Annotated in this window: 102 protein-coding genes and 2 pseudogenes; 74 read left to right on the top strand and 30 right to left on the bottom strand. The window is 72.3% G+C overall.

What is annotated here, in order from left to right:
• Nucleotides 1-194 precede the first annotated feature (194 nt).
• On the bottom strand, nt 195-653 hold the full coding sequence (locus BIU98_RS13855) for a DUF3817 domain-containing protein (protein ID WP_071277042.1): 459 nt from the start codon (nt 651-653) through the stop codon (nt 195-197).
• 271 nt (nt 654-924) lie between these two features.
• On the opposite strand from BIU98_RS13855, the gene BIU98_RS13850 reads away from it, so the two are divergent.
• Genes BIU98_RS13850 through BIU98_RS13840 form a run of 3 tightly spaced genes read left to right on the top strand, consistent with a single transcriptional unit; the run spans nt 925 to nt 3,955 of the window.
• Nucleotides 925-2,049, top strand: a complete 1,125-nt coding sequence (locus BIU98_RS13850; protein WP_254787911.1) for a Gfo/Idh/MocA family protein — start codon at nt 925-927, stop codon at nt 2,047-2,049.
• Nucleotides 2,046-2,798, top strand: a complete 753-nt coding sequence (locus tag BIU98_RS13845; RefSeq protein ID WP_071277040.1) for a ThuA domain-containing protein — start codon at nt 2,046-2,048, stop codon at nt 2,796-2,798. The genes BIU98_RS13850 and BIU98_RS13845 overlap by 4 nt, the downstream gene beginning before the upstream one ends.
• Nucleotides 2,795-3,955: a GAF domain-containing protein gene (locus tag BIU98_RS13840; RefSeq protein WP_071277037.1), complete on the top strand. Its 1,161-nt coding sequence runs from the start codon at nt 2,795-2,797 to the stop codon at nt 3,953-3,955. The genes BIU98_RS13845 and BIU98_RS13840 overlap by 4 nt, the downstream gene beginning before the upstream one ends.
• A gap of 70 nt (nt 3,956-4,025) precedes the next feature.
• Here the strand turns inward: BIU98_RS13840 and BIU98_RS13835 are convergent, their stop codons facing one another.
• Nucleotides 4,026-4,457 carry a hypothetical protein gene (locus tag BIU98_RS13835; protein ID WP_071277035.1) on the bottom strand — a complete coding sequence of 144 codons (432 nt, stop codon included), beginning with the start codon at nt 4,455-4,457 and terminating at the stop codon, nt 4,026-4,028.
• A 98-nt stretch (nt 4,458-4,555) separates the two neighbouring features.
• Here BIU98_RS13835 and BIU98_RS13830 point away from each other — a divergent pair, with 98 nt between their 5' ends.
• The 12 genes and pseudogenes from BIU98_RS13830 (at nt 4,556) to BIU98_RS13775 (ending at nt 16,133) form a co-directional block, all read left to right on the top strand.
• Nucleotides 4,556-5,215 carry a ScbR family autoregulator-binding transcription factor gene (locus BIU98_RS13830; protein ID WP_071277033.1) on the top strand — a complete coding sequence of 220 codons (660 nt, stop codon included), beginning with the start codon at nt 4,556-4,558 and terminating at the stop codon, nt 5,213-5,215.
• A 132-nt stretch (nt 5,216-5,347) separates the two neighbouring features.
• Nucleotides 5,348-6,219, top strand: a pseudogene (locus tag BIU98_RS13825) (aminoglycoside phosphotransferase family protein).
• Nucleotides 6,220-6,279: 60 nt separating this feature from the next.
• Nucleotides 6,280-6,891, top strand: coding sequence for a hypothetical protein (locus tag BIU98_RS13820; RefSeq protein ID WP_071277031.1), 612 nt, complete (start codon nt 6,280-6,282; stop codon nt 6,889-6,891).
• Nucleotides 6,888-7,637: a DinB family protein gene (locus BIU98_RS13815; protein ID WP_083393253.1), complete on the top strand. Its 750-nt coding sequence runs from the start codon at nt 6,888-6,890 to the stop codon at nt 7,635-7,637. The genes BIU98_RS13820 and BIU98_RS13815 overlap by 4 nt, the downstream gene beginning before the upstream one ends.
• Before the next feature lie 206 nt (nt 7,638-7,843).
• Nucleotides 7,844-8,488, top strand: a complete 645-nt coding sequence (locus tag BIU98_RS13810) for an ABC transporter permease (protein WP_071277029.1) — start codon at nt 7,844-7,846, stop codon at nt 8,486-8,488.
• The gene (locus BIU98_RS13805) at nt 8,478-9,749 is read left to right on the top strand and encodes an ATP-binding cassette domain-containing protein (protein WP_071277027.1); all 1,272 of its coding nucleotides are present in this window, start codon (nt 8,478-8,480) and stop codon (nt 9,747-9,749) included. The genes BIU98_RS13810 and BIU98_RS13805 overlap by 11 nt, the downstream gene beginning before the upstream one ends.
• Complete coding sequence (locus BIU98_RS13800) at nt 9,742-10,515, top strand: ABC transporter permease (protein WP_071277025.1); 774 nt, start codon at nt 9,742-9,744, stop codon at nt 10,513-10,515. Before BIU98_RS13805 ends, BIU98_RS13800 begins: the two co-directional genes overlap by 8 nt.
• Nucleotides 10,512-11,516: a glycine betaine ABC transporter substrate-binding protein gene (locus BIU98_RS13795; protein WP_071277023.1), complete on the top strand. Its 1,005-nt coding sequence runs from the start codon at nt 10,512-10,514 to the stop codon at nt 11,514-11,516. The genes BIU98_RS13800 and BIU98_RS13795 overlap by 4 nt, the downstream gene beginning before the upstream one ends.
• Nucleotides 11,517-11,543: 27 nt before the next feature.
• Nucleotides 11,544-12,716, top strand: coding sequence for an ROK family transcriptional regulator (locus tag BIU98_RS13790; RefSeq protein ID WP_071277021.1), 1,173 nt, complete (start codon nt 11,544-11,546; stop codon nt 12,714-12,716).
• A gap of 162 nt (nt 12,717-12,878) precedes the next feature.
• A complete protein-coding gene (locus BIU98_RS13785) occupies nt 12,879-13,994 on the top strand; it encodes a sugar ABC transporter substrate-binding protein (RefSeq protein WP_071277020.1) in 1,116 nt (371 codons plus the stop codon).
• 109 nt (nt 13,995-14,103) lie between these two features.
• Nucleotides 14,104-14,868, top strand: a complete 765-nt coding sequence (locus BIU98_RS13780) for an ATP-binding cassette domain-containing protein (RefSeq protein WP_083393263.1) — start codon at nt 14,104-14,106, stop codon at nt 14,866-14,868.
• Entirely contained in the window at nt 14,865-16,133 is a 1,269-nt protein-coding gene (locus BIU98_RS13775) for a sugar ABC transporter permease (RefSeq protein ID WP_071277016.1), read from the top strand. The genes BIU98_RS13780 and BIU98_RS13775 overlap by 4 nt, the downstream gene beginning before the upstream one ends.
• A 60-nt stretch (nt 16,134-16,193) precedes the next feature.
• On the opposite strand, the gene BIU98_RS13770 is transcribed toward BIU98_RS13775, so the two are convergent.
• On the bottom strand, nt 16,194-16,823 hold the full coding sequence (locus BIU98_RS13770) for a TetR/AcrR family transcriptional regulator (RefSeq protein ID WP_071277014.1): 630 nt from the start codon (nt 16,821-16,823) through the stop codon (nt 16,194-16,196).
• An 81-nt stretch (nt 16,824-16,904) separates the two neighbouring features.
• On the opposite strand from BIU98_RS13770, the gene BIU98_RS13765 reads away from it, so the two are divergent.
• Both BIU98_RS13765 and BIU98_RS13760 read left to right on the top strand, forming a co-directional pair.
• The gene (locus tag BIU98_RS13765) at nt 16,905-17,669 is read left to right on the top strand and encodes an ABC transporter ATP-binding protein (RefSeq protein ID WP_083393252.1); all 765 of its coding nucleotides are present in this window, start codon (nt 16,905-16,907) and stop codon (nt 17,667-17,669) included.
• Nucleotides 17,666-18,943: an ABC transporter permease gene (locus BIU98_RS13760; protein WP_071277010.1), complete on the top strand. Its 1,278-nt coding sequence runs from the start codon at nt 17,666-17,668 to the stop codon at nt 18,941-18,943. Before BIU98_RS13765 ends, BIU98_RS13760 begins: the two co-directional genes overlap by 4 nt.
• Nucleotides 18,944-19,043: 100 nt before the next feature.
• Here BIU98_RS13760 and BIU98_RS13755 read toward each other — a convergent pair whose 3' ends face one another.
• The gene (locus BIU98_RS13755) at nt 19,044-19,319 is read right to left on the bottom strand and encodes a hypothetical protein (RefSeq protein ID WP_071277008.1); all 276 of its coding nucleotides are present in this window, start codon (nt 19,317-19,319) and stop codon (nt 19,044-19,046) included.
• A gap of 103 nt (nt 19,320-19,422) precedes the next feature.
• Here BIU98_RS13755 and BIU98_RS13750 point away from each other — a divergent pair, with 103 nt between their 5' ends.
• The 3 genes from BIU98_RS13750 (at nt 19,423) to BIU98_RS13740 (ending at nt 22,256) form a co-directional block, all read left to right on the top strand.
• Nucleotides 19,423-20,100: a hypothetical protein gene (locus BIU98_RS13750; RefSeq protein WP_071277006.1), complete on the top strand. Its 678-nt coding sequence runs from the start codon at nt 19,423-19,425 to the stop codon at nt 20,098-20,100.
• Between the two features lie 261 nt (nt 20,101-20,361).
• Nucleotides 20,362-21,807, top strand: a complete 1,446-nt coding sequence (locus BIU98_RS13745) for an NAD(P)/FAD-dependent oxidoreductase (protein ID WP_071277004.1) — start codon at nt 20,362-20,364, stop codon at nt 21,805-21,807.
• Nucleotides 21,808-21,812: 5 nt separating this feature from the next.
• Nucleotides 21,813-22,256 carry an SRPBCC family protein gene (locus tag BIU98_RS13740; protein ID WP_071277002.1) on the top strand — a complete coding sequence of 148 codons (444 nt, stop codon included), beginning with the start codon at nt 21,813-21,815 and terminating at the stop codon, nt 22,254-22,256.
• A 59-nt stretch (nt 22,257-22,315) separates the two neighbouring features.
• On the opposite strand, the gene BIU98_RS13735 is transcribed toward BIU98_RS13740, so the two are convergent.
• Entirely contained in the window at nt 22,316-23,134 is an 819-nt protein-coding gene (locus BIU98_RS13735; protein WP_071277000.1) for a shikimate 5-dehydrogenase, read from the bottom strand.
• A gap of 90 nt (nt 23,135-23,224) precedes the next feature.
• On the opposite strand from BIU98_RS13735, the gene BIU98_RS13730 reads away from it, so the two are divergent.
• The 4 genes from BIU98_RS13730 (at nt 23,225) to BIU98_RS13715 (ending at nt 28,382) form a co-directional block, all read left to right on the top strand.
• On the top strand, nt 23,225-24,163 hold the full coding sequence (locus tag BIU98_RS13730; protein WP_254787906.1) for an NADP-dependent oxidoreductase: 939 nt from the start codon (nt 23,225-23,227) through the stop codon (nt 24,161-24,163).
• A gap of 84 nt (nt 24,164-24,247) precedes the next feature.
• Entirely contained in the window at nt 24,248-24,442 is a 195-nt protein-coding gene (locus tag BIU98_RS13725; protein ID WP_071276996.1) for a PspC domain-containing protein, read from the top strand.
• 56 nt (nt 24,443-24,498) lie between these two features.
• On the top strand, nt 24,499-25,881 hold the full coding sequence (locus BIU98_RS13720) for an L-serine ammonia-lyase (RefSeq protein ID WP_071277138.1): 1,383 nt from the start codon (nt 24,499-24,501) through the stop codon (nt 25,879-25,881).
• Between the two features lie 194 nt (nt 25,882-26,075).
• Entirely contained in the window at nt 26,076-28,382 is a 2,307-nt protein-coding gene (locus BIU98_RS13715) for a hypothetical protein (protein ID WP_071276994.1), read from the top strand.
• Between the two features lie 87 nt (nt 28,383-28,469).
• Here BIU98_RS13715 and BIU98_RS13710 read toward each other — a convergent pair whose 3' ends face one another.
• Genes BIU98_RS13710 through BIU98_RS13690 form a run of 5 tightly spaced genes read right to left on the bottom strand, consistent with a single transcriptional unit; the run spans nt 28,470 to nt 33,058 of the window.
• The gene (locus BIU98_RS13710) at nt 28,470-29,309 is read right to left on the bottom strand and encodes a class II fructose-bisphosphate aldolase (RefSeq protein WP_071276992.1); all 840 of its coding nucleotides are present in this window, start codon (nt 29,307-29,309) and stop codon (nt 28,470-28,472) included.
• On the bottom strand, nt 29,306-30,226 hold the full coding sequence (locus tag BIU98_RS13705) for a 1-phosphofructokinase family hexose kinase (protein WP_071276990.1): 921 nt from the start codon (nt 30,224-30,226) through the stop codon (nt 29,306-29,308). The genes BIU98_RS13710 and BIU98_RS13705 overlap by 4 nt, the downstream gene beginning before the upstream one ends.
• On the bottom strand, nt 30,223-31,188 hold the full coding sequence (locus BIU98_RS13700) for an N-acetylglucosamine-6-phosphate deacetylase (RefSeq protein WP_071276988.1): 966 nt from the start codon (nt 31,186-31,188) through the stop codon (nt 30,223-30,225). Before BIU98_RS13700 ends, BIU98_RS13705 begins: the two co-directional genes overlap by 4 nt.
• A complete protein-coding gene (locus tag BIU98_RS13695) occupies nt 31,185-32,180 on the bottom strand; it encodes an ROK family protein (RefSeq protein WP_071276986.1) in 996 nt (331 codons plus the stop codon). Before BIU98_RS13695 ends, BIU98_RS13700 begins: the two co-directional genes overlap by 4 nt.
• Nucleotides 32,180-33,058 carry an SIS domain-containing protein gene (locus BIU98_RS13690; RefSeq protein WP_071276984.1) on the bottom strand — a complete coding sequence of 293 codons (879 nt, stop codon included), beginning with the start codon at nt 33,056-33,058 and terminating at the stop codon, nt 32,180-32,182. The genes BIU98_RS13695 and BIU98_RS13690 overlap by 1 nt, the downstream gene beginning before the upstream one ends.
• Before the next feature lie 135 nt (nt 33,059-33,193).
• On the opposite strand from BIU98_RS13690, the gene BIU98_RS13685 reads away from it, so the two are divergent.
• The 10 genes from BIU98_RS13685 to BIU98_RS13640 all read left to right on the top strand — a co-directional run bounded on the left by BIU98_RS13685 (nt 33,194) and on the right by BIU98_RS13640 (nt 44,122).
• Nucleotides 33,194-33,982 carry a DeoR/GlpR family DNA-binding transcription regulator gene (locus BIU98_RS13685; RefSeq protein ID WP_071276982.1) on the top strand — a complete coding sequence of 263 codons (789 nt, stop codon included), beginning with the start codon at nt 33,194-33,196 and terminating at the stop codon, nt 33,980-33,982.
• Nucleotides 33,983-34,163: 181 nt separating this feature from the next.
• Nucleotides 34,164-35,375, top strand: coding sequence for a Gfo/Idh/MocA family protein (locus BIU98_RS13680; RefSeq protein WP_071276980.1), 1,212 nt, complete (start codon nt 34,164-34,166; stop codon nt 35,373-35,375).
• Entirely contained in the window at nt 35,372-36,682 is a 1,311-nt protein-coding gene (locus tag BIU98_RS13675; RefSeq protein WP_071276978.1) for a sugar ABC transporter substrate-binding protein, read from the top strand. Before BIU98_RS13680 ends, BIU98_RS13675 begins: the two co-directional genes overlap by 4 nt.
• A gap of 147 nt (nt 36,683-36,829) precedes the next feature.
• Nucleotides 36,830-37,780, top strand: coding sequence for a carbohydrate ABC transporter permease (locus BIU98_RS13670; protein ID WP_071276976.1), 951 nt, complete (start codon nt 36,830-36,832; stop codon nt 37,778-37,780).
• Complete coding sequence (locus BIU98_RS13665; protein WP_139200736.1) at nt 37,777-38,685, top strand: carbohydrate ABC transporter permease; 909 nt, start codon at nt 37,777-37,779, stop codon at nt 38,683-38,685. The genes BIU98_RS13670 and BIU98_RS13665 overlap by 4 nt, the downstream gene beginning before the upstream one ends.
• Nucleotides 38,682-39,455 carry a hypothetical protein gene (locus BIU98_RS13660; RefSeq protein WP_071276974.1) on the top strand — a complete coding sequence of 258 codons (774 nt, stop codon included), beginning with the start codon at nt 38,682-38,684 and terminating at the stop codon, nt 39,453-39,455. The genes BIU98_RS13665 and BIU98_RS13660 overlap by 4 nt, the downstream gene beginning before the upstream one ends.
• Entirely contained in the window at nt 39,452-39,679 is a 228-nt protein-coding gene (locus BIU98_RS13655; protein ID WP_071276958.1) for a hypothetical protein, read from the top strand. The genes BIU98_RS13660 and BIU98_RS13655 overlap by 4 nt, the downstream gene beginning before the upstream one ends.
• Nucleotides 39,680-39,707: 28 nt before the next feature.
• On the top strand, nt 39,708-41,396 hold the full coding sequence (locus tag BIU98_RS13650; protein ID WP_071276955.1) for a bifunctional 3'-5' exonuclease/DNA polymerase: 1,689 nt from the start codon (nt 39,708-39,710) through the stop codon (nt 41,394-41,396).
• 211 nt (nt 41,397-41,607) lie between these two features.
• Complete coding sequence (locus BIU98_RS13645) at nt 41,608-42,450, top strand: phosphatase PAP2 family protein (protein ID WP_071276953.1); 843 nt, start codon at nt 41,608-41,610, stop codon at nt 42,448-42,450.
• 49 nt (nt 42,451-42,499) lie between these two features.
• Entirely contained in the window at nt 42,500-44,122 is a 1,623-nt protein-coding gene (locus BIU98_RS13640; RefSeq protein WP_083393250.1) for a serine/threonine-protein kinase, read from the top strand.
• Nucleotides 44,123-44,125: 3 nt separating this feature from the next.
• Here the strand turns inward: BIU98_RS13640 and BIU98_RS13635 are convergent, their stop codons facing one another.
• Nucleotides 44,126-44,986 (bottom strand): NAD(P)H-binding protein, encoded by an 861-nt coding sequence (locus BIU98_RS13635; protein ID WP_071276949.1) that lies wholly within the window; start codon nt 44,984-44,986, stop codon nt 44,126-44,128.
• 86 nt (nt 44,987-45,072) lie between these two features.
• Here BIU98_RS13635 and BIU98_RS13630 point away from each other — a divergent pair, with 86 nt between their 5' ends.
• From BIU98_RS13630 to BIU98_RS19880, 4 genes are read left to right on the top strand one after another with little or no spacing between them, the layout of a single operon-like run.
• Nucleotides 45,073-45,774 carry a TetR/AcrR family transcriptional regulator gene (locus BIU98_RS13630; protein ID WP_071276947.1) on the top strand — a complete coding sequence of 234 codons (702 nt, stop codon included), beginning with the start codon at nt 45,073-45,075 and terminating at the stop codon, nt 45,772-45,774.
• Nucleotides 45,775-45,814: 40 nt separating this feature from the next.
• The gene (locus tag BIU98_RS13625; protein ID WP_254787904.1) at nt 45,815-48,985 is read left to right on the top strand and encodes a GH92 family glycosyl hydrolase; all 3,171 of its coding nucleotides are present in this window, start codon (nt 45,815-45,817) and stop codon (nt 48,983-48,985) included.
• Nucleotides 48,986-49,019: 34 nt separating this feature from the next.
• Nucleotides 49,020-49,340 carry a hypothetical protein gene (locus BIU98_RS19010; RefSeq protein ID WP_071276945.1) on the top strand — a complete coding sequence of 107 codons (321 nt, stop codon included), beginning with the start codon at nt 49,020-49,022 and terminating at the stop codon, nt 49,338-49,340.
• A 33-nt stretch (nt 49,341-49,373) separates the two neighbouring features.
• On the top strand, nt 49,374-49,634 hold the full coding sequence (locus BIU98_RS19880) for a hypothetical protein (protein WP_071276943.1): 261 nt from the start codon (nt 49,374-49,376) through the stop codon (nt 49,632-49,634).
• A gap of 213 nt (nt 49,635-49,847) precedes the next feature.
• On the opposite strand, the pseudogene BIU98_RS20075 reads toward BIU98_RS19880, so the two are convergent.
• Both BIU98_RS20075 and BIU98_RS13610 read right to left on the bottom strand, forming a co-directional pair.
• Nucleotides 49,848-49,907: pseudogene (locus BIU98_RS20075) on the bottom strand (hypothetical protein); the annotation flags it as partial.
• 173 nt (nt 49,908-50,080) lie between these two features.
• Complete coding sequence (locus tag BIU98_RS13610) at nt 50,081-50,551, bottom strand: MarR family winged helix-turn-helix transcriptional regulator (protein ID WP_071276942.1); 471 nt, start codon at nt 50,549-50,551, stop codon at nt 50,081-50,083.
• 203 nt (nt 50,552-50,754) lie between these two features.
• Between BIU98_RS13610 and BIU98_RS13605 the strand changes: the two genes are divergently transcribed.
• From BIU98_RS13605 to BIU98_RS13585, 5 genes are all read left to right on the top strand, one after another.
• Nucleotides 50,755-51,408: a hypothetical protein gene (locus tag BIU98_RS13605; RefSeq protein ID WP_071276940.1), complete on the top strand. Its 654-nt coding sequence runs from the start codon at nt 50,755-50,757 to the stop codon at nt 51,406-51,408.
• 103 nt (nt 51,409-51,511) lie between these two features.
• The gene (locus BIU98_RS19875) at nt 51,512-52,396 is read left to right on the top strand and encodes a S26 family signal peptidase (RefSeq protein WP_071276938.1); all 885 of its coding nucleotides are present in this window, start codon (nt 51,512-51,514) and stop codon (nt 52,394-52,396) included.
• A complete protein-coding gene (locus BIU98_RS13595; protein ID WP_071276936.1) occupies nt 52,393-53,253 on the top strand; it encodes a LamG domain-containing protein in 861 nt (286 codons plus the stop codon). Before BIU98_RS19875 ends, BIU98_RS13595 begins: the two co-directional genes overlap by 4 nt.
• 47 nt (nt 53,254-53,300) lie before the next feature.
• Nucleotides 53,301-53,609 carry a type II toxin-antitoxin system Phd/YefM family antitoxin gene (locus BIU98_RS13590; protein WP_071276934.1) on the top strand — a complete coding sequence of 103 codons (309 nt, stop codon included), beginning with the start codon at nt 53,301-53,303 and terminating at the stop codon, nt 53,607-53,609.
• A complete protein-coding gene (locus BIU98_RS13585) occupies nt 53,606-54,184 on the top strand; it encodes a type II toxin-antitoxin system RelE/ParE family toxin (RefSeq protein WP_139200734.1) in 579 nt (192 codons plus the stop codon). Before BIU98_RS13590 ends, BIU98_RS13585 begins: the two co-directional genes overlap by 4 nt.
• A 103-nt stretch (nt 54,185-54,287) precedes the next feature.
• Here BIU98_RS13585 and BIU98_RS13580 read toward each other — a convergent pair whose 3' ends face one another.
• Both BIU98_RS13580 and BIU98_RS13575 read right to left on the bottom strand, forming a co-directional pair.
• Complete coding sequence (locus tag BIU98_RS13580; RefSeq protein ID WP_139200733.1) at nt 54,288-55,226, bottom strand: aldo/keto reductase family oxidoreductase; 939 nt, start codon at nt 55,224-55,226, stop codon at nt 54,288-54,290.
• Nucleotides 55,227-55,290: 64 nt separating this feature from the next.
• On the bottom strand, nt 55,291-55,971 hold the full coding sequence (locus BIU98_RS13575; protein ID WP_071276930.1) for a hypothetical protein: 681 nt from the start codon (nt 55,969-55,971) through the stop codon (nt 55,291-55,293).
• A 41-nt stretch (nt 55,972-56,012) separates the two neighbouring features.
• Between BIU98_RS13575 and BIU98_RS13570 the strand changes: the two genes are divergently transcribed.
• Complete coding sequence (locus BIU98_RS13570; protein WP_071276928.1) at nt 56,013-56,831, top strand: putative RNA methyltransferase; 819 nt, start codon at nt 56,013-56,015, stop codon at nt 56,829-56,831.
• Nucleotides 56,832-56,845: 14 nt separating this feature from the next.
• On the opposite strand, the gene BIU98_RS13565 is transcribed toward BIU98_RS13570, so the two are convergent.
• Both BIU98_RS13565 and BIU98_RS13560 read right to left on the bottom strand, forming a co-directional pair.
• Nucleotides 56,846-57,739 carry a hypothetical protein gene (locus BIU98_RS13565; protein ID WP_139200732.1) on the bottom strand — a complete coding sequence of 298 codons (894 nt, stop codon included), beginning with the start codon at nt 57,737-57,739 and terminating at the stop codon, nt 56,846-56,848.
• Between the two features lie 44 nt (nt 57,740-57,783).
• The gene (locus BIU98_RS13560; RefSeq protein ID WP_071277129.1) at nt 57,784-58,227 is read right to left on the bottom strand and encodes a VOC family protein; all 444 of its coding nucleotides are present in this window, start codon (nt 58,225-58,227) and stop codon (nt 57,784-57,786) included.
• A gap of 62 nt (nt 58,228-58,289) precedes the next feature.
• Here BIU98_RS13560 and BIU98_RS13555 point away from each other — a divergent pair, with 62 nt between their 5' ends.
• Entirely contained in the window at nt 58,290-59,261 is a 972-nt protein-coding gene (locus tag BIU98_RS13555; protein WP_071276925.1) for a YafY family protein, read from the top strand.
• Here the strand turns inward: BIU98_RS13555 and BIU98_RS13550 are convergent.
• A complete protein-coding gene (locus BIU98_RS13550; protein ID WP_071276923.1) occupies nt 59,248-59,586 on the bottom strand; it encodes a hypothetical protein in 339 nt (112 codons plus the stop codon). The two genes, BIU98_RS13555 and BIU98_RS13550, sit on opposite strands and share 14 nt — an antisense overlap.
• Nucleotides 59,587-59,845: 259 nt before the next feature.
• Between BIU98_RS13550 and BIU98_RS13545 the strand changes: the two genes are divergently transcribed.
• The 6 genes from BIU98_RS13545 (at nt 59,846) to BIU98_RS13520 (ending at nt 67,677) form a co-directional block, all read left to right on the top strand.
• Nucleotides 59,846-59,935 carry a potassium-transporting ATPase subunit F gene (locus tag BIU98_RS13545; RefSeq protein ID WP_071276921.1) on the top strand — a complete coding sequence of 30 codons (90 nt, stop codon included), beginning with the start codon at nt 59,846-59,848 and terminating at the stop codon, nt 59,933-59,935.
• Nucleotides 59,935-61,623: a potassium-transporting ATPase subunit KdpA gene (kdpA, locus tag BIU98_RS13540; protein ID WP_071276919.1), complete on the top strand. Its 1,689-nt coding sequence runs from the start codon at nt 59,935-59,937 to the stop codon at nt 61,621-61,623. The genes BIU98_RS13545 and kdpA overlap by 1 nt, the downstream gene beginning before the upstream one ends.
• Nucleotides 61,620-63,761, top strand: a complete 2,142-nt coding sequence (gene kdpB / locus BIU98_RS13535; RefSeq protein WP_071276917.1) for a potassium-transporting ATPase subunit KdpB — start codon at nt 61,620-61,622, stop codon at nt 63,759-63,761. Before kdpA ends, kdpB begins: the two co-directional genes overlap by 4 nt.
• Before the next feature lie 5 nt (nt 63,762-63,766).
• Nucleotides 63,767-64,369, top strand: a complete 603-nt coding sequence (gene kdpC / locus BIU98_RS13530) for a potassium-transporting ATPase subunit KdpC (protein ID WP_071276915.1) — start codon at nt 63,767-63,769, stop codon at nt 64,367-64,369.
• A gap of 141 nt (nt 64,370-64,510) precedes the next feature.
• Nucleotides 64,511-67,003, top strand: coding sequence for an ATP-binding protein (locus BIU98_RS13525; RefSeq protein WP_071276913.1), 2,493 nt, complete (start codon nt 64,511-64,513; stop codon nt 67,001-67,003).
• A complete protein-coding gene (locus BIU98_RS13520; RefSeq protein ID WP_071276911.1) occupies nt 67,000-67,677 on the top strand; it encodes a response regulator in 678 nt (225 codons plus the stop codon). Before BIU98_RS13525 ends, BIU98_RS13520 begins: the two co-directional genes overlap by 4 nt.
• Before the next feature lie 25 nt (nt 67,678-67,702).
• Here the strand turns inward: BIU98_RS13520 and BIU98_RS13515 are convergent, their stop codons facing one another.
• Complete coding sequence (locus BIU98_RS13515) at nt 67,703-68,554, bottom strand: LuxR C-terminal-related transcriptional regulator (protein WP_083393248.1); 852 nt, start codon at nt 68,552-68,554, stop codon at nt 67,703-67,705.
• Nucleotides 68,555-68,667: 113 nt separating this feature from the next.
• On the opposite strand from BIU98_RS13515, the gene hxlB reads away from it, so the two are divergent.
• From hxlB to BIU98_RS13495, 4 genes are all read left to right on the top strand, one after another.
• Entirely contained in the window at nt 68,668-69,240 is a 573-nt protein-coding gene (gene hxlB / locus BIU98_RS13510; RefSeq protein WP_071276909.1) for a 6-phospho-3-hexuloisomerase, read from the top strand.
• A 19-nt stretch (nt 69,241-69,259) separates the two neighbouring features.
• Nucleotides 69,260-69,886, top strand: coding sequence for a 3-hexulose-6-phosphate synthase (gene hxlA, locus BIU98_RS13505; protein ID WP_071276907.1), 627 nt, complete (start codon nt 69,260-69,262; stop codon nt 69,884-69,886).
• Between the two features lie 142 nt (nt 69,887-70,028).
• Complete coding sequence (locus BIU98_RS13500) at nt 70,029-70,988, top strand: bifunctional GNAT family N-acetyltransferase/class I SAM-dependent methyltransferase (RefSeq protein WP_071276905.1); 960 nt, start codon at nt 70,029-70,031, stop codon at nt 70,986-70,988.
• The gene (locus BIU98_RS13495) at nt 70,985-71,728 is read left to right on the top strand and encodes an alpha/beta hydrolase (RefSeq protein ID WP_071276903.1); all 744 of its coding nucleotides are present in this window, start codon (nt 70,985-70,987) and stop codon (nt 71,726-71,728) included. Before BIU98_RS13500 ends, BIU98_RS13495 begins: the two co-directional genes overlap by 4 nt.
• Here the strand turns inward: BIU98_RS13495 and BIU98_RS13490 are convergent.
• A complete protein-coding gene (locus BIU98_RS13490) occupies nt 71,685-73,031 on the bottom strand; it encodes an APC family permease (RefSeq protein ID WP_071276901.1) in 1,347 nt (448 codons plus the stop codon). The genes BIU98_RS13495 and BIU98_RS13490 overlap by 44 nt on opposite strands.
• A gap of 183 nt (nt 73,032-73,214) precedes the next feature.
• Here BIU98_RS13490 and BIU98_RS13485 point away from each other — a divergent pair, with 183 nt between their 5' ends.
• From BIU98_RS13485 to BIU98_RS19520, 4 genes are all read left to right on the top strand, one after another.
• Nucleotides 73,215-74,000 (top strand): HAD family phosphatase, encoded by a 786-nt coding sequence (locus BIU98_RS13485; protein ID WP_071276899.1) that lies wholly within the window; start codon nt 73,215-73,217, stop codon nt 73,998-74,000.
• Nucleotides 74,001-74,066: 66 nt separating this feature from the next.
• Entirely contained in the window at nt 74,067-76,583 is a 2,517-nt protein-coding gene (locus tag BIU98_RS13480; RefSeq protein ID WP_071276897.1) for a glycoside hydrolase family 65 protein, read from the top strand.
• Nucleotides 76,584-76,766: 183 nt separating this feature from the next.
• The gene (locus tag BIU98_RS13475) at nt 76,767-77,534 is read left to right on the top strand and encodes an SDR family NAD(P)-dependent oxidoreductase (RefSeq protein WP_071276895.1); all 768 of its coding nucleotides are present in this window, start codon (nt 76,767-76,769) and stop codon (nt 77,532-77,534) included.
• Nucleotides 77,535-77,761: 227 nt separating this feature from the next.
• Nucleotides 77,762-77,926 carry a hypothetical protein gene (locus BIU98_RS19520; protein WP_175481363.1) on the top strand — a complete coding sequence of 55 codons (165 nt, stop codon included), beginning with the start codon at nt 77,762-77,764 and terminating at the stop codon, nt 77,924-77,926.
• A 3-nt stretch (nt 77,927-77,929) separates the two neighbouring features.
• Here BIU98_RS19520 and BIU98_RS13470 read toward each other — a convergent pair whose 3' ends face one another.
• The 4 genes from BIU98_RS13470 to BIU98_RS13455 form a co-directional block, all read right to left on the bottom strand.
• A complete protein-coding gene (locus BIU98_RS13470; RefSeq protein ID WP_175481362.1) occupies nt 77,930-78,445 on the bottom strand; it encodes a DUF1697 domain-containing protein in 516 nt (171 codons plus the stop codon).
• Nucleotides 78,446-78,547: 102 nt separating this feature from the next.
• Complete coding sequence (locus BIU98_RS13465) at nt 78,548-78,919, bottom strand: HEPN domain-containing protein (RefSeq protein ID WP_083393247.1); 372 nt, start codon at nt 78,917-78,919, stop codon at nt 78,548-78,550.
• 102 nt (nt 78,920-79,021) lie between these two features.
• On the bottom strand, nt 79,022-79,606 hold the full coding sequence (locus BIU98_RS13460; RefSeq protein WP_071276893.1) for a hypothetical protein: 585 nt from the start codon (nt 79,604-79,606) through the stop codon (nt 79,022-79,024).
• 75 nt (nt 79,607-79,681) lie between these two features.
• On the bottom strand, nt 79,682-79,945 hold the full coding sequence (locus BIU98_RS13455) for a hypothetical protein (protein WP_071276890.1): 264 nt from the start codon (nt 79,943-79,945) through the stop codon (nt 79,682-79,684).
• Nucleotides 79,946-80,057: 112 nt separating this feature from the next.
• Here BIU98_RS13455 and BIU98_RS13450 point away from each other — a divergent pair, with 112 nt between their 5' ends.
• Nucleotides 80,058-80,510, top strand: a complete 453-nt coding sequence (locus tag BIU98_RS13450; protein WP_071276888.1) for a hypothetical protein — start codon at nt 80,058-80,060, stop codon at nt 80,508-80,510.
• A 172-nt stretch (nt 80,511-80,682) separates the two neighbouring features.
• Here BIU98_RS13450 and BIU98_RS13445 read toward each other — a convergent pair whose 3' ends face one another.
• A complete protein-coding gene (locus tag BIU98_RS13445; protein ID WP_071276886.1) occupies nt 80,683-82,152 on the bottom strand; it encodes an NCS2 family permease in 1,470 nt (489 codons plus the stop codon).
• 67 nt (nt 82,153-82,219) lie between these two features.
• Between BIU98_RS13445 and folE the strand changes: the two genes are divergently transcribed.
• The 6 genes from folE (at nt 82,220) to BIU98_RS13420 (ending at nt 86,231) form a co-directional block, all read left to right on the top strand.
• Nucleotides 82,220-82,858: a GTP cyclohydrolase I gene (gene folE / locus BIU98_RS13440; RefSeq protein WP_083393262.1), complete on the top strand. Its 639-nt coding sequence runs from the start codon at nt 82,220-82,222 to the stop codon at nt 82,856-82,858.
• Nucleotides 82,855-83,790 (top strand): dihydropteroate synthase, encoded by a 936-nt coding sequence (gene folP / locus BIU98_RS13435; RefSeq protein WP_071276883.1) that lies wholly within the window; start codon nt 82,855-82,857, stop codon nt 83,788-83,790. The genes folE and folP overlap by 4 nt, the downstream gene beginning before the upstream one ends.
• The gene (locus BIU98_RS13430; RefSeq protein WP_217635702.1) at nt 83,787-84,620 is read left to right on the top strand and encodes a pyrimidine reductase family protein; all 834 of its coding nucleotides are present in this window, start codon (nt 83,787-83,789) and stop codon (nt 84,618-84,620) included. The genes folP and BIU98_RS13430 overlap by 4 nt, the downstream gene beginning before the upstream one ends.
• A gap of 43 nt (nt 84,621-84,663) precedes the next feature.
• Complete coding sequence (locus BIU98_RS18995; RefSeq protein WP_139200731.1) at nt 84,664-84,870, top strand: hypothetical protein; 207 nt, start codon at nt 84,664-84,666, stop codon at nt 84,868-84,870.
• Nucleotides 84,871-84,880: 10 nt separating this feature from the next.
• Nucleotides 84,881-85,534 (top strand): HAD-IA family hydrolase, encoded by a 654-nt coding sequence (locus tag BIU98_RS13425; RefSeq protein ID WP_083393246.1) that lies wholly within the window; start codon nt 84,881-84,883, stop codon nt 85,532-85,534.
• A gap of 136 nt (nt 85,535-85,670) precedes the next feature.
• Nucleotides 85,671-86,231, top strand: coding sequence for a type 1 glutamine amidotransferase domain-containing protein (locus tag BIU98_RS13420; protein ID WP_071276881.1), 561 nt, complete (start codon nt 85,671-85,673; stop codon nt 86,229-86,231).
• Here the strand turns inward: BIU98_RS13420 and BIU98_RS13415 are convergent.
• Nucleotides 86,228-86,797 carry a molybdenum cofactor biosysynthesis protein gene (locus BIU98_RS13415; protein WP_071276879.1) on the bottom strand — a complete coding sequence of 190 codons (570 nt, stop codon included), beginning with the start codon at nt 86,795-86,797 and terminating at the stop codon, nt 86,228-86,230. The two genes, BIU98_RS13420 and BIU98_RS13415, sit on opposite strands and share 4 nt — an antisense overlap.
• Nucleotides 86,798-87,222: 425 nt before the next feature.
• Between BIU98_RS13415 and BIU98_RS13410 the strand changes: the two genes are divergently transcribed.
• The 5 genes from BIU98_RS13410 (at nt 87,223) to BIU98_RS13390 (ending at nt 92,803) form a co-directional block, all read left to right on the top strand.
• On the top strand, nt 87,223-88,773 hold the full coding sequence (locus tag BIU98_RS13410) for an AlkA N-terminal domain-containing protein (protein ID WP_071276877.1): 1,551 nt from the start codon (nt 87,223-87,225) through the stop codon (nt 88,771-88,773).
• On the top strand, nt 88,770-89,288 hold the full coding sequence (locus BIU98_RS13405) for a methylated-DNA--[protein]-cysteine S-methyltransferase (protein ID WP_071276875.1): 519 nt from the start codon (nt 88,770-88,772) through the stop codon (nt 89,286-89,288). Before BIU98_RS13410 ends, BIU98_RS13405 begins: the two co-directional genes overlap by 4 nt.
• A 160-nt stretch (nt 89,289-89,448) precedes the next feature.
• Nucleotides 89,449-90,258, top strand: coding sequence for an alpha/beta fold hydrolase (locus BIU98_RS13400; protein ID WP_071276873.1), 810 nt, complete (start codon nt 89,449-89,451; stop codon nt 90,256-90,258).
• A 49-nt stretch (nt 90,259-90,307) separates the two neighbouring features.
• Nucleotides 90,308-91,180: a hypothetical protein gene (locus tag BIU98_RS13395; protein WP_071276871.1), complete on the top strand. Its 873-nt coding sequence runs from the start codon at nt 90,308-90,310 to the stop codon at nt 91,178-91,180.
• A gap of 147 nt (nt 91,181-91,327) precedes the next feature.
• A complete protein-coding gene (locus BIU98_RS13390; protein ID WP_071276869.1) occupies nt 91,328-92,803 on the top strand; it encodes an APC family permease in 1,476 nt (491 codons plus the stop codon).
• A 105-nt stretch (nt 92,804-92,908) separates the two neighbouring features.
• Here the strand turns inward: BIU98_RS13390 and BIU98_RS13385 are convergent, their stop codons facing one another.
• Nucleotides 92,909-93,886: a LysE/ArgO family amino acid transporter gene (locus tag BIU98_RS13385; protein WP_071276866.1), complete on the bottom strand. Its 978-nt coding sequence runs from the start codon at nt 93,884-93,886 to the stop codon at nt 92,909-92,911.
• Between the two features lie 68 nt (nt 93,887-93,954).
• Here BIU98_RS13385 and BIU98_RS13380 point away from each other — a divergent pair, with 68 nt between their 5' ends.
• A complete protein-coding gene (locus BIU98_RS13380; RefSeq protein WP_071276864.1) occupies nt 93,955-94,902 on the top strand; it encodes a LysR family transcriptional regulator ArgP in 948 nt (315 codons plus the stop codon).
• On the opposite strand, the gene BIU98_RS13375 is transcribed toward BIU98_RS13380, so the two are convergent.
• The gene (locus BIU98_RS13375; protein ID WP_071276862.1) at nt 94,884-95,429 is read right to left on the bottom strand and encodes a TetR/AcrR family transcriptional regulator; all 546 of its coding nucleotides are present in this window, start codon (nt 95,427-95,429) and stop codon (nt 94,884-94,886) included. The two genes, BIU98_RS13380 and BIU98_RS13375, sit on opposite strands and share 19 nt — an antisense overlap.
• A gap of 135 nt (nt 95,430-95,564) precedes the next feature.
• Between BIU98_RS13375 and BIU98_RS13370 the strand changes: the two genes are divergently transcribed.
• Entirely contained in the window at nt 95,565-96,602 is a 1,038-nt protein-coding gene (locus tag BIU98_RS13370; protein WP_071276860.1) for an aldo/keto reductase, read from the top strand.
• A gap of 83 nt (nt 96,603-96,685) precedes the next feature.
• On the opposite strand, the gene BIU98_RS13365 is transcribed toward BIU98_RS13370, so the two are convergent.
• Together BIU98_RS13365 and BIU98_RS13360 are read right to left on the bottom strand one after the other, a co-directional pair.
• Entirely contained in the window at nt 96,686-97,465 is a 780-nt protein-coding gene (locus BIU98_RS13365; RefSeq protein WP_071276858.1) for a DNA-formamidopyrimidine glycosylase family protein, read from the bottom strand.
• Nucleotides 97,458-102,221: an ATP-dependent helicase gene (locus tag BIU98_RS13360; RefSeq protein ID WP_071276856.1), complete on the bottom strand. Its 4,764-nt coding sequence runs from the start codon at nt 102,219-102,221 to the stop codon at nt 97,458-97,460. Before BIU98_RS13360 ends, BIU98_RS13365 begins: the two co-directional genes overlap by 8 nt.
• 184 nt (nt 102,222-102,405) lie before the next feature.
• Between BIU98_RS13360 and BIU98_RS13355 the strand changes: the two genes are divergently transcribed.
• A complete protein-coding gene (locus BIU98_RS13355; protein WP_083393244.1) occupies nt 102,406-103,092 on the top strand; it encodes a PadR family transcriptional regulator in 687 nt (228 codons plus the stop codon).
• The last annotated feature ends 40 nt before the right edge of the window (nt 103,093-103,132 follow it).

Below are 103,132 nucleotides of genomic sequence, written 5' to 3'. Positions count from 1 at the left end.
AGGCCCGGTGCCAGCTGGCACCGGGCCTCCTGTCCGTCTGCCCGCACGTCCGCCACCTCGCCCCGCCGAGTGGTCACGAACTGTCGTCTCGGGGACGCCCGAGCGACGTTCCCTGACCGCTCGGCGGACGTGAGCGGGGTGTCGTGACCAGTCGGCAGGTGGCGCAGCCGCGGCGGGCCCGCGGGCGGCGCGGGTCAGCGGGACGGGACCGGCGGGCCGATCGTCAGCAGCACCGCGAAGACGACCGCCACCAGGACCACCCCGACCAGCGCGGCCACGAACGGGTGCGCCACTACGAGGAAGAGCAGGCGGTCGAGGGGGCCGGGGCGCCGACCCTCGGACGCGGAGCGACGCCAGGGCCCGTCGAGCATGCCGCGCCGGGCGACGCCGACCTCGAACGGCAGCGTCGTGTACGGCACGATCGCACTGGCCCACCCGAGCAGCGTCGCGCCGAACGGCCACCGCTGGTTCACCGCGACGACCGTCGTGACGACGAGGTAGGCGAGGAACACGAAGCCGTGCACGCTCCCGCCGATGCGCACCGGCAGGTCGCCCAGCCCGGCGGCGTACTTCAGCAGCATGCCCACGAGGAGCATCGTCCAGGTCACGAGTTCGGCGACCGCGAGGACACGGAACAGGGATCGAGGCGTCATGCCCTCCATCGTCCCGGACCGGGGGTGGGAACCCCGGGTGAGTGACGCCCGTGCAGGGCCGCCCCCGCGCGTTCCTTCCCACATCGCCCGCGCTGGGAAGCGAGAACGCGCGTGGGGGGTCGGAAGGAATGACCTCCTCCGCGCGATTCGACCTCCTGCGCGCGGAACGACCCGCCGCACCCCGCAAAACACCCCGCCACAGCGCCCGCAGCACGACCCGCCGCGCCGCCGGTCGGAACGATTCGACCCGGCCTCGGGTAGCGTCGTCGGCATGTCGATGACGACCAACACGACCACGGACGCAGCACGCACGCTCCGCGTCGGGGTGGTGGGCCTCGGGTTCGCCGGGACCACGCACCTCGATGCCTACACGGCGCTCCCGGGGGTCGAGGTGGTGGCGCTCGCTGGGCAGGAGACCGCGCGGTTGGCCGAGCTCGCCGAGACCCGACACGTGCCGCACACGTACGAGGACTGGCAGGACCTCGTCGCGCGGGACGACCTCGACGTCGTGTCGATCGGCGTCCCGAACGCCCTGCACCACCCGATCGCGGTCGCTGCGCTCGAGTCCGGCAAGCACGTCTTCTGCGAGAAGCCCCTCGCGACGACCGGCGACCAGGCGCAGGAGATGGTCGACGCCGCCCTGCGGAACGACCGCGTGCTCGAGGTGGCCTACAACCACCGACGTCGTGCGGACGTGCAGTTCCTGGCGGCCCACCTGCAGAACGACGGCGGCGAGAACCCGCTCGGCAGCGTCTACCACGCCCGGGCCAGCTGGCTCCGGAGAGCGGGCATCCCCGGCATCCGGAGCTGGTTCGCGAACAAGGAGACGGCCGGTGGTGGTCCGCTCATCGACCTCGGCTCCCACGTGCTGGACATCGCGCTGCACCTGATGGGTGAGCCGCGGGTCGTCACGGCGAGCGCTGTCACCTACAACGAGCTCGGCCGCGCCGGTCGTGGTGGCAGCGAGCACACGCCGGTGTCCGCGACGACCGACCGTCCGTTCGACGTCGAGGACTTCGCCAGCGCCCTGCTGCGCTTCGACACCGGGGCCAGTCTGCTGCTGCAGGCGAGCTGGGCGTCGTACTCGAAGGACGCCGAGGACATCGAGGTGGAGCTCCTCGGGTCGACCGGCGGCGCGCGGCTGTTCGTCCGCGACTACGCGACCGAGGGCACCGTGACGCTGTACTCCGACGAGCAGGGCGTCCCGACGGTCACCCGTCCCGCCGTGCAGGTGCCGTCCGGGCACCACCAGCGGGTCATCGAGGAGTTCATCGCGACGATCCGCAGCGGCCTGCACGACGGCCACCACGGGGAGTTCGCACTGCACCGGAGCCGTGTCGTCGACGCGATCTACGCGTCGGCGGCTGCCGGACACGAGATGGAGGTACCGGCATGACGAACATCGTCGTCTGGAACGAGAACGTGCACGAGAGCCGCGGGGACGCCGTCGTCCTCGGCCACTACCCCGACGGCATCCACACCGTCGTCGCGGACGCCCTGCGCGCCCACCACCCCGAGGCCGACGTCACGACGGCCACCCTCCAGGAGCCCGAGCACGGCCTCAGCGCGGAGCGCCTGGCGTCGACGGACGTCCTGTTCTGGTGGGGCCACGTCGCCCACGACCAGGTGGCGGACGAGGTCGTCGACCGCGTCGTGCGGGCCGTGCACGCCGGCATGGGCCTCGTGGTGCTGCACTCCGGGCACTACTCCAAGCCGTTCACCCGCCTGATGGGCACGACCTGCTCCCTGAAGTGGCGCAACGACGGGGAGCGCGAACTCGTCTGGACGACCGCGCCCGAGCACCCGATCGCCGAGGGCGTCCCGCACCCGATCGTCATCGACCGCCAGGAGATGTACGGCGAGTACTTCGACATCCCCCGCCCCGACGAGGAGGTCTTCCTGTCGACCTTCGCCGGCGGCGAGGTGTTCCGCTCGGGCGTCGCCTACCGTCGCGGCCGCGGACGGGTCTTCTACTTCTCGCCCGGCGACCAGGAGTACCCCGTGTACCACCACCCGGACATCCAGCGGGTCCTCGCGAACGCCGCCGGCTGGGCGACCCCGACCACGGAACGCCGTGACCTGACCGCCGACCCCCACCCGCGGGACTGGTTCCTGAGCGGCGGTGCGGGTAGACAGGACGGGTGACCACCACCACGGATCAGGGCGCCGACCACCGGGACGCCGTCGTCGAGGCGCTCGCCGTCCTCGGCAGCGGCCCGGAGGAGCGGTTCGACCGCATCACCCGCATGACGCAGCAGGCCTTCGGCGTGCCGCTGAGCTTCCTCAACCTCGTCCACCACGACCTCGTGACGGCCCAGTCCACGCAGGGCTGGGAGCAGGGCGGCTGCGTCCCCGCGAGCATGGTCTTCTGCTCCACGACCGTGATGCAGGGCGAGCCGGTGGTGGTGCCCGATGCGACGCTGGACCCGCGTTTCAGCTCGCTGCCGGCGGTCACCGGTGAGCCGGGCATCCGCTTCTACGCCGGCGCCCCGCTGACCATGCCGGACGGCACCCCCGTCGGCACGCTCTGCATCATGGACCCGCGGCCGCGGGAGCTGTCCCCCGAGGACCTCGCCCTGCTGCAGGACCTGGCCCGGTGGGCCGAGCGCGAGCTCGGCCAGGCCATCGACGTCGACCGCGTCCGGAAGACCCTCGACGGGCTCGTCCCCGAGCCCGTGTCCGTGCCCGGCTACGACTTCGACGTCGTCACCGCCCGGAACGAGCACGGCGGTGACGTCGCCGACTGGCGCGTGGCCGACGACGGTGCACTCCACCTGACGATCGGGTCGGTCTCCGCGGCCGGCCGAGCCGCCGGCCTGCTGGCCGCGACCGTCCGCGGAGCGCTCGTCGCACGCGCCGACCGCTCCATCCGTGACGGTGGCCCCGGTCTGGAGGCCCAGGTCGCCGCCGACCTGGACGCTGCGGGTGCCGTCGTCTCCCTCTTCCACGCGCGGCTCGACCCGACGTCGGGTCACGTCGAGCACGTGGACGCCGGGCACGGCCTCGCCGTGCACCTGCACGCCGACGGCGGCCACGACGTGCTGCGGTCCCTCGACCTGCCGCTCGGCCTGCACGCGCCGTCGGAGCGACGGTCGACGGGCACCCTGGTGCTCGACCCGGGCGACCGGCTCGTGGTGTTCTCCGAGGGGCTGTTCGGCCTCGCGGGGACGCCGGACGTCGACGCCGTGGTGGCCCTGGCGGCGGCCGAGCCGGACGGGGCGGCCTTCGGTGACCGCGTCCGGGCGCTGCTGACGACCGCTCCCGGCGCGGACGTCAGCGTCGCGGTGCTCACCCGCCGCTGAGCCGAGCCCGCGTCAGCGCGACGCCGGACGACCAGCCCGCGCCAGCCCGACGCCGGACGACCAGCCCGCGTCAGCGCGACGACGACCGGCTGGGCCGCGTCAGCGCGACGACGAGCAGCGTCGCCAGCAGCCCGAACCCGCACAGCTCGACGCCGAGCCCGGCGAGCCGCCAGTACGCGCTCCCCACGTGCTGCGGCTGCGTGACGGCGTCCGGCCACCAGGAGTCGATGAGCGGGAAGGTGCCGGGGAACGGGTCGAGCGCCAGCACGACGAGCCCACCGAGGAGCATCACCACGCCGAGCGCCGCCATCGCCCCGAGGCTGCCGCGGAGCATGCGCACGACGAGCGCCGCGGCGATGCCGACGAGCCCGGCGACCGCCACGAGGAACGCCACCACGAACACGCTCTGCGGCACGAGCGCGAACCAGTCGAGCACGGCGGTGGGCACGAGCAGCCACCGCCCCGTCCGGGCCCAGCGCGCGGGGTTCCGCCATCCGTCCATGCCCGGAACCGTAGGGCACGTGTCCTGACGGTTGCCGGGGACCTCCCCGACAGGTGTCGCCGTACGGACGTGCCGGTGGGCCTCGGTACGCTGGACGCATGGCGCAGGACGGCCGGTCACGGCAGCAGCGGGCAGGGGACACCCGGGCCGCGGTCGTCGCCGCTGCCGCCCACGAGTTCGACGACCGCGGCTACGTCGGCACCTCGATGGACGCCGTCGCCGAACGAGCCGGTGTCACCAAGGGCGCGCTGTACTTCCACTTCGCGTCGAAGGCCGACCTGGCCGGGGCCGTCATCGCCGAACAGCACGCGATCTCCCGGCGCTACGGCGAGGCCGCGTTCGCGAAGGCCTCGTCGCCCCTCGAGACGCTGATGTGGATGTCCCAGGGGCTCGCGACGCAGATGGTGTCCGAGGTGATGGTGAGCGCAGGCATCCGGCTCTCGACCGAGGCCGCCACCGCCGACGTCGCCCGCGCGGCGCCGTACACCGACTGGATGTCCGTCACGTCGGACCTGGTGCGCGAGGGCATCGCCGACGGGCAGGTGCAGGACACCTGGGACCCGGACCTGCTCGGACGCGTGGTGATCCCCGCGTACACGGGCGTGCAGACCGTCTCCGACGTCCTCGCCGGCCGCCGCGACCTGTTCGAGCGGCTCCGCGAGCTCTGGACGGTGCTGCTCGCAGCGATCGTCACGGACCGCGTCCGCCCCGAGATCCCGCGGCTCGTCGGGATCATCGCGCCGACCGTGGCCCCCTGACACCACGACCGGCCGTCCGGTACACGAGTCCCCCCAGTGACACCCACGTCTCCGACTCTGTGAAGGTAGCAAGAGTCTGATCCGCGCTGAACTCCCCCGTTCGCGGGGACCGGTGCCAGCTACCCTGTCGCGATGCCCACCCCCGCCGCCGAGGTCGACGTCGACGAGTCGCTCGTCCGGTCGCTGCTCGCCGACCAGCACCCGCACCTGGCGGACCGGCCGCTGCGCATCGTCGCGAACGGCTGGGACAACGTGGTCGTGCGGCTCGGTGACGACCTGGCGGTCCGACTCCCCCGGCGGACGGCCGCAGCCCGGCTCGTCGAGCACGAACAGCGGTGGCTGCCGGAGATCGCCCGCCGGGTCGCCCCCGTCGTCCCGGTACCGGCCCCCGTCCGCCTGGGTCGCCCGGCGCTCGGCTACCCGTGGTCGTGGAGCGTCGTCCGGTGGCTCCCCGGCGAGGTGGTCGGCGACCGCGCGGCCGGACCGTCCGTCGCCCGGGCGCTCGCCGCCTTCGTCGGCCTGCTCCACGTGCCCGCGCCGTCGGACGCCCCGGCGAACCCGTTCCGTGCGGTCCCGCTCGCCACGCGGAGCGAGGCGGTGCTCGACCGGCTGGCGACCGCGGACGTACCCCGTGCCCGTGAGCTGGCCGCGCTCTGGCGGACCGCAGCGGCGCTGCCGACCCCGGGCCTCCCGTCTGGGTGCACGGCGACCTGCACCCGTTCAACGTGCTGGTGGAGCGTGGACCGGACGGCGACCGCCTGTCGGCGGTCGTCGACTTCGGCGACGTGACCGCAGGGGACCCCGCCGTCGACCTGGCCACGGCCTGGCTGACCTTCGACCGGGAGGGCCGGCGCACCTTCCGCGCGCAGGTGGCGGCCGACGACGCCACCTGGACCAGGGCACGTGGCTGGGCCGTGTCCATCGCCTCGGCCCTGTGGACCAGTGACGATCGCGCGTTCCGGACCGTCGGACGCCGCGGGATCGACGCGACCCTCGACGACTGAGCAGAACGGCGTTATCGTCGCTCCACACCATCCGTGCACGTGAAGAATCGGAGGGGCCTGATGACCCTCGAGTTCCGCGTCCAGCACGACGTCGCCACCGACGCCGCTCCCTCCTCGTCCGCGCCCGCCCGCCCCGGGCTGCGCGGCATCCTCGACCGGATCGCCCTCCGTCGGGACGCCGCCAGGGCCCGTCGTGACGCCACCGAGATCGCCGAGCTCGGCGACCTCGGACGACTGCTCTCCGACGCCCGGGGTGTCGTCGAACACGGCTGGATCCAGCACGCCTGGTTCGCGTACGTGGACGAGTCCGGGCGCACCCGCACGGCCTCCAGCGCTGCGGCGATGGACGTCGTCGGCCGGCCCCTCGTCGGTGCCTGCCTGGTCGGCGCCGTCGTCTCCGCGGCGGGCGGGCCGCACGCGGTGCACGCCCAGCCGGTGCAGCGCGCGCTCGACGTCGTGTGGCACGCCCTCGCCTCCGCCGAGGGCACCCCGGTGCTCTGGTGCCCGGCGCCGGACGTCCGGATGGGCCGGGTCCGCGACCTGACGAGCTGGAACGACCAGCCGGCGCGCAGCGCCACCGACGTCGCGTCGCTGTTGCTCACGGCCGAACGCGTCGCCGTGGCCGAGTCGGAGCGCGTCCGGGCACGAGCGGTGGCACGATCGACCGCATGACCGACTCCCCCGCCAGCACCCCGGCCGCCGACGTCCCGGGCGTCGCTGACGTCCCTGACGTCCCTGACGTCCCTGACGTCCGGAGCGCGGCGGCGTCGTCGTCGCTGGCGTCGGTCGGCACGTCCCGGCTCAGCGACGAGGGCCGGGCGCCCGTGACGGACCAGGCCCAGGTGAAGGCGACGCTGCACCGGTACCTGCAGAAGCACCGGGCCGCGCTGGTCGGCAAGCTCGACGGGCTCGCGGAACGGCAGGCGCGGTGGCCGGTCACCCCGACGGGCACGAACGTGCTCGGGCTCGTCAAGCACGTGGCCTCGGTGCAGGTGGAGTACCTCGGGTCGGTGTTCGACCGGCCCTTCCCCGATCCGCCGGCCTGGGTCACGGCCGAGGACGGCACCGACATGTACGCCAGCCTCGACGAGACGACCGCCGACGTCGTCGCGTTCCACGAGGCCAGCGCCGCGCACGCCGACGCCACCATCGAGGCGCTCGACCTCGACGCCCGCGGGGTGGTGCCGTGGTGGCCCGAGGAGGTCCGCGAGGTGACGCTGCACCGGATCCTCGTGCACATGGCGTACGAGACCGCTCGGCATGCTGGCCACGCCGACATCGTGCGCGAGATGCTCGACGGCCTGGCCGGGGACGGCGACGGCAACCTGGCGGACAAGACGGCTGACGAGTGGCGGGACTGGCGCGACCACCTCGCCGACATCGCCGAGCGGGCCGGACTGCGGAGCGCGGGGCTGTAGCCGACCGCACGGGGGGATCGTTACCGTTCTCCCAGGGTCGCCGGTGCCCACCCCGTCTGACCAGGGTTTTCCGGCTGCGCGGTCACGCAGGTTCCTGACGGCAAGCGGTTCCACGGTTGTACAGATCGCGGACGCCTTGGCTACGTTTGGCCGCGTTCGTGCCCCGATCCGCGGGTCGGACTGCCGACCGGGAAGGGACCGACTCCGTGTTCCAGTACGTCGTGGAGCGGTGGGACCAGATCTGGTTCGCCTCGTGGCAGCACTTCTCACTGGTCGTCCAGTGCGTCGTGCTCGCCACCGTCATCGCCGTGGTGCTCGCCGCACTCGTCTACCGCATCCCCCGCTTCCGGTCGGCGGCGAACGAGCTGTCGACCATCGGGCTGACCCTGCCGTCGTTCGCCGTGATCGGGCTGCTGCTCGTGCCGCTCGGGTTCGGCGTCGTGCCGTCCGTCGTCACCGTCACGTTCTTCGCCGCCCTGCCGATCCTCCGCAACGCGGTCGTCGGGCTCTCCGAGATCTCCCCCGCCGTCGTCGAGTCGGCACGCGGCATCGGGATGAGCCGCTTCCGCACGCTGGTGCAGGTCGAGCTCCCCATGGCGTGGCCGATCATCCTGACCGGTGTCCGGGTCTCCGCCCAGATGGTGATGGGCGTCGCCGCGGTGGCCGCCTACGCCCTCGGCCCGGGTCTCGGCGGCTTCATCTTCTCCGGGCTGTCCCGCCTCGGCGGCGCCAACTCCCTCAACTCCGTCGTGGTGGGTGTGGTGGGCGTCGTCCTGCTCGCCCTCGTCCTCGACCTCCTGCTCCTCGGCCTCGGCCGCCTGACCACCTCGCGAGGTATCCGTGTCCACTGACAACGCCACCCTCACCGCCCCCGACGGGGACGTCACGGGCCGCAGCATCCTGCTCGACACCGTCACCAAGCGGTACCCGGGTCAGGCCAAGCCCGCCGTCGACGGCATCACGCTCGAGATCCCGGCCGGCAAGATCGTCATGCTCGTCGGCCCGTCCGGCTGCGGCAAGACGACCACGCTGAAGATGATCAACCGGCTCATCGAGCCCACCGAGGGCCGCATCGTGGTCGGCGACGACGACGTCACCTCGATCGACGGCGACGAGCTGCGACGCCGCATGGGCTACGTGATCCAGGCAGGCGGACTCTTCCCGCACATGACGGTCGCGGCGAACATCGCGATCGTGCCGAAGATGCTCGGCTGGTCCAAGGCGAAGATCGCGGCCCGCGTCGACGAGCTCCTCGAGCTGGTGTCGCTCGACCCCGACACCTACCGCGACCGCTACCCCCGCGAGCTCTCCGGCGGCCAGCAGCAGCGCGTCGGCGTCGCCCGCGCGCTCGCCGCAGACCCGCCCGTGCTCCTCATGGACGAGCCCTTCGGCGCCGTCGACCCGATCACCCGGGCGCGACTGCAGGACGAGCTCATCCGGATCCAGGAGGAGCTGCACAAGACGATCGTCATCGTCACGCACGACTTCGACGAGGCCGTGAAGCTCGGCGACTGGATCGTGATCTTCTCCGAGGGCGCGCACATCGTGCAGTACGACAGCCCGGAGCGCATCCTCGCCGAACCGGCGAACGAGTTCGTCGAGAACTTCATCGGCTCGGGTGCCGGGCTCAAGCAGCTCACGCTGAACCGGGTCCGCGACGTCGAGGTCGTCGACGCCGTGACCTGCTCCCCCGGCGAAGAGGCCAAGGCCGTCCTGCAGCGGATGCGCGAGGCCGGTGGCCACGGGCACGCCGTCGTCGTCGACCGCCGGCAGCGCCCGATCGGGTGGCCGTCGCGCCGCCAGCTCGAGCGCCTGGAGCGCATCCCCGAGGGCATCGAGCCGAACCTGCCCGTCGTCGGCGAGGCCGCGACGCTCAACGACGCGCTCGACACCATGCTCGTCTCCAGCGCCGGTGCCGCCCTCGTCACCGCCGGCCGTGACGCCTTCCGCGGCGTGATCACCGTCGAGACGGTCATGGAGGCGATCACCCGCTCGCGGGCCGCCGCGGCCGAGGAGCAGGCGTACACGCCGGTCGGGACGAACACGAACCCGATCGAGACCCTGCCGAAGTCACCGGTGCAGGCCTCGACGACCGGGGGCACCGATGACTGACGTCGTCGTCGACCCCGCCACGACGAAGTCCGGCGGGCACGCGACGTCCTGGAAGGCCCTGGTCATCCAGCCCGTCGCGATCCTGGTCGTGCTCGCCGCGTTCGCGATCTGGCTCGCCACCGCGGACCTCACCGACACCGAGCGGACGACGCTGAACCCGGCCGACCTGCTCGCACTGACGTGGCAGCACCTGATGCTGACCATCGTGTCGACCGCCATTGTGCTCGTCGTCGGCATCCCGCTCGGCATCGTCCTGACCCGCGGTCCCCTCCGTCGGGCGAGCGGGTTCATCCTCGCCGTGGCGAACTTCGGGCAGGCCGCACCCGCGGTCGGGCTCGTCGTGCTGCTGGCGTTCTGGCTCGGCTTCTCGTTCTGGGCGGCCGTCATCGCGCTCGTCCTCTACGCGATCCTGCCCGTGCTCCGGAACACCATCATCGGCATCGAGAGCGTCGACCAGCGCACCGTCGAGGCCGGTCGTGGCATGGGCATGAGCGCGTTCTCCGTCCTGCTCAAGGTCGAACTGCCGCTGGCCGTGCCCGTGATGCTCGCGGGCATCCGCACCGCCCTGGTGCTCCTGGTCGGGTCCGCCGCCCTCGCGACGTTCATCGGCGCCGGTGGCCTCGGGCTGCTCATCACCACGGGCGTGAACCTGTTCCTGCCCAAGGTGCTGGTCGCCGGTGCGCTCCTCATCGCACTGCTGGCCCTGTCCATCGACTGGCTCGGCCGCATCGTCGAGACGTTCGCACGACCGAAGGGACTCCGATGACCCGCACGAAGCGCACCCGTCGCGTCGCCGCGACCCTCGTCGCCGGTGCCGCCGCCCTGGCCCTGACCGGCTGTGGCCTGCAGCCGGCGACCTCGTTCGTCCCCGCTGCCGAGCCCGGCACCATCAAGCGGATCGCCGACCTGCCCGAGGATGCCCACATCACCGTCACGGCGAAGAACTTCACCGAGCAGCTCGTGCTCGGCAAGATCGCCGTGCTCGCCGCGAAGGCCGCCGGGTTCGACGTGACCGACGAGACGAACGTCCCGGGCAGCGTCGCCGTGCGGCAGCTCATGACCGGGCACGACGCCGACATGACGTACGAGTACACCGGCACCGCGTGGCTGACCTACATGGGCCACAAGGAGGGCATCCCGGACAAGCAGGAGCAGTACCAGGCGGTGAGGAAGGAGGACGCCGGCAACGGCCTCACCTGGTTGCCGCCCGCGCCGATGAACAACACCTACGCCTTCGCGGTGCGCAAGGAGGCGGTCGAGGACCTCGGCGGCATCACGAAGCTCTCGGACATCGCGAAGCTGCCCGCCGAGGACCGGACGTTCTGCGTCGAGTCCGAGTTCAACTCGCGCGCGGACGGCTTCAAGCCGATGCTCGCGAAGTACGGCATGCAGCTCGGTGGCTCCGGCGACGGTGCGATCCCGAAGGGCAACGTCGACATCCTCGACACCGGCACCGTCTACACGGCGACCGACCGCGGGACGTGCAACTTCGGCGAGGTCTTCACCACCGACGGCCGCATCAAGTCGCTCGGCCTGCAGGTGCTCGAGGACGACGAGGGGTTCTTCCCCGCGTACAACGTCGCGCCGGTGCTCGACAGCGCGACGCTGAAGCGGTACCCGCAACTCGAGGGCATCTACGACCAGATCTCCCCGAAGCTCACCGACGCGGTGCTGCAGGAGCTGAACCGTCAGGTCGACGTCGAGGGCCGCGAGCCGGTCGACGCCGCCTACGACTGGATGGTGAAGGAAGGCTTCATCACGAAGTAGCCGGACGCCCCCGGTTACGCTGTCCCCGTGTCAGAACCACGCCGGAGTCCGGGCAGCCAAGCTTCACTGCGTGAAGCCAACCGGGGGCGGGTGGTCGAGGCCGTCAAGCGCCACGGGGGACTGACCCAGGTCGAGCTGGCCGGTGCGACCGGGCTCTCGCCGGCCACGGTGTCGAACATCGTCAAGGAGCTCGTCGCGACCGGGGCCCTGCACGCCACCCCGAGCACGTCGAGCGGACGTCGGGCCCTCCGCGTGACGCTGCCGCACGGACTCGGGCTCGTCGCAGGGGTGCACGTCGCACCGCGGCACCTCCGCGTGGCCCTGTCCGACCTCAACGGCGCCGTGCTCGCCGAGCGGCACATGCCCCTGGCCCGGGACCACCGTGCCGACGCCGAGCTCGACAAGGCCGCCCTGCTCGTGATGGACATGGCCGAGTCGGTGGACTCGTCCATGCAGGAGGTCCTGTCGGTCGGGCTCGCCGTGGCCGCACCGATCGACAAGCGCACGGGGATGACCGCACGCGGCGGGATCCTGCGCGGGTGGGACGGCATCGCGATCGGGACGTCGCTCGGCGAGCGGGTCGGCAAGCCCGTGCAGCTCGACAACGCCGCCACGCTGTCGGCCCTCGCGGAGCACCGCAGCGGTGCAGGGCGTGGCCGGAGCACCGTCGTCACGCTCGACGTCGGCAACGGCATCGGCGCCGGGCTGGTGCTCGACGGCCGGCTGTTCCGGGGGCACCACGGCGTCGCGGGCGAGTTCGGGCACACGCCCGTCGTGCCGCACGGACCGATCTGCCGGTGTGGGAACCGTGGCTGCCTGGAGGCCGTGGCCGGCGCCCCCGCGGTGCTCGAGTCCGTCCGAGACGAGGTGGGCACGCTCAAGCTGACCGACCTGATCCTCCGGGCGATGTCCGGCGACCCGGCGTGCATCCGCGCCGTGGCGGACGCGGGTCGCGCGATCGGCACCGCGGCGGTCGGGCTCTGCAACGTGCTGGACCCCGAGCGGGTCGTCGTCACGGGGGAGTTCGCCCGTGCCGGGGAGTTGCTGCTCGGCCCGATGCGGCACGCCCTCGAGTCGATGCTCATCGTCGACGCGGACGGCACCCCGGACGTCGTGCAGGGGCAGCTCGGCGAGAAGGCCGCCGTGACCGGGGCCCTCGCCGTGGCGATCGAGGCGGTGGACGTCACCCGAGCCCGGTGACGCCTGACCGCGCGATCCGCCCGAGCCCGGCGACGAGCCGCCTTCGATAACGATTTCGTCACGGCCCGCAGCCCTTGCGTTCAACTCTTGCAGCCAAGAACGCCCGCTGGCACACTCAGGGCACCGCCAACGTGGGCGGTCCACCTGTCGGAGGACGTTTCAATGAAGAAATCCACCACACGCGCCATGCTCGGCGTCGGCGCGCTCCTGATCGCGATCACCACCCTGGCGGGCTGCTCGAACGGGGCCGGCGCCGGGACGGGGTCCGGCAGCGGCGGCGGCGACGCCTCGAAGGCCAAGATCGGCCTGCTCCTGCCCGACTCGGTCACCGCCCGCTACGCCAGCGCCGACCGTCCGCTCTTCACCGCCGAGATCAAGAAGCAGTGCAGCGGCTGCTCGGTCGTCTACGCCAACGCCGACGGTGACGCGTCGAAGCAGCTGCAGCAGGCCCAGTCGATGCTCACGCAGGGCGTCAAGGTCCTGGTCCTCGACCCGTTCGACGGCGAGGCGGCAGCGTCCATCGTCCAGCAGGCCAAGGCGAAGAAGGTCCCGGTCATCTCCTACGACCGGCTCATCGACAGCCCGGACCTGAGCTACTACATCTCGTTCGACAACGAGAAGGTCGGACAGCTCCAGGGGCAGGCCCTCGTCGACGCGCTCAAGGCCAAGAAGGTGCCGGCCGGCTCGGGGATCATCATGGTCAACGGCTCGCCGACCGACAACAACGCCTCGCAGTTCAAGAAGGGCGCGCACTCGGTCATCGACAAGAGCGACTACAAGGTGCTCGCCGAGTACGACACCCCCGGCTGGGACCCCGCCAAGGCGCAGGACTGGGCCTCCGGGCAGATCAGCAAGCTCGGCGCCGACAAGATCACCGGCGTGTACGCGGCGAACGACGACACCGGCGGCGGTGTGATCGCGGCGCTGAAGTCGAGCGGCGTGAAGACGCTGCCCCCGGTCACCGGTCAGGACGCGTCGCTCGCGGGCATCCAGCGGATCCTCTCCGGTGAGCAGTACATGACCGTCTACAAGGCGTTCAAGCCCGAGGCCTCGCAGGCCGCCGACCTGGCCATCCAGTTCGCCAAGGGCGAGACGCCGAAGGGTGACTCGACCGCGAAGACCGCCAAGGGCGACAGTGTGCCGTCGACCCTGCTGGACCCGGTGGCCGTCACGACGGACAACGTCCAGGACACCGTGATCAAGGACGGTCTGTACACGACGAAGCAGGTCTGCACGTCGCAGTACGCCGCCGCCTGCTCCACCGCCGGCATCAAGTAGTCCGACAACCGCCCGCCCGGTCCCCACACGGACCGGGCGGGCCCCACCGATCGAGGACGACCCCGTGAGCAACGAGTCCCCAGCAGCACACCCCACCTCCGAGCCGGTGATGTCCCTCCGTGGGATCACGAAGCGGTTCGGCGCCGTCCAGGCCCTCAGCGACATCGACTTCGACGTGCACGCGGGCGAGGTGATCGCCATCGTCGGCGACAACGGCGCCGGCAAGTCCACGTTCGTGAAGATCCTCGCCGGGGTCTACACGCCCGACGGCGGCACGATCACCTTCAACGGCGAGGAGGTCACCGTGCCGAACCCGGCGGCCGCCCAGTCGCTCGGCATCGCCACCGTCTTCCAGGACCTCGCGCTCGCGGACAACCTCGACGTCGTGTCGAACCTGTTCCTCGGCCGCGAGATCAGCCACCCCTTCCTCGACGAGGAGGAGATGGAACGCCGCTCGTGGGAGCTCCTGCAGCAGCTCGCCGCGCGGATCCCGTCCGTGCGCATCCCGATCGCCTCCCTCTCCGGCGGTCAACGCCAGACGGTCGCCATCGCCCGGTCGCTCATCGGCGACCCGCAGGTGGTCGTCCTCGACGAGCCGACCGCCGCACTCGGGGTCGCGCAGACCGCCGAGGTGCTCAACCTCGTCGAGCGCCTCCGCGAGCGCGGCCTCGGCGTCGTGCTCATCAGCCACAACCTCGCGGACGTGCAGGCCGTCGCCGACCGGGTCGCGGTCCTCCGCCTCGGCCGGAACAACGGCACGTTCCGCATCGACGACGTCTCCTACGAGGAGATCATCGCGGCCATCACCGGCGCGACCGACAACGCCGTCACCCGTCGCGCCGCCGCCAGGACCGAGCAGGAGACCACCGCATGAGCAAGGCCGACGAGACCCTGACCGCCGCGACGCCCACCCCGTCAGCGGCCGACCTGCAGGACGAGCGGCTGCTCCGCGACCAGGGGATCGGCGGTGCCGCCAAGGCCTTCGTCCGCCGGGTCCGCGGCGGCGACATCGGGTCCCTGCCCGTGGTCGTCGGCCTCGTGGTGATCTGGGCGGTGTTCCAGGCCCTGTCGCCGGACTTCCTGTCGCCCGGCAACCTGGTCAACCTCGCGCTGCAGTGCGCGGCGGTCGGCACGATCGCGATCGGCATCGTGCTGGTCCTGCTCCTCGGCGAGATCGACCTCTCCGTGGGCAGCGTCAGCGGGCTCTCGGCCGCGATCCTCGGCCAGGGGCTGACGACGCTCGGCTGGCCACTGTGGCTCGTGCTCGTCGTGGCGCTCGCCGTCGGCGCCGCCGCCGGTCTGCTCTACGGTCTGCTCTTCACCCGGTTCGGCGTCCCGAGCTTCGTCATCACGCTCGCGGGTCTGCTCGGCTTCCTCGGCCTGCAGCTGCTGATCCTCGGTCCGAACGGCTCGATCAACCTGCCGTACTCGTCCCCGATCGTGCAGTTCGCCTCGGCCTCGTACCTGCCCCCGTGGCTCGCGTACCTCCTCGCTGCAGTCGCAGCCGGCGGCCTGTTCGTCACCGAGGTCCGCCGTGCGGGTCGTCGACGCCGTGCCGGCCTGTCCACGGGCGCGATGTCCCTGACGATCGCCAAGTCGCTCGCGCTGTTCATCGGCCTCGGCGTCATGGTCTGGTACCTGTCCCGCGACTTCGGCACGGGCACGTCGTTCGTGTTCTTCATCGTGCTCGTCGTGCTGATGAACTTCGTGCTGAAGCGCACCCGCTGGGGCCGCTCGGTCTTCGCGGTCGGCGGCAACGTCGAGGCCGCACGACGCTCGGGCGTCCGGGTGAACCGGATCTACATCTCGGTCTTCGTGCTCACGTCGCTGTTCGCCACCATCGGCGGCATCCTGGCCGCGGCCCGCCTCAACTCCGCGAGCCTGTCCTCGGGTGCCGGCGACACGAACCTCAACGCGATCGCCGCGGCGGTCATCGGCGGCACGAGCCTGTTCGGTGGCCGAGGCAGCGCGTGGTCGGCCCTGCTCGGCATCATCGTGATCCAGTCGATCTCGAACGGCCTGACGCTGCTCAGCCTCGACTCGTCGATCCGCTACATGATCACCGGCGCGGTGCTCCTGCTCGCGGTCATCATCGACTCGCTCTCGCGACGCAGCCGCGCCAGCCACGGCGCCGCCTGACCGGCCACAGACAGACGGGAGGCTCCCCACCGGACCGGTGGGGAGCCTCCCGTCCGTCTGTCAGCCGGCTGCGATGCGGGCCGCGGTGTCGCGCATCAACGCGACCACCCGGCTGCGGACCTCGTCCGGGTCGGAGCCCTCGTGCCGGGCCGCGCTGCGGAGCGCGGTCATCACCATGCCGAGCAGCATCTCGGCGGCCTGCGCGGTCGCCGCCTCCGGGCCCCAGGCCGGGTCGCGTTCGAGGACCGTGCGGACGGCGCCGGTCATCGCCTCGGCCACGGTCGTCATCCGGCTGACCTGGCGGCGCATCAGCTGCGGGAAGCGCACGATCAGCTCCTTGCGGGCGAGCCGTTCGCGCTCGTCACCGAACGTCTCGCCGAACACCAGGAACGCCAGGTCCACGACGGCCTGCGCCGCGGGTTCGCCCGCGACGGTGCGGAGGTGGGCGTCGAGCGCCTCGGGGGACAGGTCGAGCTCGGTGTGCCCGAGGACCGCGTCCTCCTTGCTCTCGAAGTAGTTGAAGAAGGTGCGCGGTGAGATGTCGGCTCGCGCGGCGACCTGTTCGATCGTGGTGTGGTCGATGTCGTTCTCGAGGGCCAGCGAGCGCGCGGCCTCGGCGATCCGGTGGCGCGTCTCGATCCGCTTGCGGTCGCGGAGACCGAGTGCGGGTGGCGCGACGGACTCAGGCATGGGTCGACTGTAACCGGAACGTCACGTGGTTTGCAGCAGATGCAAACTTTCACTCGTGCATCGGCCACTACGCTCAGGCGCATGACCACTCCCGTGCTCGAGGTCCGAGACCTCACGAGGACCTACGGCCGCGGCTCGTCGCGGTTCGACGCGCTCAAGGGGGTGTCGCTCGCGGTGAACCAGGGTGAGAGCCTGGCGATCGTCGGCAAGTCCGGTTCGGGCAAGTCGACGCTCATGCACCTGCTGGCGCTGCTCGACAAGCCCTCCACCGGGCAGGTGCTGCTCGACGGCACCGATGCGGCGACGCTCAGTGCCCGCGACGTGAACCGCACCAGGAACAGCACCTTCGGGTTCGTGTTCCAGCAGTTCTTCCTGACGCCGAAGACCTCGGTGCTCGACAACGTCGTGCTGCCGCTGAAGATCGCCGGCGTCTCCGGAGCCGAGCGGAAGCGCCGGGGGATGGCCGCCCTCGACGCCCTCGACCTGGCGGACAAGGCCAAGAACGACGCTAACGACCTGTCCGGCGGGCAGAAGCAGCGCGTCGTCATCGCCAGGGCACTGGTGGGGGAGCCGAGCGTGATCTTCGCCGACGAGCCGACCGGCAACCTCGACACGAACACCGGGCAGGTCGTCGAGGACCTGCTCTTCGGTCTGCAGCGCGAACGGGGCATCACGCTCGTCGTCGTCACCCACGACGAGGAGCTCGCCGCGCGCTGCGACCGGAGCGTGAACGTGCGCGACGGGCTCATCGTCGGCGGGTCGGACAACCGCGCCGTCGCCGTCGGGGCCTCTGCCGATGCGACCACCTCGGTCGCCTCCGACCAGCACGGAAGGCACTCCGCATGAACTTCCTCGACCTCCTGCGGACCGCGGTCGGCAACACCTTCCGCTCGAAGCTCCGCACCACGCTGACCGTCATCGCGATCTTCATCGGCGCGTTCACGATCACGCTGACCTCGGCGATCGGGACCGGCGTCGGCAACTACATCGACACCCAGGTCGCGTCCATCGGTGACACCGGCTCGCTGACCGTCACGAAAGCCGTCGACTCGTCCGCGACGGACAGCGGCCCGGCGAAGTACGACCCGGACGCCTCCACCCAGAGCGTCGACCGGGGTCCGGCGTCGTTCGGGTTCCTGTCGGCGTCCGACGTCGAGAAGGTCAAGGGCATCGACGGCATCGGCACCGTCCGCCCGGCCGTGGCGCTGAGCCCGAAGTACGCCGAGCACGATGACGACGGCAAGTACGTCGTCACGCTGACCGCCAACGCGGGGGAGCTCAAGGCCGACCTGGCGTCGGGGAAGCAGCTCGACGACGACACCAAGGCGAACCAGGTGATCCTGCCGACCGACTACCTGGAGAACCTCGGGCTCGGCAGTGCGAAGGCCGCCGTGGGCGAGGACCTGACCTTCGCGGTCGACGACTACCAGGGCACGGAGCACACCCTCACCGCCACGGTCGTCGGCGTGCAGAACGAGTCCCTCTTCGGCGGCGGTGCCGGCGCGAACACGGCCCTCACCGACGCCATGCAGGCAGCGCAGGAGATCGGCAAGCCCTCCTCGATCGCGACCTCGTACGCCAGCGCCTCGGCCACGGTGTCGTCGGGCGCTGACGTGTCCGACGTGAAGAAGGCCCTGGCGGACGACGGCTACACGGGCCAGACGATCCAGGACCAGCTCGGCCAGTTCCAGACGGTCATCAGCGGCATCGTCGGCGTGCTCAACGCCTTCGCTGTGATCGCGCTGATCGCCGCCGGGTTCGGCATCATCAACACCCTGCTGATGAGCGTGCAGGAGCGCACCCGCGAGATCGGGCTGATGAAGGCCATGGGCATGGGCGGCGGGAAGGTCTACACGCTGTTCTCGCTCGAGGCCGTGTTCATCGGCTTCCTCGGCAGCGCGATCGGTGCCGGCGTGGCGATCGCCCTCGGCACCGGGATCTCGAACGTGCTCGCCGGCACCCTGCTCAAGGACCTGCCTGGTCTGCAGATCCTGCAGTTCGCCCCGTCCTCGGTGATCACGATCATCCTTGTGGTGATGTTCATCGCGTTCCTCGCCGGCACGCTCCCGGCACGTCGCGCGGCCCGCCAGAACCCGATCGAGGCGCTCCGGTACGAGTAGCGCGCGGCGGCGGTCGGCATCGCGCCCCGCTCCGGTCATCGCGCCCCGTCACACCGGGGCGCGACGACCGGGGCGGGGCGCGACTCGTGGGGCACGGGAGTCAGGAGCCGTGGACTGTCCGCTGCCAGAGCGCGAAGGTGTGGGCGCCGACGGCGAGCACCAGCAGCACGACCCAGATCGCCAGGGCGACGACGGCGAGCAGGACGCCCCAGCCCGCCCGGCCCCGGGCGGCCGGCTCCTTCCGGAGCGAGGCGATCCCCAGGCTGAGCCCGACGATCGGGGCGAAGAACGTCCACCCGGCGAGCAGTGAGCAGATGCCCAGCACCAGGCTCGCGGTGCCGAGTCCTGTGCGGGTGGGTTCGGGTGCGGTGAGCATGTCGACGACGCTACGGACGCGGTCGAGGCGAGTCGTCCCTCCAGGCGGTGATCCGGGTCCACCTGCGGGCTGACGGACACCGGACGCCGGTATCGTTCGGGGCATGGCTCTGTTCGGACGGCGCAGCAAGACCTCGACCGAGCGACCCATCAGCCAGGTCGAGCTGAAGCGGGCCGTGGACGAGGGCTTCCTCATCTCGCGCGCGGCCATCGTCATCGCGGTCGCGAACCGGATCATCACGACGTCCCTCCGCGAGAACGGCTACTTCGACCACGCCGTCGCAGCCGAGGCCACGCGTGAGGAACTCCTCCGCATGGCGACCGAGCAGCGCGGCGACGCCGAGCGCATGCGGGAGATCCGCTCGAAGGCGATGAAGCAGAAGGGCCGGTCGAAGCACCAGCACGACTACCGCCGCGGCGACGACCTCAAGCTCCGCACGCGGGAGGCCACCTACGAACAGCTCGCCACGATACTCGAGCAGCGTCGGGACGACAAGGGCTTCGTCGACCGCATCGTCCTCGCCGCCCGGGCCCGCGCCTGGGACGACATCGGCACGACGGTCGTGGGGCGCCTCGGTTGGGCGCAGCGTCCGACCGAGGGGTACGAGATCGGCCGGGACGACCGCGTGCAGCAGATGCTCGACGAGGACTTCGCGGCGCTGCTCGCGGAGCACCCCGTCGGCTCGGGGCCCGACTCCGTGGAGGACACCGACGAGCCCGACGACGCCGACGCCGGCGACGAGGGCTCGGACGCGTCGGACGCCGACACCGCGCGCAGCTGACCCGCCTGCTCCGGCAGCACCTGGTCACGCTGGCATTCGTCGTCACGAGTGGACACGAACGTCGCAGGGCAAGAGCAAGTCTCGCGCGTCCGCCGGGTCGTCGAGGAGCTCCGGTAGTCTGGAGACGTACGCCCCAGGACCATTCGGCTCAGCCGGACTCCTGGGGCAATTGCTTTTCCCAGGGGAGTGCGGGACCGCCCACGAGGTGAGCTGACCCGCCGGCTCCGAAGCCACCGAGCCACACGGCCCTAGGCTCGACCCATGGTCGATGCGGTGGTTGTCGGGGCGGGACCGAACGGGCTCGCCGCAGCGGTGACGCTCGCGCGCGCGGGACTGTCCGTCGAGGTCGTCGAGCGGAACGACACGATCGGTGGCGGTGCCCGCACGTCGGAGCTCACGCTGCCCGGGTTCCTGCACGACGTCTGCTCCGCCGTGCACCCGATGGCGCTGCAGTCCGAGTTCTTCCGGCGCTTCCGGATGGAGGACCGCATCGAGCTCCGCCTGCCCGAGGTGCAGTACGGCCACCCGCTCGACGGCGGCCGCGCGGGCATCGCGTACCAGGACCTCGACCGCACCGCCGCGGAGCTCGGCGTCGACGGCCCCGCGTTCCGACACCTGATGGCACCGCTCGCGCGCAACGCCGACCAGGTCGCCGACTTCGCCACCGACGCCCTGCTGCACGTGCCGCGCCACCCGCTGACGGTGCTGCGCTTCGGCCTGCGGGCACTCGAGCAGGGCAGCGCCGCCTGGAACGTCCGGTTCCGCGGCGACACCGCCCCGGCCATGGTCTCCGGCGTCGCGGCGCACTCGATCCAGCACCTGCCCTCGCTGTCCACCGCCGCAGCGGCCCTGTCGCTCGGCTCCTACGCCCACGCCAGGGGCTGGCCGGTGCCGATCGGCGGCAGCCAGGCGATCGTGGACGCGCTCGCCGCCGACCTCGTCGCGCACGGCGGCACGATCACCACGGGGCACGAGGTCCGGTCGCTCGCTGACCTGACCCCCGCCAAGGCCGTGCTGTTCGACACGAGCGTCCCCGGGATGCTCCGGATCGCCGGGAAGCAGATCCCGACTCCGAAGCGCGGTGCCCTCCGCCGCTTCAAGTTCGGCAACGCCGCCGCGAAGGTCGACTTCGCGCTCTCCGACGCGGTGCCGTGGACGAACGCGGACCTGCGCCGCGCGGGCACCGTGCACATCGGCGGCACCCGGGCCGAGATCGCCGAGGCCGAGGGGGCCGTGGCCCGCGGGCAGCACGCCGAGCGGCCCTACGTCCTGGGCGCCGAGCCCACCGTCGTCGACCCGAGCCGCGCGCCCGAGGGCAAGCACGTCTTCTGGGCGTACGCGCACGTCCCCGCGGGCTCGGACGTCGACCCGACCGAGATGGTCACCCGCCAGATCGAGCGCTTCGCCCCGGGCTTCCGCGACACGGTCCTGGCGTCGAGCGCGCGGACCGCCGTGCAGATGGCCGAGTACAACCCCAACTACGTCGGCGGCGACATCGCCGCCGGTGCCGCCAGCTTCTGGCAGCTCGTCAAGCGCCCGGTCCTCTCGAGCGACCCGTGGCGGATGGGCGGCGGCATGTACCTCTGCTCCGAGGCGTCCGCCCCCGGGCCCGGCGTGCACGGCATGGCCGGGTGGCACGCCGCCAAGAGCGCCCTGCGTCACACCTTCGGTCTGCCGGAGGACGTCGACCTCACCCCGGAGGACTGATCACCATGGCCAAGAACGTCCGCATCATCCACTGCTCGCCGGAGGCCGTCTTCGACGTGCTCCGCGACGGCTGGCTCTACCCCACGTGGGTGGTCGGTGCGTCCCGCATGCGGGGCGAGGACCGGGGCTGGCCCGCGGTGGGCACGAAGATCCACCACTCGTTCGGCATCTGGCCGTTCGTGATCAACGACACCACGACGGTGCTCGAGTACGACGAGCCCCGTCGCATGGTCATCCAGGCGCGCGGCTGGCCGGTCGGCGAGGCCCGCGTCGAGGTCGAGGTCGAACCACACCCCCGCGGCAGCCGCGTCACCCTGCGGGAGAACCCGGTGAAGGGCCCCGGCTCCCTCGTCCCCGGCTTCATCGCGCAGCCCGGCATCTGGTTGCGCAACCACGAGAGCATCCGTCGGCTCGGCTGGGTCGCGGCAGGTCGCGTCAGCAGCCGCTGACCACGGACTGGAGGCTCAGGGCGACGCCGCCATGAGCCTCCAGTCCGGCCCGTGGCCGCCTACAGGGCCCGGCTGAACTCGCTCGCGCGGCGCACCTGGTCGTCGGTGAGGGCGACGCCCGTGTACCGCTCGAACTGGCGGGCCGCCTGGAGGGCGATCACCTCGGCACCCGTGATGACGTGCTTGTCGGCCTCCCGGCCGGCGCGCACGAGTGGGGTCTCCGGAGGGAACGCGACCACGTCGAAGACCGTGTGCGCTGCGTCGATGCGGGCCTGGTCGAAGGCGAGCGTAGCTGCCTGGTCGCCGTCCATGCCGAGCGGCGTGACGTTGACGAGCAGGTCGGCGTCGCCGGCGTCCGCCTCGGACCGCGCCCAGGCGTAGTCGTACTGCTCGGCCAGGGCCGGGCCGGTGTCCTCGTTGCGGGCGACCACGGTCAGGTGGTCGAAGCCGGCGCCGCGGAACGCCGCCGTGACCGCCTTCGCCATGCCGCCGGAGCCGCGCAGCAGCACGCGCGCGGACGGGTCGACGGCGTGCGAGGCGAGGAGTGCCGCGACGGCCTCGTAGTCGGTGTTCGACGCCGTGAGGACGCCGTCGTCGTTCACGACCGTGTTGACGGACTGGATCGCGGCGGCCGAGTCCTCGATGGTGTCGACGAGCGGGATGATCGCCTCCTTGAACGGCATCGACACGGAGCAGCCGCGGATGCCGAGCGCCCGGATGCCGGCGACGGCGCCGGGCAGGTCGGTCGTCGTGAACGCCTTGTAGATGAACTGCAGCCCGAGCTCGTCGTACAGGTAGTTGTGGAACCGGGTGCCGATGTTGCTCGGACGGGCAGCGAGCGACATGCACACCTGCATGTCCTTGTGGAGGATGGGCATGCGGTCAGTCTCCCATGACGACGGCGATGGAGCGGTCCACTGGATGTCGCTCACGCGGGAGGACGGGGGAGCAGCGTAGGGTCGCGGACGATGAGCGATCTGCCTGAGACCATGCGAGCCGTCCGCTTCGACCAGTGGGGAGACCGGAGCGTCCTCCGCGTCGACGAGGTCCCCGTGCCACCGGTCGAGCCCGGTCGGGTGCTCGTGCGCGTGCGCGCCGCCGGGATCAACCCGGGCGAGTCCGCGATCCGCCAGGGCCTGTTCGACGGCGAGGACCCCGCGAAGCTGCCGTCTGGCCAAGGCACCGACTTCGCCGGCATCGTCGTCGCGGTCGGCGAGGGCGTCGACGGCGTGGACGAGCGCGAAGAGGTCATCGGCTGGTCGTGGGACCGCGCGAGCCACGCCGAGTACGTCTCCGTGCCGTCCGACCAGGTCGTCCAGAAGCCCCGGCTGCTCGACTGGACCGTCGCCGGCGGACTCGACGTCGTCGCGACCACCGCGGCCGCTGCCGTGCGCGCGGTCGACCCCCGCGCCGGGGAGACCGTCGTGGTCTCCGGTGCAGCAGGCGGCGTCGGCGGCTTCGTCACGCAGCTCCTGACGAACGAGGGCATCGACGTGATCGCGGTCGCGTCCGAGGCGAACCACGAGTGGCTCGCCTCCAAGGGCGCCCGCCCCGTGGCGTACGGCGACGGCCTGCAGGAGCGCATCCAGGAACTGGCGACGAACGGCACCGACGCCCTCATCGACACCCACGGCGCCGAGTACGTGCACCTCGGCATCGCGCTCGGCATCCCCGCCGACCGCATCGAGACGGTCATCGCGTACGAGGCCGCGGCCGAGGTCGGCGCGAAGACCTCCGGCAGCGTCGACACCGCCGACCCGGAGATCCTCGGGGCGCTCGCCCGGATGGTCGCCGACGGCGAGATCGAGGTCCCCGTCGCCGCCACCTACCCGCTCGACCGCGTGCAGGACGCCTACGAGGAGCTCGAGCAGGGCCACACCCGCGGCAAGATCGTCCTGGTCCCCTGACGTGGACGGGTGGGGGCAACCCCACCCGACACCCGGGGGCGATCCGCCTGCTGTCATCCGGCCGCACCCCGTAGCGTCGTCCGCATGACCTCTCTCATGCGTCCTCGTTCCGGCCGTGTCCTCGCGGGTGTCTGCGCCGGACTGGCCGACCGCTTCGGCTGGTCGCGGCTGTTCGTCCGCGTCGCCTGGATCATCCTCAGCCTGTTCCCCGGGCCGCTCTGGATCACCTACGTGGTCCTGTGGATCGTGATGCCGGCGGAGGGAGGGCGCCGCCGCTGACCTCGTCGCGCGACCGCCCGGGAGCTGCTCCGTCCGGACGGGTTAGGGTGGCGGGCGTGCCGGTCTCCGTCTTCGAGCTGTTCAGCATCGGTGTGGGGCCGTCGAGCTCGCACACCGTCGGACCCATGCGGGCCGCGGCCGAGTTCGCCGAGCGCGTCGCGCTGCTGCCGGTCGTCACGATCCGCGTCGACCTGTACGGCTCGCTCGCGTCCACGGGCCAGGGCCACGGCACGCTCGGCGCCGTCGCGGCCGGGCTGACCGGGGAGCTGCCCGAGTCGATCGACCCGGACGCCATGGTGCAGTCGCTCGACGACCTCGAGCACACCGGCACGCTGCGGCTCTCGGGCGGGCAGGTCGTCCCGTTCCGCCTCCGGGACGTCGTGCAGCACCCCCTGACGATGCTGCCCCGGCACCCGAACGCGCTGCGGCTCCGCGCGTTCGACGACACCGGCACGCAGCTCGCCGTCGAGACGTACTACTCCGTCGGGGGTGGGTTCATCACGCGCGACAGCGACGACGCCCCCGCGGACGTGGCCGAGGCCGCGATCCCCGTCGACGACGCCGTGCCGTACCCGTTCTCGAGCGGGGCCGAGCTGCTCGCCGCCTGTGCCGCGTCCGGGCTGCCCGTCAGCGGGATCGCCCTGGCGAACGAGACCGCCACCCGGACCGAGGACGAGGTCCGCCGGGGTCTGCTCGAGATCCACGGCGTGATGGAGTCCTGCGTCGACCGGAGCGTCCGACGATCTGGCACCCTGCCGGGCGGGCTCGAGGTCCGCCGTCGAGCCGCGAACTGGTTCGAGCAGCTCACCCGCGACGACCCGCACCACGACCCGCTCTTCGCGATGGAGTGGACGAACCTGACCGCGATGGCCGTGAACGAGGAGAACGCGTCCGGCGGACGGGTCGTCACGGCGCCGACCAACGGGGCCGCCGGCATCATCCCCGCGGTGCTCTTCTACGCGCTGACGTACGTGCCGTCGATCACGCCCGAGCGTCGCGACGACGCCGTGGTCCGGTTCCTGCTGACCGCCGGTGCCATCGGCTCGATCTACAAGGAGCGGGCCTCGATCTCGGGCGCCGAGGTCGGCTGCCAGGGCGAGGTCGGCTCCGCGGCGTCGATGGCTGCCGGGGGACTGGCCGAGCTCCTCGGCGGGACGCCCGAGCAGGTCGAGAACGCCGCGGAGATCGCGATGGAGCACAACCTCGGGCTGACGTGCGACCCGATCGGCGGACTCGTGCAGATCCCCTGCATCGAACGCAACGCCATCGCCGCGAACAAGGCCGTCAACGCCGCGCGGATGGCCCTGCGCGGCGACGGCGTGCACCACGTGTCGCTCGACCAGGTCGTCGAGACCATGCGGCAGACCGGCGCGGACATGTCGACCAAGTACAAGGAGACCGCCATGGGCGGCCTCGCGGTGAACGTCCCGCTCTGCTGACCGGACCAGCGCGGCGGAGGTGATCCGAGCCTCCCGGCCGCCCGTCGCCACCCGTGGAACGAGTGTTGTGCTCCACAACTGGGGGAGGCTCCTGGGCTGCCCTGCGGGGTAGCGTGCACCGTCCCCCTGACGTCCCGGGGTGACCGGCGCCCACGGATCGGGCACCGTCCCGAGTCACGGAGCGACCCCCCTTGATGTCCCACCGCACCCCGTCCCTGTTCACCGCTGCGGCCGTCGTCACGGCGCTCGCCGTCGTCGGTGTCACCGTCCCGGCCGCGACCGCCTCGGCGGCGCCCGCCGCCCCGATGCAGGTCGTGCCCCAGCGCACCCTGCCCGTGCCGACGGACCCGACCACGGGCGCGACGCCGGACACCGAGGCCGTCGACCTGACGGTCGTCCTGCGGCCCACGGACCAGGCCGCGCTGCGCGCCCTGCCGACCACGACGACCGGAGCGTCTGGTGACGAGCGCGCAGCCGCCGTCGCCGAGGTCGCTCCGGAGTCCGACGACCGTGCCACGGTGCACGCGGCGCTCACCGCGGCCGGCTTCGCCGTCACCGACGTGGACACGTGGCAGGTCGAGGCCCGTGGCACCGCCGCGCAGGCCGAGGCCGTGTTCGGCGTCGAGCTCCTCGGCACCGGCGACGGGATGCACCCGGCTGCCGACCCGGTGCTGTCCGGCGTCCTCGGCGGTGCCGTGACGAGCGTGCTCGGGCTGGACACCCGGCCCGTCGTGTCGCACGCTGCCGTGCCCGGCGGATACGCCCCCGCCGACCTCGCGAGCGCCTACGCGTCCTCCACCGCGTCGTCCGCCGGAGCCGGTGCGACGATCGCGACCGTGCAGTTCTCCGGCTGGGACCGCAACGACCTGGCCGCGTACGCGGCGGCCGTCGGCCGCCCAGTCCCGGCCCTCGACCAGATCGCCGTCGACGGTGCCGACGTGCACCGGGGTGACGGGTACGGCGGGGAGACTGAGGTCGCGCTCGACCAGGAGGCGCTGCTCGCCGTGGCACCGTCGGCTCGCCACCGCGTGTACATCGCCCCGAACTCCTTCCAGGGGATGTACCACGCGTACAGCGAGCTCGCGGACGACGTCCGCTCGGCCGGCATCACCGCCGTCAGCATCTCGTGGGGCGGGTGCGAGTCGCTCCTGTCCGACGGCGCCCGCATGGCGCTCGACGACGCCCTCGACCGGGTCGTCGCCGCCGGGGCGACCGTGTTCGCGGCGTCCGGGGACTCCGGCGCGACGTGCCAGAGCGGCCCGTCGACGACGATCCGCGACGTGAGCTACCCGGCGTCCTCCCCGGCCGTGGTCGGCGTCGGCGGCACCGCGCTGCTCGGGTCCCGTGGGCGCTGGAGCGAGACCGGGTGGTCGAACGAGTACGGCGCCGGTGGGGGCGGGACCTCGGGCGCGTACGCGAGGCCGAGCTGGCAGACCGGCGCCGGGGTCACCGGCACGAAGCGGCTCGTCCCCGACGTCGCCGCGGTCGCCGACCCGACGACCGGCCCCGGGATCTGGCTCGGCGCCTCGCACGGGTTCGTGTACGGCGGTGGGACGAGCCTGGCGTCGCCCGTGGTCGCCGGCCAGTTCGCCGCGGCGCTGTCGGCACGCGGTTGCGCGGCGGGCGTGGGCGACGTCCACGGGGTCCTGTACGCCAACCCGGGGGCGTTCCGCGACGTGACGACCGGCTCGAACGGCACCTTCGCCGCGGCTGCCGGGTACGACCGTGCCACCGGGCTCGGCACCCCGCAGTGGTCGAGGCTCGGTGCGCTCCTGCCCGTCGCGTCCTCGTGCCCGGCGCCGATCGGGGCCGCAGCAGCGCGGGCCTCGGCGACGTCCGTGACCTCGTCCGCAGCGACCGTGCCCGCCGGCACCTCGATCCACTCGCCGAACGGGCAGTACTGGCTCGACCTGCAGCAGGACGGCAACCTCGTCGAGTGGGGCAACGGCCGTGTGCTGTGGTCCACCAAGACCTCCGGCGCGGGGAACACCATGTCGCTCGGGACGAACGGCGTGCTCACCGTGCAGTCGGCGTCCGGCGCCGTGCGTTGGTCCTCGAAGACGGCCACCTCGTCCGGGTCGGCCAAGCTCACCGTGACGGACACCGGCGACGTCCGGGTCACGGCCGGCGGCGGGCGCGTGCTCTGGCACGACCGGGCACCCGGGGCGGACCGGCTCGTGCCCGGTGCCTCGTTGGTACAGGGGCAGAGCCTGTGGGACACCGCGGGCAAGCGGCGACTCGTCATCCGGGCGGACGGGCAGATGCGCGTCATGATCGGCAGCCGCACGGCGAAGCGGGTGAACAGCGGCGGTGGCGGGTCCTCGTTGCAGATGGCCCCGAACGGCGACGTCGTGCTGTGGGACCGGTTCGGCAAGCGGGCGTGGTCGACGGGGACGTCCCGTGCCGGCGGCGCGAAGGTCACGCTGCGGATGCAGACCGACGGCAACCTGGTGTTGCGCAAGGGCACGAAGGTGCTCTGGAAGAGCGGGACGAAGGGCTGAGGCGGGCCGGGTCGCGCCCGGGAGCCAGCGCCGGGGCACCGGGCGGCCGGCGCCGGGCGGCCCGGCGCCGGGCCGACCGGCTCGGGGTCAGGCCGTGGCGAGCAGGGTCAGCAGGCGGCTCGTCTCGGCCGTGACCGCGTCACGACCCGCTGAGACGTACTTGCGCGGGTCGACCAGGTCCGGACGCTCGTCGAGCACCCCGCGCACCGCCCGGGTGAACAGCCCGTTCAGGTGCGTCGAGATGTTGACCTTCGTCATGCCCGCGCGGACAGCGCCCTGCAGCTCCTCGTCCGACAGGCCCGACGAGCCGTGCAGCACGAGGGGGACCGGCACGGTGTCGCGCAGGCGGGCGACGAGGTCGCGGTCCACGGCGGCCTCCCGCGTCTGCATCGCGTGCGAGGTGCCCACGGCCACGGCCAGGGCGTCCACGCCGGTCGCCGCGACGAAGGCCGCTGCGTCCGTGGGGTCGGTGCGGACGCCGGGTGCGTGCACGCCGTCCTTGCCGCCGACCTCGCCCAGCTCGGCCTCGAGCGCGATGCCTGCGCGGTGGCATCGCTCGGCGAGGACCCGGGTGGCGGCGACGTTGGCGTCGTAGTCCAGGTGCGAGCCGTCGTACATGACGGAGTCCACCCCGAGGGCGATGCCCTGGTCCACCAGGTCGACGTCCTCGATGTGGTCGAGGTGCACGAGGACCTCGACGTCGGCGGCGCGGGCGATGGCCTGGGTCGCGGTCGTGATCGGGGCGAGGCCGCCGTGGTAGCGGATGCAGTTCTCGCTGATCTGCAGGACGACGGGCAGGCCGGCGTGTTCGGCGCCGGCGACGATCGCCTCGGCGTGCTCGAGCAGGACGACGTTGAAGGCGCCGACGCCGTGGCGCGCCGAGCGGGCCGAGTCGAGCAGTCCGGTGAGGGCGAGGTCGGTGATCATGCGGTGCTCCGGGTCGGTTCGGTGTCGGTCAGGAAACGGTGGACGGCGGCGCGGTCGACCTCGCCGGCGACGGGTCGCAGGACGGCAGCGGCGCCGAACGCCGCGGCGGTGCGGAGGGCGGTGGTGACGTCGGTGGCGTCCCGCGTGAGGGCGAGCACGAGTCCCGCGGTGGCCGCGTCGCCCGCCCCGGTCGGGTTGCCGGTGACACCGGGGACGGCTCCGACCTCGACGACCTCGGAGCGGGTGTGGGCAGCGATGCCGTCAGCGCCCCGCGAGACGACGACCGTGCCGGCGCCGCGGTCGAGCAGTGCGAGGGCCCCGTCGCGCTCGTCCGCGCAGCCGGTGGCCTCGGCGAGCTCCTCGCGGTTGGGCTTGCAGAGCGTGGCGCCGGCGTCGGCCGCGGCCAGGAGCGCGGGCCCCGAGCAGTCGGCGACGACGAGCACGCCAGCGGCGACGGCGTCGGTGATCCACGGCGTCACGACGTCGGCCGCGGTGCCGACGGGCAGCGAGCCGGAGACGACGAGGGCCTCGGCGGTCGGGAGCAGCGCGCGGACGGCCTCGTCCACGGGGAGCCAGGCGGCGGGCGGCACGGACGGTCCGGGTTCGCCGAACATCGTCGGGTGCGCGTGGTCGTCGACGACGGTGACCGTGGTGCGCGTCTCGCCGGGGACCGGCACGGCCGTGGCGGCGAGCCCGAGGGCGGCGACCGCGTCGGCCACCCAGGACCCGGACGCTCCGCCGAGCGGCAGGACCGAGTGCGTCTCGACGCCCTCGCCCGCCAGGACCCGGGCGACGTTGAGGCCCTTGCCGCCCGGCAGCCGGTCGACGGACCGGACGCGCTGGGTGGTGCCGATGCGCTGCTCGTCGACGCGGTAGGTGACGTCGACGGCCGGGTTCGGGGTGACGACGACGATCATGCGGACGCCTCGGTGTGGGGACGGACACGGCCGGTGGTCGTGTCGACGACGATGCGGTCAGGGGTCGCCGGGAGTCCGAGGACCGCCAGCGCCCGTCCGGAGCTCGCGTCGACGGCCTCGTCGAGGGGCGTCCCCGCTGCCAGCAGACGCAGGAAGCCGTCGAGCACCGTGCTCGTGCTGCCCGCCAGGGACGACCCGTCGGCGAGCATCGCGACCCCGTCCGACACGACGACGTCGGACCCGGCGATCCGGTACCGCCCGTCGTCGCAGCCGGTGGCGGCCATCGCGTCGGACACCAGGACCATCCGGCCCCCGGTGCTGCGGCGGACCAGGTCCACGGTGACGTCGTCGAGGTGGTGCCCGTCGACGATCGCCTCGACGTGCAGGCGGGGGTCGGTCAGGGCGACCCCGACGGGCCCGGGGGCACGGTGGTGCAGCGGCGGCATGCCGTTGAAGACGTGGGTGACGAGTCGGGCGCCGGCGTCGACCGCACGCGTGACGGTGTCGGCGTCGGCGTCCGTGTGACCGATCGCGACGACGACCCCGGCCGCGGTCAGGCGTGCGACGGCGTCGAGGGCACCGGGGAGCTCGGGGGCGATCGTCACGATGCGGAGCGTGCCGACGGCGGCGTCCAGGTAGCGGTCCACCTCGGCGGGGGTCGGGGCGTGCAGGAGCCCGGCGGCGTGCGCACCGCGGCGGGCGGGCGACAGCCAGGGCCCCTCGAGGTGCAGGCCGGCGAGCACGCCCTCGGCGACGAGTGGTCCGAGACGCCGGAGCGCCGCCACGGTGTCGTCGGGCGTGCCGGTGGCGATCGAGGCCACCATCGTCGTGGTGCCCCGGCCCGCGTGGTGGGCGACGGCAGCGCGGGCCTGGTCGGCGGAGCAGCTGGCGAAGTCGTGACCGAGGGCGCCGTGGGCGTGCAGGTCGACGAAGCCCGGGACGACGAGGTCGTGGGCGGTCATGCGCGGCCGCCCGTCGCCGCGGGCGAGTCGCTGTCGGTCACCGCGATCGTGGCGGCCGCGGTGTGCGTGTCGAGCAGGTCCCGCGCGAGCAGCCCGGCACCGATGGCCCCGGCGGCGTCACCGTGGCGCGCGGGCAGGAGCGTCGGCGCACGGAGCCCGACGAGCCGGTCGGCCACGGCCGCACGGAGGGGGTCGAGCAGCATCGCACCGGACTCGGCCAGGCCGCCGCCCACGACGACGGCGTGACAGCCGGCCACGGCGGTGATCCAGGCGATCGCCTCACCGAGCACGTCGACGCACTCGTGCCAGACAGCGGTCGCCACGGGGTCGCCCTGCTGCACGCGGAGCATCGCCGCGTGGGCGGACGCGGTGCCGGCACGCCGTGCGACGGCGCCCGCGGAGGCGATCTCCTCGACGCGGAGTCCGGCATGGGGACCGTGCTGGATGCGGACCTGCCCGATCTCGCCGGCCCACCCGCCACCGGACACGACGGCACCGTCGACGACCAGGGCACTGGCGAGCCCGGTGCCGACCGGCACGAAGCCGACGGACCCGCGGTCGAGCGGCTGGGAGGCGCCGAGCACGGGACGGGTCTCAGCGAGGGCACCGGCGCGCACGTCGTGGCCGAATGCCACGGGGACGTCGACACCGCGGGCGAGGAGGGCCGCGTGGATGCGGGAACGGACGGGGACACCCTGCCAACCGAGGTTCACGGCGAGGACGGACACCCCGGTGGCCTCGTCGACGACCCCGGGCACGACGACCCCGACGGCGTCGAGCCCGGCGTCGACGGCGACCCCACCGGAGTGCGCTGTGCTGACCGCGGTGGCCGCCAGCTCGGCGACCACCTCGGCGAGCTGCACGGCGTCGGGGTCGGCACGCGGGGTCGGGACACGGTGCTCGCCGAGCACCGTGCCCGCCGCGTCGGTGATCCGGGCCTTGATGCCCGTGCCGCCGACGTCGACCCCGAGCACCAGCCCCGTCGGGCCCATCAGGTGAGGATGACCGAACGGGTCAGCGACCGCGGGTGGTCCGGGTCGAGACCGCGGCGCTCGGCCAGGGCGACGGCGAAGCGGTGCACGACGACGAGCCCGGCGATCGGGTCGAGCTCGTGCCGGACGAAGCGGGCGCCGGTGGCGGCGACCTCGTCCTCGAGGCCCTCGGGCGACTCGCCGAGCGACCAGACCAGACGGCCCGGCTGCGCGATGGCGATCGGCCCGTGGCGGTAGTCCATCGCCGGGTACGACTCGGCCCAGAACTGTGCGGCCTCGCGCGTCTTCAGCGCGGCCTCGAACGTCAGGCCCACGGCGGCACCACGGCCGACGAAGGACACCTGCTCGGCGTCGAGCAGGTCGTCGATCGGCAGCGTGAGTGCCGTCTCCGCCTGGGCGGCGAGGGCGTCGACGTCGTCGCCGATCGACGCGCGCAGCAGTGCGAGCGTCGTGGTGGCGAAGCGGGTCTGCACGACGCTGCGCTCGTCGGCGAACGGCAGCGCGACGACGTCGTCGGCCTCGGCGGCAGCGGGGCTGTCGGCGACGGCGGTGATGAGCACGGTGCGCTGGGTCGGCAGTGCTGCGAGCAGCGAGACGATCTCCGTCGTCGTGCCCGAACGGCTGATGGTGACGACGCGGTCGTAGTCGCGACCGGTCGGGTACTCCGAGCCGGCGAAGGCGTCGGTGACGCCGAGTCCGGCCTGCTCACGGGCGACGGCGTAGCTCATGGCGATGAACCAGCTGGTGCCGCAGCCGACGACGGCCACGCGCTCGCCGGGCTGGGGGAGGGAGTCGACGAACGAGGGCAGCAGGGCCGCAGCAGCGCGCCACGTCTCCGGCTGCGACGCGAGCTCTTCGCTCACGAAGGTGTCGGTCATGGGTGCCTTCCGATCCGGGGTCGATCCGAGGTGATCGACGTGGTTGGGAGCATAGCGAGCGATCGTGCTCGAAGCGAGGGCAAAACGTCATTTCCGATCAGAGCCGGTGGTTCCACCGCCCGTAGGATGGCCCCCATGACTCCGCAACAGCGGCTCAACGCCCTGCTCGAACTCGTGAGCAACCGGGGCAACGTGTCGATCTCCGAGATCGGCGACGTGCTCGGCATCTCGGCCGCGACCGCCCGCCGCGACCTCGCCACGCTCGCCGACCAGCGCCTCGTCACGCGCACCCACGGCGGGGCCGCTGCGCTCGGTGCCGGGTACGAGCTGCCGCTGCAGTACAAGATCGCCCGCCAGGCCGAGGCGAAGACCGCCATCGCCCGCGCGACGGCAGCGCTCGTGGCCCCCGGCGACACGGTCGGGCTCAACGGCGGCACGACCACGACCGAGGTGGCACGCGAGCTCGGCAAGAGCGAGCGCTTCATCCGCTCCGACGGCGAGTACGGCATCACGATCGTCACGAACGCGCTGAACATCGGGTACGAGCTGTCCGTCCGCGCGAACGTCAAGATCGTGGTCACCGGGGGCGTGGCGCGACGTCAGTCCTACGAGCTCATCGGACCGCTGGTGCGCGACACCCTCGACGAGTTCGCGCTCGACGTGGTCGTCCTCGGCGTCGACGGCCTGACCGGGCAGTACGGCGCCACCACCATGCACGAGGGCGAGGCCGAGGTGAGCCGGCACTTCGCCTCCGTCGGGCGGCGCGTGATCGTCGTGGCCGACTCCACCAAGGTCGAGCGCTCCACGTTCGCGCGGATCTGCCCGCTGGACCGCATCGACGTCCTCGTGACGGACCAGCCGGTCCCGCCGTCGTTCGCGTCCGACCTGGCCGCTGCCGGGGTGGAGCTCGTCGTCGCGGACTGATCCCGAGCCTCCCGGCTCGCCCTGGCCCGTCCTGGCGGCCTCTGGCGCCCGCTGGCGCCCTGCGGACGTTACCGGTGTGTAAAACCCTTGCATCTCGCTTCCGTGAGCGATCTGTGATCGCATATTGTGCATCCATGATCGATTTGGCATCATTGCCGTCACAATCACGCAAGGGAGCGAGATGACCGTCAACACGAACGAAGGCCTCCGCGTCGCGGTGATCGGGATGGGTCAGCGGTCGTACATCGCCCGTCACGTCGCCGACGCGGTCGCGTCCGCCTCCGACCTGGAGGCCCGGGTCACCGCCGTCGTGGACGTCACCGCGGCGGGTCGGGAACGCGGGCACGCCGAGTACCCCGAGGCACAGGTGGTCGAGGACCACCGGGCCCTGGCCGGACTCGTCGACGCTGCGATCGTCACCACGCCGGACTGGACCCACGCCGAGATCGCGACCGACCTGCTGCGCGCGGGCATCGCCGTCTACCTCGAGAAGCCCCTCGCCATCACGGTCGAGGACGCCGACGCGGTGCTCAACACGGCCGCCGAGACCGGCACCCCGCTCTACGTCGGGCACAACTTCCGGCACGCCGCCGTGGTGCGCCTGATGCGCCAGGTCATCGAACGCGGCGAGATCGGCGAGGTCAAGGCCGTCTGGGTCCGCCACTTCGTCGGCAACGGCGGCGACTACTACTTCAAGGACTGGCACGCCGACCGCACCAAGGTCAACTCGCTGCTGCTGCAGAAGGCCAGCCACGACCTCGACGTGATCCACGCCCTCGCCGGCGGGTACACGAGCCGCGTCGTCGGCATGGGCTCGCTGTCGGTCTACGGCGACGTGACCGACCGCCGCGACCGCAGCGACGAGCTGATGACCGACTGGTTCTCGTTCGACAACTGGCCGCCGGCCGAGCAGACCGGGCTCAACCCCGTCGTCGACGTCGAGGACGTCTCGATGGTGATGATGACGCTCGACAACGGCGTGCAGGCCAGCTACGAGCAGTGCCACTTCACGCCGGACTACTGGCGGAACTACACGGTGATCGGGACGCACGGGCGTCTCGAGAACATCGGCGACACCGGCGGCGGCGTGGTCAAGGTCTGGAACCACCGGCGGAACTGGGACGTCCAGGGCGACGTCGAGTACCCGATCGACGGGGTCGAGGACGGCCACAGCGACGCCGACCTGCTCACCATGACCGAGTTCCTGCGCTCCGTCGCCTTCGGCGAGCCGACCTCCCTGTCGCCCATCGCGGCACGGGCAGCGGTCGCCGCCGGAGCCCTCGCCACCCGCTCGCTCCGCAACGGCTCCGAGCCGATCGACGTCCCCACGCTGCCCGAGGCGACCCTCCGGCACTTCGCGACCACCTCCGTTCCCGAAAGGACCACCCGATGACCGCTCCCACCGCCCGTCCGGGCCGCGGCCGACGCCGCGCCCTGCTCGGTCTCGCCGCCGCCGTCAGCGCCGTCGCGCTGCTCGCCGGCTGCAGCACCTCGTCCTCCGGCGGCGCCGGTGGCTCCGGCGAGGTCGCGAAGGACACCAAGGCGAACCTGACGTACGCCGTCTGGGACCAGAACCAGGTGAAGGCGATCAAGGCCAACATCAAGGGCTTCAACGAGAAGTACCCGGACATCAAGGTCAACGTCGACGTCACGCCGTACGCCAGCTACTTCACGAAGCTGCAGACGCAGGGCTCGAGCAACACGCTGCCCGACCTGTTCTGGATGAACGGCCCGAACTTCCAGCTGTACGCAGGCAACGGCAAGCTCGCGCCGATCACCGACGAGGTCAAGTCCGGGGCGATCGACCCGGAGAACTACTCGTCGGCGCTCAACAAGCTCTACACGTACGACGGCAAGCAGTACGGCGTGCCGAAGGACTTCGACACCATCGGCGTCTGGATGAACAAGTCGCTGTTCGAGCAGGCCGGCGTCGCGATGCCGTCGAAGGACTGGACCTGGGACGACTTCCAGAAGACCGGTGCCGAGCTCTCCGCGAAGCTGAAGAGCCAGGGCGCCTACGGGGCCGCTGCGGGCATGGACGGCCAGACCACGTACTACGACACGATCTTCCAGGCCGGCGGGTCCGTCATCGACGGCAAGCAGTCGGAGTACGACTCGAAGGCGACCGAGGAGGGCCTCGCCTACTGGGCCGACCTCATCAAGTCCGGCGCATCGCCCACGATGCAGCAGCTGACCGACACCACCGCCGACCAGTGGTTCACGTCCGGCAAGGTCGCGATGTACCAGGGCGGCAGCTGGTTCCGCTCGGCACTGATCGGCACGGACATCGAGAAGGACGTCGTCGCCTACCCGCTGCCCAAGGGCAAGGAGCAGGCAACGGTCATCCACGGCGTCTCGAACGTCGTCGCCGAGGCCTCGAAGAACAAGGCCGCGGCGCAGGCGCTGCAGGCCTACATGGCCTCGAAGCCCGCCCAGCAGCAGCAGGGCGACATGGGCGCGATCATCCCCGCCTACACGGGGACGCAGGACGCCTTCACGAAGACCATGCCGGACGCCGACCTCCAGGTGTTCCTCGACGCGGTCAAGTACGCCAAGCCGCTGCCGGTGTCGAAGAACACCGCCGCGTGGAACACCCTCGAGACGAACCTGCTCCCGAGCGCCTTCGACGGTTCGAAGCCGGTCGACGAGGTCGCGAAGGAACTGGCCACCAAGATGGACGCGGCACTCGCCAAGGAGTGACGGCCCCGGTCGACCGGCCGGGCCTGATCCCCGGCCGGTCGACCGTCCCGTGTCCCACCTCCACCGACCCGCTCGCGGGCCACGTCCCGCTCGTGCGGGACGTCCCACCAGCACCCGATCCGACCGCCCTGGCCGAGGAGCGACCCGATGACGACCAACACCCAGCGACGCGGAGCCGTACAGGCATCCCCGCCCCCGACGACGAGAGCACCCCGCGACGCCGGAGCGCCGCGCACCGACGGCTTCTGGCCGTGGCTGTTCGTGCTGCCGCTGCTCATCGGCGTCGGCACCTTCTTCATCTGGCCGATCATCCAGACGTTCTACTACTCGTTCACCAGCTGGGGGGTGTTCGGCGGGTCGAGCTTCACCGGCATCGCGAACTACGTCCGCCTGGTCACCGACCCGCAGCTCTACCAGTCACTGTTGAACACGGTCGTCTACACGGTGATCGTCCTGCTCGGCATCCCGATCGCGGTGTGGCTCGCGAGCCTGCTGAACACGCCGGGCCTGCGCTTCGCCCAGTTCTACCGCGTGCTCTTCTTCCTGCCCTACGTGGCGATGCCGGCCGCGATCGCCCTGGTCTGGCGCATCATGTTCAACGGCGACTTCGGCATCGTGAACTCGTTCCTCGGCCTGTTCGGCATCCAGGGCCCGTACTGGATCTCCACCCCGGGCTTCGCGCTCGTCGCGGTCTCCCTGGTCGGGCTGTGGTCGTCGCTCGGCTTCTCGATGATCATCCTCGGCGCCGGGCTCAAGGACATCCCGCCGGAGCTGTACGAAGCGGCCGAGCTCGACGGAGCCAGCCGCTGGCGCCAGTTCCACTCGGTGACGGTGCCGCTCCTCAGCCCGAGCATCTTCTTCGTGCTCATCGTCACGACGATCTCGAGCTTCCAGCTGTTCGACCTGCTCTACGCGATCCTCGGCCCGCTGAACCCGGTGATCCCGAAGACGATGTCCCTCGTCTTCTACTTCTACAACTCCGGGTTCGTCGACGGTGACAAGGGCTTCGCGGCCGCGATCGCGATGGTCATCTTCCTGCTGATCGGCATCATCACGGTCATCCAGTTCCGCGTCCAGAAGAAGTGGGTCCAGTCATGACCGGCATCATCGCCGCCACCGGCACCAAGGCCGCCGTCGCCACGAAGGCGTCCAGCCGCACCCGGACCCGCGCCCGCTCCGGCCCCCGTCGGCGGCAGGGCAGCCACTGGTGGATCCACGTCGTGCTCGGCGTCGGCGGGTTCGTCATGGCGTTCCCGTTCATCTGGCAGATCATCATGGCGCTGTCCACCAACGCGCAGGTGACCTCGCCGACGCCGGTGTTCTGGCCGGGGCAGCTGCAGTGGCAGAACTTCGCGCAGGTGTTCGAGCGGCTGCCGTTCCTCAGCCAGCTCGCGACGAGCGTCTGGGTCACGCTGATCCGCACCGTCGTCCAGATCATCCTCTGCACCTTCGCCGGGTACGCCTTCGCCCGCATGCGGTTCCGCGGCCGCGGGCTGATCCTCGGGATCGTGCTGTCGATCCTGCTGGTGCCGTCGCAGGTGTACCTGATCTCGCAGTACCAGATCGTGCAGGGCCTCGGCTGGCTCGACACCCTCGCCGGCATCGTCGCTCCTGGCCTGTTCAGCGCGTTCGGCACCTTCCTGATGCGGACGGCGTTCCTGAACATGCCGGCCGAGCTCGAGGAAGCCGCCCGCATGGACGGCGCGAACCCGTTCCAGACGTTCTGGCGGATCATGCTGCCCCTGGCGCGGCCGTCGATGAGCGTCCTCGCGATCACCACCGTGCTGTGGTCCTGGAACGAGCTGCTCTGGCCCCTCGTGGTCTCGACCCGCGCCGAGTCGATGCCCCTGGCCGCCGGGCTCGCCACGCTGTCCAGCGACCGGACCGTCAACTACCCGGTGCTGATGGCCGCCAGCCTGATGGCCATGGCCCCGGTGCTGATCATGTTCATCGTGCTCCAGCGTCGCGTGATCGACGGGCTCGCCTCGTCCGGCCTGAAGTGAGCCGGGAGGCCCTCCCCACCTCCGTCGCGCTCCTCGCGTCCGTCGTCGGTTCTGCCCAGGGCCCCACCGAGACCGCGCGGGCGCTCGCCGACAGCGTCGCGCACGTGCCGGAGCCCGAGCAGGACGAGCTCGCGTTCGCCGCCGTGCTCGCGGTCCTGCCGACGACCCACGACTGGCTCGTCGCCCACGGACTGACGGCGGCGCAGGCGGACGCGAGCATCGCGGACGTGGCGCGGAAACGCGACCGGTACGGCATCCGGGGCACCGGGTGGGACTGGTTCTGCGCCATCGTGACCGGACGCGTGGTGGCCGTGGGGCGCCTCCAGTTCGAGGTCGGCACCCACCTGCCCGACGGGACCCCCGCGTGGGGCGTCCACGTCCCCGAGACCGGGCCGCTCGACCCCGCTGCCTGCGCGCGGTCGTTCGCCGCCGCACCGGACGTGCTCCGCCGCCTGGCACCCGATCACGAGGCGAGGGTGTGGAGCTGCCGGTCCTGGACCCTCGACCCGGGGCTCGCGACCGCGCTCGGACCCGAGGCGAACCTGGTCCGGTTCGCGGAACGCTTCGACCTGCTCCCGCCCGGTCCGCACGACGAGGACGAGGGCGACCACAGCGCGGCGAAGTTCGTGTTCGGCACCGACCTCGACGCGGCGCGCGGCACCGTCCCGCGCGGCCGCGTGCAGACCGCCGTGCACGAGCGGTGGGCCGCCGGCGGGCACTGGACGGAACGCACCGGCACCGCGCCCGTCGGGGTACCGTCCTCGGCATGAGCGAAGCGGACCGCGACCACCTCGACGACGGCGTCGACATGACCTTCGACGAGCGGCGACACGACACCCTGCGCCGGATGTCCGGGTCGGACGCCCAGGACGAGGCGCCCCGGGTCGAGGTCGACGAGCTCGACGACGGCACCGTGCGCATCGACGTCGCGGACAGCGCTGCCGTCCGCCCGGGCGACCCCGACGGCCACGCCGCGGAGCACCCGGGACGCTGACGACGGTGGGGCACGGCATGATCGGTGCGTGCACCTCGTCCTCAGCCGCGTCGACGGCGGCGTCCTCGCGACGCCCCTGACCGACTCGGGGACCCCGCAGGGCAAGCCGACCCGGATCGCCGAGCCGAGCCTCCCGGCCTTCGTCGCGCAGCACGAGGCCACCGGTGTGCGCTGGGTGTGGGACGACACCGCCCGGTGGTACCCGGCCGTGCTCGCGGCGGGTGGTCGCGTCGCGCGGTGCGTCGACCTGCGGCTCGGCCACCGGATCCTGCGCTCGGCGCTCGCCGCGCGCGGGTCGGCGCTGCAGCAGGCACCCGCGGGGCCGTGGGACCAGGCGGCTCCGCTCGAACGTGCCGCCCGACCGGCGGCCCAGACGCAGCTCTTCGACGACGCGCTGTTCGGCAGCGGTCGAGCCGACGACGCCGCCGACCCGGTGGACGAGCTCCGCGCGCAGCTCGCTGCCGTCGCCGGGGCGACGGACCCCGGCGCGCTCCGGCTGCTGCTCGCCGCGGAGTCCGCCGGGTCCCTCGTCGCGGCCGAGATGCGCTTCGGCGGGCTGCCCTGGCGGGTCGACGTGCACGAACGGCTGCTCGAGGACACCCTCGGTCCTCGGGTGCCATACGGCGTCCGGCCGCGGCGGCTCGAGGAGATCGCGGACGTCCTCCGCGCCCGGCTCGACGACCCCGCGCTGAACCCCGACTCGCCCGCCGAGGTGCTGCGGTCCCTGCGCCGTGCGGGGCTCGTCGTCGAGAGCACCCGCAAGTGGGAGCTCCAGCAGCTCGAGCACCCGGCGATCGAACCGCTGCTCGAGTACAAGCGCCTGTACCGGCTGCTCACCGCGAACGGCTGGTCGTGGCTCGACGAGTGGGTGCAGGACGGCCGCTTCCACCCGGAGTACGCCGTCGGCGGGGTCGTCACCGGGCGGTGGGCCGCGAACGGCGGTGGGGCGATGCAGCTGCCGAAGGCCGTCCGGGCCGCGGTGATCGCCGACGACGGGTGGAAGCTCGTCGTGGCCGATGCCGCACAGCTCGAGCCGCGGGTGCTCGCCGCGATGGCGGGCGACCTCGCGATGGCCTCGGCTGGCGACGGGCGGGACCTCTACGACGGCGTCGTGGCCTCTGGTGCGGTCGAGACCCGGCAGCAGGCCAAGGGCGCGATGCTCGGCGCGATGTACGGCGCCACCCAGGGCGAGGGTGGCCGCCTCGTGCCGCGGTTGGCGCGGGCCTTCCCCCGGGCACTCGAGCTCGTCGAGCAGGCGGCACGGGCGGGGGAGCGCGGTGAGCCCGTGACGACGCGGCTCGGGCGGACGTCCCCGGTGCCCGAGGCCTCGTGGTTCGAGGCCAGGAACCGCGCGTGGAGCATCGAGGGCACCCCGGCGATGCAGCGCGCGGTGGAGTCCCGGGCGCGGAGCTGGGGGCGGTTCACGCGGAACTTCGTGGTGCAGGGAACGGCGGCGGAGTGGGCCCTGTCGTGGATGGCGTCCCTGCGCACGCGGCTCGCTGCCCGGTGGCAGGGGCCCGTGCGGGACGGCGCCCACCTGGTCTTCTTCGTGCACGACGAGATCGTGGTGCACGCCCCAGCAGCTGACGCGGCATGGGTCGCCGAGCAGGTCGCGGCGGCCGCGGTCGACGCGGGGCGCATCCTGTTCGGGACGTTCCCGATCACGTTCCCGCTGTCGGTCTCCGTCGTCGACGACTACGGCAGCGCGAAGGACTGACGGCCCGCGCCGGTGGCGTGGCGGCGCGGGCGCCCGGCGCGGGTGCGGGTGCCTGGTGCGAGCTCGGCCACGTGGTGCGCCGTGCCGTCCTCGCACGGGGTGGCCGAGCTCGCACCAGCCGGGGGAGCGCGCACCGTGCGAGGCCACCGGAGAGACCGCGCGCGCGACACCGCGCGCGGGGCTCTCGGGTGGGGGCGGGCACGCTGGGCAGATGGACAGCGAGCAACGAGCACGTGAACCCGGGCACCCGGAGCAGGCCGACCGGACGCTCGGGGACGTCGACCTCACCACGTGGCGCACCCCGGCCGGCCGGGCGTCGGCCGAGGCCTCGGTGCGGCTCGGGCACCGCTTCGGCGCCCTGCCCGTGCTCGTCGTCACGCTGCTCATCGGCATCGCGATCGCCGCGCTGGCCACCCTGCTCGCGTCCGAGGTCTACGACGCCGTCCGCGAGGCCGACGACGTCGCCGTGCTCGACCGCCCGGTGCTCGACTGGATGATGTCCGCGCGGACGCCCGGCCTCGAGACCGTGGTGACCTGGTGGACGAACGTCGCGGGGACGATCGGGATGCCGATCGTGGCCGTCGCCTTCCTGGTCGGCTTCACGATCCAGCGTCGCCGGTGGACGCCCGTCGTGCTGCTCGTCGCCGCGAGCGGCGGGTCGCTCCTCATGACCATCGCCGGCAAGGACCTGATCGGCCGCGCCCGACCGCCGCGTGCCGATGCCGTGCCGCCGTACGAGCACTCGCCGTCGTTCCCGTCCGGGCACACGCTCAACGCCACGGTCATCGTCGGCACGATCGTCTACCTGCTCATCCTGCGGCAGTCCCGGCGGGTGACCCGGGTGACGACCATCGTCGTCGGGTCGCTGTTCGTGCTGTCCGTGGGGGTGTCCCGCGTGTTCCTCGGGCACCACTGGCTCACCGACGTGCTGGCCGCGTGGGCGCTCGGCATCGCCTGGCTCGCGCTCGTGGTGACGGCACACCGGCTCTACCTGACGGCACTCGCCCGCGACCGGGGCCGCGACCGGGCACCCGTCGCCCGACACGAGGGCTAGCACTCCGCCCACGTCGTCGTGGTCAGGTGCTGCCGGTAGGTTGCCGGGCATGGCAGAACGGGTCTTCGGCGGCAGGTACCGAGTCACAGGCACCCTCGGGCACGGGGGGATGGCGTCGGTGTACCGCGCGGTCGACGAGCAACTCGGGCGCGAGGTCGCGGTCAAGGTCTTCCGGATGGGGTCCGTCGACCACGGGGAGCGTGCCCGTGCCGAGGCGGAGATCCAGGTGCTCGCGGGCCTGCGCAGCCCGTCCCTCGTGACGCTCTACGACGCCGCCCTCGACGACGCCGACGGCGACTCCTACCTCGTGATGGAGCTCGTCCCGGGCAGCGACCTCGCCACCCGACTCGGCGAGGGGCCCCTCGACCGCCCGACGACCGCGCGCGTCGGAGCCCAGATCGCGGACGGCCTCGCCGCCGTGCACGCACAGGGAATCGTCCACCGCGACGTCAAGCCCGCGAACGTGCTGCTCGAGTCGGACGGCTCCCACGTGAAGCTCGCCGACTTCGGCATCGCGCTGCTCCGTGACGCCGCCCGGGTCACCGGCACCGGCGCGGTGATGGGCACCGCCGCCTACCTCGCACCGGAGCAGGTCACCGCGCAGGCCATCAGCGGGAAGTCCGACGTCTACGCACTCGGCCTGGTGCTGCTCGAGGCCCTCACCGGAACCCGACCGTTCCCCGGCAGCGCGATCGAGTCCGCCACCGCGCGGCTGACGCGTTCGCCGGAGATCGACCCGCACCTGCCCACGGCCTGGCGCACGCTGCTGCACGTCATGACGGCGACCGACCCCGCGGAACGCCCGACCGCCGCAGAGGCGGCGGACCGGCTCCGCGCCCTCGGCCGCGCCGACGTCCAGCCCGCCACACAGCTCCTGCCGGGAGGCCCCGGTACCGTCACCGCGGCGGCCGCGGCCGCCGGGGTGGCCGGCACCACGGCCGCGATGGACTCCCCGACGCAGGCCTGGGACGACCAGGCCACCCGCGCGATGCCCGTCAGCGGGAACGGGGGCGCGGACGACGCGACCCGCCTGCTGCCCGCGGGACGAGCCTCCGACCAGGACGACCTGGCGACCACCGTCCTCGGTGCCCAGCGCGGCGGCGGTGGTGGCACCGGTGGTGGCGCGCCCGCGGCGCCGGTCCGGCCGGCTCCCCGACCGGAGGAACCGGAGCGGAAGAGCCGTCGCGGACTGGTGATCACGCTCGTGGTCCTCGGCGTGCTGGTGCTCGCCGGCGTCATCGGAGTCCTGGCGTTCGCGAACGGCGGCGGCACGCCCGCCCCGAGCGAGTCGTCGTCGACCGCTCCCGAGGAACCGGAGCAGCCCTCGGAGGAGCCCTCCCAGCCGGCCGAGCAGCCGTCGCAACCGGTCGAGCAGCCGTCCGAACCGGTCGCCCCGCAGCCGTCCGAGCCCGAGGAGCAGCCCTCGGAGCCGGCCGAGCCGTCCCAGCCCGCCGAGCCGACGTCGGGTCCGGAGCCGAGCGTCCAGCCGACCGTCCCCGCGCCGGTGCAGACGCAGGCGGGCGACGCCGGTGCCGCTGACACCTCCGCCGACACGAAGGCCGACACGAAGGCGGACACGAAGGCGGACACGAAGGCCGAGAAGAAGGCCGACAGGACTGCCGACACCGGGCCCGGCAACTCGGAGAACGCACCGGGGCACGACGAGGGCTGACGCTCAGCGGGCGAGTGCGGCCTCGATCGCCGCGCGGACGGGCAGCGGCTCCCGACCGAGCAGCTCGCCGAGCAGCGGGTCCACCTGGTCGAACTCGCCGGCCCTGGCGCCCTGGAACATGCCGAGCATCAGGTGTGCGGCGGGCTCCGGCGTCCCGTGGGCGACCTGCTGGGCGAGCCACTCCTCGTCGTCGACGACGGTGCGGCGCACGGTCGTGCCGCTGACCTCGGACAGGACCCGGGCGACGTCGTCGAACGTGACGGCCTCGGACGCCGTGAGGGCAGGCGTGGGGCCGTCGATCGTCGGGCCCTGCGCGAGCAGGACGGCGTCGCCGGCGGCCAGGTCCTCGCGGGCGGTCCACGAGATCGGGCCGTCCTCGGGCAGGAGCAGCTCGCCGCGCTCCACGGCCCCGGCGACGAGCCAGCCGACGGTGTGGGCGTAGAAGCCGTTCCGCAGCGAGGTCCACGGGGTCCCGAGCTCGGCGAGTGCGGCCTCGGTCGCGGCGTGGTCGACGGCGAACGGCACGGGGGAGCCCGCCCGGGTGTTCTGGTGCGCCGTGTAGAACACCCGCGACGCGCCGGCGTCCCGCGCTGCCCGAGCCGCCGCCGCGTGCAGGGCGACACCGTCGGGCCCGAGCGTCGAGCCGGACACGACGAGCACGCGGTCGGCGCCCTCGAACGCGTGGGCCATCGAGTCCGGGTCGGCGAAGTCGCCCTGACGGACCCGCACGCCGAGTCCGGCGAGGTCCTGCGCCTTCGCGGTGTCCCGGACGCTCACCCCGACCTCGGTCGGCGGCAGGTGGCGCAGGAGTTCGTGGACGGTTGCGGAGCCCAGGGCTCCGGTGGCGCCGGTGACGATGATCATGGTTACGTCCTTCGTGTTAGCAGTGGAAACGTCAGGACAGTAGCATCGCTAAACCAGCGGTAACAAGAGCGCGTTATCGTTGGTCCATGAGCATCGTCACGACCGAACGCGACACCGTCCGGGCGCGCATCGTCGACGTCGCGTCCGAGCTGCTTGCCTCGGGCGGGCCCCACGCCGTCACGACCCGGGCCGTCGCCGCTGCGGCCGGCGTGCAGGCACCGACGATCTACCGGCAGTTCGGCGACAAGGACGGCCTGCTCGAGGCGGTCGCCGACCACGTCTTCTCCGCCTACGTCGCCGGCAAGACGGTGCCGGACGACGTCGACCCGGTCGAGCACCTCCGCGACTCGTTCGACGCCCACGTCACGTTCGGCCTGGCGAACCCCGGCCTGATCGCCCTGCTCTCGGACCCCCTGCGCCCGCGCTCCGAGGCCGAGGACCGCGGCATCGCCGTCCTGCGCGAGCGGATCCACCGCGTGGCCCTCGCCGGGCGGCTCCGTGTGCCCGAGGCCCGCGCGGTGTCGCTCGTGCACGCGATCGGCGTCGGCCTGGTGCTGGCGCTGCTCGGCACCCCGGCTGACGAGCGCGACCCGGCGCTGACGGACGCCGCCTGGGACGCGCTGGCGTCAGCGATCCTGACGGACGACACCGAGGCTGGACCCACCGCTGCCGCGGACACGCGTGCTGCGGCTGTCCGGCTCGCCGCCGACGACCGTGCCCTCGCCGTGCTGTCCCCGGCGGAGCGCGGCCTGATGCGCGACTGGCTCGCCCGCATCGCCGCCGACTGAGCGGGTTTCGTCCATCCACTGGAGCAAATAGGGTGGGGTCGTGCGAGAACTGCAACGGAGCGGTGGCCCGACGACGGCCGTCGCAGCCAGGGACCATGTCGGCTTCACGTCGCTCGAGGGACTCCTCGTCGAGCGCCCAGCGGGATCGGACACGGTCGACGCGGTCGTCCCGGGGTTCGCCGGGCGGACGATCCGGGCCGGGGACCGCCTGTCCTGGGTCTGGTTCCCCGAGCGCACCCTGCCCGACGGCCAGGACGAGCCCACCGAGGCCGACCTCGCCCACTTCTGGGACGCGACCGCGTTCACCCTCGACGTCGTCTTCACCGACGGCTCCCGGCTGTCCGACGACGCCCGTGACCAGTACGGCGACGCCCTGACCCCGGCAGCGCAGGACGCCGCCCGCAAGCAGTGGGTGGACCAGTGGAACCGGCGCGAGGTCGACCTGGCGTCCGTCACGGGGCGCGTCGTCGACCGCCTGGAGGCCCGGCTCGGCTCCGCCACGCCCGCCGCGGACGACGGCGGGGCACCGGACAGCGGCGTGCCGTCGCCGGCCCTCCGTGGCTGGCTCGACGACGTCCGGATCGAGGCACCTCGCCGCCCCGTCCCCACCCGCCCGCTCGACCACGTCCGCACCACCCGCGGCACGCAGGCGTCGTCCCGGTTCTCCCGCGGCAACAACGCCCCGCTCGTCGGGCTGCCGCACGGCGGAGTCTTCGGGCTGCCGATGACCGACGCCGCCAGCAACCGGTGGCCGTACGCGTACCAGGAGCACAACCGGGCGAGCGACAACCGCCCCGCGATCCAGGCCTTCGCCACGAGCCACATCCCGTCGCCGTGGATGGGGGACCGCGGTGTCTTCCAGGTGATGCCCTCCCCGCTGGCCCGGCCCGAGGTCGACCGCACCGCGCGGGCCCTGGCCTTCGACCACGACGACGAGCTCGACGGCCCGCACCGCTACCGGGTGGCGCTCGAGCACGGCGTCACCGCGGAGATGACCCCGGGGGAGTTCGCCCTCGGCTTCCGCTTCACCGGCGTGCGGAGCATCGTGTTCGACCACCACGGCCGGCTGCTCGACTGCACCGTCCGGGTCGAGGCCGACGGCACCGGGGTCGTCGACGCGCACCTCGACGACCGCCCCGGCACGCCGCCGCACTTCGTGCACGTGCGGGTCCCCGGCGTGACGGAGGACCACACCGCGGTCACGGACGGCGTGCTGGCGGGGTGGTTCACCGTCGCCGGGGACACCGACGTGCTGCTCGGCATCTCGACCGTCTCGCCCGAGGACGCCCGCGCGAACCTCGACGCCGCCGGGTCGTTCGACGCCATGCGCGCCCGGGCCGAGGCCGCCTGGGAGGCCGAACTCGCGACGCTCGAGGTCGACGGCGCGACCGACGACCAGCTGACCTCGCTCTACTCGGGTCTGTACCGGCTGTTCCTCTACCCGAACCGCGCCGGGGAGACCGCGCTCACGGGCAGCCCGCGCCACCGCTCCCCGTACGGCGCCGTGCTCGCGGAGCCGATCCGCGACGAGCCCGGCCCCGAGGTCGTCGACTCCGCGATGACGACCACGAACGGGTTCTGGGACACCTACCGCACGGCCTGGCCGCTCCTCGGGCTGCTCACGCCGGACACCGCGGCCGACCTCGCCCAGGGGTTCGTCGAGCACTTCCACGACGGCGGCTGGACCCCGCGCTGGAGTGCCCCCGGCGCCGAGGACTGCATGACCGGCACCACGAGCGACACCGTCTTCGGCGACCTCGTCGCGAAGGGCGTCGACGGCTTCGACGTCGAGCAGGCCTACCGGAGCGCGGTGAAGAACGCGACCGTCCCGCCACGGGACGAGCGTGTGGGACGCAAGGGGAGCCTCCCGGGCGCCTTCCGCGGCCACGTCGACACCGACACCGGCGAGGGGATGTCCTGGACCCTGGACGCCGCGATCAACGACTGGAGCATCGCGGTGCTTGCCACCGCGCTGGCGGACCGCACCACCGACCCCGTCGGCGAGCAGCGGTACCGCGCCGAGGCCGAGTGGTTCGCCCGGCGGTCCCTGCAGTACCGGAACGTGTTCGACCGCCGCCGCGGGTTCTTCATCGGCCGCCGGCCCGACGGCGAGTGGCGCGAGGGCGAGGGCCACGACCCCGACCAGTGGGGCGGCGACTACACCGAGACGAACGCCTGGGGCACGATGTTCACCGTCCCCCACGACGGCGCCGGGATCGTCGACCTGCACGGCGGCACGGAGCGCTTCGACGCCGCCGTCGACCGGTTCTTCGCGACCCAGGAGACCGGCGCGACCGACCGCTCCGGGCACTACGGCTTCACCATCCACGAGATGACCGAGGCCCGCGACGTCCGCATGGGCATGCTCGGGCTGTCGAACCAGCCGGCGCACCACATCCCGTTCTTCCCGATGTTCACCGGCCGCCACGACGATGCCCACCGCGTGGTCCGCGAGGCCGTCGACCGGCTGTTCGTCGGCTCGGACCTCGGCCAGGGGTACCCCGGCGACGAGGACAACGGCGAGATGAGCGCCTGGTACGTCTTCGCGACGGTCGGGCTGTACCCGCTGGCACCGGCGAGCGGGTCCTACGTGATCGTGCCGCCGTCGGTCCGGCGCGCGGTGCTGCGACCGGTCGGAGGCTCGCCCACCGTCATCGAGACCGCCGGCGTCGGTCGGTTCGTCGCCTCGGTGACCGTGGACGGGGAACCCTGGACGTCCGTGAGCATCCCGCACGCGGTGGTGGTCGGGGCGTCGCGGATCGTCGTGTCGCTGTCGTCGTCGCCGACCGGGTGGGCGTCGGACACGCGGCCCGTCTCGGCGTCCGAGGTGCACGGGTACCGGGACACCCCGGTCGACGTGCTGCCCGTCGGGGCCTCGCCGCTGACGGACGACACCGGGCGGACCGTGACGGCGCTCGCTGCGGGGGACGTCGTCGAGGTGCCGGTGTCCGTCGGGTCTGCGTCGCTCTACACGGTGACGGTCGCTGCGGCGGGGACGTACTCGTGGGAGGTCGCGCTCGGGGGTGCGGGTGCTGGTGTGGACGCCAGCTCGGGTTCGGGTGCCGTCGTCGTGACGGATGCCGTGTTCGACTGGGCCGGGCAGACGCGGGTGTTCCGTCTCCGTGGTGGCGGGTCGGTGTTCCGGTTCACGGCGACGACGGACGTCGAACTCACGCAGCTCGAGCTCATCGCGTCGGACGGACAGCGTTGACCCGCCGTTCACCCGGGCGGAGCATGCTCGCCCCATGTCGATGAGCGCACCGTTCGATCCGGAACAGCAGGGCAGTGACGTCCCCGTGGACGGCTCGGACGCCTCCGAGCTCGAGGTCGAGGAGGGGCGGAGTGCTGACGGCTCGGACTCGGGTTCGGACTCGGACTCGGACTCGGGTTCGGTCTCCGGCGGGGTCTCGTCCACGTCGGACGAAGCGGACGCATCGCCCGAGCGACTACAGGACGAGGACGAGGCCGGCGGCGGCCCCGTGTTCCGCCGCCCGCAGCCCGGCGACCGGCTGCACGCGGGCGACCTGTCCGAGGAGCTGTCGGAGGACAGCGAGCTCGACTCCTAGGCTCCGCTCATCGGCGGCGGGCATGCTCGTCGCATGTCGATGAGCAGTGCGTTCGACCCCTCGAAGGGTCGCGCCATCCCCGAGGACCAGGTGACCGAGAACGGTCTCGAGCTCGACGAGGACCCGGCACACGGGCTCGACATCGAGGTCGAGGTGGTCAGCCGTGCGGCGGCCGACCCCGCTGCGCCGGCGCTGTTCCTCGCGCCGACGGGGTCCCCGTCGCCCGCGTCCGTCCCGTCGTCCGGCGCGTCCCCGGCGACGTCGCCCGTGCGGGCGGAGGCCGACGAGTCGTAGCCGTCCGGCGAGCTCCACCCCGGCCGTGAGATCGCACTTCGTGTCGGGTCCCCGACCGGGGTGCCGACAGCTCCGCTGGTTGGTCACAATGCGTCGGTAAGAGCATCCGGTACCGACGATCCGTGGCCGCTCGGCGGTGCGCTGACGGGGAGTCGTGACCGGTCGGGCGGGGTCCGCGGAACTGAGGGCGGCTTGCGATCCGCGGCGGTCGTTCGGGTTGCGCTGCCGTTCGACGAACCCGGCGGCCGAGAGCCGGTCGACCGCGTTCGCCACCGCGCTCCGGGAGCGGATGGTCGTCCACGAGCAACGCCGCTGACAGCGCTGATCCCCGGGCCCCGCTGTACCGCAGGATCTCCCAGGGATCACTTCCGCTCCCACCTCGATGGGAGCGACATCAGCATTCTGACACGTCGGCGACGGCGTCACAACGATCCTGACGTCACCGGTCAGGCGGGGTCGGGGTCCTTCGCTGCGGAGATGGCGGCCGCCTGCTGCAGCAGGCCATTCGCGATGTCGCTCAGGGCGTGGAGCAGGTCCTCGGCGCCGGCGGTGTCGACCGTCCGGAGCACGTCGGCGTAGCGCTGCCGGACCTCGGCGACCAGGGCGGTGCCCGCGGGACTGAGCACGAGGTGCGATCCCCGGCGGTCGTTCGGGTTGCGCTGCCGTTCGACGAACCCGGCGGCCGAGAGCCGGTCGACCATGTTCGTCACCGCGCCCGAGGTCAGACCGAGGTACCCGGCGACCTCGGTCGGGGTCGAGTACCCGGTGTCGCTGATCAGGGTGAGGGCGCGGAGGGCACTCTCGTGGATGCCGGCGCGGGCGCTCACCTGCGTGACGACGCTCGCGTTCGCCCGCACGACCGAGTCGAACGCAGCGATGAGCTCACTGCCGTCGCCGTCCAGCCGTCCGGGCTCCATGTCGGTCTCCCCCTCGATGTCTCGACGCCGGACACTACACGGCAGTGTGCAAGAAGCGGTGATCCACTGGGGCCTCCCTCACGGGTGCCCCCTGCTCTGGGGTCGAGCGCGGGCTGGCATGTGTATGAACGCTTGACTATCTTAATGATTAAGCAATCGCGCCCTGCGGTGGCCACCACAACTCCCGAACATCGAGGTACCCCGTGTCGAACCCGCTCCGCGTCTCCCCGCTGAAGCGCCTCCGCTTTGCGCCCGTCGCGCTGACGGCGGGCATCTTCGCAGCCGTCCTGCTCTCCCTCTCCCTCACCGGCACCCTGTCCGGGTTCGCGGCGAGCATCACCAACTCCAACAACACCGCCGGAGCCGGCACCCTGATCATGCAGGAGCAGAACGCCGGTGCGACCGTCACCTGCCTCAGCACTGACGGCGGCTCGGTCTCCACGAACTCCGCGACGTGCGCCACGATCAACAAGTTCGGCGGCAGCACCACGATGACCCCGGGCAACACGGTCAACACGGCGATCTCGATCAAGAACACCGGCACCGCCGCCGCGAGCACCTTCACGCTGACCCCGGGCGCGGCCTGCACGCAGACCACCCCCACCTCGGCCACCGGCTCCGCGACCGACCTGTGCGCGAAGATGAACATCGTCATCACCTCCGGTGCGACCACGGTGTTCTCCGGCACGCTGGCCTCCTTCAAGGGCGCCGCTGCCACCGCCTTCACGATGCCCGCCGCCCCGGCCGCCGGAGCCTCCACGCCCTTCAACTTCGCGGTCACGCTGGACTCCGGCGCCGGCAACAGCTACCAGGGTCTCGCCGCCTCCGTGCCGATGACCTGGACCTTCACCGCCTGATCCACCCCCACCTGACGACGTCCCGCTCGCCATCCGCGACCGGGACGTCGTCGGCCCACGTCCACCACCACCGCACCCGGCACGACCAGAGAGGCAGCAGCGCATGAGCCAGACCACGGCCATCCCGCTGAGCGGCACGCTCAGCCGCCCGCTGCTCACCGGTCACGCCGCGACGCGGACCGAGTCGGTGACGGCCTGGACCGTCGCGGTCGTCGCCGGGCTCCTGCTCGCGGCGGCGGCGGTCTTCCTCGGCAGCGGTGGTCGCTGGTTCGTCGTCGAGACGCCCTCGATGGGTGAGGCGGCCCCGGTCGGCACCCTCGTCCTCGACCTCCCGGTCACGGTCTCCTCGCTCGCGGTCGGTGACGTCGTCTCGTTCGAGACCAGCGCGAACCCTGGTGTCACCTACACGCACCGCATCATCGCGATCGACCACGACGGCGGCGTCCACACCCGCGGAGACGCCAACGGCGCCACCGACCCGTGGACGCTCACGCAGGAGAACATCGTCGGCGCACCGATCGCCCTGGTGCCCCACCTCGGATGGCTGTTCCGCGCGGCCCCGCTCCTGATGATCGGGACCCTGCTCATCTGGGTCCTCACCAGCCCCTTCACCGACAGGGTCACGCGGTCGTCCCTCCGTATCGCCGGCTCGGCCCTGACCGTGTCCTACGCCGCGTTCGTCCTCAAGCCGTTCGTGAACATCACCACGATCTCGAACACGTCCTCGCCGCACAGCGTCGAGGCGACGATCATCTCCTCGGGCATGTTCCCGGTCCGGGTCGACGCACACGGCGGCAACACCGTGCACCTCGTCGACGGCGAGGTCGGCCGGGTGACGATCCACGAGCTGACGAAGAGCGGCCATTACCAGCTGGCGTCGAGCATCGACCTCGACCCCATGGGCTGGGTGTTCCTCATCGTGCTGTGCCTCATCCCGCTGGTCTGCTGCCTGATGGTCGGCCGCGTCGAGACGGTGCGTGCCGAGTGAACCTGCACCGCCTGCGCGACGGCAAGGTCGTCGCCCTCCTGCTCGTCCTGGCTCTTGCGGTCGTCGTCCTGCTCAACCAGTTCGCCCCCACCCGCTCCGGCTTCAGTGCCCAGATCACGAACAGCACCAACTCCGCCGGCACCGCTGCGCCGAACACCTGCACGGGCCAGGTCGGGTTCGACGCCACCACCGCGAAGGCGCTCTTCGCGTACAAGTTCACCGAGACCACGGGCTCCACGACCGCCGCCGACTTCTCCGGCAAGGCCGCCAACGGCACCTACCAGGGCCCGATGACCGCCAGCACGCCGAGCCCGATCGCGTGCCCGCGTGACCCCGGCTCCTCGTGGCTCCTCAACGGGTCGTCGAACTTCGTGTCGACGCCGGCGATCCAGCAGAACCCGACGACCTTCAGCGAGGAGGTCTGGTTCCGCACCACCGTCGCCGGCGGGCTCCTGATCGGCTTCGGCGGCAGCCAGGTGGCCGTCTCGGGGCAGCACGACCGGCAGACCTACCTCAACACCAGCGGTCAGCTCGTGTTCGGCACGTACAACAACGGCACGCAGGTCGTCACGTCACCGAAGGCGTACAACGACGGCAGCTGGCACCACGTGGTGTCGACGATGTCCGCCGCGACCGGCATGCGGCTCTACGTCGACGGGTCGCTCGTCGCCTCGAACGCGAACTACACGGCGCCGGAGAACTACAGCGGCTACTGGCGCATCGGGTACGACACGATCTCCGGCTGGCCCGGCGCTCCGTCCAACTACTACTTCACCGGCTCGATGCGCTTCGCCGCGGTGTACGGCTCGGTCCTGACCACGGCCCAGGTGTCGAGCCACTACGGCGCCGGCCGCTGACCGTCCCCGTCGTTGCTGCTACACAGATTCCTGTGTAGATTCGGGCCATGGTCACGATGAGCATCACCGAAGCCTCGCGCGCCGGGGTGTCCGCGCTGGTCAGTTCGGCGGCTGCGGGCGATGACGTCGCGCTGTCCCGGCACGGCAGGGTCGTCGCGCAGGTCGTCGACGCGACCGAGCTCGCGGAGCTCCGGCGGGATCGCGAGACCCTGCGCGACGCGGCGCTCGTCATGGCCCGCTTCGCCACCGACGACGGCAGCCGGACCGACCTCGACGACGTCATCGACGCCGTCGGCCTCTCCCGGGCCGAGCTGGAGCGTGAGCTCGACGCGGAACAGCCGGACACCGCCCGGTGACGGCCGAGCACCCGAGCGGTCACAGCGGACGCCGTCCATGTCGCGTCCGGTTGACCGCGGACGCGGTGTCCGACCTCGAACGGCTCCGTCGACGCGACCCGGAGATCCTCCGCACGGTCGTGAAGAAGACGCTCCTGCTCGAGCGGTCCCCGGAGGCGGGCGAACCGTTGCTCGGGGCGCTCGTCGGGTTCCGGAAGCTCGTCGCTGGGAACCGTGACTGGAGGATCGTCTGGCGCGTGACCGAGGACACCGCTCACGAGCCCGTCCTCGACATCGCGGAGGTCTGGGCTGCCGGGTCCCGGACCGACGGTGCCGTGTACGAGGAACTCCGTCACCGGGTCGCCCAGGCACGTGGGAGCGACAGCGTCCACGTCCGGGCGCTCGCGGCCGTCGTCGCCGAGATGGCGCACCTCGACGTCGAGGCCACGTCGGAACCCGAGCGGCACCCGGCCCTTCCGGACTGGCTGGCGCGCGGGCTCTCCGAGGTGCTGCACCTGACCGAGGCCGAGATCGCGGAGATCCCGGTCGAGGAGGCCCAGCGCCGGCTCGCCGAGCACTGGTCGCAGCCCCGCTGACACCCGGCCAGCCATGCCGGGGAGGCTCGTGACCTGGTGGGTCTCCACGAGCCTCCCGGCCTGGTCCGCCGCGCCGTGCGCGGCGTCCCGCGCCCGGAGCGACTCAGGGAACGGTGTGCCCCGCGGCGGTGAGCACGCGGTACCACTCCTCGCGGCTCAGCTCGATGTCCGACCCGGCGGCCGAGTCGCGCACGCGCTGCGGGTTCGTCGTGCCGAGGACGACCTGGAAGTGCGCGGGGTGGCGGGTGATCCACGCGACGGCGATCCCGGTCGGGGTGGCGCCGTGGGCGGTGGCCAGTTCCTCGAGCACGTCGTTCAGCTCCGCGTACTGCTCGCGGTCGCCGAGGAAGACGCCGTCGAAGAAGCCCTTCTGGAACGGCGACCAGGCCTGCAGCGTCACGTCGTTCAGGCGCGAGTAGTTGAGGATGTCGTTGTCGCGGTCGACGGCCTGGTCGAGCCCGCCCATGTTCGCGACGAGGCCCTGCGTGATGACGTTCGCGTGCGTGATGCTCAGCTGCACCTGGTTGAAGGCGAGCGGCTGCTGCACGGACTTCTTCAGCAGCTCGACCTGCCCGGGGGTGTGGTTCGAGACGCCGAAGTGGTGCACCTTGCCGGCGGCGTGCAGCTCGTCGAAGGCCTTCGCGACCTCCTCCGGCTCCACGAGGGCGTCGGGGCGGTGCAGCAGCAGGACGTCGATGTAGTCGGTGCGCAGGGCGGTGAGCGACTCCTCGACCGAGGACATGATGTGCTCGTAGGAGAAGTCGAAGTACGCGCCGTTGCTCGTCGGCCGGATGCCGACCTTGGTCTGCAGCACGATCTCGGCGCGCTCGGCCGCGGACAGCGTGACCGCGGAGCCGAAGCGCTCCTCGCAGCCGTGCCAGCCGCCGTAGACGGCCGCGTGGTCGAACATCGACACGCCCGCGTCGCGCGAGGCCGCGTACAACGCGCGGATCTCCTCGTCGCTCATGTCGTTGATCCGCATCAGGCCGACGACGACGTCGGATGCGGTGAGGTCCGTCTGTGGCAACTCCAGTGTCTTCACGGCACCGATCCTGCCATCCGAGGCGGCCTGCAGAGAGGCCCTGCCGGTACCCGCCCCGTGGGCGTCAGGGGCGGAGGACTGCCACGACGGTGGGCTCGGAACCAGCCCAGGTCGCCGTGAGCGTGGCACCGTCCGGCGTGTCCGGCGTGTCCGGCGCGTCTGTGGCCCCCGGCGCGTCCGACACGGTCGCGGTCGTTGCCTCCGCCCCGACCACACGCAGCACCACGAGGTCGCCGTGTCCCATCGACACCGTGCTGGTCGTCCCCGCGGTCACGACGTCCACGGCCGCGACGGTGGGGGAGTCCGCGTCGGACCCACTGCCCACGGCGGCCCCCTCCTTCGTTGGTGCCGCACCGCCCTCGCCCGGCGCTGCCTCCAGGTCGGCCTCGTGCCCACCGGTCGCGATCGCGCGCCGCAGGACGTCCGCGTAGACCGGGTCGCCCACCGCGTCGTAGACCCACCGACGCCCGAGCACCGAGTGGTCCATCTCCGTCACCAGGAAGGCCTCCGCCCCTGGCAGCGGCACACCCCGGTAGGTGAGCGGCACGTGCAGCACCGGGCCGTCCCCGACGCGCACCAGGTAGGTCTCCACGCCCACTTCGCCGTCGGGGTCGTCGAAGCGGAAGCGCCCGAGCGCGACGATCGCGCCGGGGTCCTCGACCCCGCTCCACGGCTGCGACGGCAGCCACGCGGCGATCGCGTCGGTCTTCGACGGGCGGAGTTCCGCGTTGTGGATGACGGCCATGCCCCGACCGTACCGGCGCCGAGCGCCCGTACGCTGGTCCGGTGCGCGACGACCTGCTCCCCGTGCTCGCCTGCCCCGTCTGCCGCGAGCCCCTCGCCCGCACCGGCAGCGGCCAGGCCGGCTGCGCGAACGGGCACCGGTTCGACGAGGCCAAGCAGGGCCACCTCACGCTCCTGCCCGCCAAGCGTCGCGCGCTCACCGCGGACACCCCCGAGATGGTCGACGCCCGCATCCGGTTCCTCGGACGCGGCCACTACGCCCCCGTCGAGCGGGCGCTCGCCACGGTCGTCGGTGCGGCTCCTGCTCCTGGCGTGGTCCTCGACGTCGGGGCCGGCCCCGGCACGTACCTCGCGCATGCACTCGACGCCTCCGGGGCGGCCGGGAGGCTCGGGGTCGCGTTGGACTTGTCTGCAGTCGCCGTGCGCCGCGCGGCTCGTGTCCACGCCAGGGCCGGTGCGGTGGTCGGGGACGTGACGGAGCGCCTGCCCGTGGTCGACGCGGCCGCCGCGGTCGTCCTCGACGTCTTCGCGCCGCGGAACCAGCGCGAGTACGCGCGGGTGCTGCACGCGGACGGCGTCCTGGTCGTCGTGACGCCGCGGTCAGGGCACCTCGCGGAGCTCGCCGAGGCCACGATCAACGTCGACCCCGAGAAGGAACGCCGGCTGCACGACTCCCTGACGCCGTCGTTCGTCCAGCACTCGTCCGAGGACCTCACCTGGACGATGGACCTCTCCGCCGGGGACGTCCACGACGTCGTGCACATGGGCCCGAGTCACCACCACGTCGCTCCCGACGCGGTCTTCGCCCCGACGACGGTGACGGCTGCGGTCACCGTCTCGACCTGGACGCCCACGGCCTGAGCCGCACGCGGTGCTCAGGCGGCGGACGCCGATCCCGGTCGCTGGCGTGGGAACCGACCAACGCGCGCCTCGTACAGCCGACGGGCGACGAACCCGAGGGTGATGCCCGCCATGCCGGCCGTCAGCGTCGCCGGCATCCCGTGGACACCCGCGGAGCCCCAGGCGTTGAACAGGATGCCCCACTGCGCGGCGGCGAACGGTGCGCCACCAACCGCATACCGACTCTGCACCATGCCGCTCCACCACCCCGTGGGCACCGACCAGAGCAGGGTCAGCGCGACCACCACGAGCCACGCTGGCAGCACGTCGGGCGTCGGGACGACGAGCAGCAGAGCGGGGACGACGAGCAGGCCGGCGCCGGCCGCACCCGAGAACGCGAGGGTCGTCCGTTCCGACCGGCTGATCGGTGCCGGGCGCCGAGGACGACTCCGGTCGACGAGCTGTGGCACCTCGGGCGGTCGACGTCGTCCGACCAGCAGCCACCGGAGCTGGATGCCGACCATCCACCCCGCGACCATGCTCACGATGCCCGCGGACACAGCGCCAGGGGCAGCTGGTCCGACCGTCAGCGCTGCGACGAAGAAGCTCGCGACGATGACCGGGACCCCGATGAGCGGCGCGACCGCCGCCACCACCAGGGCGCCCCAGACGACGCCGGCCGCGGCACCCGGCAACGCGACCGGGAGCCCGGCTGCCCCGAGGTCGCCCGGGTCGGCCACGCTGCCGTAGAACAGGCCGTACGCGACGGCGAGCAGTGCGACGAACCACCCCAGCGGCGGGACGGCCCGTCCGCGCCAGTCCATCTGCCGTCGGAGGTTCCGCCGCAGCGCCCGCCGCTTCCGCAGCTTCCGCGCCCGGGCCTTCCGCGCTCGATCGCGGTCCTGCCCCGTCGTTCCTGGTGCCCCCATGCCGTCCAGCATGCCCGAGCGACGGACGACGAGGTCCGCCGGTGTCAGCTGTCGGTCGCCGGAGCGCCGGATGCGGCGGCGGGTGCGACGTCCAGCGCCCAGATCACCCCGAAGCGGTCACGGAGCTGCCCGGCGAGCGGCGACCACGCCGAGGGTCCGAACGGCTGCCGGATCTCGGCGCCGTCGGACAGTCCGTCCCACGCGGCGGTGATCTCCTCCGGGTCGGTGCCGCTCAGGTACACGTAGGACGCGTTCGTGCCCTGGTCGTACGGCTGTCCAGGCCACACGTCGAAGGCCATCACGCGGATCCCCGACGTGGTCTGCACCTGGCCCCACACGATGCGGTCGGCCCAGGCGGGCTCGTCGGAGGCGCCCATCGCCCCGTAGGTCATGGCGGCGACCTCGGAGCCGAACGCCCTGGCGTAGAAGTCGAGTGCCTCACGGGCGTTGCCGTCGAAGTTGAGGTGAGGAGTCGTGATGATCGTCATGCGCATCACTGTGCCGCTCGAAGCGGTCAGATCATGTCCGCTTCTCCAGGGATACTCGATCCATGTCCGGACCGTCCTCGCGCATGCTCGCACTGCTCTCCCTGCTGCAGGTGCGCCGGGACTGGCCAGGAGACGTCCTCGCCAAGCGCCTCGACGTCAGCCCGAGGACGGTGCGCCGTGACGTCGACCGGCTGCGCGAGCTCGGGTACCGGGTCGAGGCGCTCAAGGGTCCGGCCGGTGGCTACCGACTGTCCGCCGGGTCGGAGCTCCCGCCGCTGCTCTTCGACGACGAGCAGGCCGTGGCGATCGCCCTCGCCCTCGCCGTCGCTCCCGCTTCCGGTGCGGACATCGCGGAGTCCGCCGTGCGGGCGCTCGCCGCGGTCCGCCAGGTGATGCCCTCGCGCCTCCGGCACCGCATCGACGCGGTCGAGGTCGTCAGCACCCCGGGTGCGACGACCGTCGACCCCGAGGTCCTGGTCGCCGTCAGCGACGCGGTCCGCACACACCAGGTCCTGCGGTTCGACTACGGCTCCGACGACCAGCACGACCGACCACCCCGGCGTGTGCAGCCGTACGCGGTCGTGGCGCGGAACGGCCGCTGGTACCTCCTCGCCTGGGACCCCGACGCCGGCGACTGGCGCACCTACCGCATCGACCGCGTGCGACCGAGGACGCCGACCGGGCTGCACTTCACGCCCAGGCCGATCCCTGGTGGTGACCCCGCTGCCTTCGTCGCCGCACGCTTCAAGGGCTCGGACGTCATCGACGCCTGGCCCTGCACGGGCACCGTCGTGCTCCACGTCCCCGCGCGTCAGGTGGCCCCGTACCTCGAGCCCGACGCCGTCCTCGAGGACCTCGGCCGCGACCGCTGCCGCATCACGCTGGGCTCGTGGTCGTGGACCGCCCTCGCGGCGAAGGTCGCCGGCTTCGACGCCCCGTTCGACGTCCTCGGCCCGCCGGAGCTCAGCGACGCGACCCGCACGCTCGCCGACCGCCTGCGCACGGCATCGGGACCGGTGGTCAGGCTGCCGTGAACGAGCCGCCGAACCACATCGCGAGCGGAGCCAGCACGATGACCAGGACCCCCGCGATGGTCAGGACGGCCGCCCGGCGCTCCCGAGTCCGAGCCCACCCGACCGCTGCCACCACGGTCCCCGCGACAGCGACCGTCCACGGCACCACGGAGATCGGCGCCACCCAGTACCAGAGCAGGAGCTGCCGTTCCTCACCGACCAGCCAGAGCGGCCCGAACACGACCCCCCAGAGCACGGCGAGCACGACGACCGCGAGCAGGAGCAACGCCAGCGAGACGGCAGCCGCGGTGTGGCCGGGTCGGGCGGGCGGCGGGACGAGCACCATGCTCCCGAGCGTAGGCCGCCGCCGGGCGTTAGCGGAGCGCATGCGTCGCACGGCGGGGCGTCAGGGAACCGTTAGGACGGCTCGGTGGCACCACCACCGGGGACAGCATCGTCAACGCACCCCAACCGGTGCGGCCCACGGCATCTGCTGTGGGCATCGATGACCTCCAGGAGTCCCACGTGTTCGACGTCTTCGTCGTCGCCGGTGTCCTCGCCGTGTTCGGCGTCGTGACACTGATCGCCAAGGGGGTGGAGCGACTGTGATCGCCATCACCGTCGTCGCTGCCGTCCTCGGCATCGCCGCTGTCGTGTACCTCGTCTGGGCGCTCGTGCGCCCCGAGCAGTTCTGATGGGCGGCTCCGCGCAGACCTGGGCCGGCATCGCCCAGGTCGCGGTCCTCGTGCTGCTGCTCGTGGTGTCCTACCGGCCGCTCGGCGACTGGATCGCCCGCGTGTTCGAGTCCAAGCACCACGGCCGGGTCGAACGGGTCGTGTACCGGCTCATCGGCGTCGAGCCCGACGCCGAGCAGTCCTGGCCCGCGTACCTCCGCGGCGTGCTGCTCATCAGCGTCGTCGGCGTGCTGCTCGTCTACTTCCTGCAGCGCATCCAGGTCGTGCTGCCGGGTGACCTCGGGCTGCCGGCCGTCGGCCCGTCGCTCGCGTTCAACACGGCGGCGTCGTTCGTCTCCAACACGAACTGGCAGTCCTACTCGCCCGAGGTCACCCTCGGGTTCTCCGTGCAGATGGCCGGTCTCGCCGTGCAGAACTTCCTGTCGGCAGCGGTGGGCCTCGCGGTCGCCGTGGCCCTGGTGCGCGGCTTCGCCCGGCGCAACACCGGCACGCTCGGCAACGTGTGGGTCGACGTCGTGCGCGGCACCGGTCGGCTGCTCCTGCCGCTGTCCTTCGTGTTCGCACTCGTCCTCGTCGCAGGCGGTGTCATCCAGTCCTGGGGCGCCGGCACCGACGTCACGACGCTGACCGGCGGCACCCAGCACATCCCGGACGGCTTCGTCGCCTCGCAGGAGGCCATCAAGCTCCTCGGGACGAACGGCGGCGGCTACTTCAACGCGAACTCGGCGCACCCGTTCGAGAACCCGCAGGCGTGGACGAACCTCCTCGAGGTCTTCCTCATGCTCGTCATCCCGTTCTCCCTGCCGCGGGCCTTCGGCCGGATGGTCGGGGACAACCGCCAGGGCTACGCGATCCTCGCCGTGATGGGCGCGATCTTCCTCGTGTCCCTGTCGGCGATGTCGATCGCCGAACTCGCCGGCGGTGGCACGGCCACCCACGCAGCCGGTGCCGCGATGGAGGGCAAGGAGGTCCGCTTCGGCATCCTCGGCTCCACGCTGTTCGGCACGACGTCGACCGCGACCTCGACCGGGGCCGTGAACGCGATGTTCGACAGCTTCACCCCGCTCGGCGGGATGATGGCGATGCTGAACATGATGCTCGGCGAGGTCACCCCCGGCGGTGTCGGCTCCGGCCTGTACGGCATGCTCGTCCTCGCCGTGATCACGGTCTTCATCGGCGGCCTGCTCGTCGGCCGCACGCCGGAGTACCTCGGCAAGAAGATCCGCGCCAAGGAGATGACCTTCGCCGCGCTCTACATCCTGGTCACCCCGACCGTGGTGCTGCTCGGCACGGCGCTCTCGCTCGTCATCCCCGGCGTCCGCGAGCAGGTCCTCGGCACGTCGGTCTTCAACCCGGGCAACCACGGCCTGTCCGAGCTGCTCTACGCCTTCACCAGCGCCGGGAACAACAACGGCTCGGCCTTCGGCGGCCTGACCGCGAACACGACGTGGATGAACTCCGCGCTCGGCGTCGCGATGCTGCTCGGTCGCTTCGTCCCGATGGTCTTCGTCCTGGCGCTCGCCGGGTCCCTGGCCAAGCAGGACAAGGTCCCCGCCACGGTCGGGACCCTGCCCACCCACCGGCCGCTCTTCATCGGCCTGCTCGGTGGCGTCGCCGTCATCGTCACCGCACTCACGTACTTCCCGGTGCTCGCACTGGGACCCCTCGCAGAAGGACTGGTCCGATGACCATCGCACCCTCCGAACCGGAGGTGACCACGGCCTCCCGGCCGGCCACCCGCTCGTCCGCATTCGGGCCCCGTCAACTGGTGGCGGGCCTCCCGGGCGCCTTCCGCAAGCTCGACCCGCGCCTGATGTGGAAGAACCCCGTCATGTTCATCGTGGAGGTGGGCGCGGCCCTGACGACGGTCATCGCCGTCGTCGAGCCCTTCACCCGGTCTGGAGGCTCGGCGGACTCCGCCGCGCCGGTCCCGTCCTCCTTCACCATCGCGATCGCCGTCTGGCTCTGGCTGACCGTCGTGTTCGCCAACCTGGCGGAGTCCGTCGCTGAGGGCCGGGGCAAGGCCCAGGCCGACACCCTGCGGAAGACGCGCTCCACCACGAGCGCCCGACGCGTGGTCGACTACTCCGCTGCCGACCCGGCAGCCGTCGTGAACGCCACGGAGGACGTGGCGTCCGTCGACCTGGCCAAGGGCGACGTCGTCGTGGTGGTCGCCGGCGAGGTGGTCCCGGGTGACGGTGACGTGATCGACGGCATCGCCTCGGTCGACGAGTCCGCCGTCACGGGGGAGTCCGCACCGGTGATCCGCGAGTCCGGTGGCGACCGCAGCGCCGTCACGGGCGGGACCCGGGTGCTCTCGGACCGCGTCGTGGTGCGCATCACGTCGACACCGGGCGAGACCTTCATCGACCGGATGATCCGGCTCGTGGAGGGCGCTGCCCGGCAGAAGACGCCGAACGAGATCGCGCTGAACATCCTGCTCGCCTCGCTGTCGATCGTCTTCGTCATCGTCTGCCTGACGATGCAGCCCATCGCCGGCATGGTCGGCGCGACGGTCAGCATCACGGTGCTCATCGCCCTGCTCGTCTGCCTCATCCCGACCACCATCGGGGCGCTGCTCTCCGCGATCGGCATCGCCGGCATGGACCGGCTCGTGCAGCACAACGTGCTCGCGATGTCGGGCCGTGCGGTCGAGGCGGCCGGAGACATCACCACGCTGCTCCTCGACAAGACCGGCACGATCACGTACGGCAACCGCCGGGCCTCCCGCGTGGTGCCCGTGCCCGGTGTGACCGAGCCTGAGCTGATGGCGGCAGCCGCGCTGTCGAGCGCTGCGGACGGCACGCCAGAGGGCCGGTCCATCGTGGACCTGGCGAGCGCTGCCGGCATCACCACGCCCCTGCCCGAGGGCGGGGTCGAGGTGCCGTTCACCGCGCAGACGCGCATGTCCGGCGTCGACCTGCCCGACGGCTCCTCGGTGCGCAAGGGTGCCGCGGCAGCAGTGCTGGCGTGGGCTGACACCTCCGATGCCGGTATCGTCGCGGCCGTCGACGCCACGGTCGCGGAGATCTCCGACCAGGGCGGCACCCCGCTCGTGGTCGGTCGGCGCTCGGCGTCGGGCGCGGTCACGCTGCTCGGTGTCGTGCACCTCAAGGACGTCGTGAAGGACGGCCTGGCGGAGCGCTTCGGCGAGCTGCGGTCGATGGGCATCCGCACGGTGATGATCACCGGCGACAACCCCCGCACCGCGAAGGCCATCGCCGCCGAGGCCGGGGTCGACGACTACCTCGCCGAGGCCACCCCGGAGGACAAGCTCGCGCTCATCCGCCGGGAGCAGGAGGGCGGCAACCTCGTCGCGATGACGGGCGACGGCACGAACGACGCCCCGGCCCTGGCGCAGGCGGACGTCGGCGTGGCGATGAACACCGGGACGACCGCGGCGAAGGAGGCCGGCAACATGGTCGACCTCGACTCGGACCCGACCAAGCTCATCGACGTCGTCCGGATCGGCAAGCAGCTGCTCATCACCCGCGGGGCGCTCACCACGTTCTCGATCGCCAACGACGTCGCGAAGTACTTCGCGATCATCCCGGCGATGTTCCAGGCCGTGTTCCCGGGGCTGGCGGCGCTCAACGTCATGGGCCTGCACAGCCCGGCGTCGGCGATCCTGTCGGCGATCATCTTCAACGCGCTCGTCATCGTCGCACTCATCCCGCTGTCCCTGCGTGGCGTCAAGTACCGCGCAGCCTCGGCGTCGTCGATCCTCGGCCGCAACCTGCTCGTCTACGGGCTCGGCGGCGTCATCGTCCCCTTCATCGGCATCAAGCTGATCGACCTCGTCGTCGGTCTCATCCCGGGGTTCTGAAAACCATGGCATCACCACGTAGTTCCGTCCGTTCGCTCGGTGTGGCCGTCCGCCTCACCGTCCTCGCCACCGTCGTGCTCGGCGTCGCCTACCCGCTCGCGGTGTTCGGCGTCGGGCAGGTCGCCTTCCACGACCAGGCCAACGGCTCGATGGTCACCGACGCGTCGGGGAAGGTCGTCGGCTCCTCGCTCATCGGGCAGGCGGTCAGCGGCAAGCAGGCCGACCGCTGGTTCCAGGCCCGTCCGTCGGTCGCGGGGGAGGACGGCTACGACGCCGGCGCCTCGTCCGGCTCGAACCTCGGGCCGAGCAACCCCGACCTGACCAAGGCCATCGACGAGCGTCGGGCCGCGATCGCCGAGGCGGACGGGGTCCCCGCCGCCGAGGTGCCCGCGGACGCCGTCACGGCGTCGGGCTCCGGCCTCGACCCGGACGTCAGCCCCGAGTACGCCCGTGAGCAGGTCGCCCGGGTGGCGGAGGCCCGGGGCCTGTCCGAGGCGCGGGTCCGTGCCCTGGTCGTCGCGCACACCGAGGCCCGCCAGCTCGGCGTCCTCGGGGCCCCCGCGGTCAACGTCCTGACGCTCAACCTGGCCCTGGCGAAGCTGTCCTGACCCGCCGGAGTCCCGGATCGCGCCCCGCTGTGGGCGTCGCGCCCCATCACAGCGGGGCGCGACGTCCAGGACGGGGCGCGACACCGTGCACGTCCACCACGATGACCAACGCACCACACCAGCACGCGAGAGGATGAGCACGTGAAGCGAGGGAAGCTGCGGGTCCTGCTCGGTGCCGCACCCGGTGTCGGCAAGACCTTCACGATGCTCGAAGAGGGGCGCCGCCTGCGTGCCGAGGGCCGTGACGTGGTCGTCGCCGTCGTCGAGACCCACGGCCGCGCCGCCACCGCCGCCCTCGTCGACGGGCTCGAGGTCGTGCCCCGTCGCACCGAACAGCACCGCGGCGTCGCGCTCGACGACCTCGACCTCGCGGCCGTCGTCGCGCGCCGGCCCGACGTCGCCCTGGTCGACGAGCTCGCCCACACGAACGCCCCCGGCGGCCCGCACGAGAAGCGCTGGCAGGACGTCGAGGCCCTGCTCGCCGCGGGCATCGACGTCATCTCGACGGTGAACATCCAGCACATGCAGTCCCTCGGCGACGTCGTGCGCGAGATCACCGGCACCGTCCAGCGGGAGACCGTCCCGGACGCCGTGGTCCGCGCCGCCGACCAGATCGAGGTCGTCGACCTGTCGCCGCAGGCACTCCGCGAGCGGCTCTCCGACGGGCTGGTCTACCCGGCCGCCCGGATCGACGCCGCGCTGTCGAACTACTTCCGCCTCGGCAACCTCACCGCCCTGCGCGAGATCGCCCTGCTCTGGCTGGCGGACGAGGTCGACGACGCGCTCAAGCGCTACCGCGCCGAACACGGCATCGACCACCGGTGGGAAGCCCGCGAGCGCGTCCTCGTCGCCCTCACCGGCGGACCCGAGGGCGAGACCCTCCTGCGCCGCGGGGCCCGGATCGCGGCGCGCTCGGCGGGCGGGGAGCTCGCGGCCGTGCACGTCACGACGAACGACGGGCTGCGGGAGCGCCACCCCGGCGCGCTCGGCAAGCAGCGCGCGTTGCTCGAACAGCTCGGCGGGACCTACCACCAGGTGGTCGGCGACGACGTGCCCTCGACGCTGGTCCGGTTCGCCCGGTCGATCGACGCCACGCAGATCGTCATCGGCATCAGCCGACGGAGCCGTGCGACCGCGGCCGTCACGGGCCCGGGCATCGGCAACACGGTGATCCAGGAGTCCGGCGACATCGACGTGCACGTGGTCACGCACGAGCGGGCCGGCGGCGGGATCACCCTGCCGAAGCTCGGCGGCAGCCTGTCCCGGGGCCGCGTGGTCGCCGCGTTCGTGCTCGCGCTCGTCGCGGGGCCGCTGCTCACCTGGGCGCTCAGCCTCACCGACGACCCCGACTCGATCACGGTCGACGTCCTGGCGTACCAGCTGCTCGTCCTCGTCGTGGCCCTGGTCGGCGGGGTGTGGCCGGCGGTGTTCGCCGCGGTGCTCTCGGGACTCAGCCTCGACTTCTTCTTCGTCCAGCCGCTGCACCAGGTCACCGTGCAGCAGCCGTGGCACCTCGTCGCCCTGGTGATGTACGTCATCAGTGCCGTGCTCGTCAGCTTCGTGGTCGACCGGTCCGCGCGCCGTTCCCGCACGGCCCGTCGGGCTGCGGCGGAGTCCGGGCTCCTCGTCGGGATCGCCGGCAGCGTCCTCCGCGGCGACGACGCCCTGCAGGCCCTCGTCGACCGCACCCGCGAGGCCTTCGGCTTCACCGGACTGCGCGTCCGGCAGGGGGACGCGGTGCCGGCCACGTCCGGAGCGTTCGAGGACGCACCGGACGCCACCACGAGCCTCCCGTCCGGAGCGGTCCTGGAGTTCGCGGGCGCACCCGACGACCCGACCCAGCGCCGACTGCTGCGGGTCGTCGAACAGCAGATCGACACCGCCCTGGAGCATCGCGCGCTCACCCGCACGGCGGTGGACGCCGAGCGGATCGCGGCGGCGGACCGGGTGCGGAGCGCCATCCTCGCCGCCGTCGGCCACGACGTGCGTCGGCCGATCGCGGCCGCCTCGGCCGCTGTGCAGACCCTCCGTGCCAGCGACATCCGCCTGTCCGAGACCGACCGGGAGGCCCTGCTCGCCACCGCCGACGAGAGCCTCGGTCAGCTCGCGGTGCTGTTGGGCGACCTGCTCGACGTCTCCCGGGTGCAGGCGGGGGTGCTCGCGGTCACACCCGTGCCGCTGCCGCTCGAGACCGTGGTCGCGCCGGCCCTGGACGAGCTGGAGCTCGGGCCGGACGACGTCGACCTCGACCTGCCGGTGGACCTGCCCCAGGTGCTGGCCGATCCCGTGCTGCTGCAGCGCGTCATCGTGAACCTGCTCGCGAACGCCGTCCGCTACAGCCCCGAGGGCACGAGCGTCCGCGTGGCGGCGAGTGCGTTCGGCGGCGGGGTCGAGCTCCGCGTCACGGACCACGGGCCCGGCATCCCCGAGGTGCAGCGGAACGACGTGTTCCAGCCCTTCCAGCGGCTCGGCGACACCGACAACGAGACCGGGCTGGGGCTCGGGCTGGCACTCGCGCGGGGCTTCACCGAGGGGATGGGCGGCACCATCGAGGTCGACGACACCCCCGGCGGCGGGCTCACCATGGTGGTGCGGCTGCCGATCGCCGGGCACCTGGGAGTGGAAGCCCGATGAAGGTCCTGATCGCGGACGACGACCCGCAGCTCGTCCGGGCCCTCGGCGTGACGCTGTCCGCCCGCGGGTACGACGTCGTCACCGCCCGGGACGGCCGCGCCGCCATCGACGCGGTGATCACCGAGCGTCCGGACCTCGTGATGCTCGACCTCGGCATGCCGCGGCTCGACGGCATCGGCGTCCTGCAGGGCCTCCGCGCGTGGACGCAGGTGCCCGTGCTGGTGCTGTCCGGGCGGACGGACTCGGCCGACAAGGTCGACGCGCTCGACGCCGGCGCGGACGACTACGTGACGAAGCCGTTCCAGATGGACGAGCTGCTCGCACGGCTCCGGGCACTCGGTCGGCGGCGGGTCGTGGCGTCCGAGGAGACCCCGTCGATCGCGATCGGCCCGCTGCTCGTGGACCTCGTCGCGAAGCAGGTCACGCCAGCCGAGGGACCCGCCGTCCGGCTGACCCCGACCGAGTGGCGGCTGCTCGAGGTGCTCGTCACGAACCCCGACCGGCTGATGACCCGCGAGATGCTCCTGACCGAGGTCTGGGGCCCGACGCACGGCAACGACTCCGGCTACCTGCGGCTCTACATGGCGCAACTGCGGCGGAAGCTCGAGCCGGACCCCGCGCACCCGCGGTACCTGGTCACCGAGTCGGGGATGGGGTACCGCTTCACGCCCTGAGGCCGGTCGAGACCCGTCGCTGCCGTCAGGACCGAGCGCCGGCCGCTGCCGCGAGCTCCGCGCGGGTCCGGGCGCCGTGCTTCCGGAGCAGGTTCGCCACGTGGTACTTCACCGTGTTGACGCTGATGCCGAGCCCATCGGCGATCTCCCGGTTGCCGACGCCGGTCACCACGAGCCGGAGCACGTCGCGCTCCCGCGGGGTGAGATCGGCATCGTCGGCCACGTCGACCTGCCCGGCCGGCGGGTCGAGGGGGAGCGAGATGTCGAGGACGGAGCCCCACGCCGGCGTCGAGTCCACCCGGAGCCGTCCGTCGAGGGCCGCGACCCGTTCGGCGATCGGCCGCATCGCGTCGTCGTGGGTGTCGAGCGTGCCGGCGCCGTCGTCGCGGAGCTGCATGAGCAGGTTCCGGCCGTCGCAGTCCCACTGGATGCGGACCCGCTGCGCCCGTCCCTCGTCGGCGAGCGCGAGGACCGCCGTCCGCACGATCGCCCTGGCCGCGTGCGCGACGTCGCCGGGCAGCGCGCGACCGGTGGCCGGCGGCTCGACGAACTGCACGTCGAGGTCGCCGAAGCGCACGAGCGGACGGAGGTCGGCACGGAGCCGCGAGAACGCCCCGGTCACCGGCTCGAGCAGGGCCCCACGCTGCAGGTCGGTCGCGGTGCGCAGCTCGACGAGGGCGGCCGAGGCGATCTCGACGGCCTCGGCCCGCGCTGCGGCGTCGCCGACCCGCGACGACCGGAGCACCGCGAGCACCGACTCCAGCGTGAGGGCGTGGCGGTCCGCCTGCTCGGCGACGGTCCTGGCGTGCTCCGCGGCTGCCAGCCGTCCGCCGGGGTCGACCCGGGCCTCCAGGGCGGTGTCTGCTGTGTGGTCCACGCACCGAACCTACGCGGGTCTCCCATCCGTGTGGGTGGGGCCACCCGATCGGGTGGGTCCCCCGCCGTGTCGGGTAGCGGTCCGTCCAGGGGCGGAGGGCCAGTGTGGGTTGTATGGCACAACCGACCGTCCCCGACGCGCTCGACCTGGTCGTCCGCGAGCTCGACGACCTGGCCGCCGCACTCCGGTCGGCCGACCCTGCGCCCTTCGCGCGGGCCGTCGACCTGGTCGAGGGCGCTGACCGCGTCTTCGTCCACGGTGCCGGGCGGTCCGGGCTCGCGCTCCGGATGACCGCGATGCGGTTGATGCACCTCGGGCTCGACGTGCACGTCGTCGGCGAGGTCACGACCCCCGCGATCCGCCCGGGCGACGTGTTGCTCGTCGCGAGCGGGTCCGGTACGACCTCCGGGATCGTCGCAGCGGGCGAGAAGGCCGTCGAGGTCGGGGCGTCCGTCATCGCGGTCTCCACCACCGCGGACTCGCCCCTCGCCGAACTCGCCGCGGTCACGCTCGTGCTCCCCGCGGCCACGAAGACCGACCGCTCCGGCACCGCGTCCGCGCAGTACGCCGGCAGCCTGTTCGAACAGGGCGTCGCCCTGCTCGGCGACGCGCTCTTCCACACCCTGTGGACCAGGGGCGGGCAGTCCGCCGACGACCTCTGGCCCCGTCACGCCAACATCGAATGAACCACTGAAAGGCACACTCATGCAGCTCCAGTTCGCCATGGACACCCTGACCACCGAGAAGGCCCTCGAGCTCGCCGCCGCGGCCGCGCCGCACGTCGACATCATCGAGCTCGGCACGCCGCTGATCAAGGCCGCCGGCCTCTCCGCCGTCACCGCGATCAAGGAAGCCCACCCGGACAAGATCGTGTTCGCCGACCTCAAGACGATGGACGCCGGCGAGCTCGAGGCCGACATCGCCTTCTCCGCCGGCGCCGACCTGGTCACCGTGCTCGGCGTCGCCGGTGACAGCACCATCGCCGGTGCCGTCAAGGCCGCGAAGGCCCACGGCAAGGGCATCGTCGTCGACCTGATCGGCGTCTCCGACAAGGCCGCCCGTGCCCGCGAGGTCACCGAGATGGGCGCCGAGTTCGTCGAGATGCACGCCGGTCTCGACGAGCAGGCAGAGGAGGGCTTCACCTTCTCGAAGCTCCTCGACGCCGGCAAGGAGTCCGGCGTGCCGTTCTCCGTCGCCGGTGGCGTGAACGCCTCGTCCGTCGCATCCGTGCAGGAGGCCGGCGCACGCGTGGCCGTCGCCGGCAGCGCGATCTACAGCGCGTCGGACGTCGGCGCTGCCGCCGCGGAGATCCGCGCGGCCATCACGGCCTGACCCACCCCACCACGATCGGCCCGACGGGCCCCGGCTGCCGGCCGGGGACGTCGGGCCGTCGTCGTGTCGCGTGGTCGCCGTGCGGGCCGGGTGCGGGGCGGGAGTCCAGCCCGGGTGGCGCGGGAAGCGCTAGCGTCGGGGCGTGACGATCACGCTGCGGGCCATGACCGCCGACGACTGGCAGCAGTGGCGGCCGGTCCGGCTGGCGGCCCTCGCGGACGCCCCCGATGCCTTCGGCTCACGGCTCGCCGACTGGTCGGACGCGCCGGAGGACCGCTGGCGCACCCGGCTGTCGATCCCGGGGGCGCTCGACCTGGTCGCGTACGACGGAGAGCACGCCGTCGGCATGGCGAGCGGCGTCCCCGGGGAGGGCGACCACGCCGAGCTGATCTCGATGTGGGTCGCCCCCGCCGCGCGTGGCCGCGGTGTCGCGGACGCCCTCGTCGACGCCGTCGCCCGCTGGGCCGTCGAGACCGGGGCCGCCGTGCTCGAGCTCGCGGTGATGCCCGACAACGCCCGTGCCCGCCGGACCTACACACGCCTCGGTTTCGCCGACTCGGACGTGCCCGGTGACGCCCTGCCCGACGGCCGGTACGAGGTCGTGATGCACCGGGCGCTGGCGGGCCTGCCGGGGTCTCCACGAGCCTCCAGGCTGGTGGACGTGCTGGCCGGGCTGGTCCACCCGGGTGCCCACGTGCTCGAACTCGGCTCGGGGGCCGGGCGCGACGCGCTCGCCCTCGAGGCCGCTGGGTTCCGTGTCGACCGCACCGACGGGGCCAGGACCTTCGTCGACGAACTGCGGGCCGACGGCCACGGTGCGCGGGTGCTCGACGTCCGCACCGGGGTCTTCGGCGGACCGTTCGACGCCGTCTTCGCGACCGGACTGCTGCGCCACGTTCGGCGGGCGGAGCTCCGTGGGGTGCTCCGCCGTGCCCTCGTGGCCGTGCGTCCGGGCGGGGTCCTCGCCGTGACGGTGCAACGGATCGACGACGCCCTCGCGGCCGACGTCGCCGCTGCCGGCTGGGATGACGTCGTCGTCCGGGCAGCCTCGGACGACGGGTCGTTCACGATCACCGCACGCCGAACCGAGGACGCAGGATGAGCCGAGCACGCCGATGGACCGCCTGGGCCGTGGCGGTGGTGCTCGTCCTGGTCGTGGTCTTCCTCGTCTGGGCGAACATCGTCATGCAGGGCACCCGTGCCGCCGCGCTGCAGGTCTGGCGCGACGACCGCGTGGCCGTGCGGGACGCCGGCGACGCCGTGGTGATGACGCCGACCGGCAGCGCGAACGGCATCGGCGTGGTGTTCATCCCCGGTGCGAAGGTCGACGCGTACGCCTACATGGCGTCGTTCCGGCAGGTCGTCGCCGCCGGGACGACGGTCGTCATCACGAAGCCGACGCTCAACCTGGCCTTCTTCGACCCGCGGCCGCTCTCGACGTTCGAGGCCCACGCGCCGGCCGTCCAGACCTGGGCCGTCGGCGGGCACTCCCTCGGTGGCGTCCGGGCATGTCAGCTGGCGGACGGCCCCGAGGTCGCCGGACTGCTGCTGTTCGGCAGCTACTGCGCGAACGACCTGTCCGGGTCGGAGCTGGACGTCTTGAGCGTGTCCGGGTCCCGCGACGGGCTCTCGACACCGGCCAAGGTCGACGCCGCCCGCGACCGGCTGCCCGCGAACGCGACGATGACCGAGCTGCAGGGGGTCAACCACGCGGACTTCGGGGCGTACGGCGCGCAGCCGGGCGACCGCACCGCGACGGTCCCGCGCGCCCAGGCCCGCGCCGAGATCGCCGCCGCCGTCACGCGGTGGGTCGACGGTCTCCGCGCGTCCGGCCTCCACTGATCCGCGCCACCAGGGAGAGGACGACGCCGACCGCGAGCAGCATCGCCGCGTACAGCCACACCTGCCCGCTCTGCTGGGTGAGCAGCAGGATGCACGACAGCACGCCGAGCACGGGGACGAAGGTCCACACCCGGAAGTGGTCGTGTTCCACGCGGTCGCGCCGCAGGACGAGCACGGCGACGTTGGTGCTGATGAACACGAAGAGCAGCAGCAGCACGACGGTCTCGGCGAGGGTGCCGACGTCGCCGACGAGCGTCAGCAGCATCGCCACGACGGTCGTCGCGACGATGGCCGTCCACGGCGTCTTCCGGTTCGGCAGGACCCTGCCGAGCACGGTCGGCAGCAGGCGCTGCTCGGCCATGCCGTAGGTCACGCGGCTCGCCATGATCATCGTCAGGAGTGCACCGTTCGCGACGGCGACGAGGGCGATGAGGCTGAACACCCAGTCCGGGACCGGCACGCCCGTGGCCGCGACGACCTGGAGCAGCGGGCCCGAGGACTTCTGCAGCTCCGAGGAGGGCAGGGCGATGGCACTCGCCAGGCCGACGAGCACGTAGACGACGCCGGCGGTGGCGAGGGCGCCGAACAGGGCCCGCGGGTAGACCTTGCGGGGCTCGCGGACCTCCTCCGCGACGTTGGCGGAGGTCTCGAAGCCGACGAACGAGTAGTAGGCGACGATCGCGGCGCTCAGCGTGGCGAGTGCCGGGTTCGCCTCGGACGGGAACTGACCGATCCGCGAGACGTCACCGCCCCCGCCGCCCATCATGACGGCGACCGCGACGATGACGATCACCAGGCCGGAGACCTCGATGATCGTCATCACGACGTTGCTCTTCAGCGAGTCCGAGATCCCGCGGGCGTTCAGGCACGCGACGAGCGCCAGGAACACGATGGCGGTCGGCACGGGCGGCAGGTCGACGAACGTGCCGAGGTAGTCCCCGGCGAAGGCGAGCGACAGGCCCGCAGCACTCGTGACACCGGCGGCGAGCATGCAGAACCCGACCAGGAACGACACGATCGGCACCTTGTAGGCGCGCTCGGCGAAGATCGCGGCGCCACCGGCCTTCGGGTACTTCGTCACGAGCTCCGCGTACGAACCCGCCGTCAGGAGCGCGAGCAGCAGCGCGAGCACGAGCGGTGCCCAGAGCGCCCCGCCGACGTCCTTCGAGAGCGTGCCCATCAGCGCGTAGATGCCGGCGCCGAGGACGTCCCCGAGGATGAACAGGTAGAGCAGTGGCCCGGTGATCGCCTGACGGAGCTTCGAGCCCTGCCCGTCGACGGCGCGGTCGGTGGTGTCGGTCATCGTGTCCCCTTCGTCACGATGAGCGAACCGGTTGTCCTCTGCGCGCCCTCACAGTCACGAGCACGTTCTCCACCGTCGGTGAACTCTCTCCACAGGGGTGGCTCCGAGTGCCACGCGGCGCCTGGAGCGGTCCTAGACTCGGGCGCACCACTCGTTCGACACGACTCCCTGGAAGGTGTGTCCATGACGTCGTCAGACCGGTCCGCCCCTGTGCGCCTCGCCGATGCGCGGGCACTCCTCTTCGACCTCGACGGCGTCCTCACGCCCACGGCCGACGTGCACATGCGCGCCTGGAGCCGCCTGTTCACGCCGTACCTCGCCGCGCACGGCGTCGCGCCGTACACGGAGCAGGACTACTTCGCGTACATCGACGGCAAGCCGCGCTACGACGGCGTCCGCTCGCTCCTCGACGCCCGGGACATCGAGCTGCCGCAGGGCACCCCGGACGACGACCCCGACCAGGACACCGTCTGCGGGCTCGGCAACCGGAAGAACGCGGAGTTCACCGCCGAGCTGACCGAGCACGGCGTCGAGCCCTACCCGGGGGCGCTGCGCTTCCTCGTCGCCGCCATCGACGCCGGCCTGTCCGTCGCGGTGGTGTCGAGCTCCGCCAACGCCAAGTCGGTGCTCCGGACCGCTGGCATCCTCGAGCGCTTCCCCGTCGTCATCGACGGCCTGGTCGCGCGGGAGGACGCCCTGGCCGGCAAGCCCGCCCCGGACACCTACCTCGACGCCGCCAGCCGCTTCGGCCTGACCGCCGCCGAGTGCGTCGTGGTCGAGGACGCCACGAGCGGGGTGGCCGCCGGCCGGAACGGCTCCTTCGGGCTGGTCATCGGCGTCGACCGCGGTGCCGGTGCCGACGCCCTGCGCGAGAACGGTGCGGACGTCGTGGTGACGGACCTCGCCGACCTCATCGGCGAGCTGCCCGAGCCGGCTGGGCCGGCTGAGCCGGCCGTCCCGACGACGTAGGCGGACCACCGGGCGCGATCCGCGCCTCCAGGCCGTCCCTGACCACCTCCTCTCCCACGGAGCAGCATGAACCCCATCACCTCGGACCCCCTCGACCGCGTCCGCTACCCGGTCGACGAGTGGGCACTCGTCGAGACCGAGTACAGCCCGGACGAGCAGGGCGTCGCGGAGACGAACTTCGCGGTCGGCAACGGCTACCTCGGGCTGCGCGGCAACCTCGACGAGGGCCGCGGCGGCGTGCAGTACGGCACGTACATCAACGGCTTCCACGAGACCTGGCCGATCCGGCACGCCGAGGACGCCTTCGGCTTCGCCAAGACCGGGCAGACGATCATCAACGTGCCCGACGCCAAGGTGATCCGGCTGTACGTGGACGACGAGCCCCTCGTCCTCGCCGAGGCCGACATCCTGCGCCACACGCGCCGACTCGACTTCCGCGGCGGGTTCCTGCTGCGCGAGACCGAGTGGTCGACGCCGTCGGGCAAGCGCGTCCTGATCCGGTCGCGTCGCCTGGTGTCGTTCACGGATCGACACCTCGCCGTCGTCGACTACGAGGTCACGATGCTCGACCACGACGCATCGATCCTGCTCTCCAGCCAGATCCTCAACCGGCAGGACGTCGTCGACGAGTACCACGCCGGCATGCGAGCGGCCGCGACGGCCTCGGCGTTCGACCCGCGCAAGGCCGAGACCTTCAGCGAGCGCGTGCTCGAGCCGCGGCTGAAGCGGAACACGGCGACGCGCTCCCTGCTCGGCTACCAGGCCAAGAGCTCGGGCATGACCATCTGCGTCGGCGTCGAGCACCGACTCGAGACCGAGAACGCGTGGGACGAGTCCTCCTCGATCGAGGACGACCTCGCCAAGCACGTCTACCGGGTGCAGGCCAAGGCCGGCCAGCCAATCCGCCTGACCAAGAACATCGTCTACCACACCTCCCGCGGGGTGCCGGCGCGTGAACTCGCTGACCGCTGCGACCGCACGCTCGACCGCGCGCACGCCGAGACGGTGGAGGAGACCTTCGCCAAGCAGCGCACGTGGATGGACGACTACTGGGCGCGCAGCGACGTCGAGATCGCCGGGCAGCCGGAGATCCAGCAGGCTGTCCGCTGGAACCTCTACATGCTCGCGCAGGCGACGGCCCGCACCGACGGTCATGGGATCGCCGCCAAGGGCGTCACCGGCTCCGGCTACGGCGGGCACTACTTCTGGGACATGGAGATCTACGTCCTCCCGTTCCTCAGCTACACGGCGCCGATCGTCGCGCGCAACGCGCTGCGGTTCCGCTACAACATGCTCGACTCCGCGCGCGCCCGGGCCCGCGAGCTGAACCAGCACGGCGCCCTGTTCCCGTGGCGCACGATCAACGGCGAGGAGTCCAGCGCGTACTACGCCGCCGGCACCGCGCAGTACCACATCGACGCGGACATCGCCCATGCGCTGATGCAGTACGTCCGGGCCTCCGGCGACACCGAGTTCCTGAAGCGTGGAGCGATCGACATCCTCGTCGAGACCGCCCGGCTGTGGGAGGACCTCGGCTTCTGGCGCTCGAACGGCGACCAGAAGTTCCACATCGACGGCGTCACCGGTCCGGACGAGTACACGACCGTCGTCGACGACAACATGTACACGAACGTGATGGCCAGGGCGAACCTGTGGTTCGCGGTCAACGCGTGTCGGCAGCTCAGCGTCGACGACCCGGGCGAGTACGCCCGCATGGTCCGGCGCACCGGGCTCGAGGAGTCCGAGATCGTCGACTGGGAGCACGCCGCCGAGTCGATGGAGATCCCCTTCGACCCGCACCGTGGCATCCACCCGCAGGACGCTCAGTTCCTCGACAAGGAACTCTGGGACCTCGAGCGGACCCCCGAGTCCAAGCGCCCGCTGCTGCTGCACTACCACCCGCTCGTGATCTACCGCTTCCAGGTGCTCAAGCAGGCCGACGTGGTGCTGGCGCTGTTCCTGCAGGGCCACGAGTTCACCCCGGCCGAGAAGCGCCGCGACTTCGACTACTACGACGCCCTCACCACCGGCGACTCGACGCTGTCGGCCGTGGTGCAGTCGATCATGGCGGCCGAGGTCGGCTACCACGAGCTCGCCGAGCAGTACTTCCACACCGCGCTCTACGTCGACCTCGCCGACCTGCACGGCAACACGACCGACGGCGTGCACATCGCGTCGACCGGAGGCATCTGGGGCGGGCTCGTCAACGGCTTCGGCGGCATGCGCGACCACGGCGGCAAGATGTCGTTCAACCCGCGGCTGCCCGAGTCGTGGGAGCGCCTGACCTACCGCCTGACGGTGCACGGCTCGCGCGTGCGCATCGACCTCGAGCAGGAGCGCATGACGTTCACGGTCGAGACCGGGTCCGGCTTCACGGCGTGGGTGCACAACCAGCCGTACGACATCGAGGCCGGCGCACCGACCGTCGTGCCGATCCCGCACCACGGACCGCGCATGTCCGGGCACGCCCCGACGACGAGCGACATCCAGGGCACGCTCCGCGCGGACGGTTCGGTGATCACGGCGTCGATCCCGACCATCTCGCTCGAGCGCGAACTGGACTCGGACGACACCACCGCGTAGCGGCTCCCCGGACCGGGTCGCGCACCACGGTGCGCGGCTCGGACCGGTCTGGAGGCTCGGCTCGGCCCCGGCAGTCCGCTCGCCTGGCCGCGTGTCCAGGCCGGTGCGGGCACGGTGGTCTGCTGTGCCCATCGGGCCGATGGCGTCTCTCCCGGGCACGGACGTGCAACGAGAGGATCCACCATGGGCAAGCGGTTCGAGGGCAAGGTCGCGATCGTGACAGGGGCCGGTTCCGGCATCGGTGCGGCCACGGCGAGGGCGTTCGTCGACGAGGGGGCCTCGGTGGTCCTCGTGGACAGCGTCGAGGAGAAGGTCCGGGCGGTCGGCGACGACCTGCCGACCGACCGCGTCGTCGTGCTGCGCGCTGACGTCGCCTCGCCGGAGGACTGGGAGACCGTCGTCGCCGCGGCGATCGACCGCTGGGACCGGGTCGACGTGCTCGTGAACAACGCGGGTACGTTCACGTCCGGCGACGTCACCGACATCGCGACGGACGAGTGGCGCCGCGTGATCGAGACCGACCTGTCGAGCGTGTTCTACGGCACCCGGGCGGCGCTGCCGTTCCTCCGCGAGACGAAGGGGTCGATCGTGAACACCTCGTCCGTGTCGGGTGAGGGTGCCGACTGGCGGATGAGCCCCTACAACGCGGCGAAGGGCGGGGTGTCGAACTTCACGAAGGCCGCCGCGCTCGACAACGGCCACGCCGGCGTCCGGGTGAACGCGGTCGCGCCTGGTCTCATCTGGACGGACATGACCCAGGAGCAGGCCGAGGACGAGGCCCTCAAGCAGGAGTTCGCCGAGCGGATCGCCCTCGGCCGCGGGGGCCGTGCGGAGGAGGTCGCCGCGGCGGTGCTCTTCCTGGCCAGTGACGAGGCGTCGTTCATCACCGGGGCGATCCTGCCCGTGGACGGCGGCACCACGGCGAGCAACGGGCAGCCCGCGCAGTCCTGACGGCGGCGGTCCGCGCTGTCACTCGACGCGACGGTGCTCCGCTCGTCCTGACGACGAAGGAGCGGTCCGACGACGACGAGGCCGTCCTCGACATCGCCGCACAGCTCATCGCCGCGGTCACCGTCAACGAGTCGCTGCCGCTGCACGACCGCCTGGCGATCCCCTACCCCTGGCTGAAGCTGCTGAGCCGCGCTGACCAGCAGCGGTTCGCCACGGAGATCGTCGAGGTGGCTCGGGGGTCGTTCTCACTCCGACAGCCCCGGAAGCTCCTGCTGGAGATGCAGGCCTGGCGCAACTCCGCCGAGGCGATCGCCGCCGGGTGGGACATCGCGGAGCCGGACCTGCTCGACCCCCCGATCGTCGCTGAGAAGCCGCGACACCAGACGAAGTGACGGTCAGAGGAGCTTGCGCAGGGTGTTCGTGTTGCGGGTCGTCGTGGTGCGCTTGAATCGTGCAGCGCCGGCCCGCTTGGCGAAGACGGTGTCCGTGCTCGACCCCTTCGGGCACGACCAGTAGACGACACCGTCGCCGCGCGCGACCCGCTCCACCGTCTCGTCGAGCACGAGGTCGGCGAGCAGGTCGTCCAGTGCGGCGTCGTCGGACCCGAAGAGGACGTAGTCGTGTCGGTCGGCGGACGACTCGAAGGGGAAGGCGTCGACGAGTGCGGCGAGGGCGTCGTGCGGGACGAGCACGATCCAGGCGTCGTACCCAAAGCGGTCGCGGAGCGCCTGCTCGACGTCGGCCTTGAGTTCGGGCGCGGGCATCGCGGACGAGAAAACGACGTTGCCCGACGCCAGCACAGTGCGGACGTCGGTGTGTCCGCGCTCCTCGAACAGCGTCCGGAGGTCGGCAGATCGGATGGTGATGCCGTTCACGTTCACCCCGCGCAGCAGGGCGATCCACCTGGTCATGTCGTGACGGTAGCGCGTCCGAGGCTCAGGGACCGACGTCGGCATCGCCGTGTTCACGGAGCTGGATCGGCCAGCGGGGAAGATCGACGCGTGGAAACGGTCTCAGAACGGCGGCATGTGCTGGACGAGCATCCCAGCTCGCTCGATGACGGTCGGGACGTGGCGAACGGCGTCATCGAAGTCGTCTCGTGATGCAACCGGTCGGTCCGGGTTCGGGTACTGGGTGTCGTTCCGCACACTGCGCATCCACTTGACCGCGCGGAAGGCCTCCTGCCGGGGAGGTTCGGTCTGGGCGATGACCAGGTCGACGACCGCCGCGTGAGCGCCTTCTCCTCGGGTCTTCAAGCCCTGGTTGACGAGTACCGCTGACAGCGCCAGTCGCGCGGCGTCGTACAACAGGTTGAAGGCACTCTCGACGCTGACGTCGGTCACCATCTCGGCTGCGGAGAACGCCCCTCTGGCCTGTTGGAGCATTGCTTCTGCGAGGTCTCGCGATGCGTCGACCCGAGTCAGTGTGCCGTTGCGCAGTGCCTGTTCAACCTCGGCTCGACCGAGGGCCCACACGTTCGGTGCCACCTACTTCCCTCCCATCGTGATCGGTACCAGCGGACGCTGGCGAACGGTCTTGAGGAACGGGTCATCGGCCCGCTCCCACGTCTCGCGAGACGTCGCACGGATGCTGACGTCGCGGTGCAGCTCCTTCGAGGCGGCATCAGCGGTGTCGAACAGGAGGCTGCGATCGGGCCTCCCGACGACGAGGACGTCGATGTCACCTGGTGGCGAACCGCCTTCTCCGAGTCGTCGCGCTGCCCAGGACCCGTAGACGTACGCCTCTTCCAGGTCGGGGACCCCACTGAGCAGGCGACCCAGCACCACGGTCGGGCCGAAGCTGAGCTGCAGCAGTTCCACGAGTGGAAGGAACGCCGGGTCGTCGGGGTTCGCGCGGACGAGGACCGATCGACCGACGTGCTCGGTCATCACGAGGTTGGTCTCGACGAGGCGTTGCACCTCACGGTGCGCCGTCGCGTACGGCACGTTGGTGAGCCGCGCGAGGTCGCTCGTGGAGTATCGCGCCCCGCCGTCCAGGAACACCCGCGCGAGGATCTCTCCTTGCGCGTCGGAACGGAACAGCGGTGACAACCGCGAGATCGACTTGACCATTTGGTGGATGACATTATCAAGAACGTGGATAGGTCGCGATGGTGATGTCCATGATGACGGTGCCCCGAATCGCCGTCACGACCACGTCCGAGCGACGGCCCACCCGCCGCCGTCCGGGACGATGTCGACCACCAGGGTCTCGCCGTCCTCCGCCGTGACCTGGAAGCGCCAACCGGCAGTCCGTTCGGGCGCGTGGGTGATGGCGGTGGGCAGGTCGGACGGGGTCACGGTGAGGCGTGTCGGCACGTCGGACACCCGCCAGCGGCGTCCCTGCCACACGATGCGCACCGGCATCCCCTGGGTCCACCAGACCGTGGTGGCTGCGTCGACGACGATCATCGGGTCCTCCTCATTCGAACGTGTGTTCGAATGGTAGGCGTCGGTCGGGGGTCCTGCAACCGCCGTCGGATCCCGGGAGCGGTTCCGGGACTGCTCGTGTAGACGGGGTCACATGACGAACGACGGACAGGGACCGGACGCCGCCCACCAGGTGCCAGAGGGGGTGTCCGAGGAGACCGTCGAGGCCCTCGGGACGCTCTCCGCGGCACTCGAGGTGCTCGAGCACGCGCGCGGCTACCTCTACGGGTTCCACCGCCTGACGGGCAAGGCGGACCTCGGTTTCGGAGACGCCGTCGAGCAGCTCCGGAAGGCCGGGCACTCCGAGTTGGCGGACCGCATCGACACGGAGCTGATCGGGCGGAACGTCATCGAGGGCCGGTGGACGTTCCAGATCGTCGAGGACTACGACGACGGGTACTACGCGCTCGCCAAGGACCTGGAGCGCACGGCGCGGGACGACCTCGCCGGGGGCCGCCGCCACCTGCTCGAGGCGGGCATGAAGGAGGACCGGCGCACGCGCGCTCAGCGCCACCACGAGGCGACGCCGGCCGACCTGCCGGAGTAGCCCCGAGCCTCCCGTCCGGACCGACGGCGTCCGCCCACGCCGCACAACCGAAACCGGCCCGCACCACGGAAGTCCGTGGCGCGAGCCGGTTCTGGTTGTGCGAAGCCGATCGGCGCCAGCCACAGCCGTGCCGGCAACCCCCGCAGCCGCAGCCCGCACCCGCGGCCCGGCGTCAGCCGACCCCGAGCACCGACTCCAGGGGCCCGCGCGCGAAGTACAGCAGGAAGCCCGCGGCGACGACGTAGAGCAGCCAGGAGACCTCGCGGCCGCGGCCGGACAGCGCCTTGATGAGCACCCAGCTGATGAAGCCGACGCCGATGCCGTTCGCGATCGAGTAGGTCAGCGGCATCACGACGATCGTCAGGAACGCCGGCAGCGCTGAGCCGAAGTCGGTCCACTCGATGTCCTTGACCTGCGCGACCATGAGCGCACCGACGACGACGAGCCCGGCGGCCGCGACCTCGAGCGGGACGACCTGGGTCAGCGGGGTCAGGAACATCGACGCCAGGAACAGCAGGCCGGTGACGACGGAGGCCATGCCCGTGCGGGCGCCCTCGCCGATGCCGGCGGCGGAGTCGATGAAGACGGTGTTCGACGAGACCGAGGCGCCACCGCCGGCGATCGCACCGGCGCCCTCGACGACGAGCGCCGAGCGGAGGCGCGGGAAGGTGCCGTCGGGCTTCGCGACCCCGGCGGCCTTCGCCAGACCGGTCATCGTGCCCATGGCGTCGAAGAAGTTCGTGAAGACCAGCGTGAAGACGAGCATCGACGCGGCGAGCGGGCCGATGCGGCTGAAGGCGCCGAAGTCGAAGTGGCCGACGAGCGACAGGTCGGGCAGGGCGAACAGCGCGCTCGGCAGGCCGGGGGCGTTGAGGTTCCAGCCGGTCTTGGAGTCGACCGAGGTGGGCACGTGGAAGACGGCCTGCAGGATGATCGCGATGATCGTCGTCGCGATGATGCCGATGAGCAGGGCGCCCTTGACCTTGCGGGCCATGAGCGTGCCGATGATCACCAGGCCGATGAGGAACACGATCGTGGGGAGGGCCCCGACGGAGCCGTCCTCACCGAGCTGCAGGGGCGGCGACGCCAGCCCCGAGGAGCGCACGAAGCCGGAGTCGACGAGGCCGATGAAGGCGATGAACAGGCCGATGCCGACGGTGATCGCGGCCTTGAGCTGCGCCGGCACCGCCGTGAAGATCATCGTGCGGATGCCCGTCAACGCCAGGATGACGATGATCACGCCGTTGATGACCACGAGCCCCATCGCCTCGGCCCAGGTGACCTGGTGCACGACGCTCACGGCGAGGAACGAGTTGATCCCGAGGCCCGCGGCGATGCCGAACGGCAGGTTCGCGATCATGCCCATCGCGATGGTCATGATGCCGGCGACGAGCCCGGTGGCCGCGGCGACCTGGGCGTTCTCGAGCCAGCCGCCGGTGACGTCCTTCGCGGCCTGGTCGGCGCTGAACCCACCGAGGATGAGCGGGTTGAGGATGACGATGTACGCCATCGTGACGAAGGAGACGAGGCCACCGCGGACCTCACGGGGAATGGTCGATCCGCGCTTCGTGACGGAGAAGAAGCGGTCGAGGCCGGACGCGACGCGGTTCCGGGGCGGTTCGGTGGTCTTCGTGGCGCTCACTGACGAAGTTTAAAGGAACCTGGCAGCGTCGGGGGACTGGTGTTTGATGGGCTGCGTGAACCACCGCATGGACCGTGCTCGCATCGAGGCCGCCGTGCGCGAGCTCCTCGCCGGCATCGGGGAGGACCCCGACCGCCCCGGGCTCGCACGGACACCGCAGCGGGTCGCCGACGCCTACACCGAGTTCTTCGCCGGCCTGGGCGAGGACGCCGCCGCGATCGCCCGCGACGGCACCGTCCCGGCCGAGGCCGACGAGCGCGGCCAGCTCGTCGTCGTCCGCGACATCCGCTTCCGCTCCGTCTGCGAGCACCACATGCTCCCCTTCCTCGGCGTCGCGCACCTCGCCTACGCCCCGGGCGAGCGGCTCATCGGCCTCGGCACGCTGGCCCGGGTCGTCGATGCACTCGCCTCCCGCCCGCAGCTGCAGGAGCGGCTCGGCGAACAGGTCGTGCGGGCGGTGCAGGACGGCCTCGAGGCCCAGGGCGTCCTCGTCGTGCTCGACGCCCAGCACCAGTGCGTGACGACCCGCGGCGAGCGACAGACCGGCTCGACGACGGTGACGGTCGCCGCGAGCGGCTCGCTGGCCGAGGCCAACGGTCGGGCCGAGGCGATCGCCCTGATCGGAGCCGGAGCCGGAGCCGGGATCGGTGCCGACGCCGGTCACGACGCCCGCGCCGCCGCAAGTCAGCCCGAGGCGGACGCATGACGCGTGACGGCGCCGTCACGAGCCTCCAGGCCGGCTCGTCACCCGGCTGGGTCGTGCCCGACCTGCGCGACCCGGTCCGCACCATCGGCCGGCGCACCATCGACTTCGACCACCGCATCGCGGTGATGGCGATCGTCAACCGCACCCCCGACTCGTTCCATGACAAGGGCGCCACGTTCGCGCTCGACCGCGCGGTCGAGGCCGCGGTCCTCGCCGCCGAGCAGGGCGCCGACTGGGTCGACATCGGCGGCGTGAAGTTCGCGCCCGGGCCGGAGCTGCCCGCCTCGGAGGAGATCGACCGCGTCGTGCCCGTCGTCGAGCAGCTCGCGCAGCAGTCCGACGTCGTCATCAGCGTCGACACCTTCCGCCCGGAGGTCGCGGCCGCCGCGATCGCCGCCGGCGCCAGCGTCGTCAACGACACGACCGGGCTGTCCGACCCGCGGATGGCTGACGTCGTCGCCGACTCCGGCGCCACCATCGTCATCACGCACTCCACGGCCCTGCCCCGCCAGCAGCTGCCGACACCGCCCGCCTACGACGACGTGACCGGCTCCGTCGTCGGCTTCCTGCGCGAACGCGTGGACCGGGCTCTCGCCGCCGGCGTCCCCGACGCGCGGATCATCGTCGACCCGGGCCACGACCTCAACAAGAACACCGTGCACACGCTCGAGCTCACCCGGCGGCTGCCAGAGGTCGTCGCGCTCGGCTACCCCGTGCTCGCTGCCGTCTCGAACAAGGACTTCGTCGGGGAGTCCCTTGGCCGTCCCCGCGGGTCGCGGCTGTCGGGGTCGCTGGCCGTCGCGACGGTCAGTGCGATGCTCGGCGCCCGTGTCGTGCGGATGCACGACGTCGTCGAGTCCGTCGACGCCATGCGCATGGTCGAGGCCACCCTCGGCTGGCGCGCACCCCTGGAATCGAGGCACAACACGTGAACCTGCTGCCCCCGTCCGTCGCGGACCTGTCCGACGACGACCTGGTCGCGCTGTACAGCGCGGCGCCGGCTGTGGCCGTTGCTGCTGCTTCTGCTGGTGTCGGGGCGGCTGCGGCTGTGGCCGGGTCTGCTGTCGGCCTGGAGGCTCGGGCCGGCTCTGACCCGTCGGCCGCCGGTTGGATCCGGGTCAACTTCGTCAGCACGCTGGACGGTGCCGCGTCCGCCGCCGGCGTAACCGGGGCGCTCGGTGGGCCGGACGACCTGCGGGTGTTCGACCTGCTCCGTCGCATCGCCGACGTGGTGCTCGTCGCCGCCGGCACCGTCCGCGACGAGGGCTACGGGCCCATGCGCCTGCACGATGCCGACGTCGCCTGGCGCCGGGAGCACGGCCTGCCGGACCACCCCGTGTTCGCGATCGTCACTGGGTCGCTCTCGCTCGACCCCGCGTCGTCCGTGTTCACCGACGCCCCGGTGCGGCCACTCGTGCTGACGTCCAACGCTGCCGATCCCACCGCCCGCGCGGCCCTGTCCGCCGTGGCCGACGTGGTGTCGTGCGGGACGGACTCGGTGGACGTCGGGCTCGTGCGTGACGCACTCGTCGCCCGTGGTCTCGGACGGATCCACTGCGAGGGCGGGCCGTCGTTCCTGGGCTCACTCGTGGCGGCGGACCTCGTCGACGAGCTGTGCCTGTCGGTGGACCCGTCGCTCGAGGGCGGCGAGGGGCCCCGCATCGTGCGTGGATCGTCGCCGGAGCTGCGGCGGATGCGGCTGGCGCACGTGCTGCTCGGCGAAGGGGACCTGCTGCTGACGAGGTACGTCCGGTCGCGGTGACCGGGCCTTGCGTCGACTGTTCGACCATCGATACCGTTGCGTGATGGGTGAAGTACCACGTACGACGAGGCGTCTCCGGATCGCTGTCTCCGTGCTCTGCTGCTCGGTGGCGCTCGTCATGGTGCTCGGTCAGGTCGTCCCCGCCCTGCGCTCGGCACAGGTGGTCGTCTGGGTGGTCGCAGCGGTCCTGTCGGTCGTCGCGCTCGTGACGGTCCTCGCCGCCGGGCGGCGTCGCGGCGCCGGCCGGTAGGGTCGGGCACGTGATCGACATCGTGGCGTCCGGGGTCCTCTTCGACATGGACGGGACGCTCGTGGACTCCACCTCGGTCGTCGAGGGAGCGTGGGGCCGCTTCGGCGCAGCGCACGACCTCGCGCCGTCGACGATCCTGGCCTTCTCGCACGGGCGTCAGACGATCGACACCGTCGCGCACTTCCTGCCCGACCTCGACCCCGCGGAACAGCGTCGCCTGGCGGACGAGCTCGTCGCGGACGAGGTCGAGAACACCCACGGCATCGTCGAGGTCCCCGGGGCCGCGGCGTTCCTGCAGCGACTGGTCGACGCCGGCGTCCCCGTGGCGCTGGTGACGAGTGCGCCGCGCGACCTCGCCCTCAACCGGATGCGTGCCGCGGGCGTCACCGTGCCGGACGTGGTCGTCACCTCCGAGGACATCGAGAACGGCAAGCCGCACCCCGACGGGTACCTCCGCGGTGCCGAGCTCCTCGGGCTCGCGGCGACGGACTGCCTGGCGTTCGAGGACGCTCCGGCCGGCGTCGAGTCCGCGATCGCCTCCGGGGCGACGACTGTGGTCGTGGGGACGCTCGAGGCCGAGGTCACGGCTGGGATCCCGCGCGTCCACGGCTTCGACGGGGTCGAGGTCACGCCCGAGGGCACCGCGTTCCGCATCCGCGGCTGACAGCGGTCCCACCGCGGGACGACCACGGGGTGCACCGAGCGCGGTGTGCACGAAGCGCAGGGCTGTGCCGGTGCCCAGCGTCGCCGAGCACGCTGGATCCCGCAGCCGGAGAACCCGGCTCGTGGAAGGAGCGATCATGGCAACCCTCGACGGCAAGAAGATCCTCGTCATCGCGACGAACTACGGCGTGGAGCAGGACGAGATCGTCGTCCCGGTCGACCAGCTCCGCGAACGCGGTGCTTCGGTGACCGTCGCGGCGCAGGAGACCGACACCATCCAGACGCTCGTCGGCGACAAGGACCCCGGGAAGACCCTCGACCCGGACACGACGCTCGCGACCGTCTCGGCCGGTGACTTCGACGCCCTCGTCGTGCCCGGTGGCACGATCAACGCCGACAACCTGCGGCTCGACAAGTCCGCCGTCCGCCTGGTGAAGAGCTTCGCCGAGGCCGGCAAGCCCGTCGCCGCGATATGCCACGGTCCGTGGACCCTGGTCGAGGCCGGCGTCCTGCAGGGCCGCACGATCACGTCCTACCCGTCGCTGCAGACCGACGTCCGCAACGCGGGTGCCGAGTGGGTGGACCAGGAGGTCCAGGTCGACGACACGAACGGCACCCTGATCACGTCGCGCACGCCGGACGACCTGCCGGCGTTCGTCGACGCGATCGAGACCTCGCTGACCGGCGCCTCGGCCTAGCGCGATTCCATCACCGGTACGGGGCGGGCCGTGCGGAGCACCGCGGGACCGAGGGCGAGCACGCCGTCGGACTCGGGGTCGCACCGCACCCCGCCCCGTCCGCGCATGGCCCGGAAGGCACCCGGCGCGATCTCGTGGTCCATCCAGGCGCAGGGGTTCGCCGGGCGGTACCCGCGGAACAGCACCGGCCCGTGGCCGGAGTCGACCGAGAAGGGCTCCCCGCGGAGGGCCTCGACGTCGACGCCGCGCAGGTACACGTTGCGCCGGGTCCGTGTCGGGTCGAGTTCGATGCCGAGCGTGCGGCCCACGTCCTCGAGCGCCTCGAGCCCGATCACGGTGACCGAGGCGTGGACGTGGGCGCGCGCGGCGAAGTACCGGTCGCCGACGATCCCCAGGCCCGCGCGTAGTTCGACCCGGTCGCGCAGCTCGTCCCCGTCCACGGGCAGTGCCCCGTCGGCGGGCCGTCCCTCGTAGCGGTGGCGTCGGGAGACCTGGAGCATCGCGACCTCGACGTGCGTGACGTGCCCCAGCGCTGCGTGGGTGACCGCGTCGGGACCGGGAGCCATGCGGACGACGCTAGCCGAGCCTCCCGGCCGTCGTGTCGTGTCGTGTCGTGCGGCTGGCGGCGGGCGAGACGCCGGTGTCTCGGCGAGACGCCGCACGGCCTCCGAGACGCCGCACGGTCGCCCAGACGCCGCGGAGTTCGGCGGCGTCTGGGCAACTCGGGGGCGTCTCGGGCAGACAGGGGTGTCTCGGCCGAGCACCCGGCCGGAGAACGCGACGCGACGCGACGCGGCGCCGTGCGAGCTTGACCACTCCGTGCGCGCTCGTCCCATCGCACGACGTGGTCAACCTCGCACGGGGCGGAGGCCCGCGCACAGTGCGACCGCGACGCACGGCCCGCGACCGCGACCACGACCGACCCCGCGCCCCCCACCACCCCGTCCGATTCCCGCCAGTCGCTGACGGTGGCCCGTGCCAGGCTGACGGCATGGCCACCCCCGACCCCGACGCGCTGCACGCCGAGCGCCACCGCATCGCCGCCTCGCGCGACGCCCGGTTCGACGGCCAGTTCGTCACCGCCGTGCACTCGACGGGCATCTACTGCCGACCGAGCTGCCCCGCACGCACCCCGCGGTCGACGGGCGTCACCTTCTACCGCACGAGTGCCGCCGCGCACCTCGCGGGCTTCCGCGCGTGCAAGCGCTGCCTGCCCGAGGCGACCCCCGGCAGCCCCGAGTGGGACCTGCGCGAGGACGTCGCCGGCCGCGCGATGCGCCTGGTCCTCGACGGTGTCGTCGAGCGGGAGGGCGTGCCCGGCCTCGCCGCCCGCGTCGGCTACTCGGAACGACAGCTCAGCCGCATCCTCACCGAGGAGCTCGGCGCCGGACCGAAGGCCCTCAGCCGCGCGCACCGCGCACAGACCGCACGGACGCTGCTGACGTCCTCGGACCTGCCCATCGCCGACGTCGCCTTCGCCGCGGGCTTCACGAGCGTCCGCCAGTTCAACGACACCGTGCGCGAGGTCTTCGCCGTCACCCCGACGGACCTCCGCGCCCGACGACGCGTGCTCCCCGCCCCCGACGGTGGCCTGCACGTCCACCTGCCGGCGCGCGCGCCGTTCGACGCGCAGGGCCTGCTCGACTGGCACGCACTCCACGCGTTGGCCGGACTGGAGCGGGTGGTCACCACCGATGCCGGTGTCGTCACCGCCTACGAACGGCTCGTCGACCTGCCGGGAGGCCCTGGCTGGTTCCGCGCCTCGGCCGCCCTCCCCGACGCGGCCGGCCCCAGGGCCGGCATCGACCTGACCGTGCGGGTGACGGACCTCGGCGACCTGCCGACGCTCGTCGCGCGGGTGCGGGCGCTGTTCGACCTCGACGCCGACCCGGTCGCGGTGGACGCCGTCCTCGGGGCCGTGCCCGCGCTGGCCCCGTCCGTCGCCCGCGTCCCCGGACTCCGGTTGCCGGGTGCGGTCGACGCGCACGAGATCGTGTTCCGCACCCTGATCGGCCAGCAGGTCTCCGTCGCGGCTGCCCGTACGGCGCAGACGCGGTTGGTCGCGGCGCTCGGAGCCCCGGTGCCGACGGCGATCGCCCCCGACGGACTGCTCTTCCCGTCCGCCGCCGTCATCGCAGCGTCGGGACACGAGGTCCTGCGCGGGCCGGCCGCCCGCGTGGACACGATCATCCGGGTCGCGGGAGCGCTCGCCGACGAGTCGCTCGTCGTGCACGGCGGCCAGTCGCTCGACGAGCTCCGCGGTGGGCTCCTCGCCGTCAAGGGCATCGGGCCGTGGACGGCGGACTACGTCGCGCTCCGGGTCCGGCACCACCCCGACGTGTTCCTCCACAGCGACCTCGCCGTGCGGAACGGTGCACAGGAACTCGGGCTGCCCGGTGGCGCGCGTGAGCTCTCCCTATGGTCGGAGCAGGTGGCGCCCTGGCGGAGCTACCTCACGATGCACTGCTGGCGGCTGATCGTCGACCGCGCCACGGCAGCCGCTCGTGCCACCCACATCGACTCCCGGAAGGACACCCCATGACCGACGCCGTGATCTCCACACTCCACACCCCCGACGGGTCCTTCACCGTGCTCGAAGACGTGCAGGGGCGCGTGCTCGCCTCGGGGTGGACGGACTCGTTCGACCGCATCCTGGCCCGCATCCCCGCGCAGCACCGGCCCGCGCACGTGTCGACGGGCTCGGTGTCCTCAGCCGAGGCGGTCGACGCCTTCTACGCGGGTGAGATCGACCCGGCGATGCACGTGCCGGTGCGCCAGGTCGGCACCGAGCTCTCGACCGAGGGCTGGCGGCAGCTCCGGCTGATCCCCGCGGGGTCGACCCTGACGTACACCGAGCTGGCGGCGGCGATGGGCCGACCGGACGCCGTGCGGGCGGCAGCGAGCGTCTGCGCCCGGAACGCCCCCGCGCTGTTCGTGCCGTGCCACCGGGTGCTCCGGTCGGACGGCTCGCTCGGCGGCTTCGCGTGGGGGCTCGACGTCAAGCGCTCCCTGCTCGAACGCGAGGCCGTGGGCACGACCGCGCTCGTCCAGCACTGACCCCTGCGGCACCACCCGCGTCGAGGGGCCGAGCGCCGCGTCTGCCCCTGGAAGCGGGGGGAGACGTACCGATTGCGAACTGTCACACTCGGACCACCGACATCCGCACGGCCCACTCGAGGGCCCGACGCAGCGTCGTCGACACACCTCGAAGGACCCCATGAACGCTCCGGTCGACCGAACGGTCACCTCTGCCGACGGCACCGTGCTCGCGGTGACCGAGGTGGGGAGCGGTCCCGCCGTCGTCGTGGTGGCCGGAGCCTTCGACCACCGCGGCACGCCGTCCATCCAGAGCCTCTCGAGCGTCCTCGCCGAGCGGCACCGGGTCGTCACGTACGACCGCCGTGGCCGGGGCGCGAGCGGCGACACCGACCCGTGGGCGATCGAGCGGGAGTCCGACGACCTCCGTGCCGTCGTCGAGAGCGTCGACGGGCCGGTCACCGGCCTCGGGGTCTGTGTCGGTGTGTGCGTGGTCCTGCACGGCATCGCCGCCGGGGTCCCACTCGACGGCGCCCTGCTGTGGGAACCGCCCTACCGCGCCAGCGTCGACCCGCACGCCGAGGACGTCGTCTTCGCGGACACGCTCGACGAACACGTCGCAGCCGGTCGCCGAGGCGCCGCCGTCCGCGCGTTCCTGGCGCAGGTGCTCGGCATCCCGATGGGCCAGATCGCCGGGGTCCGCCTGAAGCCGGCGCTGTGGCGGGCGCTGCTCGCCGACGCGCACGTGCTCCCGCGGGACGTCCGCATGCTGAACGGCCTCGCGATCCCCGAGCGGGTGCTCGCCTCGGTCGGCGTCCCCGTGCTCGTCGCCTCGGGCACCGAGTCCCCGGACTGGATGGGCCCGGCGGCCCGTGCGGCGGCCGAGGCCATCCCGGGGTCCGACCACACCGTCGTCCCCGGGCAGGGCCACGTGCCCGACGCCGAGGCCATCGCCGCCCTGCTCGACCGCATCCGGGCCGCGCAGCACTGACCCCGCGGCGGACGCCCACCGCGGCCCACCGTGCTGCGAGGATGGACCCGTGAGCGCACCCCGACTCGGACTCCTCCTGGACGTCGACGGCCCCATCGCCAGTCCCGTCTCCCGCACCATCGCGATCCCCAGCATCATCGAGGACCTCATCGCGCTCGCCGCCGAGGGGATCCCGGTCGTGTTCAACACCGGTCGGAGCGACGCCTTCATCCGCGAGCAGGTCGTGGGACCGCTGCTCGCTGGCGGCCTCGCCCCGGGTGGCCGCGTGCACGCCGTGTGCGAGAAGGGCGCCGTCTGGTGCTCGATCGGCCCGCAGTACGAGGACGGCATGGGCGACGTCACGGTCGCCGAGGACCTGGCGCTGCCGCGTGACTACGCCGACGAGATGCGTGAGCTCGTGCGCGACGAGTACGCCGACCTGGTGTTCTTCGACGAGACCAAGCGCGCCATGGTGTCGATCGAGCAGCGCGTCGAGGTCCCGAACGCCACGTACCTGGCGCGGCAGCCGGAGTTCGACGCCAAGGCGATGGCGGCGCTCGTGCGGCGTGGCCTCGGCGTGCGTCGGCTCGACGACGTCCGACCCGATGCGTCCGGTGCCGTGCAGTGGCGCATCGACCCGACGATCATCTCCACCGACGTCGAGTCCGACCGCAGCGGCAAGGACATGGGCGCCGAGCGGTCCCTCGAGCTCCTGGCCGAGGACGGCGAGCTCCCGCTGACCTGGCGCACGATGGGCGACTCGCGCAGTGACTACGCGATGGCCGACTGGCTGCACGCGAACGGCCACGACGTGGCCCACGTCGACGTCCGTCCGTCCGACGGGGTCCCGGCGACGCCGTACCCGGTCCTCACCGCACCCGACGGCGTCATCCACGACGACGCCGGAGCCCGCTTCCTGGCGGACTGGCGCCGGTCCGCCTGAGCCGGGCCGAGCCTCCCGTCCGGGTGCAGACGGCCACCGGCCGGACTGCGGCCCGCATGATCCCGTCCGTGTCACCTGTTTGCGCCTCGAGTTGGTACACCACTACGCTTCCCGGGTCCCACGCCAGCCGATGACGGGAACGACCCCATGGCATCCTTGCTCCGTACGAAGTCGATCGAGGCCTCGCTGGCCGACGCCGACGAACAGGGCCGCTCGCTCAAGCGCTCCCTGAAGACCTTCGACATCGCCGCGATGGGCATCGCCGTGGCGGTCGGTGCCGGCATCTTCTCGGTCGGTGCGAACGCCGCCGCGAACTTCGCCGGCCCCGGCGTCATCGTGTCGTTCCTGCTCGCTGCCGTCACGTGTGGCCTGGCGATCATGTGCTACGCCGAGTTCGCCTCGACGATCCCCGTCGCCGGGTCGGCGTACACGTTCACCTACGCCACGATGGGCGAGCTGCTCGCGTGGATCGTCGGCTGGGACCTCATCCTCGAGACCCTGACGGCCAGCGCCGTGATCGCGAAGTACTGGGGCATCTACCTCAGCACCGCGTTCGACGTCTTCGGCATCACGCTGCCGAGCACCATCGCGATCGGGCCGATCGGCTTCACCTGGGGCCCGGTGCTCATCGTCGGCGTCTTCACGGCGCTGCTCGCGTTCGGCACCCGCCTGTCCAGCCGCGTCTCCGCGGTGATCACCGTCATCAAGGTCGCGATCGTCCTGTTCGTCATCGTGGTCGGCGCCTTCTTCGTCAAGGCCGCGAACTTCACGCCGTTCATCCCCGCCGCCGAGCCGTCGAAGGGCGCGGAGGGCAGCGTCTGGACCCAGTCGCTCGTGTCCTTCGCCACCGGGTCCGAGCCCGCGCAGTACGGCGTCTTCGGGCTGCTCGCCGCCGCGTCGCTGGTGTTCTTCGCGTTCATCGGCTTCGACGTCGTCGCCACCAGCGCCGAGGAGACCGAGAACCCGCAGAAGACCCTGCCCCGCGGCATCTTCATCGGGCTCGGCGTCGTGACGCTGCTCTACGTCGGCGTGAGCATCGTCATCACGGGCATGGTGTCGTACAAGCGGCTCGCGCAGGAGGACGCCCCGTCGCTGGCCTCGGCCTTCGACATCGTCGGACTGCCCTGGGCCGCCGGCATCATCGCGATCGGGTCGCTCATCGGCCTGACCACCGTCGTCATGGTGCTGCTGCTCGGCCTGTCCCGCATCGTCTTCTCGATGAGCCGCGACGGGCTGCTGCCCCGCTGGTTCTCGGTCACGAACCCGAAGACGCAGACGCCCGTCCGGGTGCAGCTCATCGCCGGGATCGTGGTCGCGGTGCTCGCCGGGTTCACGCCGGTCGAGAAGCTCGAGGGCCTGATCAACATCGGCACGCTCTCCGCGTTCGTGCTCGTGTCGATCGGCATCATCGTGCTGCGCAAGTCGCGTCCGGACGCACCGCGGTCCTTCCGGGTGCCGTGGTCGCCCGTGATCCCGATCCTGTCCGCCGTGCTGTGCTTCTGGCTGATGCTCAACCTCGAGGTCGAGACCTGGCTGCGCTTCGTCGTCTGGCTCGTCATCGGCTTCGCGATCTACTTCGGGTACAGCCGCAGCCACAGCCGGGTGGGGCGCCGGGAGCAGTAGGGGTCCTGGTGGCGCGGATCGGATCCGCACCAGCAACGACGGCTCGCGCCACCGAACTCGGTGGTGCGAGCCGTCGTCCGTTGTGCGGCGCCAGTCCGCGCCGTGTCAGGCGCCGACGACCAGCAGCGCGCCGAACACGAGCATGACGACGGCGACGCACCCGTCGAACACCCGCCAGGTCATCGGCCGCGCGAACAGCGGCCGGAGCAGTCGCCCGCCGAACCCCAGCGCGCCGAACCACACGCAGCTCGCCGCCACCGCGCCGGCCGTCCACCACCAGCGGTCGTCGACGCCCTGCTGGTTCGCCACGGACCCGAGGAACACCAGCGTGTCCAGGTAGACGTGCGGGTTCGCCCACGTGAAGACGAGCATGGTCAGCACGGCGGCGCGCATGGCAGGGGCGGCGGGGGCGGTCCGGCCGGTCCGGCCGGTCCGGCTGCTGTGGCTGGTCCGACCGGTCCGGTCGCTCCGATCGCTCCGGCCTGGAGGCTCGGCCCGACCCCGCCCCGCCGGCTGCGGATCCGCGTGGGCCGCGCCCGGTGCGCCGGCATCGCGCCCCGCTCCGGGCATCGCGCCCCCGTGCACCGGGGCGCGATGCGCGGACGGGGGCGCGACGGCAGCCGCCGCGCTGGCGAGGCCGCCTCCGGCGTCCGCGGCGCCCGCAGCCGCCGCCCCGGCGGGGCCGGCCGCGGCGGCGACGACGGCCGCCGTCGCCGCATCCACCCCCGCTCCCACCCCCACCACGGCGACCCCGTCGTCCTCGGCCGCGACCCGGATCGCATCGCCCGACGGGCGCAGCGCCCGCCGTGCCGCCAGCACCCCGTACGTCAGCAGGAACGCCGCCCCGACGTACCGGATCACCACGAGCGCCGCGGGGAACCGCTCGACCACGGCCCCGACGCCGAGCACCCCGGCCAGGATGAGCAGCGCGTCCGACACCGCGCACACCAGCACCGCTGCCGCCACCACCCGGACGCGAGCAGTCACGGCCAACCGGAGCAGGTACGTGTTCTGCACGCCGATCGCCACGATGAGGGCGAGCCCGGTGCCGAGGCCGGAGAGGACGGGGAGCAGGACGGTCACAGGACGACGGTACGAGGTTGACGTCATGCAGGACAGCTCACGTTCCTGGTGCGCCGTAAGCTCGGCTCATGCTCCGCTTCCAGCGCGAACACCTCGAGACCCTCCTGACGGCGGTCGACCTCGGCACGTTCGACGCCGCAGCGCGTGCGCTGTCGATCACCCCGTCGGCGGTCTCACAGCGGGTCAAGGCGATGGAGCAGCTCGTCGGCCGCGTCCTGCTGCAGCGGACGACGCCGATCGTGCCGACGCCCGACGGCGCCGTCGTGCTGCGGCATGCCCGGCAGGTCCGCCTGCTCGACGAGGAGACGGCGCGCGACCTCGGCGGCGTGGACACGGACGACGAGGACCGGGTCCCCTCGATCCCGCTCGCGGTGAACGCGGACTCGCTCGGCACCTGGTTCCTCGACGCCCTGGCGATCGTCCGTCGGGACACCGAGGTCGTCTTCGACCTGCACCGCGAGGACCAGGACCGCACGGCCGAGCTCCTGCGGTCCGGCACGGTGATGGCGGCGGTCACGGCGGAGTCGGAACCCGTGCAGGGCTGCTCGTCCGTCGCGCTCGGCATCGACCGGTACCGGGCGGTGGCCTCGCCCGCGTTCGTCGACCGCTACCTCGCCGGCGCCGACTCCGAGCGGCGGATGCTGCAGCGGCTCGACCGGGTGCCGCTCGTGGACTACGACCACGACGACGACCTGCAGCAGGGATTCCTCCGCCGGGTCGTCGGGCACGCTCCCCGGGGACCGCGGCACTTCGTCCCCACGTCCGCGGACTTCGCGCGAGCGGTGGAGCTCGGCTTCGGGTGGGGACTCCTGCCGGAGGCCCAGTGTCTCGACGCCGTTGAACGGGGTGCCCTGGTGGAGCTCACCCCCGGGCGCCGTGCGGACGTCGCACTCTGGTGGCAGCGGTGGAACCTGGCGTCCCCGTTGCTCGAGCGGGTGACCGACGCCGTGCGGGCGACGGCGGCCGAGCGGCTGCACCCGCCGGGGTCCGGCGGTCGTCAGACCGTGGCGCGGTAGCGCAGGCCGTCCACGAGCAGGGCGACCATGCGCTGGCTGTGCTCCGGGCTGGGTGAGCCGTGGCAGAGGTCGGCCACCGCGCGCAGGAGCTGCGGGGCGTCGACGTCGGCGCTGATGGTGCCGGCGGCCGCGGCGGCGTCGAGCAGCCCCGTCAGTGCGTCGCCGAGCCGACCGATGAAGTAGGCGGGCAGCGCCTCGAACGCCGGGTCGCCCGAGTGGAGGGCGGCGGCGAGCCCGCGCTTCGTCGCGACGAACTCGGTGAACCGCTGCAGCCACAGTCCGAGTGCCGCGTCCGGGGTGTTCCGGGCGGCGAGGTCGTCGGCAGCGTCCGCGCAGGCCTCGACCGCGTTCCGGAAGACCGCCACCACCAGGTCGGAGCGCTGCGGGAAGTGGCGGTAGAGCGTGCCGACACCGACACCGGCACGGTCGGCGATCACCTTCGCGGGGGCGTCGACACCGTCGCTGGCGAACACGGCCTTCGCGGCGTCGGTCAGCGCGTCGAGGTTGCGGCGGGCGTCGGCGCGCATGGGGCTCCTGGTGGACGGGGCGGACAACGGGGTGTTGCGCAAACGGAACAGCGTTCCGTATAGTTCCGGAAGAACGTTCCAGTTCGGACCACGATACGGCACCGCGACTCGGGACGCCATCGACAGGAGGAACCCATGCAGTACCGCACCCTCGGCCAGACCGGCGTCCAGGTCAGCCCCTTCGCCCTCGGCGCCATGATGCTCGGCACCGATGGCCGCATCGGCAACGGCGACGAACAGGACTCGATCCGCATCGTGCACCGCGCGCTCGACGCCGGCATCAACCTGATCGACACCGCCGACCGCTACTCCCAGGGCGGCTCGGAGGAGCTCCTCGGCAAGGCGCTCAAGGGCCGACGCGACGACGTCGTGCTCGCCACGAAGTTCCACGGTCCGATGGGTGACGACCCGAACCGGCGGGGCAACTCCCGCCGCTGGGTCATGCGTGCGGTCGAGGACTCGCTGCGCCGACTGCAGACGGACCACATCGACCTGTACCAGGCGCACCGACCCGACGACACGGTGGACGTCGAGGAGACCCTGTCCGCCCTCACCGACCTGGTCCGGAGCGGCAAGGTCCGGATGATCGGCACGTCGGACTTCCCCGCGTCGATGCAGGTGGAGGCGCAGTGGACGTCGGAGCGCCGGGGCCTGGAGCGCTTCCGCACGGAGCAGTCGACCTACTCGATCCTCAACCGCGGCATCGAGCGCGAGGTCCTGCCGGTCGCCCAGCGGTACGGCATGGGCACGCTCGTGTGGAGCCCGCTCGCCGGCGGCATCCTGACCGGGCGGTTCCGGAAGGGCCAGGACAGCGACCTGGCGCGGGTCGGCATGTTCCGCCACAACCAGGACGAGCGCCGCATCGAGGCCGTCGAGCAGATCGTGGCGCTGTCCAAGGAGACCGGCATCCGGATGACCCACCTGGCCCTGGCGTTCGCGATCGCCCACCCGGGTGTGACGAGCGCGCTGATCGGCCCGCGGTCGATGGAGCAGCTCGACGACCTGCTCGCCGGGGCCGACGTGGTGCTCTCCGACGAGGTGCTCGACCGCATCGACGCCATCGTCCCGCCGGGCACCGACGTCGGGCGCCTCGACCAGCAGTACGAGCCGCCGGCGGTCCTGCGGGCGGGGCTTCGTCGTCGTCCCGTCGAGGACCGACCCGCCGCCGTTTGACCCGCGGCGCAGGCTCACCAGCACCAGCACCAGCACCAGCACCAGCACCAGCACCTGTAGCAACAGCGCCGGTGCCGACCCCGTCAGGACTGGCAGCGCGGACACCAGTAGGTGTCTCGGAGCGTCAGGTCGGACTCGCCGAGCTCACCCCGACGGATGGGCGTCCGACAGCGCAGGCAGGGCTTCCGGTCGCGGCCGTAGACCCAGAAGCGGCGGCCGGGTCGGTCGACCCCGGTGGTCACACGGGCGCTGCGGTCGCGGTTCGTCAGGATGAGCCGGTGCGCCAGGGCGATCATCCGCGTCGGGTCCTCGACCTCGCCGGCAGGTCGGGTGGGCAGGACGCCGCGGAGGAAACAGAGCTCGTTCCGGTAGACGTTGCCGAGGCCGGCGAGCACCCGCTGGTCCAGCAGCGCAAGACCGATGGGCCGCTCGGGATCGGCGACGAGGTTCGCCTCGGCGACGGCGGCGTCCCAGTCGGGCCCGAGCAGGTCCGGGCCGAGGTACCCGACGATCTCGGACTCCTGGTCGCGGGCTACGACCTCGAGCACCCCGAGGGTGAAGCCCACGGTCGAGACGTCCTCGGCGTCGAGCACGGCCCGGGCCTGGTGTGCCGGTCGTCGCCAGCGGTCGCCGGGCGCGTAGACGTCCCAGCGGCCCTCCATCTTCAGGTGCGAGTGGACGGTCAGGTCGCCGATCCGGTGCAGGATGTGCTTGCCCCGCGGCACGACCTCGTCCACGGTCCGGCCGACCAGGTCGAGCGTGGCGAACGCCGGCACGCGGAAGTCGCTGCGCGTCAGGACCTTGCCTGCCAGCGCCGTGTGCAGGCGGTGGGCGGCGCGGTAGACGGTGTCGCCCTCAGGCACGGAGCCGCACCCCCTGCGGAGTCGCGGTGAAGCCGGCACTGCGCAGGGCGTCGCCGAACGGGGACTCCAGCACGAAGACGCCGTTCACCCGTTCGACCGAGAGCTTGCCGAGCCCGGTCCGGACGGTCGTGGCGATCGAGGTCGCGGCGGCGGTGAGGTCGGCGGCGTCCTCGGTGAACGTCAGCACGGACTTGCCCCCGCGCTCGACGTACACGCCCAGCTCGCCGTCGACGAGCACCACGAGAGCGCCGGCCTTCCGACCGGGTCGGTGCCCGCGCGGGGTCTTGGCGGCGGCCCCGGCGCCAGCGGTAGGCGCAGTCGCCGACGGAGCGCCTGCGGCGACACCGGCCTCGGGCGCATCCGCCGACGCGTCCGCGGAAGCATCTCCGTCCGTCGGCCACGGCAGCGACGCCCCGTAGGGGTTGGCCGGGTCCGTCGCCGCCAGGGTGATGACCTCGCGCACCCGGTCGGGGTTCGCGCGCTCGTCCTCGTCGAGGTCCCTGGCGTAGGTCCGCAGGCGGTCGATCGTCGGACTGGTCGCGAACTGTGCCGCCCCGAGCCCCTCGATGAAGTACCCGCGGCGGGCCCGACCGGACTCCTCGAACCGAGCGAGGACCCGGTACACGCCGGCGAACCCGCCCCGCACGCCCTCGACCTGCACGGCGCCGCGGGTGACGACCCCGTACCGCTCGAGCAGCTGCTCCGCCGTCGCCGCTGCCCGCACGGTGGCGTCGGCCTCGGCGAGCGGCAGCAGCGACCAGCGGCCACCCACGCTCGGCGGACCGGACTGCGTGGGCAGCGTCGGGCGGCGACGGCCGCGGTAGGCCCGGGTGCGCGGCGCGGTGGTGCTCTTGGCGCGTCCGCCGAGCATCGCCCGCAGTGGCGCGAAGGTGTCGTTCGTGATCTGTCCGCCCCAGACGAGGTCCCAGAGCGCCGTGGTCAGGGCCGCGTCGTCGGTGCTGCCGACGGCCTGTCCGAGCTGCCGGAAGAAGTACGCGCCGCCGCCGGCCAGGGCTCCGAGCACGTCACGCTGCAGCTCGGTGGTCTCGTCGCCCGAGGGCTCGGCCAGCGTCGTCGCGGCGGTGTCCGCCAGGTGCAGCCGCACCCAGCCGTCGTTGCCGGGCAGGGTGCCGCCGCCGGACCACAGGACCTCGCCCGTGGCGGTGAGCTCGTCGAGCATGCTCGGCGCGTAGTCCGACACCCGGACGGGCAGGACGAGGGACTCCCACGCGCTGGCGGGCAGGGCGACGCCAGCGAGCTGGTCGATGACCTGGAGCACGCCGTCGATCCCACGCAGCCCACCGCGGGTGCCCGGTGTCCGGACGTGCTGCCACGCGGGCAGGAACCGGGCGAGGGTGTCCGACGAGACCGGCTCCACCTCGTGCCGGAGCGCTGCGAGCGACCGCGTGCGGATCCGTCGCAGCACCTCGGCGTCGCACCACTCGGCGCCCTGGCGGTCCGGGCGGAACTCGCCCTCGACCAGGCGGCGGTCGGCGACCAGGCGACGCAGGGTGTCCTGCACGACGGCGATCCCGAGCCCCAGGCGCGAGGCGGCGTCCTGCGCGGCGAACGGCCCGTGCGACCTGGCGTACCGGCCGACCAGGTCACCGAGCGGGTCGGCGACGGGCTCGATGAACGCGGTGGGGACGCCGATCGGCAGGGGGACCCCGAGGGCGTCGCGGAGCCGGGCGGCGTCTTCGATCACGGCCCAGCGAGTGGCCCCGGCGTGGGAGAACGACAGCACGCGGCGGTCGCGTTCGAGTGCCTCGAGCGTGGTGCGGAGGGTGTCCCGAGCGGCCGGACGGTCAGCGTCGGTGGCGAGCCAGCTGCGGTCGACCGCCTCGTCGAGGTCGATCGCGCCGACCAGACGCAGGACGTCGACCAGGCCCTCGGTGTCCCGTGCTCGGCGGTCCGGCGAGAGCCGCTGCAGGTCCTGCTCGGTCGACGCGATCACGGCCGGGTCGAGGAGTTCACGGAGCTCCGCCCGACCGAGCAGCTCGCTGAGGAGCGTCGAGTCGAGCGACAGTGCCGCCGCCCGGCGTTCGGCCAGCGGGGAGTCGCCCTCGTACATGAAGGCGGCGACGTACCCGAACAGCAGCGAGCGGGCGAAGGGGGACGGCGTCGCGGTCTCGCTCTCGACGAGTCGGATGCCGCGCCGGGCGATCTCGTCCGCGATGCCGAGCAGCGCCGGCACGTCGTAGACGTCCTGCAGGACCTCGCGCACGGTCTCGAGCACGATCGGGAAGGTCGGGTACTTCTGGGCGACCTCGAGCAGCTGGGACGCCCGCTGCCGCTGCTGCCACAACGGGGAGCGTCGGCCGGGGTCGCGCCGGGGGAGCAGCAGCGCGCGGGCGGCGCACTCGCGGAACCGGGCGGCGAACAGCGCCGAGCCACCGACCTCGTCCGTCACGACGGCCTCGAGGTCGTCCCGCTCGAAGACGAACAGGTCGGCCCCCGGGGGTTCGGCGTCGGTCTCGGGGATGCGCACCACGATGCCGTCGTCCGCGGCCATCGCGTCGCCGTCGATGCCGTGCCGTTCGCGGAGTCGGGCCGCCACGGCGAGGGCCCACGGCGCGTGGACCTGCATGCCGTACGGGGAGTGCAGGATCAGGCGCCAGTCGCCGAGCTCGTCGCGGAAGCGCTCGACCACGAGCGTGGTGTCGTTCGGCACGTGCCCGGTGGCGGCCCGCTGCTCGCGCAGGAAGGTCAGCAGGTTCGTCACGGCCCGCTCGTCGAGCCCGCCGGCGGACACCCGGGCGCGGGCATCGGCGTCGGAAGCGGACTCGACCTCCCTGATGTAGGCCCCGGTCGCGCGCCCAAGCTCGGCGGGACGCCCGATGCCGTCGCCCTTCCAGAACGGCACCCGGCCGGGCTGCCCGAACGCCGGGCTCACGATCACGCGGTCGTGGGTGATCTCCTCGATGCGCCAGCTGGTGGCACCGAGGGCGAAGACGTCACCCACGCGGGACTCGTAGACCATCTCCTCGTCGAGCTCGCCGACGCGGGACGCCTTCTCGCCGACCATGAACACGCCGAACATGCCGCGGTCGGGGATCGTGCCACCGCTCGTCACGGCCAGGCGTTGGGCGCCAGGACGCCCGGTGAGCGTGCCGTGGACGCGGTCCCACACCAGACGAGGACGGAGCTCGGCGAACTCGTCGCTCGGGTACCGTCCGGTGATCAGGTCGAGCGTGGCGTCGAACGCCGAGCGGGGCAGGCCGCTGAACGGGGCACTGCGGCGCACGAGCTCGAACCAGTGCTCGACGTCGAGGGTGTCGACGGCCCCGGCGGCGACGGTGTGCTGCGCCAGGACGTCGAGGGGGTTCGCAGGCACCGAGATGGACTCGATCTGCCCGGACACCATGCGCTCGACGGTGACGGCGCTGTGCACGAGGTCGGCGCGGTGCTTCGGGAAGAGCACCCCGCGGGAGATCTCCCCGACCTGGTGCCCGGCACGGCCGACGCGCTGCAGGCCGCTGGCGACCGACGGCGGGGCCTCGACCTGCACGACCAGGTCGACCTCGCCCATGTCGATCCCGAGCTCGAGCGAACTCGTCGCCACGACGCAGCGCAGCCGCCCGGACTTCAGGTCGTCCTCGATGATGGCGCGCTGGTCCTTGGACACGGACCCGTGGTGGGCCCGGGCGAGCACCGGGACGGCGCCGGCGGTCTGGCCGGACGAGCCGATCATCTCCGCCGGCGGACGGGTCTGCTGCGGGACCGGTGCGTGCGCCGACGCCCGCCCCGGCGACTGCCCTCGCCCACCCGGCAGCCCGACGTCGTCGGGTGACGCCCCGGCGGGGACCAGGACGCCGTCCCCGGCTGCTGCCACCACCCGTTCCTCGTGGATCTCGTTCAGCCGGGCGGTCAGGCGTTCGGCCAACCGCCGGGAGTTCGCGAACACGATCGTCGAGCGGTGCTCCTCGATCAGGTCGACCACGCGCTCTTCGACGTGGGGCCAGATCGAGCCGTTCGACGGGGCGTCCGAGGAGTCCGACCCGGCGGGCGGCGACCCGAGCTCGGACATGTCGTCGACCGGCACGACGACGCGCAGGTCGAAGGTCTTCTGCGCCGGCGGAGCGATGATCTCGACCGGGGCGCGACCGCCGAGGAACCGGGCGACCTCTTCTGCGGGGCGCACGGTGGCGGACAGGCCGATGCGCTGCACGGGCTTGTCGAGCAGGTCGTCGAGCCGCTCGAGCGAGACGGCCAGGTGCGCCCCGCGCTTCGACGACGCGACGGCGTGGACCTCGTCGACGATGACGGTGTCGACGTTCAGCAGGGTCTCCCGCGCCTTCGACGTCAGCATCAGGTAGAGCGACTCGGGCGTGGTGATGAGGATGTCCGGGGGCAGCCGCAGCAGCTTCTGCCGGTCGGACGACGGGGTGTCACCGCTCCGGACACCGACCGTGACGTCCGGGGGTTCGAGCCCGAGCCGGCGAGCCGTCTGCGTGATCCCGACGAGCGGGCTGCGCAGGTTCCGCTCGACGTCGACGCCGAGGGCCTTCAGCGGCGAGATGTAGAGCACCCGCGTGCGCTGCTTCGGCTCGGGGTGGTCCGTCGAGCTGATGAGCCGGTCGATCGACCACAGGAACGAGGCGAGGGTCTTGCCGGACCCCGTCGGAGCCACGACGAGCGCGTGCCGCCCGGTCGAGATGGCGTCCCACGCACCGGACTGTGCCGCGGTCGGGGCGCTGAACGCGCCGCGGAACCACGCAGCGGTGGCGGGGGAGAAGCGCTCGAGGACGTCCGTCATGGTCCGCCCATCCTGCCCGCCGCCACCGACAAGCACCCGTCAAGGACCAGACGAGGACCCTGCCGAGAACGACCCTTGACAGAGCGATAGTTACCGATCTATCGTTACTACATCGCGACAGTGCCGGAACAGTCCGGAACGGATCGCGAGCCCACTTCCACCACGACCCTCGAGAGGAGTCACCATGCACCCCATGGACGACCACGAGAACATGCACGACCACCGCCACGACCAGCGTGGCTCCGGACCGCGCGGCCCCCGCTTCGGCGGCGGGCGCGCGCACCACGGCGTCGGCTTCCCCGGCCGCGACCGCGGCGAGCACGGCGGGCGCGGCGGCTTCGGCCCCGGCCCGATGGGCTTCGGCGGCCGCGGCGGCTTCGGACCCGGCATGGGCTTCGGCCCCGGGTTCGGCGGTCCCGGCTTCGGTCGGGAGCGTCGTCGCCGCGGCGACGTCCGCCTCGCCATCCTCGGCCTGCTGGCCGAGGGTCCCCAGAACGGCTACGCCGTGATCAAGACGATCGCCGAACGCACCGGTGGCGCCTGGAAGCCGAGCCCCGGCTCGGTCTACCCGACGCTCCAGCAGCTCGTCGACGAGGACCTCGTCGTCTCGACCGGCGACGGCCGCAAGACGCTCTTCGAGCTCACCGACGCCGGTCGCGCCGAGGCCGAGGCCAAGGCCGACGAGATCGCCGCCGCGTGGGAGTCCACGCCCGGCATGCCGGACTCGCAGCGCGAGTTCGTCGAGGCGCTCCGCAAGACCATGGGCGTCCTGCACATGTACCGCACGAGCGCGACCGACGAGCAGGTCAAGGCCGCGTCGGCCAAGGTCGACCAGCTCCGCAAGGACCTCCTGCAGATCCTCGCCGACTGAGCCGGCCACCCCACGGACAGGAGGCTCCCCACCAGCTGGT

Origin of the sequence: Curtobacterium sp. MMLR14_010, from assembly GCF_001865015.1 — a bacterium.
Taxonomy (GTDB): domain Bacteria; phylum Actinomycetota; class Actinomycetes; order Actinomycetales; family Microbacteriaceae; genus Curtobacterium.
This window is presented reverse-complemented; position numbering and strand designations above follow the sequence as displayed.

Bases quoted from the DNA above. Each gene is read 5' to 3' on its own strand.
- BIU98_RS13830 (WP_071277033.1), top strand. From the start codon at position 4,556: ATGGCGCAGGACGGCCGGTCACGGCAGCAGCGGGCAGGGGACACCCGG.
- BIU98_RS13795 (WP_071277023.1), top strand. From the start codon at position 10,512: ATGACCCGCACGAAGCGCACCCGTCGCGTCGCCGCGACCCTCGTCGCC.
- BIU98_RS13405 (WP_071276875.1), top strand. From the start codon at position 88,770: ATGACCGACGCCGTGATCTCCACACTCCACACCCCCGACGGGTCCTTC.
- BIU98_RS18995 (WP_139200731.1), top strand. From the start codon at position 84,664: ATGGGTGAAGTACCACGTACGACGAGGCGTCTCCGGATCGCTGTCTCC.
- BIU98_RS13640 (WP_083393250.1), top strand. From the start codon at position 42,500: ATGGCAGAACGGGTCTTCGGCGGCAGGTACCGAGTCACAGGCACCCTC.
- BIU98_RS13695 (WP_071276986.1), bottom strand. From the start codon at position 32,180: ATGGGCCCGACGGGGCTGGTGCTCGGGGTCGACGTCGGCGGCACGGGC.
- BIU98_RS13610 (WP_071276942.1), bottom strand. From the start codon at position 50,551: ATGGAGCCCGGACGGCTGGACGGCGACGGCAGTGAGCTCATCGCTGCG.
- BIU98_RS19880 (WP_071276943.1), top strand. From the start codon at position 49,374: ATGTCGATGAGCAGTGCGTTCGACCCCTCGAAGGGTCGCGCCATCCCC.
- BIU98_RS19010 (WP_071276945.1), top strand. From the start codon at position 49,020: ATGTCGATGAGCGCACCGTTCGATCCGGAACAGCAGGGCAGTGACGTC.
- BIU98_RS13850 (WP_254787911.1), top strand. From the start codon at position 925: ATGTCGATGACGACCAACACGACCACGGACGCAGCACGCACGCTCCGC.
- BIU98_RS13460 (WP_071276893.1), bottom strand. From the start codon at position 79,606: ATGGTCAAGTCGATCTCGCGGTTGTCACCGCTGTTCCGTTCCGACGCG.
- BIU98_RS13705 (WP_071276990.1), bottom strand. From the start codon at position 30,226: ATGATCGTCGTCGTCACCCCGAACCCGGCCGTCGACGTCACCTACCGC.
- BIU98_RS13360 (WP_071276856.1), bottom strand. From the start codon at position 102,221: ATGACGGACGTCCTCGAGCGCTTCTCCCCCGCCACCGCTGCGTGGTTC.
- BIU98_RS13450 (WP_071276888.1), top strand. From the start codon at position 80,058: ATGACGAACGACGGACAGGGACCGGACGCCGCCCACCAGGTGCCAGAG.
- BIU98_RS13560 (WP_071277129.1), bottom strand. From the start codon at position 58,227: ATGACGATCATCACGACTCCTCACCTCAACTTCGACGGCAACGCCCGT.
- BIU98_RS13745 (WP_071277004.1), top strand. From the start codon at position 20,362: ATGGTCGATGCGGTGGTTGTCGGGGCGGGACCGAACGGGCTCGCCGCA.
- BIU98_RS13470 (WP_175481362.1), bottom strand. From the start codon at position 78,445: ATGACCAGGTGGATCGCCCTGCTGCGCGGGGTGAACGTGAACGGCATC.
- folP (WP_071276883.1), top strand. From the start codon at position 82,855: ATGACGCGTGACGGCGCCGTCACGAGCCTCCAGGCCGGCTCGTCACCC.
- BIU98_RS13490 (WP_071276901.1), bottom strand. From the start codon at position 73,031: ATGACCGACACCACCGACCGCGCCGTCGACGGGCAGGGCTCGAAGCTC.
- BIU98_RS13710 (WP_071276992.1), bottom strand. From the start codon at position 29,309: ATGATCACCGACCTCGCCCTCACCGGACTGCTCGACTCGGCCCGCTCG.
- BIU98_RS13520 (WP_071276911.1), top strand. From the start codon at position 67,000: ATGAAGGTCCTGATCGCGGACGACGACCCGCAGCTCGTCCGGGCCCTC.
- BIU98_RS13590 (WP_071276934.1), top strand. From the start codon at position 53,301: ATGGTCACGATGAGCATCACCGAAGCCTCGCGCGCCGGGGTGTCCGCG.
- BIU98_RS13680 (WP_071276980.1), top strand. From the start codon at position 34,164: ATGACCGTCAACACGAACGAAGGCCTCCGCGTCGCGGTGATCGGGATG.
- BIU98_RS13740 (WP_071277002.1), top strand. From the start codon at position 21,813: ATGGCCAAGAACGTCCGCATCATCCACTGCTCGCCGGAGGCCGTCTTC.
- BIU98_RS13565 (WP_139200732.1), bottom strand. From the start codon at position 57,739: ATGGGGGCACCAGGAACGACGGGGCAGGACCGCGATCGAGCGCGGAAG.
- BIU98_RS13475 (WP_071276895.1), top strand. From the start codon at position 76,767: ATGGGCAAGCGGTTCGAGGGCAAGGTCGCGATCGTGACAGGGGCCGGT.
- BIU98_RS13390 (WP_071276869.1), top strand. From the start codon at position 91,328: ATGGCATCCTTGCTCCGTACGAAGTCGATCGAGGCCTCGCTGGCCGAC.
- BIU98_RS13730 (WP_254787906.1), top strand. From the start codon at position 23,225: ATGAGCGATCTGCCTGAGACCATGCGAGCCGTCCGCTTCGACCAGTGG.
- kdpC (WP_071276915.1), top strand. From the start codon at position 63,767: ATGGCATCACCACGTAGTTCCGTCCGTTCGCTCGGTGTGGCCGTCCGC.
- BIU98_RS13815 (WP_083393253.1), top strand. From the start codon at position 6,888: ATGACCGACTCCCCCGCCAGCACCCCGGCCGCCGACGTCCCGGGCGTC.
- BIU98_RS13675 (WP_071276978.1), top strand. From the start codon at position 35,372: ATGACCGCTCCCACCGCCCGTCCGGGCCGCGGCCGACGCCGCGCCCTG.
- BIU98_RS13630 (WP_071276947.1), top strand. From the start codon at position 45,073: ATGAGCATCGTCACGACCGAACGCGACACCGTCCGGGCGCGCATCGTC.
- BIU98_RS13380 (WP_071276864.1), top strand. From the start codon at position 93,955: ATGCTCCGCTTCCAGCGCGAACACCTCGAGACCCTCCTGACGGCGGTC.
- folE (WP_083393262.1), top strand. From the start codon at position 82,220: ATGGACCGTGCTCGCATCGAGGCCGCCGTGCGCGAGCTCCTCGCCGGC.
- BIU98_RS13735 (WP_071277000.1), bottom strand. From the start codon at position 23,134: ATGCCCATCCTCCACAAGGACATGCAGGTGTGCATGTCGCTCGCTGCC.
- BIU98_RS13855 (WP_071277042.1), bottom strand. From the start codon at position 653: ATGACGCCTCGATCCCTGTTCCGTGTCCTCGCGGTCGCCGAACTCGTG.
- BIU98_RS13835 (WP_071277035.1), bottom strand. From the start codon at position 4,457: ATGGACGGATGGCGGAACCCCGCGCGCTGGGCCCGGACGGGGCGGTGG.
- BIU98_RS13455 (WP_071276890.1), bottom strand. From the start codon at position 79,945: ATGATCGTCGTCGACGCAGCCACCACGGTCTGGTGGACCCAGGGGATG.
- BIU98_RS13420 (WP_071276881.1), top strand. From the start codon at position 85,671: ATGGCAACCCTCGACGGCAAGAAGATCCTCGTCATCGCGACGAACTAC.
- hxlA (WP_071276907.1), top strand. From the start codon at position 69,260: ATGCAGCTCCAGTTCGCCATGGACACCCTGACCACCGAGAAGGCCCTC.
- BIU98_RS19875 (WP_071276938.1), top strand. From the start codon at position 51,512: ATGAGCCAGACCACGGCCATCCCGCTGAGCGGCACGCTCAGCCGCCCG.
- BIU98_RS13655 (WP_071276958.1), top strand. From the start codon at position 39,452: ATGAGCGAAGCGGACCGCGACCACCTCGACGACGGCGTCGACATGACC.
- BIU98_RS13410 (WP_071276877.1), top strand. From the start codon at position 87,223: ATGGCCACCCCCGACCCCGACGCGCTGCACGCCGAGCGCCACCGCATC.
- BIU98_RS13400 (WP_071276873.1), top strand. From the start codon at position 89,449: ATGAACGCTCCGGTCGACCGAACGGTCACCTCTGCCGACGGCACCGTG.
- BIU98_RS13775 (WP_071277016.1), top strand. From the start codon at position 14,865: ATGAGCAAGGCCGACGAGACCCTGACCGCCGCGACGCCCACCCCGTCA.
- BIU98_RS13845 (WP_071277040.1), top strand. From the start codon at position 2,046: ATGACGAACATCGTCGTCTGGAACGAGAACGTGCACGAGAGCCGCGGG.
- BIU98_RS13780 (WP_083393263.1), top strand. From the start codon at position 14,104: ATGTCCCTCCGTGGGATCACGAAGCGGTTCGGCGCCGTCCAGGCCCTC.
- BIU98_RS13635 (WP_071276949.1), bottom strand. From the start codon at position 44,986: ATGATCATCGTCACCGGCGCCACCGGAGCCCTGGGCTCCGCAACCGTC.
- BIU98_RS13670 (WP_071276976.1), top strand. From the start codon at position 36,830: ATGACGACCAACACCCAGCGACGCGGAGCCGTACAGGCATCCCCGCCC.
- BIU98_RS13375 (WP_071276862.1), bottom strand. From the start codon at position 95,429: ATGCGCGCCGACGCCCGCCGCAACCTCGACGCGCTGACCGACGCCGCG.
- BIU98_RS13665 (WP_139200736.1), top strand. From the start codon at position 37,777: ATGACCGGCATCATCGCCGCCACCGGCACCAAGGCCGCCGTCGCCACG.
- BIU98_RS13370 (WP_071276860.1), top strand. From the start codon at position 95,565: ATGCAGTACCGCACCCTCGGCCAGACCGGCGTCCAGGTCAGCCCCTTC.
- BIU98_RS13550 (WP_071276923.1), bottom strand. From the start codon at position 59,586: ATGGTGCTCGTCCCGCCGCCCGCCCGACCCGGCCACACCGCGGCTGCC.
- BIU98_RS13750 (WP_071277006.1), top strand. From the start codon at position 19,423: ATGGCTCTGTTCGGACGGCGCAGCAAGACCTCGACCGAGCGACCCATC.
- BIU98_RS13725 (WP_071276996.1), top strand. From the start codon at position 24,248: ATGACCTCTCTCATGCGTCCTCGTTCCGGCCGTGTCCTCGCGGGTGTC.
- kdpB (WP_071276917.1), top strand. From the start codon at position 61,620: ATGACCATCGCACCCTCCGAACCGGAGGTGACCACGGCCTCCCGGCCG.
- BIU98_RS13465 (WP_083393247.1), bottom strand. From the start codon at position 78,919: ATGCTCCAACAGGCCAGAGGGGCGTTCTCCGCAGCCGAGATGGTGACC.
- BIU98_RS13700 (WP_071276988.1), bottom strand. From the start codon at position 31,188: ATGACCGCCCACGACCTCGTCGTCCCGGGCTTCGTCGACCTGCACGCC.
- BIU98_RS13770 (WP_071277014.1), bottom strand. From the start codon at position 16,823: ATGCCTGAGTCCGTCGCGCCACCCGCACTCGGTCTCCGCGACCGCAAG.
- BIU98_RS13355 (WP_083393244.1), top strand. From the start codon at position 102,406: ATGCACCCCATGGACGACCACGAGAACATGCACGACCACCGCCACGAC.
- BIU98_RS13685 (WP_071276982.1), top strand. From the start codon at position 33,194: ATGACTCCGCAACAGCGGCTCAACGCCCTGCTCGAACTCGTGAGCAAC.
- BIU98_RS13645 (WP_071276953.1), top strand. From the start codon at position 41,608: ATGGACAGCGAGCAACGAGCACGTGAACCCGGGCACCCGGAGCAGGCC.
- BIU98_RS13800 (WP_071277025.1), top strand. From the start codon at position 9,742: ATGACTGACGTCGTCGTCGACCCCGCCACGACGAAGTCCGGCGGGCAC.
- hxlB (WP_071276909.1), top strand. From the start codon at position 68,668: ATGGCACAACCGACCGTCCCCGACGCGCTCGACCTGGTCGTCCGCGAG.
- BIU98_RS13785 (WP_071277020.1), top strand. From the start codon at position 12,879: ATGAAGAAATCCACCACACGCGCCATGCTCGGCGTCGGCGCGCTCCTG.
- BIU98_RS13765 (WP_083393252.1), top strand. From the start codon at position 16,905: ATGACCACTCCCGTGCTCGAGGTCCGAGACCTCACGAGGACCTACGGC.
- BIU98_RS13690 (WP_071276984.1), bottom strand. From the start codon at position 33,058: ATGACCGACACCTTCGTGAGCGAAGAGCTCGCGTCGCAGCCGGAGACG.
- BIU98_RS13760 (WP_071277010.1), top strand. From the start codon at position 17,666: ATGAACTTCCTCGACCTCCTGCGGACCGCGGTCGGCAACACCTTCCGC.
- BIU98_RS13820 (WP_071277031.1), top strand. From the start codon at position 6,280: ATGACCCTCGAGTTCCGCGTCCAGCACGACGTCGCCACCGACGCCGCT.
- kdpA (WP_071276919.1), top strand. From the start codon at position 59,935: ATGGGCGGCTCCGCGCAGACCTGGGCCGGCATCGCCCAGGTCGCGGTC.
- BIU98_RS13415 (WP_071276879.1), bottom strand. From the start codon at position 86,797: ATGGCTCCCGGTCCCGACGCGGTCACCCACGCAGCGCTGGGGCACGTC.
- BIU98_RS13715 (WP_071276994.1), top strand. From the start codon at position 26,076: ATGTCCCACCGCACCCCGTCCCTGTTCACCGCTGCGGCCGTCGTCACG.
- BIU98_RS13575 (WP_071276930.1), bottom strand. From the start codon at position 55,971: ATGGCCGTCATCCACAACGCGGAACTCCGCCCGTCGAAGACCGACGCG.
- BIU98_RS13755 (WP_071277008.1), bottom strand. From the start codon at position 19,319: ATGCTCACCGCACCCGAACCCACCCGCACAGGACTCGGCACCGCGAGC.
- BIU98_RS13485 (WP_071276899.1), top strand. From the start codon at position 73,215: ATGACGTCGTCAGACCGGTCCGCCCCTGTGCGCCTCGCCGATGCGCGG.
- BIU98_RS13555 (WP_071276925.1), top strand. From the start codon at position 58,290: ATGTCCGGACCGTCCTCGCGCATGCTCGCACTGCTCTCCCTGCTGCAG.
- BIU98_RS13495 (WP_071276903.1), top strand. From the start codon at position 70,985: ATGAGCCGAGCACGCCGATGGACCGCCTGGGCCGTGGCGGTGGTGCTC.
- BIU98_RS13480 (WP_071276897.1), top strand. From the start codon at position 74,067: ATGAACCCCATCACCTCGGACCCCCTCGACCGCGTCCGCTACCCGGTC.